This window comes from Arthrobacter globiformis, from assembly GCF_030815865.1.
GTDB lineage: Bacteria > Actinomycetota > Actinomycetes > Actinomycetales > Micrococcaceae > Arthrobacter > Arthrobacter globiformis_B.
Genome location: NZ_JAUSXI010000001.1, coordinates 735,532 through 850,874 on the forward strand (window position 1 = coordinate 735,532; position 115,343 = coordinate 850,874).

At 61.6% G+C, this 115,343-nt stretch carries 96 protein-coding genes and 8 pseudogenes (2 of these 104 only partly in view); 67 read left to right on the forward strand and 37 right to left on the reverse strand.

Annotated features, from left to right (window positions below):
• The 9 genes and pseudogenes from benA to QFZ33_RS03470 all read left to right on the forward strand — a co-directional run.
• A protein-coding gene (gene benA, locus QFZ33_RS03430; RefSeq protein ID WP_307024865.1) for a benzoate 1,2-dioxygenase large subunit crosses the window boundary here: on the forward strand, window positions 1-353 show its final stretch. The gene continues 1,030 nt to the left of window position 1, outside the view; 353 of the gene's 1,383 nt are visible here — the last part of the coding sequence; its start codon lies off the left edge, out of view; its stop codon occupies window positions 351-353.
• Between the two features lie 44 nt (window positions 354-397).
• Window positions 398-934 carry a benzoate 1,2-dioxygenase small subunit gene (benB, locus tag QFZ33_RS03435; RefSeq protein WP_307024867.1) on the forward strand — a complete coding sequence of 179 codons (537 nt, stop codon included), beginning with the start codon at window positions 398-400 and terminating at the stop codon, window positions 932-934.
• Between the two features lie 137 nt (window positions 935-1,071).
• The gene (gene benC / locus QFZ33_RS03440; protein WP_307024869.1) at window positions 1,072-2,652 is read left to right on the forward strand and encodes a benzoate 1,2-dioxygenase electron transfer component BenC; all 1,581 of its coding nucleotides are present in this window, start codon (window positions 1,072-1,074) and stop codon (window positions 2,650-2,652) included.
• Window positions 2,649-3,473 carry a benzoate diol dehydrogenase BenD gene (gene benD, locus QFZ33_RS03445; RefSeq protein ID WP_307024872.1) on the forward strand — a complete coding sequence of 275 codons (825 nt, stop codon included), beginning with the start codon at window positions 2,649-2,651 and terminating at the stop codon, window positions 3,471-3,473. The genes benC and benD overlap by 4 nt, the downstream gene beginning before the upstream one ends.
• Before the next feature lie 61 nt (window positions 3,474-3,534).
• Complete coding sequence (locus tag QFZ33_RS03450) at window positions 3,535-6,363, forward strand: AAA family ATPase (RefSeq protein ID WP_307024874.1); 2,829 nt, start codon at window positions 3,535-3,537, stop codon at window positions 6,361-6,363.
• Window positions 6,364-6,615: 252 nt separating this feature from the next.
• Window positions 6,616-7,527 carry a LysR substrate-binding domain-containing protein gene (locus QFZ33_RS03455; protein WP_307024876.1) on the forward strand — a complete coding sequence of 304 codons (912 nt, stop codon included), beginning with the start codon at window positions 6,616-6,618 and terminating at the stop codon, window positions 7,525-7,527.
• Window positions 7,528-7,697: 170 nt separating this feature from the next.
• Window positions 7,698-7,934 (forward strand): aldehyde dehydrogenase family protein, encoded by a 237-nt coding sequence (locus QFZ33_RS03460; RefSeq protein WP_307024878.1) that lies wholly within the window; start codon window positions 7,698-7,700, stop codon window positions 7,932-7,934.
• A 338-nt stretch (window positions 7,935-8,272) separates the two neighbouring features.
• Complete coding sequence (locus QFZ33_RS03465; RefSeq protein ID WP_307024881.1) at window positions 8,273-8,971, forward strand: maleylpyruvate isomerase family mycothiol-dependent enzyme; 699 nt, start codon at window positions 8,273-8,275, stop codon at window positions 8,969-8,971.
• 355 nt (window positions 8,972-9,326) lie between these two features.
• Window positions 9,327-10,479 (forward strand): annotated as a pseudogene (locus QFZ33_RS03470) (IS30 family transposase).
• Between the two features lie 294 nt (window positions 10,480-10,773).
• Here the strand turns inward: QFZ33_RS03470 and QFZ33_RS03475 are convergent.
• Both QFZ33_RS03475 and catA read right to left on the reverse strand, forming a co-directional pair.
• Complete coding sequence (locus QFZ33_RS03475) at window positions 10,774-11,358, reverse strand: adenylate kinase (RefSeq protein WP_307031647.1); 585 nt, start codon at window positions 11,356-11,358, stop codon at window positions 10,774-10,776.
• A 298-nt stretch (window positions 11,359-11,656) separates the two neighbouring features.
• Window positions 11,657-12,547: a catechol 1,2-dioxygenase gene (catA, locus tag QFZ33_RS03480; RefSeq protein ID WP_307024884.1), complete on the reverse strand. Its 891-nt coding sequence runs from the start codon at window positions 12,545-12,547 to the stop codon at window positions 11,657-11,659.
• Between the two features lie 893 nt (window positions 12,548-13,440).
• Here catA and QFZ33_RS03485 point away from each other — a divergent pair.
• The 7 genes and pseudogenes from QFZ33_RS03485 (at window position 13,441) to QFZ33_RS03515 (ending at window position 20,449) form a co-directional block, all read left to right on the forward strand.
• Window positions 13,441-13,878 carry a hypothetical protein gene (locus tag QFZ33_RS03485; RefSeq protein ID WP_307024886.1) on the forward strand — a complete coding sequence of 146 codons (438 nt, stop codon included), beginning with the start codon at window positions 13,441-13,443 and terminating at the stop codon, window positions 13,876-13,878.
• 2 nt (window positions 13,879-13,880) lie between these two features.
• Entirely contained in the window at window positions 13,881-14,669 is a 789-nt protein-coding gene (locus QFZ33_RS03490) for an IclR family transcriptional regulator (protein WP_307024888.1), read from the forward strand.
• Window positions 14,670-14,719: 50 nt separating this feature from the next.
• A complete protein-coding gene (locus tag QFZ33_RS03495; RefSeq protein ID WP_307024890.1) occupies window positions 14,720-15,964 on the forward strand; it encodes a cytochrome P450 in 1,245 nt (414 codons plus the stop codon).
• Window positions 15,965-15,996: 32 nt separating this feature from the next.
• A complete protein-coding gene (locus tag QFZ33_RS03500; RefSeq protein WP_307024892.1) occupies window positions 15,997-17,229 on the forward strand; it encodes an NAD(P)/FAD-dependent oxidoreductase in 1,233 nt (410 codons plus the stop codon).
• 22 nt (window positions 17,230-17,251) lie between these two features.
• On the forward strand, window positions 17,252-17,572 hold the full coding sequence (locus QFZ33_RS03505; RefSeq protein WP_307024894.1) for a 2Fe-2S iron-sulfur cluster-binding protein: 321 nt from the start codon (window positions 17,252-17,254) through the stop codon (window positions 17,570-17,572).
• An 822-nt stretch (window positions 17,573-18,394) separates the two neighbouring features.
• Window positions 18,395-19,618 carry a CaiB/BaiF CoA transferase family protein gene (locus tag QFZ33_RS03510; protein ID WP_307024896.1) on the forward strand — a complete coding sequence of 408 codons (1,224 nt, stop codon included), beginning with the start codon at window positions 18,395-18,397 and terminating at the stop codon, window positions 19,616-19,618.
• Window positions 19,619-19,825: 207 nt separating this feature from the next.
• Window positions 19,826-20,449: pseudogene (locus QFZ33_RS03515) on the forward strand (integrase core domain-containing protein).
• 15 nt (window positions 20,450-20,464) lie between these two features.
• Here QFZ33_RS03515 and QFZ33_RS03520 read toward each other — a convergent pair.
• Window positions 20,465-22,057, reverse strand: a complete 1,593-nt coding sequence (locus tag QFZ33_RS03520) for a class I adenylate-forming enzyme family protein (RefSeq protein ID WP_307024898.1) — start codon at window positions 22,055-22,057, stop codon at window positions 20,465-20,467.
• Between the two features lie 63 nt (window positions 22,058-22,120).
• Window positions 22,121-22,942, reverse strand: a complete 822-nt coding sequence (locus tag QFZ33_RS03525) for an enoyl-CoA hydratase-related protein (RefSeq protein ID WP_307024900.1) — start codon at window positions 22,940-22,942, stop codon at window positions 22,121-22,123.
• 195 nt (window positions 22,943-23,137) lie between these two features.
• Between QFZ33_RS03525 and QFZ33_RS03530 the strand changes: the two genes are divergently transcribed.
• From QFZ33_RS03530 to QFZ33_RS03545, 4 genes are all read left to right on the forward strand, one after another.
• Entirely contained in the window at window positions 23,138-24,238 is a 1,101-nt protein-coding gene (locus QFZ33_RS03530) for a Zn-dependent alcohol dehydrogenase (RefSeq protein WP_307024902.1), read from the forward strand.
• Complete coding sequence (locus tag QFZ33_RS03535; protein WP_307024904.1) at window positions 24,238-25,683, forward strand: aldehyde dehydrogenase family protein; 1,446 nt, start codon at window positions 24,238-24,240, stop codon at window positions 25,681-25,683. Before QFZ33_RS03530 ends, QFZ33_RS03535 begins: the two co-directional genes overlap by 1 nt.
• A 2-nt stretch (window positions 25,684-25,685) precedes the next feature.
• A complete protein-coding gene (locus QFZ33_RS03540; protein ID WP_307024905.1) occupies window positions 25,686-27,293 on the forward strand; it encodes an AMP-binding protein in 1,608 nt (535 codons plus the stop codon).
• A 467-nt stretch (window positions 27,294-27,760) separates the two neighbouring features.
• Window positions 27,761-28,288 carry a hypothetical protein gene (locus QFZ33_RS03545; protein ID WP_307024907.1) on the forward strand — a complete coding sequence of 176 codons (528 nt, stop codon included), beginning with the start codon at window positions 27,761-27,763 and terminating at the stop codon, window positions 28,286-28,288.
• A 731-nt stretch (window positions 28,289-29,019) separates the two neighbouring features.
• Here the strand turns inward: QFZ33_RS03545 and QFZ33_RS03550 are convergent.
• Window positions 29,020-29,892, reverse strand: coding sequence for a PaaX family transcriptional regulator (locus tag QFZ33_RS03550; protein WP_307024909.1), 873 nt, complete (start codon window positions 29,890-29,892; stop codon window positions 29,020-29,022).
• A 166-nt stretch (window positions 29,893-30,058) separates the two neighbouring features.
• Between QFZ33_RS03550 and QFZ33_RS03555 the strand changes: the two genes are divergently transcribed.
• Window positions 30,059-30,913 (forward strand): PaaI family thioesterase, encoded by an 855-nt coding sequence (locus QFZ33_RS03555; protein ID WP_307024911.1) that lies wholly within the window; start codon window positions 30,059-30,061, stop codon window positions 30,911-30,913.
• 338 nt (window positions 30,914-31,251) lie between these two features.
• On the opposite strand, the gene QFZ33_RS03560 is transcribed toward QFZ33_RS03555, so the two are convergent.
• The 6 genes and pseudogenes from QFZ33_RS03560 to QFZ33_RS03585 all read right to left on the reverse strand — a co-directional run bounded on the left by QFZ33_RS03560 (window position 31,252) and on the right by QFZ33_RS03585 (window position 37,286).
• Window positions 31,252-32,199, reverse strand: a complete 948-nt coding sequence (locus tag QFZ33_RS03560; RefSeq protein ID WP_307031649.1) for a 4-phosphopantoate--beta-alanine ligase — start codon at window positions 32,197-32,199, stop codon at window positions 31,252-31,254.
• Window positions 32,200-32,259: 60 nt separating this feature from the next.
• Window positions 32,260-32,632, reverse strand: a pseudogene (locus QFZ33_RS03565) (DUF2520 domain-containing protein); the annotation flags it as partial.
• 224 nt (window positions 32,633-32,856) lie between these two features.
• Complete coding sequence (locus QFZ33_RS03570; RefSeq protein ID WP_307024913.1) at window positions 32,857-33,375, reverse strand: hypothetical protein; 519 nt, start codon at window positions 33,373-33,375, stop codon at window positions 32,857-32,859.
• 3 nt (window positions 33,376-33,378) lie between these two features.
• Window positions 33,379-34,587: a phosphotransferase family protein gene (locus tag QFZ33_RS03575; protein ID WP_307024915.1), complete on the reverse strand. Its 1,209-nt coding sequence runs from the start codon at window positions 34,585-34,587 to the stop codon at window positions 33,379-33,381.
• Between the two features lie 44 nt (window positions 34,588-34,631).
• On the reverse strand, window positions 34,632-35,726 hold the full coding sequence (locus QFZ33_RS03580; protein WP_307024917.1) for a Zn-dependent alcohol dehydrogenase: 1,095 nt from the start codon (window positions 35,724-35,726) through the stop codon (window positions 34,632-34,634).
• A 126-nt stretch (window positions 35,727-35,852) separates the two neighbouring features.
• The gene (locus tag QFZ33_RS03585) at window positions 35,853-37,286 is read right to left on the reverse strand and encodes an aldehyde dehydrogenase (protein ID WP_307024919.1); all 1,434 of its coding nucleotides are present in this window, start codon (window positions 37,284-37,286) and stop codon (window positions 35,853-35,855) included.
• A 296-nt stretch (window positions 37,287-37,582) separates the two neighbouring features.
• Between QFZ33_RS03585 and QFZ33_RS03590 the strand changes: the two genes are divergently transcribed.
• The 3 genes from QFZ33_RS03590 to QFZ33_RS03600 all read left to right on the forward strand — a co-directional run bounded on the left by QFZ33_RS03590 (window position 37,583) and on the right by QFZ33_RS03600 (window position 41,484).
• Window positions 37,583-38,242, forward strand: coding sequence for a MarR family winged helix-turn-helix transcriptional regulator (locus QFZ33_RS03590; RefSeq protein WP_307024921.1), 660 nt, complete (start codon window positions 37,583-37,585; stop codon window positions 38,240-38,242).
• 395 nt (window positions 38,243-38,637) lie between these two features.
• Window positions 38,638-40,002 carry an MFS transporter gene (locus QFZ33_RS03595; RefSeq protein ID WP_307024923.1) on the forward strand — a complete coding sequence of 455 codons (1,365 nt, stop codon included), beginning with the start codon at window positions 38,638-38,640 and terminating at the stop codon, window positions 40,000-40,002.
• 666 nt (window positions 40,003-40,668) lie between these two features.
• Window positions 40,669-41,484, forward strand: a complete 816-nt coding sequence (locus tag QFZ33_RS03600; protein WP_307024925.1) for a tyrosine-protein phosphatase — start codon at window positions 40,669-40,671, stop codon at window positions 41,482-41,484.
• Between the two features lie 524 nt (window positions 41,485-42,008).
• Here QFZ33_RS03600 and QFZ33_RS03605 read toward each other — a convergent pair.
• The 4 genes from QFZ33_RS03605 to QFZ33_RS03620 all read right to left on the reverse strand — a co-directional run bounded on the left by QFZ33_RS03605 (window position 42,009) and on the right by QFZ33_RS03620 (window position 46,324).
• Window positions 42,009-43,010 carry an Lrp/AsnC family transcriptional regulator gene (locus QFZ33_RS03605; RefSeq protein ID WP_307024927.1) on the reverse strand — a complete coding sequence of 334 codons (1,002 nt, stop codon included), beginning with the start codon at window positions 43,008-43,010 and terminating at the stop codon, window positions 42,009-42,011.
• Window positions 43,011-43,151: 141 nt separating this feature from the next.
• Window positions 43,152-44,621, reverse strand: coding sequence for an amidohydrolase (locus tag QFZ33_RS03610; RefSeq protein ID WP_307024929.1), 1,470 nt, complete (start codon window positions 44,619-44,621; stop codon window positions 43,152-43,154).
• A 201-nt stretch (window positions 44,622-44,822) separates the two neighbouring features.
• On the reverse strand, window positions 44,823-45,557 hold the full coding sequence (locus QFZ33_RS03615; RefSeq protein WP_307024932.1) for a hypothetical protein: 735 nt from the start codon (window positions 45,555-45,557) through the stop codon (window positions 44,823-44,825).
• A gap of 20 nt (window positions 45,558-45,577) precedes the next feature.
• A complete protein-coding gene (locus QFZ33_RS03620; protein ID WP_307024934.1) occupies window positions 45,578-46,324 on the reverse strand; it encodes a DUF5058 family protein in 747 nt (248 codons plus the stop codon).
• A gap of 940 nt (window positions 46,325-47,264) precedes the next feature.
• On the opposite strand from QFZ33_RS03620, the gene QFZ33_RS03625 reads away from it, so the two are divergent.
• Window positions 47,265-49,421 (forward strand): amylo-alpha-1,6-glucosidase, encoded by a 2,157-nt coding sequence (locus QFZ33_RS03625; RefSeq protein ID WP_307024936.1) that lies wholly within the window; start codon window positions 47,265-47,267, stop codon window positions 49,419-49,421.
• Between the two features lie 351 nt (window positions 49,422-49,772).
• On the opposite strand, the gene QFZ33_RS03630 is transcribed toward QFZ33_RS03625, so the two are convergent.
• Entirely contained in the window at window positions 49,773-50,762 is a 990-nt protein-coding gene (locus tag QFZ33_RS03630; RefSeq protein ID WP_307024939.1) for an NAD(P)H-dependent flavin oxidoreductase, read from the reverse strand.
• A 40-nt stretch (window positions 50,763-50,802) separates the two neighbouring features.
• A complete protein-coding gene (locus QFZ33_RS03635) occupies window positions 50,803-52,134 on the reverse strand; it encodes an MFS transporter (protein ID WP_307024941.1) in 1,332 nt (443 codons plus the stop codon).
• A 315-nt stretch (window positions 52,135-52,449) separates the two neighbouring features.
• Between QFZ33_RS03635 and QFZ33_RS03640 the strand changes: the two are divergent.
• Both QFZ33_RS03640 and cspE read left to right on the forward strand, forming a co-directional pair.
• A pseudogene (locus QFZ33_RS03640) lies at window positions 52,450-52,911 on the forward strand (ATP-binding protein); the annotation flags it as partial.
• 267 nt (window positions 52,912-53,178) lie between these two features.
• A complete protein-coding gene (cspE, locus tag QFZ33_RS03645) occupies window positions 53,179-53,382 on the forward strand; it encodes a transcription antiterminator/RNA stability regulator CspE (RefSeq protein WP_104046164.1) in 204 nt (67 codons plus the stop codon).
• Window positions 53,383-53,656: 274 nt separating this feature from the next.
• Here cspE and QFZ33_RS03650 read toward each other — a convergent pair whose 3' ends face one another.
• Together QFZ33_RS03650 and QFZ33_RS03655 are read right to left on the reverse strand one after the other, a co-directional pair.
• The gene (locus tag QFZ33_RS03650) at window positions 53,657-54,229 is read right to left on the reverse strand and encodes a recombinase family protein (protein ID WP_307024943.1); all 573 of its coding nucleotides are present in this window, start codon (window positions 54,227-54,229) and stop codon (window positions 53,657-53,659) included.
• Between the two features lie 709 nt (window positions 54,230-54,938).
• Window positions 54,939-55,643, reverse strand: coding sequence for a hypothetical protein (locus QFZ33_RS03655; protein WP_307024945.1), 705 nt, complete (start codon window positions 55,641-55,643; stop codon window positions 54,939-54,941).
• Between the two features lie 209 nt (window positions 55,644-55,852).
• On the opposite strand from QFZ33_RS03655, the gene QFZ33_RS03660 reads away from it, so the two are divergent.
• The gene (locus tag QFZ33_RS03660; protein ID WP_307024947.1) at window positions 55,853-57,178 is read left to right on the forward strand and encodes an MFS transporter; all 1,326 of its coding nucleotides are present in this window, start codon (window positions 55,853-55,855) and stop codon (window positions 57,176-57,178) included.
• Between the two features lie 268 nt (window positions 57,179-57,446).
• Here the strand turns inward: QFZ33_RS03660 and QFZ33_RS03665 are convergent, their stop codons facing one another.
• The 3 genes from QFZ33_RS03665 to QFZ33_RS03675 form a co-directional block, all read right to left on the reverse strand.
• A complete protein-coding gene (locus QFZ33_RS03665; RefSeq protein WP_307024949.1) occupies window positions 57,447-58,859 on the reverse strand; it encodes an MFS transporter in 1,413 nt (470 codons plus the stop codon).
• 344 nt (window positions 58,860-59,203) lie between these two features.
• The gene (locus QFZ33_RS03670) at window positions 59,204-59,752 is read right to left on the reverse strand and encodes an AAA family ATPase (protein ID WP_307024951.1); all 549 of its coding nucleotides are present in this window, start codon (window positions 59,750-59,752) and stop codon (window positions 59,204-59,206) included.
• Window positions 59,749-60,396, reverse strand: coding sequence for a bifunctional 4-hydroxy-2-oxoglutarate aldolase/2-dehydro-3-deoxy-phosphogluconate aldolase (locus QFZ33_RS03675; protein WP_307024952.1), 648 nt, complete (start codon window positions 60,394-60,396; stop codon window positions 59,749-59,751). The genes QFZ33_RS03670 and QFZ33_RS03675 overlap by 4 nt, the downstream gene beginning before the upstream one ends.
• Before the next feature lie 143 nt (window positions 60,397-60,539).
• Here QFZ33_RS03675 and QFZ33_RS03680 point away from each other — a divergent pair, with 143 nt between their 5' ends.
• The 7 genes and pseudogenes from QFZ33_RS03680 to QFZ33_RS03710 all read left to right on the forward strand — a co-directional run bounded on the left by QFZ33_RS03680 (window position 60,540) and on the right by QFZ33_RS03710 (window position 66,320).
• The gene (locus QFZ33_RS03680; protein WP_307024953.1) at window positions 60,540-61,520 is read left to right on the forward strand and encodes a Gfo/Idh/MocA family protein; all 981 of its coding nucleotides are present in this window, start codon (window positions 60,540-60,542) and stop codon (window positions 61,518-61,520) included.
• Window positions 61,513-62,508 (forward strand): LacI family DNA-binding transcriptional regulator, encoded by a 996-nt coding sequence (locus tag QFZ33_RS03685; protein ID WP_307024955.1) that lies wholly within the window; start codon window positions 61,513-61,515, stop codon window positions 62,506-62,508. Before QFZ33_RS03680 ends, QFZ33_RS03685 begins: the two co-directional genes overlap by 8 nt.
• The gene (locus QFZ33_RS03690) at window positions 62,505-63,089 is read left to right on the forward strand and encodes a VOC family protein (RefSeq protein ID WP_307024957.1); all 585 of its coding nucleotides are present in this window, start codon (window positions 62,505-62,507) and stop codon (window positions 63,087-63,089) included. Before QFZ33_RS03685 ends, QFZ33_RS03690 begins: the two co-directional genes overlap by 4 nt.
• Window positions 63,086-63,991 (forward strand): sugar phosphate isomerase/epimerase family protein, encoded by a 906-nt coding sequence (locus QFZ33_RS03695; RefSeq protein ID WP_307024959.1) that lies wholly within the window; start codon window positions 63,086-63,088, stop codon window positions 63,989-63,991. Before QFZ33_RS03690 ends, QFZ33_RS03695 begins: the two co-directional genes overlap by 4 nt.
• Complete coding sequence (locus tag QFZ33_RS03700) at window positions 63,988-64,986, forward strand: Gfo/Idh/MocA family protein (protein ID WP_307024961.1); 999 nt, start codon at window positions 63,988-63,990, stop codon at window positions 64,984-64,986. Before QFZ33_RS03695 ends, QFZ33_RS03700 begins: the two co-directional genes overlap by 4 nt.
• Window positions 64,987-65,148: 162 nt before the next feature.
• Window positions 65,149-65,244 (forward strand): annotated as a pseudogene (locus tag QFZ33_RS23830) (SDR family NAD(P)-dependent oxidoreductase); the annotation flags it as partial.
• Window positions 65,245-65,318: 74 nt separating this feature from the next.
• On the forward strand, window positions 65,319-66,320 hold the full coding sequence (locus QFZ33_RS03710; protein WP_307024963.1) for a shikimate dehydrogenase family protein: 1,002 nt from the start codon (window positions 65,319-65,321) through the stop codon (window positions 66,318-66,320).
• An 88-nt stretch (window positions 66,321-66,408) separates the two neighbouring features.
• On the opposite strand, the pseudogene QFZ33_RS23835 reads toward QFZ33_RS03710, so the two are convergent.
• A pseudogene (locus tag QFZ33_RS23835) lies at window positions 66,409-66,528 on the reverse strand (helix-turn-helix domain-containing protein); the annotation flags it as partial.
• A gap of 402 nt (window positions 66,529-66,930) precedes the next feature.
• Here QFZ33_RS23835 and QFZ33_RS03715 point away from each other — a divergent pair.
• Window positions 66,931-67,629: a hypothetical protein gene (locus QFZ33_RS03715; RefSeq protein ID WP_307024965.1), complete on the forward strand. Its 699-nt coding sequence runs from the start codon at window positions 66,931-66,933 to the stop codon at window positions 67,627-67,629.
• Window positions 67,630-67,755: 126 nt separating this feature from the next.
• Here QFZ33_RS03715 and QFZ33_RS03720 read toward each other — a convergent pair whose 3' ends face one another.
• On the reverse strand, window positions 67,756-67,926 hold the full coding sequence (locus tag QFZ33_RS03720; protein WP_307024967.1) for a LysR family transcriptional regulator: 171 nt from the start codon (window positions 67,924-67,926) through the stop codon (window positions 67,756-67,758).
• A 92-nt stretch (window positions 67,927-68,018) separates the two neighbouring features.
• Between QFZ33_RS03720 and QFZ33_RS03725 the strand changes: the two genes are divergently transcribed.
• From QFZ33_RS03725 to QFZ33_RS03770, 10 genes are all read left to right on the forward strand, one after another.
• A complete protein-coding gene (locus tag QFZ33_RS03725; protein ID WP_307024968.1) occupies window positions 68,019-68,921 on the forward strand; it encodes a LysR family transcriptional regulator in 903 nt (300 codons plus the stop codon).
• A 172-nt stretch (window positions 68,922-69,093) separates the two neighbouring features.
• Window positions 69,094-70,524, forward strand: coding sequence for an MFS transporter (locus QFZ33_RS03730; RefSeq protein WP_307024970.1), 1,431 nt, complete (start codon window positions 69,094-69,096; stop codon window positions 70,522-70,524).
• Window positions 70,521-71,429 carry a shikimate dehydrogenase gene (locus QFZ33_RS03735; RefSeq protein ID WP_307024971.1) on the forward strand — a complete coding sequence of 303 codons (909 nt, stop codon included), beginning with the start codon at window positions 70,521-70,523 and terminating at the stop codon, window positions 71,427-71,429. The genes QFZ33_RS03730 and QFZ33_RS03735 overlap by 4 nt, the downstream gene beginning before the upstream one ends.
• A gap of 2 nt (window positions 71,430-71,431) precedes the next feature.
• On the forward strand, window positions 71,432-72,172 hold the full coding sequence (locus tag QFZ33_RS03740; RefSeq protein WP_307024973.1) for an SDR family NAD(P)-dependent oxidoreductase: 741 nt from the start codon (window positions 71,432-71,434) through the stop codon (window positions 72,170-72,172).
• Window positions 72,173-72,239: 67 nt separating this feature from the next.
• Entirely contained in the window at window positions 72,240-73,364 is a 1,125-nt protein-coding gene (locus tag QFZ33_RS03745) for a Gfo/Idh/MocA family protein (RefSeq protein ID WP_307024974.1), read from the forward strand.
• A gap of 9 nt (window positions 73,365-73,373) precedes the next feature.
• Window positions 73,374-75,440: an FAD-dependent oxidoreductase gene (locus QFZ33_RS03750; protein WP_307024976.1), complete on the forward strand. Its 2,067-nt coding sequence runs from the start codon at window positions 73,374-73,376 to the stop codon at window positions 75,438-75,440.
• On the forward strand, window positions 75,437-76,306 hold the full coding sequence (locus tag QFZ33_RS03755; RefSeq protein WP_307024978.1) for a sugar phosphate isomerase/epimerase family protein: 870 nt from the start codon (window positions 75,437-75,439) through the stop codon (window positions 76,304-76,306). Before QFZ33_RS03750 ends, QFZ33_RS03755 begins: the two co-directional genes overlap by 4 nt.
• Window positions 76,303-77,142, forward strand: a complete 840-nt coding sequence (locus tag QFZ33_RS03760; RefSeq protein WP_307024980.1) for an aldo/keto reductase — start codon at window positions 76,303-76,305, stop codon at window positions 77,140-77,142. The genes QFZ33_RS03755 and QFZ33_RS03760 overlap by 4 nt, the downstream gene beginning before the upstream one ends.
• Window positions 77,143-77,155: 13 nt before the next feature.
• Window positions 77,156-78,967 carry an FAD-dependent oxidoreductase gene (locus QFZ33_RS03765; RefSeq protein ID WP_307024982.1) on the forward strand — a complete coding sequence of 604 codons (1,812 nt, stop codon included), beginning with the start codon at window positions 77,156-77,158 and terminating at the stop codon, window positions 78,965-78,967.
• A 277-nt stretch (window positions 78,968-79,244) separates the two neighbouring features.
• Window positions 79,245-79,460 (forward strand): hypothetical protein, encoded by a 216-nt coding sequence (locus QFZ33_RS03770; protein ID WP_307024984.1) that lies wholly within the window; start codon window positions 79,245-79,247, stop codon window positions 79,458-79,460.
• A gap of 1,185 nt (window positions 79,461-80,645) precedes the next feature.
• Here the strand turns inward: QFZ33_RS03770 and QFZ33_RS03775 are convergent.
• On the reverse strand, window positions 80,646-80,972 hold the full coding sequence (locus tag QFZ33_RS03775) for a histone-like nucleoid-structuring protein Lsr2 (RefSeq protein ID WP_307031651.1): 327 nt from the start codon (window positions 80,970-80,972) through the stop codon (window positions 80,646-80,648).
• Window positions 80,973-81,343: 371 nt separating this feature from the next.
• Here QFZ33_RS03775 and QFZ33_RS03780 point away from each other — a divergent pair, with 371 nt between their 5' ends.
• Complete coding sequence (locus QFZ33_RS03780) at window positions 81,344-81,985, forward strand: plasmid pRiA4b ORF-3 family protein (RefSeq protein WP_307024986.1); 642 nt, start codon at window positions 81,344-81,346, stop codon at window positions 81,983-81,985.
• Between the two features lie 142 nt (window positions 81,986-82,127).
• Here QFZ33_RS03780 and QFZ33_RS03785 read toward each other — a convergent pair whose 3' ends face one another.
• Entirely contained in the window at window positions 82,128-82,448 is a 321-nt protein-coding gene (locus QFZ33_RS03785; protein WP_307024988.1) for a hypothetical protein, read from the reverse strand.
• 581 nt (window positions 82,449-83,029) lie between these two features.
• Here QFZ33_RS03785 and QFZ33_RS03790 point away from each other — a divergent pair.
• The 3 genes from QFZ33_RS03790 (at window position 83,030) to QFZ33_RS03800 (ending at window position 86,633) form a co-directional block, all read left to right on the forward strand.
• Entirely contained in the window at window positions 83,030-83,581 is a 552-nt protein-coding gene (locus QFZ33_RS03790; RefSeq protein WP_373427230.1) for a transposase, read from the forward strand.
• A 1,341-nt stretch (window positions 83,582-84,922) separates the two neighbouring features.
• On the forward strand, window positions 84,923-85,390 hold the full coding sequence (locus QFZ33_RS03795; protein WP_307024990.1) for a DUF805 domain-containing protein: 468 nt from the start codon (window positions 84,923-84,925) through the stop codon (window positions 85,388-85,390).
• 619 nt (window positions 85,391-86,009) lie between these two features.
• On the forward strand, window positions 86,010-86,633 hold the full coding sequence (locus QFZ33_RS03800; RefSeq protein WP_307024992.1) for a hypothetical protein: 624 nt from the start codon (window positions 86,010-86,012) through the stop codon (window positions 86,631-86,633).
• A gap of 27 nt (window positions 86,634-86,660) precedes the next feature.
• On the opposite strand, the gene QFZ33_RS03805 is transcribed toward QFZ33_RS03800, so the two are convergent.
• A complete protein-coding gene (locus QFZ33_RS03805) occupies window positions 86,661-87,143 on the reverse strand; it encodes a YxiG-like protein (protein WP_307024994.1) in 483 nt (160 codons plus the stop codon).
• 193 nt (window positions 87,144-87,336) lie between these two features.
• Window positions 87,337-88,374 (reverse strand): neutral zinc metallopeptidase, encoded by a 1,038-nt coding sequence (locus QFZ33_RS03810; RefSeq protein ID WP_307024995.1) that lies wholly within the window; start codon window positions 88,372-88,374, stop codon window positions 87,337-87,339.
• Window positions 88,375-89,144: 770 nt separating this feature from the next.
• Between QFZ33_RS03810 and QFZ33_RS03815 the strand changes: the two genes are divergently transcribed.
• Window positions 89,145-89,675 (forward strand): RNA polymerase sigma factor, encoded by a 531-nt coding sequence (locus QFZ33_RS03815; RefSeq protein ID WP_307024997.1) that lies wholly within the window; start codon window positions 89,145-89,147, stop codon window positions 89,673-89,675.
• Window positions 89,676-90,080: 405 nt separating this feature from the next.
• Window positions 90,081-91,574: a S1C family serine protease gene (locus QFZ33_RS03820; protein WP_307024999.1), complete on the forward strand. Its 1,494-nt coding sequence runs from the start codon at window positions 90,081-90,083 to the stop codon at window positions 91,572-91,574.
• Between the two features lie 40 nt (window positions 91,575-91,614).
• On the opposite strand, the gene QFZ33_RS03825 is transcribed toward QFZ33_RS03820, so the two are convergent.
• Genes QFZ33_RS03825 through QFZ33_RS03840 form a run of 4 tightly spaced genes read right to left on the reverse strand, consistent with a single transcriptional unit; the run spans window position 91,615 to window position 96,226 of the window.
• Window positions 91,615-93,498, reverse strand: coding sequence for an Hsp70 family protein (locus QFZ33_RS03825; RefSeq protein WP_307025001.1), 1,884 nt, complete (start codon window positions 93,496-93,498; stop codon window positions 91,615-91,617).
• Window positions 93,499-93,536: 38 nt separating this feature from the next.
• Window positions 93,537-94,037 (reverse strand): nucleotide exchange factor GrpE, encoded by a 501-nt coding sequence (grpE, locus tag QFZ33_RS03830; protein WP_307025003.1) that lies wholly within the window; start codon window positions 94,035-94,037, stop codon window positions 93,537-93,539.
• A 58-nt stretch (window positions 94,038-94,095) separates the two neighbouring features.
• Entirely contained in the window at window positions 94,096-95,910 is a 1,815-nt protein-coding gene (locus tag QFZ33_RS03835; RefSeq protein ID WP_307025005.1) for a hypothetical protein, read from the reverse strand.
• Window positions 95,894-96,226 (reverse strand): hypothetical protein, encoded by a 333-nt coding sequence (locus QFZ33_RS03840; RefSeq protein WP_307025006.1) that lies wholly within the window; start codon window positions 96,224-96,226, stop codon window positions 95,894-95,896. Before QFZ33_RS03840 ends, QFZ33_RS03835 begins: the two co-directional genes overlap by 17 nt.
• A gap of 145 nt (window positions 96,227-96,371) precedes the next feature.
• Between QFZ33_RS03840 and QFZ33_RS03845 the strand changes: the two genes are divergently transcribed.
• Window positions 96,372-96,881, forward strand: coding sequence for an RNA polymerase sigma factor (locus QFZ33_RS03845; RefSeq protein WP_307025007.1), 510 nt, complete (start codon window positions 96,372-96,374; stop codon window positions 96,879-96,881).
• Between the two features lie 11 nt (window positions 96,882-96,892).
• On the opposite strand, the gene QFZ33_RS03850 is transcribed toward QFZ33_RS03845, so the two are convergent.
• On the reverse strand, window positions 96,893-98,323 hold the full coding sequence (locus QFZ33_RS03850; protein ID WP_307025009.1) for a dynamin family protein: 1,431 nt from the start codon (window positions 98,321-98,323) through the stop codon (window positions 96,893-96,895).
• 492 nt (window positions 98,324-98,815) lie between these two features.
• On the opposite strand from QFZ33_RS03850, the gene QFZ33_RS03855 reads away from it, so the two are divergent.
• From QFZ33_RS03855 to QFZ33_RS03895, 9 genes and pseudogenes are all read left to right on the forward strand, one after another.
• On the forward strand, window positions 98,816-98,983 hold the full coding sequence (locus tag QFZ33_RS03855) for a hypothetical protein (RefSeq protein WP_307025011.1): 168 nt from the start codon (window positions 98,816-98,818) through the stop codon (window positions 98,981-98,983).
• A 175-nt stretch (window positions 98,984-99,158) separates the two neighbouring features.
• On the forward strand, window positions 99,159-99,611 hold the full coding sequence (locus QFZ33_RS03860) for a DUF805 domain-containing protein (protein ID WP_307025013.1): 453 nt from the start codon (window positions 99,159-99,161) through the stop codon (window positions 99,609-99,611).
• Window positions 99,612-100,159: 548 nt separating this feature from the next.
• On the forward strand, window positions 100,160-100,519 hold the full coding sequence (locus tag QFZ33_RS03865) for a hypothetical protein (protein ID WP_307025015.1): 360 nt from the start codon (window positions 100,160-100,162) through the stop codon (window positions 100,517-100,519).
• Between the two features lie 369 nt (window positions 100,520-100,888).
• Window positions 100,889-101,257 carry a hypothetical protein gene (locus QFZ33_RS03870; RefSeq protein ID WP_307025017.1) on the forward strand — a complete coding sequence of 123 codons (369 nt, stop codon included), beginning with the start codon at window positions 100,889-100,891 and terminating at the stop codon, window positions 101,255-101,257.
• Window positions 101,258-101,946: 689 nt separating this feature from the next.
• Window positions 101,947-103,731: an ABC transporter ATP-binding protein gene (locus tag QFZ33_RS03875; RefSeq protein ID WP_307031653.1), complete on the forward strand. Its 1,785-nt coding sequence runs from the start codon at window positions 101,947-101,949 to the stop codon at window positions 103,729-103,731.
• Window positions 103,728-104,648, forward strand: a complete 921-nt coding sequence (locus QFZ33_RS03880; RefSeq protein WP_307025019.1) for an NUDIX hydrolase — start codon at window positions 103,728-103,730, stop codon at window positions 104,646-104,648. The genes QFZ33_RS03875 and QFZ33_RS03880 overlap by 4 nt, the downstream gene beginning before the upstream one ends.
• Before the next feature lie 225 nt (window positions 104,649-104,873).
• Window positions 104,874-105,041 (forward strand): annotated as a pseudogene (locus QFZ33_RS03885) (DUF4193 family protein); the annotation flags it as partial.
• A 325-nt stretch (window positions 105,042-105,366) separates the two neighbouring features.
• Complete coding sequence (locus QFZ33_RS03890; protein ID WP_307025023.1) at window positions 105,367-107,073, forward strand: Hsp70 family protein; 1,707 nt, start codon at window positions 105,367-105,369, stop codon at window positions 107,071-107,073.
• A gap of 1,804 nt (window positions 107,074-108,877) precedes the next feature.
• Window positions 108,878-109,705 (forward strand): nucleotidyltransferase domain-containing protein, encoded by an 828-nt coding sequence (locus QFZ33_RS03895; protein ID WP_307025025.1) that lies wholly within the window; start codon window positions 108,878-108,880, stop codon window positions 109,703-109,705.
• Between the two features lie 338 nt (window positions 109,706-110,043).
• Here the strand turns inward: QFZ33_RS03895 and QFZ33_RS03900 are convergent, their stop codons facing one another.
• Complete coding sequence (locus tag QFZ33_RS03900; RefSeq protein ID WP_307025027.1) at window positions 110,044-110,430, reverse strand: DUF4913 domain-containing protein; 387 nt, start codon at window positions 110,428-110,430, stop codon at window positions 110,044-110,046.
• 9 nt (window positions 110,431-110,439) lie between these two features.
• Between QFZ33_RS03900 and QFZ33_RS24065 the strand changes: the two are divergent.
• Window positions 110,440-110,595: pseudogene (locus QFZ33_RS24065) on the forward strand (IS256 family transposase); the annotation flags it as partial.
• A 421-nt stretch (window positions 110,596-111,016) separates the two neighbouring features.
• Here QFZ33_RS24065 and QFZ33_RS03910 read toward each other — a convergent pair.
• Entirely contained in the window at window positions 111,017-111,229 is a 213-nt protein-coding gene (locus QFZ33_RS03910) for a hypothetical protein (protein ID WP_307025028.1), read from the reverse strand.
• A 198-nt stretch (window positions 111,230-111,427) separates the two neighbouring features.
• Between QFZ33_RS03910 and QFZ33_RS03915 the strand changes: the two genes are divergently transcribed.
• The 3 genes from QFZ33_RS03915 to QFZ33_RS03925 all read left to right on the forward strand — a co-directional run bounded on the left by QFZ33_RS03915 (window position 111,428) and on the right by QFZ33_RS03925 (window position 112,489).
• On the forward strand, window positions 111,428-111,673 hold the full coding sequence (locus QFZ33_RS03915) for a hypothetical protein (RefSeq protein WP_307025030.1): 246 nt from the start codon (window positions 111,428-111,430) through the stop codon (window positions 111,671-111,673).
• Between the two features lie 136 nt (window positions 111,674-111,809).
• A complete protein-coding gene (locus QFZ33_RS03920; protein WP_307025032.1) occupies window positions 111,810-112,076 on the forward strand; it encodes a tetratricopeptide repeat protein in 267 nt (88 codons plus the stop codon).
• Window positions 112,077-112,105: 29 nt separating this feature from the next.
• The gene (locus tag QFZ33_RS03925; RefSeq protein ID WP_307025034.1) at window positions 112,106-112,489 is read left to right on the forward strand and encodes a hypothetical protein; all 384 of its coding nucleotides are present in this window, start codon (window positions 112,106-112,108) and stop codon (window positions 112,487-112,489) included.
• Between the two features lie 1,235 nt (window positions 112,490-113,724).
• On the opposite strand, the gene QFZ33_RS03930 is transcribed toward QFZ33_RS03925, so the two are convergent.
• The gene (locus QFZ33_RS03930) at window positions 113,725-114,204 is read right to left on the reverse strand and encodes an HAD domain-containing protein (protein WP_307025036.1); all 480 of its coding nucleotides are present in this window, start codon (window positions 114,202-114,204) and stop codon (window positions 113,725-113,727) included.
• 120 nt (window positions 114,205-114,324) lie between these two features.
• Here QFZ33_RS03930 and QFZ33_RS03935 point away from each other — a divergent pair, with 120 nt between their 5' ends.
• Window positions 114,325-114,792, forward strand: coding sequence for a GNAT family N-acetyltransferase (locus QFZ33_RS03935; protein ID WP_307025038.1), 468 nt, complete (start codon window positions 114,325-114,327; stop codon window positions 114,790-114,792).
• Between the two features lie 471 nt (window positions 114,793-115,263).
• Here QFZ33_RS03935 and QFZ33_RS03940 read toward each other — a convergent pair whose 3' ends face one another.
• Window positions 115,264-115,343 carry the 3' portion of a histone-like nucleoid-structuring protein Lsr2 gene (locus QFZ33_RS03940; RefSeq protein ID WP_307025040.1) on the reverse strand. It continues 247 nt past the right edge of the window, so the window shows 80 of its 327 coding nt (coding positions 248-327); its start codon lies beyond the right edge, outside the window — the gene reads right to left on this strand; the stop codon is at window positions 115,264-115,266.

Sequence of the window (115,343 nt, forward strand, 5' to 3'; positions counted from 1 at the left end):
CAAAGGGCGAGTCGCAAGAGAACCGCTCAAAGCGCATCCGCCAGTACGAGGATTTCTTCAACGCCACCGGCATGGCCACGCCGGACGACCTCGAAGAGTTCCGCTCCTGCAACAAGACCTACTGGGCCACCTCGGCGCCGTGGAACGATATGACGCGCGGCTCTACTCACGAGATCGCGGGTCCTGACGAGCAGGCCAAGGCACTGGGCATGTCCCGGGTGATCGCCTCTGGCATGCGCACCGAGGACGAGGGCCTCTACCCGATCCAGCACGGGTACTGGAAGCAAGTCATGGACAAGGCCCTCGCCGAGGCGGAAACCCTCGCCCAGGAAACCGTGCCGGTCACCGCCTGACCGAGCCCCCGAACCCCCGACCCCCACAGAGAGTGCTGACCCCAATGGCCAACCTGATTAACCCGCTGACTGCGCTCAAGAGCGCCGAGGAGATCGCCACCCTCGAAACCGTGCGCGCCTTCCTGTACAAAGAGGCCCGCCTGCTGGACGACCGCCAGTTCGACGAATGGCTCCAGTGCTACCACCCGGACTCCGAGTACTGGATGCCGGCGTGGGACGTCGACGACCGGCTCACGGTGGACCCCCAGAACGAGATCTCCCTGATCTACTACGACAACCGCGGCGGCATCGAGGACCGCGTGTTCCGGATCAAGACAGATCGCTCCTCCGCCACGTCCCTGCCAGAGCCCCGAACCGGGCACAACATCACGGACGTGGAGGTCCTGGAGCACGACGGCGACCAGGTGAAAGTCCGTTTCAACTGGTTCACCCTGTACTTCCGGTACAACACCACCGACACATATTTCGGCACGAGCTTCTACACCATCGACCTCTCCGCCGAGCAGCCGGTGATCCTGAAGAAGAAGGTTGTACTGAAGAACGATTACATCCACCACGTGGTGGACGTCTACATGATCTGACGGCATCCGGCGCCGTCCGGGTCCGACCGGGACGGTGACGGTCGGAGCATCCTGGCCGCCACATCTGCTTACTACAAGACATTCGCACTAACTTTTTCGGAGGTTGCGAGGACGCGACCACCACCTAGGAGGAAATCATGGGCCATCAGGTAGCCCTCAGCTTCGAGGATGGCGTGACCAAGGTCATCAAGGTCGGTGACTTCGAGACCGTGATGGATGCGGCCTACAAGGCGCGCATCAACATCCCGTCCGACTGCCGTGACGGTGCCTGCGGCACGTGTAAGGCCTTTTGCGACTCAGGCTCGTTCGATCCTGGTGACTTCATCGACGACGCGATGACCGAGGAGGAGCTCGAGAAGGGCTACCTGCTCACCTGCCAGGCGGTCCCGGAGTCGGACCTCACCATCCAGATCCCAGCCACTTCGGAGTCCGCGAAAACCTCTGCAGCCACGTTCACCTCCACCCTCAGAGAGCTCGACAAGCACTCGGAGTCCACGATCTCCTTCGCCCTGGAGGTGCAGAACCGGGAGGCCCTGGCGTTCCTGCCCGGCCAGTACGTCAACATTAAGGTCCCGGGCACCGACGCCGAGCGCTCATACTCCTTCAGCAACGGCCCCAAACTGCAGGATGCGTCCTTCATGGTCCGGATAACCCCGCAGGGCGCAATGTCCGAGTATCTTCGGGACCGGGCAGTGGTGGGGGACACCATCGAGTTCACGGGCCCCTACGGCTCCTTCTTCCTCCGCGAACCAAAGCGCCCCCTGCTCCTGCTCGCAGGCGGCACCGGACTAGCCCCGCTCCTGTCAATCCTGGAGAAACTCTCCGAGAACCCGCCAGCCACCCCGGTCCACCTGATCTACGGCGTCTCCCGCGAAGCCGACATCGTCGGCCTCGACTGGCTGCGCAGCTACGAAGCGAAGCTGCCGGGCTTCACCTGGGATTACATCGCTGCCGAACCGGGTACCTCCGCCCCGCACACGGGCTACGTTACCCAGATCATCCAGCCGTCCCACCTCAACGATGGCGACGTCGATATCTACCTCTGCGGACCGCCGCCCATGGTCAATGCCGTCTCCAAGTGGCTGGACACCGAGGACATCCAGCCAGCCAACTTCTACTTCGAGCGTTTCGCCCCCAAGGAGACCACAGGCGGAGACGCCGAGACGGGCGCGCCCGCCCCCGTGGAGAAGCTCGAGACTGAAGGCGACACGATCAGCCGCGTTGAAGCTATTTCGTCCCTGGAGACTGGTCAGCTTGAGTTCCGCAAGGAGGACAGTTTCGCCCATCTGGAGGCCCGCATGGGCCTTGAGCTTGCAGTCACCGAGCTGATGTTTGGTCGTCTCAGCGAGGAGCAGCTGAATCAGTTCCGTCGTCTCGCCGAAGCGACCACACGTGCGGTGGGCAAGGGCAGGGTCCTCGATCCAGAAGAATATGTGAGGACCAACGAAGAGTTCCACGAGTACCTCTTCACGATCTGCGATAACCCCATGCTGCTTGAGTCGTACCGTCGACTCGATGTCCACGCCCAGATGGCAGCAACCTTCGTGGAGGGTACCGAGATCTTCGAGTGGGTCGCCCAAGACCACCTCGACGTCGTGGACGCGTTCGAGCGAAAGGATAAGGAACGTGCCCGGGAAGTCATTATGGCTCACGCCCGCGACGCCAAGGGCACCATGTCCGGGGCGATTGACGCCAAGGACAAAGGTTTCCAGCGGTGACGGCGTATGTGGGACAGTTCGTCACGCCCGGCCGTTTCGCCGGCAAGGTGGCTGTGGTGACGGGCGCCGCCCAAGGCATTGGCCGGAAGGTAGCGGAGCGGATTGGGGCCGAAGGGGGCGCGGTCGTCCTTGTGGACCGTTCCGACATAGGGCAGGAGATCGCCCAGGGGATCCGGGAAGCCGCGCAGACGTCCGGCTCCGGAGGATCCGCGAGCTCCGTGACCGCGGACCTGGAAAGCTTCGCGGGAGCAGAACAGGCGGTGAGCGCGGCGTTGGACCTTCACGGCAGGGTTGACGTACTTGTCAATAACGTGGGGGGAACGATCTGGGCCCGCCCCTACGAAGAGTATGACGAGGAGAAGATCGAGAGGGAGATCCGCCGTTCCCTCTTTCCCACCCTCTGGTCCTGCCGTGCCGTACTCCCAGCAATGCTCGAGCAGGGGTCGGGAACCATCGTCAACGTCTCCTCAGTCGCCACCCGCGGGATGCATCGCGTTCCTTACGCCGCGGCGAAGGGCGGCGTCAACGCCCTCACCCAGTCCCTGGCCATGGAGGTCGGCGGGCGCGGTATCCGGGTTGTCGCAACCGCCCCTGGCGGCACGGAAGCTCCGCCCAGGAAGGTCAAGCGCGGACCGGAAGCGGAGTCGATTACCGAAAAGGCGTGGTATCAGACAATCGTCGATCAGACTTTGGAGTCCTCTTTTATGAAGCGATACGGCACTCTGGACGAACAGGCTGCACCGATCGTGTTCATGGCCTCCGACGAGGCGTCCTATGTCACCGGCAGCATTCTCCCTGTGGCTGGCGGGGACCTCGGCTGAGCATACTGTGACGGAAACTCGCTGGCGTGGCCGCACGACGCGCTCGAGTAAACTTGCCAGCATGACCCCGGCCCATCACGGCGACACCGAGGAGGACCTGGCGCTGGTCGGCCGGGCTGATGTCTTCGAGAAGTTGCTGGAAGCGCTGCGCACAGTACGTAAAGGCAGCGTGCGAACGGTAGTGCTCAGCGGCCCGCAGGGATCCGGTAAGACAGCCTTGCTGGATCTTTTCCTGGAGCACTGCAGCGCTGTGACCCGTGGTGTGCGCGTGCTCTCGGCTACAGGAGACGAGTGGGAGGCCCAGTTCCCCCTCGCCGGCTACTCCCAGCTCATGGCCTCCCAGCGGTTGCGCTCTGCCAAGGACTACAACCAAGTCACCGCACCGTCGGCGGCCGTTGGCGTAGCTCTGAACCTTGGTCAAATCGCCAACTACGCGTCGACTCTAATTTCACAGCTCGACGGGCTTCAATCGCAAGGAAGCGTGGTCGTTGCCGTCGATGACGTCCAGCACCTGGACGAAGAGAGCCTCCATATTCTGGTGTTCGTAATGCGGCGGCTACGCGGTAAGCGGATCCTGTTCGTGATCACTCTCGGCACCAGCCAAGCTCAGCTCCTTCCTCCGGGCGTGCTTTCCTTCTTCACGGGGCACCAGGTTTCCCGCATTCCGTTGGAACCGCTGACGCCGCAACAGGTCCAGGATCTTGCCCGGCGCTTGTTTGGGATCGACCTAACCGCGACGGCCGCTCACGAGCTCGTGCGGCATACGGGAGGTTTGCCCCAATCGATCGTTGAGCTCCTGAACGAACTGCCCACGGAAACATGGCAGACATGGTTCCCGTCCCTGCCTCCGAGCTCCCGCGTGCGCGCCAGGGTGCGCAGTCTTCTCAACGTAGCGTCTCCCGACCTCGTCGCCGTCGCGGAGGCCGTATCCGTGCTCAGACACAGTGCGGGAGTAGCAGAGGTTGCCCACGTCAGCGGAGTGGCGTCCGTCATCGATGTCCTCGACGAGGGCCACCGTGCCGGGCTGCTGGGGCTGGCGGTAGAACAGACCCGGACGGTGGTGACGTTCTTCGAAGCCGGTACTGGTGAGTCCGTCTACGAGCAGATGGTACCCAGCCGACGCATTGCACTACACCGCCGGGCTGCGGAAATCCTCCAGATCGAGGGCGATCGACTGGGCCACCGTGTCTCCGCCACCCCGGGCGCGGACGAGGGACTGGCCTCGGAGCTTGAAGAATACGCCGCCCAACAAGCACTGGTCGGGGCTTGGCAAGATGTTTCCACCGCGCTGTTTTCCGCGTCCAGGCTCTCCGCAGCCATCCCCACCGCCAACGATCGGCTCCTTAGAGCAGTAGACGCCCTCGTTGGTGCGGGCAATATGGCCCAGGCACAGATGTGGGCTGCGGCCGTTGATGCCATGCCGGCTTCGCCGCTGCGCTCCTCCGTGTTGGGTTACCTCTCCACCGCGTCGGGACAGAATCACAGCGCCCAAACCCAGCTGCAGATGGCCTGGAGCACAAGCAACCCGCAGCGGGACCCCCCAGCCGCCGCGCAAGTTGCCCAACGCCTGGTTCTGCACGGGTTGGCTTCCTGGGACGGCCCGCTTATAACGGGCTGGGCGGAGCAGGCCATGTCCCTCACAAAACCAGGGACCCCGGCCCACATAGAGTCCGAGGCCATCTACGGGCTGGGCCTGTACGCTCGGGGACGGTTGGCGGAAGCAGAGGCTTCATATCACAGAGCCTTCGAACATGCGTCCGAGAACGCGCAAAAGCAGCGCGTTCAAATGGGTGCCGGCTGGCTGGCCCTGCGCTTGGACGACGCGGAGAAGGCCCTTGTGAATTTCGAAGCCGCGGCCCCCACTGAATTCCGGGGTGGATCTTTGCGAATTTCCCTTTGGGCCGAGGCATGGCTGGCCCGCACCCACCTCGTGCTCGGTAACTGGGATGCCGCTGCCGCCACCGTTGCCCACGCCTCGGTCCGGCTCGAGACCTCGAGGATGCCATTGATCCGCCCATTGTTATATTGGACGGCCGCCGAACTATGGTCCATGCGCGGCGACTGGGATAGGGCCCGATACTACGTCTCCCAGGCCGCCGTGCAGCCAGGCACCTACCGGGCCATGCAAGTACCGGCCAGCCTGGCCCGGGCGCGTTTCCATGAGGCGCGCGCGGACTACGAAAGCGCCTTGGCAGTGCTGCAGCCCCTGACGGAGCTGGACCCATGGACAGACGATCGTGTCTCCTTCTGGCCCTGGCAAGACACCTACGTCAATGCCCTCGTCATGACCGACCAGCTCGACATGGCCGACAAGTTCCTCACAGCCTTCGAGCGGGTACGGCGAGAGCGGGCAATACCGTCGGACCTGGCACGAATGGCGTGGGCGAGGGGCCGGCTCGTGGCTGCCCAAGGGGACCCCGATACCGCCAGGGAGCACTTCGAAGCGGCACTCGGACACCTGCGGGGGCTTAACCGGCCATACCTGCGGGCAAGAGTGAGCTTTGCGTTCGGCCAGAGCATGCGACGGGCGGGCAAGAGACGCCTGGCATCCTCGGTGCTGCGGGTGGCACGGGACCTCTACGACTCCCTGGGAGCCGCCACTTATGTGGACCGGTGCGACCGGGAGCTCAAGGCAACAGGTTTGGACGTCGGCAACCCGCCCGACCCTTCCGACGCCGTGCTCGCCGCCGTGACCCGCCCGCAGATCCAACTCACGGCTCAGGAGCAGGCGGTAGCCGAGCTCGTGGCCGGGGGCGCGACCAATAAAGAGGCCGCCCGTGTCCTGTTCCTGGCAGAGAAGACTGTGCAGTACCACTTGACGCGCATCTACGGGAAGCTGGGGATTCGCTCCCGCAGCGAATTGGCGGCACGGTTCCGCGCCACCGACTGACAGGTCTGCTCCTTAGATCCGAGTACGGTGCCGGGCACCCTCGGCCTCGGCTGTCACGATTTTCGCTTAAACCCCCGACTGACTGTTGATGACCGCAGGAACCAGGACCCCCCTTGGCTTGGTTACTGTCTTGCGACCACTCGTACCGTTAGGTATGAGGGTAAGTATTAATCGCCGACTTTATGGTTATTCTGCGAATCAATTATATTTGGTCTTGGAGCGGATACACCGGGGCCGAGGGAAGGCACCACAGTGGAGATACGGCAACTGAACTACTTCATCGCTGTAGCGGAGGAGCGTCACTTTGGACGTGCCGCTGAACGCCTGCACATGGCGCAGCCACCCCTGTCGCAGCAAATCCGTCAGCTCGAGGAGCAGTTGGGTGTGCGCTTGTTTAACCGCACTACCCGTCGAGTAGAGCTCACGGCGGCTGGGCAGGAGCTGCTGAACCGGGGACGGCAGATTGTCAACGCCGTCGGCACACTCCGGGCGGACGTATACCAGGTGGGGCAGGGTGCCGCCGGGGTGTTGCGCGTGGGCTTCTCCGGGTCCGCGACCTATGGGATTATGCCCCCGATCGTGCGCCGCGCCAAGCAGGAACTCCCGGGGCTGTCGCTCACCCTGCATGGCGAGATGCTTACTCCGGCAATGGAGGAAGGGCTGCGGGATGGCACCCTCGATGCGGCGCTTTTACGTCCGCCCGTCGCCTCGCAGGAGATCGACTACCGCGTCGTAACGTGTGAGCCGCTAATCGTAGCGCTACCCTCCTTCAGCTCCCATGCGATGGACCGGCCAGTGTCGGTCCGCGAACTTCAAGATCAGGCATTCATTGCCTATCCACCGGAGTCCGTGCTCTACCGAAGCACCGCAGCCATCTGTCGTCAAGCGGGCTACCAACCGCGCATCACCCAAGTGACCAGTGAGACCTCCACCATGCTCTCCCTGGTGGCCGCCGGGGGTGGTGTTGCCATCCTTCCAGCCAGCATTCGTGCCCTCCAGCTGGAGGGAGTGGTCTATCGCGACATCGAAGAAGCCCCCGAAGTAGAGCTTGCAGTCGCGTGGCGGAGTGAGGACCGATCCACGCTGCTCCACAATTTTCTCGCGGTTGTGGGCGCTGCGACCGCAGGGCACCGAGACGGTAACGACCCTCCCATCCCGCCCTAATTTCGACAATGACCCGGCATCCATCTCGACATCGAGGCGGCCCCCTGTTTGCATGGCCCCGGGTCTACAACCGAGGTGGGTCTCCACCGAGGTCCTTTGAGGTGCACAGACACCGTGCTGCACGACGGGTGACCGAACGCCAGCAAACTTTGCCGCTAAGTATCTTTGTCGTGCTTCCCGTCGCCAGGGTCATCCGACGACGACAGTACTTCCCGGTCCTCGAAGGCGAGGTGCAGGGGCGGATCGTACCCCCGTCTTCGCGGACGTCATCCGTCATGGAGATCGCCCGCGAGGAATTCTTCGGCCCCCTGGTGGGCGTGATCAAGGCCGACGACGAGACCCACGCACTGGGGCTGGCCAACGCGAGCGACTTCGGCTATCCAGCCCGTATTCACCCAGAACCTTGACCGCGGCATGCGGCCTAGGCATCAGGGCCGGGATGACACACACGAATGAGATGCCAGTCCACAACGAGCCACATGTGCCGTTCGGCGGCGAGGGCAACTTCGGGCTCGGCCGATTCAACGGCGACCGGGCTATCGCGGAGTTCACCACCGACCACGCCGTCGGGCCAAGCGCCTCTGAGGCCTATCGTCCCGCCGCGGCACAACATGCCTGCTGCGGCGGCGCAATGGCGTACGCGACTTCGACAAGTACCAAACTCGTCCGAATCGGGACGAATTCAGTATGGATAAGCGGCGTGGACCCTTGGGTGGCGCACCGTGCCAATCGATAGGGTAAATAGATGATCAACCGCGCACGCCTCCACTCGGACCTGTCCCGCCTCGGCAGGGAGACCGACATGCTATTAGCCACCGTCGAGTCGCTGTCCGGCGATGAAATGACTGCCCCGTCCCTGTGTGAGGGGTGGACACGGGCCCACGTCATTGCCCACCTTGCCTCGAACGGCCGCGCCTTGGTCAAGCTCATTAACTGGGCACTCACTGGCGAAGAGCAGCAGCTCTACGCATCTGAGGAAGCACGCGCCCAGGAAATTTCGGACCTCGCGAATTTGCCTCGTGAGGAACTGCTTGGCCGGCTGCGCGAGTCCGCTCAATACTTTGCGGAGCAGGCCCAGCGGCTGGGAGGGGAGCTTGCGGTCGAGGAGGTGCACCTGCACGGTAAGCAGATCCCCGCGACAGCTATCGTGGCGTTGCGAATCGCCGAGGTCGTCGTCCACCATCACGACCTCGACACCGCCTGGACCATCGAAGAGGCCGACCCGGACTCGGTGCTCAATGCCATTGACGCTGCCGTGCGCACGATGCGGGCCAAAGGAGCGCCGGGCATGACCTTGGTGACGGAGGAACGCGACGAGTGGGTAATCGGGGATGGTGCCCTGTGCGTCTCGTCCGACCGCGAGGGACTACTCGAATGGCTGGCTCGCGGCGCGGCCGAAAACGTCGACGCCGACGGCCCTCTGCCGACCCTGCCATTCTGGTAAGTGGGCAAGGGTCACATCCACATCGCGGCAACGGATGTGTGGATCCCCACTAACTCCAGGTGCACCAGGACTGGCTGTGCCTAAGTTTCGCGGCGCAAGAGTAAGCGACGGCCACCGCCGCCGAGTGGAAGGCGGCAACACGCCGTTGCCGCCGGTGAGGCGTGCAGGGAGACGCCACAGTCCTTGGCTTAACTGTCAGCGATGGTCGAAAAGTGAGCCATTTCGCGGGCCTTGGCGTCTAGCGGTGGTTGCAACACCTGAGTGATAGGGAGTTGCAATTGGGAGTTATGAAAAGACCGCCAAGGGGCCGGGCGCCCCACCGAAGAACGCTGCACGTGCTCATTATGATCAGCTGATGAAACAGGGAATGGGTAATTCTGAAGCCTGCCGGATCGTAGGGGTCAGTCGGAGTTCCGGAACTCGCTGGCGGCATGGCCACTCGGTCGTATTGAAGTCTGGGGACATCAAGAAGTACCCACCGATTTCGCGGCAACGGCCGGCGGTGATCTCCGCCCGATTTCTCTCCGAGTCGGAACGGATCACGATCGCTGACCTGTTGCATGCCCGGCGCAGCCTACGGGCCATCGCCAGGGAGCTTGGGCGCAGTCCTTCGACCGTGAGCAGGGAGATCCGCCGCAACGTTCATGAACCCTCTGGCAACTACCGACCGCGGACGGCCCAGCGCAGTGCCGAACGCAGAAGGAGCCGTGAGCGAACCGGGAAAATCGCCGCCAACCCCGAGCTGCGGGAGTTCGTCCGGGAGCACCTCGAACAACGCTGGAGCCCCCGCCAGATCAGCAACCGGCTGCGGGCTGATTTCCCTGGACAGCCGGAAATGCACGTCGTTCCTGAGACCGTTTATCAGGCCCTGTATGGGCGTGGAAGCCTGGATCTTGCCGTGGATCCGGCCGTCTCGCTGCGGACTGGGCGGACGGGTCGCCGGCCACGCCGGCGGAAGGAGCACCGGACCAGGCGCTTCCCCGACATGGTCATGATCCGTGACAGGCCCGCAGAAGTGACCGGCAGGCAAATACCAGGGCATTGGGAAGGCGATTTAATAATTGGAAAAGGCAGCCGCTCGGCCATCGGCACGTTGGTCGAATGGACCACGCGCTTCATCATCCTCGTGCATCTGGCAGGCAACCGCGGAGCCGAGAATCTGCGTGACCGGCTGGCAGAGACGATGAGTGCCCTCCCGGCCCACCTGCGCCGTTCCCTCACTTGGGATCAGGGCACTGAAATGGCCTGCCACCAGGACTTCACGCAGCGGACTCTCATACTGGTGTACTTCTGCGATCCCGCCAGCCCTTGGCAACGGGGCTCGAATGAGAACACTAATGGCCTGCTCCGGCAGTACTTTCCGAAAGGAACAGACTTGGTGCGTCCACAGCCAGAACACCTCGCCATGGTCGCCGCTGAACCTCAATCGAAGGCCCCGCGAGATCTTGGGCTGGAAGAGCCCCCTGGAGCACCTGACTAGACTGGCTTCACCACTGACAGATTCATAAACCGTTGCAACGACTGGCTGAAATCCGCCCCGTCACAATGGCTCACTTTTCGACCGTCACCGACATTAACCGTGGAACTAGTACGCCGGGACAGTGCGCTGCACGAGAAGCACCGGGGTCGTCGTAAACGCTCCCGGTGCTGGACTTGATTCTAACGACGCCGTCCTGCTAATCCCCTTCCCCCAAAACACGACGGCCCGCACGCCTCCGAGCGGTCAGTAGCCCGCAGACAGAGATCGTCTTGGCCCACCCAGAGAGGGCTTTACCCCATTCCGGGCGATTCTGTCTACTGATTTACACTGAGCGGGCTTGGACTGTCTCATAGTCCCTGATCGCCTTCACAACACGCTCCGTTACGTCGTCGACGCCGCCAAGGCCGTCCACTCGGGTCAATATGCCCCGCTCGGCGTACGTCGCTATAACGTCTTCCGTCTGGTTGTGGTAAAGGTCAAGGCGGTGGCGGATGACTGCTTCGTTGTCATCGCTGCGCGCCGTTTCTTGGGCGCGGCCCAGCAGGCGCTTGACCAGTTCCTCGTCGTCGGCAGTGAGCTGTAGGACCACGTCGATCTTCTGCTTACTATCGGCGATGATTCCGTCGAGGTAGTCCACTTGGGCAGTCGTACGGGGGTAGCCATCGAGCAGGAAGCCGCCGTCGACGTCGTCCTCTCCCAGACGATCGCGCACCATTCTGTTGGTCACGCTGTCCGGCACGAAATCTCCAGCATCCATGTACCGTTTGGCCTCGATGCCCAGCGGCGTCCCACCCCTAACGTTGGCCCGGAAGATGTCGCCGGTGGAGATCGCAACGACGCCGAGGCGCTCCGATATGCGTTGCGCCTGGGTTCCCTTGCCGGATCCGGGAGGTCCGATTATCAACATGTTCATCATGGGAAAGCCTTTCAGGGGTTGTTTTCGTAGAAGTCCGTGCCAAACTGAATTTCCGAACCCCACCGAACGCAGATACTCGAAGGCGCTGACGAGTTCGGATCGGCTGCCATGGAGCGGGGTAGATTCCGCGTCCTTCGTGTCCGCACGGTGGGCCCATCTTGGCTGCGCCGGAGTACGGATAAAACTTGGGGTTGGTCGGCGGTTGGGCAACATACTGTAGTGACACTTCGATGGCCGTGGTAAATCTTCTGTCGCCGATTGCAGAATCGAGGGCAGCTGCCGTGCTGCTTCAATTAGGTCCGCGGGAGGAATCCACTGCTATTTCTGAATCCTGGTGGTGGGGATCCAGGATGAAATCGTAGGTGACTTCGAGGCCCTCGCCGTCCGCGCGCCGGGTCGGTACAAGCACGAGTTCAGGCTTCACCGCCGAAGCGATGTCGTCGGCGACATGCTCATCGCCTTCGAAGTAGAGCTGGGTGGTGATGAGCCGATAGCCGGGTGCCGAGACCTTCAGGTGCAGGTGCGCCGGGCGCCAGGCGTGCCAGCCTGCCGCGGCAATCAGCGCTCCACATGCGCCGTCGGTAGGGATCTGGTAAGGCGCGGGCTGGATGGTGTTGATCTGGAACTTGCCCTGGTCGTCCGTGGTGATGGCGCCCCGGAGGTTCCACTCCGGTAGGCCTGGGGCGAACTGGGAGTAGAAGCCAAGGTCATCCGCGTGCCAAATTTCGATCATGGCGCCGCCGAGCGGTTCGCCGGCGATGCCCTTGACCTCTCCCTGGAACAGCAGTTGACTTCCGGGCTCGTCCTCGTGCATTGGCAGCGTAGCCGGACTCTGCTGGACGGGGGCGTCTGGGATGTAATAAGGGCCCTCGATGGTCCCCTTGGAGCCATGCCGGTTGGCATTGGCGACCTCTTCAACGGAATGCTCCACCCATACGTCTAGGAATAGCGGCCATTCCCCGTCCTCCCCGACCCTGATAAGCCAGGCCTTGAAGGCGTTGTATTCGTCGTAGCTGACCTTCTCCTCCAGGACGACGTCATTCACAGCCTTGATCAGCCGACCCGCGAGAGCATTGACACGCTCCGTGCTAGTGCCAGCGGCGATGGTCTTGTTCTCCCTGAAGCGGGCGGTTGCCCCTGCGCCTGAGGCTGCGGCGGTGGCCTGGGTTTCTGCGGTCAAGGTAACTCCTCTGTGTCTGCGTGATTCATCGGCATTTCCGCCCGTTTCTCTCGCTATCCAGGAGTGCGGTCCATCCACGGGTGCCTGAGCTGTGTGCGCGTCCAAAAATGCCCAACGGTCAGGAAGATGAAACCTGATCCATGGCTCTTATGTTATACACGACTTGAAATAAAGTTTCAAAGGCCGTATAAGTTTCCCGCTCGGTAGCCTCACCGTGTTCGTGACCGCGTCGCTGGTATACATGGCCCCCGACGCGAGGCAGGCACTGCCGGTCGTCCGCTTTGTCCGCGGACTTGCCTTCCGCGTCGGTACCGCCGCCGTCTCGGCGTCCGTGATTGGATTGATCCCAGTCTGGCGTCGCGGGGAGGGGGCGAGCTACGTTCCGCTGCAGCCGCAGTGCTTGCTTCGGCGGCCCTCTACTACTTGGCCCACAAATTCGGCGGTACATGCGGCAGTCGCAGCTTTGACGCCCGGGTCCGGCCCTTCGCCCCGCGCGCGTGCCGGTTGCCGTGGGCGGCAGTAATTAGCTGACCCAATTGCCTGACCGGTCACCCTGCTATCGAAGCCCGACGGGCTTTCCGCGGGAAATGCTCTGGTTATGGGGCTCGCGCACCTCGGGGAGAAACCTTAAAGCGCTACAAATATTGAAACGCCGTTACCAGCAGCGTATAACTGGCCATTGGTTGTACTCCGATGTGTCCGGATACGGATCAGGTTTCGCCACTGAAACACGGGGTCCGTCATGGGACCCAGAATGAAAGCCCGATTGTGCGTGAGGGCGTGCCCGAAGAGGATTGGATTGGCATGACTAAAGTTCTGGATTGCCCAGGCGCGATGATAGAGAAGTTGCTACTGGGCCAGACCCCGAATGGGGACTATCGGGCTACTTCGGTATGATCCACCAGTTCGCGTTCGACGACAGCGTGGCCGCTAAGAACGCCCTTGGGGACCCGGCTCACGAGGCTACCCATAACTGCCATGCCACCAATTATCCAACCCCTTGGGTTACGGCTAACCTGCACCGGTACCGTCGTAAAGCCGCAGCCGTGGCTGCCGGGCACTGCGTAGTTGGCCGCATCGACTTCCCCCGGGAGGACTCAGCTGACGACATCGACCCGACGATCCGCCGTTACCTGCTTCGGTCGCCCTGCCGGACAGCTGAGCAGTATCTGGGCGCCCAACAACCGGGCGTCATCTCCCACCTCTCATCGATGACCATCTGCGGCGTAAGGTGGCGGCCCCACGTCGCGGCCATCTCCTACTTCTCTTCGGAGCAATCCACGTACGTGACCGAAAGCACGTTGTCCGTGGCGTGCTCGGACCTGGGATAGCCATGACAGAACACCCGCCGACGGGGGAGTCCGTCATCAGTCGCGTCGCCAAACTGATGGGGACCTTTGACCGACAAACCCCCGCGATGCCGCTGTCGACCCTGGCCTCTCGTGCGGGTTTGCCGCTAACCACAACGCACCGCATGGTCATCGAGCTGATCAAACATGGATTCCTGGAGCGCGACCCCAGCGGCGACATCCGACCCGGACTGAAGTTTTGGGAGCTGGCATCCCGCAGCTCCCCGGTGTTGGGCCTGCGGGAAGCTGCCTTGCCGTTTATGGAAGACGTCCAAGCGTCGATAGGCCAGGCAACGCTGCTGTCCGTTCTCGACGGCAGGTCAGTACTCTACCTGGAGCAACTGGCCGGGCGTGACTCCACCCTTAGCGCCGGACGCATGGCAGAGAGAATGCTGATCCACTGCTGCTCGGCCGGCCTGGTGCTGCTGGCCTTCGCACCGCCGGAGTATCAGGAAAGCTATCTGTCCGGCCCTTTGGAGGCGCTGACAAACAAGACAGTCACCGAGCCGGTTACGCTGCGGAGGAATTTGGCGGAGATCCGGCGAGTGGGCTATTACTGCGCCCCGGGCTTCGGAGTTCCGGACAGGACCGGCATATCTGTGCCCGTACTGGGACCCGGCAACGGTGCCGTTGCGGCGCTCAGCATCATCTACCCCCAAGGTCAGGAAAACATACAGGCGGCAGTCCCGGCCCTAGCCACGGCGGCCCATGGGCTTGCCCGTGCCCTTGGACGGCGCACTGAATTTTCCGGTCACCGGAAATCAACTATGTGACACCCGCCACGGCTGGAATTCTTGGTCCATCGGACCAAGAAAGGACGACGATGTCTGTTACTTCCGCCCCCACGAAACTGCCCCCCTACTCCCACGAACTGGAATGGCCCGAGGGCCTTGTTCCGTACAAAGTCATTGATGACAATGGCTCCCAGGGCGACCCCTACGCCCACTACCAATGGATGAGGGCCAACGCCCCTGTCCTGCGTTGCTACACACCCCAGGCCGATGTCTGGTACATCTCCCGATATGACGATGTGCGCAAGGCTATGCGCGCCCCGAAAATCTTCTCCTCCCAGGTGCTGGAGCCGGCTCCACTGACGTTTTTGACCATGATTGACGATCCCTACCACACGCGGCTGCGCGCCGTGGTGGCACGGGCATTCGCGCCCAAGGCCGTAGCCATTGTTGAAAGCCGGGTTGGGGAAACTGCCGAAAAGCTACTGGATGACCTCATCGCCAACGGCGGCGGGGACGTCGTCGCAAGATACTGTCTGCCGTTGAGCCTCGGCACCATCAGCGGCATTCTGGACGTCCCATCCGAGGACCTTGCGAAGATGAAATTCTGGTCTGACGAACTGTTCTCCTACTTCGGCCGGCTGGGCCGCCAGGCGCCGGGAACCGGCACCGACGAGCAAAGCGCTATGGAATTCTTCGCGTACCTCACCGCGAACCTCGAGCGCCTCTATGCCACAAAAAGCGAATCGGTCGGTGGACACATCGCCAGGCAGTGGAAGGAAGGGCTCCTCACGGAGAAGGAAGCCACAGAACTGTGCTCGTTCATGTTCGTCGCGGGCCACGAAACCACCACACTGCAGCTGGCCAACATGTTCTTCGAATACAGCAAGCATCCCGAACTCCTCACCCGCATTCGGGAGACACCGAAAGATGCGGAACTCTTCATCGAGGAGCTGCTCCGCTACCGTGGCGCTGTCCACCGCGTCGTCCGTAAGACCACGGAGGACGTTGAAGTTGCAGGGGTAACGATTCCGGCCGGTTCTGCTGTTCGCTTACTCAACGGTTCGGCCAACCGGGACGAAACCAAATTCCCCAATGCCGATACCTTGGACATTGACCGCGATACCAGTGCGTCCCTGGGCTTCGGCCACGGAATCCACAGCTGCGTTGGCGCGCCCCTGGCCCGCCTGGAAAAGAAGGTTTCGGCCCAGCTGATCGCGGAACGAATCGACGCCATCGAACTCGATGCGGCCCACCCCGTCGAGTACCTGCATGGCAACAGCCTGGTCGTAGGGCCGGAGCATCTCCACGTCAAGCTCGATCAGCGACGCTCCTGAGCGTCTCAGCGGCAGAAAGAAGTTGAACTGTAATGTCTGATAAATCAGTTGTGATCGTCGGCGCCGGACATGCCGGCGTACAGGCTGCCGGTCGGTTGCGGGAACTTGGCTGGCACGGCGGCGTGATCATCATCGACCAGGAGAGCCACGCTCCCTACGAGCGGCCGCCGCTTTCCAAGGACCTGCTAAAGCCAGACGCTCAGGATGACAGCGCTCTGCTGCGTAAGGCCAGCTACTTCCAGGACAAGGACATTACCCTCAAGCCAGCAACGTCAGTGCTTCAGATCGACCGGCAAAAGCGCATGGTGGCGCTCTCGGATGGCTCCGGCCTGCCCTACCACCGGTTGGTCCTGGCCACAGGCTCGAGTGCCCGGAAGCTGACTATCCCCGGCTCGGAGCTCGCAGGTGTCCAAGTGCTGAAGACCAAGACGGACGCCTTGACACTGAAGTCGGGGCTGATCGCCGGTTCCAAGGTGGTCATCCTCGGTGCTGGGTACATCGGACTGGAAGTAGCGGCTGCTGCCGCAGCCAGGGGCTGCAACGTCACCGTACTGGAGTTCCAGGACCGCGTGATGAACCGAGTGACATCCTCTGTCGTTTCCCACTACTTCCAAAAACTGCATGAGTCCCACGGGATACGGTTCGCATTTGGCTCGGCGGCGTCACATATAGAGGGCGACGGCAGGGCTGAGCGCGTCTTCACCACCGACGGCGCAATGTTCGAGGCCGACGTGGTGTTGGTGGGAATAGGGGTCGTCCCGCACCAGGGCCTCGCAGAGAATGCCGGGTTGGAATGCAATGATGGAATTCTAGTGGATGAAAACGGCCTGACGTCTGACCCGTATGTCTACGCCGCCGGCGACGTTACTCGCTCCATATGCCCGTTCGAAGGGACGAGCAGGAGGCTTGAATGCATCCAGAACGCTCTGAGCCAAGCCGACCAGGTGGCCAGTCATATTCTTGGACTCGAGCCAAAGAAACCCGAAGTTCCGTGGTTCTGGACTATCCAGCACGGGCTCAGGCTTCAGACGGCGGGTATCCAGCAGCCCGAAGATGAAGTTCTCCTACGTGGCAACCCCGCAGACGGGCGTTTTTCCGTCCTGTATCTGCGCAGCGGACGCCTGGCCGCCATTGACACCGTCGGCGGCCTGGCGGATTTCTTGCCCGGGAAGAAGCTGATTGCAGCCGGCGTCGAACTCGACCGAACACTGGCCGCCGATCCGGGCGCGGGGCTCGCGCAGTCAGCCCGCCCCGTGGCCGCCTAAAACCTTTTGGAAGGATCTAGCAATGAACAATGTCATCAACGTAATCGATCGCGAGGGCGAAAAGCACATCCTCGAATGGGAGCCGGACCAGAGCCTGATGGAGTCGCTGCGTGACAATGATCTGCCCGTCATGGCTTCCTGCGGGGGAACGGCCTCGTGCGCAACGTGCCATATCTTTCTGGACCGGGACGTGGTCGTTTCGCTAGGTGAGCGCAGCGAGGACGAGCTGGAACTGCTGGTGGAGACGGAATGCTACGACGAATCTTCATCGCGGTTGTCTTGCCAAGTTCGCCACGACCCGTCCCTGAATGGGCTGAACGTAGTCCTGGCGCCCGAGGAGTAGCTGGAGAAACTCTGCCGCCACCCGCGGCTAATACTCTTACGCCCAGCGGCGGCCCTTTGTGGGGTCGCCGCTCATGGGTGCCGGGGATCACACGTCGCCGACGATTGCGATGGTTCCCTTACCTCTTAGGGGCGATCAATGTGAAAATCCTGGCTTGTCGCCGCCCCAGAACCCGGTCCTGATTCAGCTGAGGATGTCCGCCCCGCTGCCCTTCTGCGAAGTGGCAGTCTCTAACAATGGGGCCAGCTTAGGGAGGCACCCCGGAGCATGTGCGGCACGTGAACTGCTCCATCCTGCGCATAAGTTCAGCGTCTGGATGGCACCGTTACCGGGGATCCATAAGAGGGCTGGGGTGCAGCTTCAAAACCTCGTTTCTTAAAGTGTCGGCCGCCGACGATTGAGGGACTTCCACCGTCCCGGGGAGACCCTGGGCGGCAAGAGGTAGCACGACCAGGTTAGATGAGGAGGGGGCCCCGCAGGGCGGCCGCCTCCGTCTGCATGCTCATGTTTGGCCGTTCTGACGACTTCTTGGATCGGGAGCAGCGAAGGCTGGATAAGGACGACCGGGGGACGTATGGCCGCCGTAGCCTGCATGTAGGCGTGCCCTCCGGTCGCTCGTTGGCTCTTTTCCAGACGGTGCAGGAACATACCGGGCTAGGGCGGATTAATTCCAGATGCACAGCAAGATCAGCATCGCGTCCACGGCCGCTGGCATGCTCATATTCTACATAGATCGACATAAAGTTTCTATGAATGTAGAATGGCTTGTATTGGAATTGCACGCGCGGCGTATCGGCGCCGCCCTAGCCAGTGAGGTCGTACATGACAACGGATTCGCAGGACCACCCGCAGCCGCTCCGCGGCGTTCGGGTCATTGAACTAGCCCACTGGATGGCGGGCCCCGCAGCGACCGGGGTACTTTCGGATTGGGGTGCCGAAGTGATCAAGGTGGAGCCGCATGGTGGTGAGGCGATGCGTCACATTTGGGGGTCGATGGGGGCCCGCGCTGACGCTCCGAACGGTGCCTTTATCTCCGCGAATCGGGCAAAGAAGTCGATTGAACTCAACGTGCGAAGCGAAGCCGGACTTGAGGCATTTCACAAACTGCTTGAGGGCGCGGACATCCTCGTGTCGAATATGCGCCCCTCAGCACTGCAGAAGCTCGGACTATACCCGGCCGATGTAGCGGAGCAGCATCCAAGACTGATCTTCTGCTCGCTGACGGCCTACGGCTGGGGTGGCCCCGATCAGGAGCGCGCAGGTTATGACCTTGCCTCATTTTTCGGGCGGACTGGCATAGCGCATGAAATTACCACCCAGGGGACGGCGCCGGCCCCCCTCATGCAGGGGCTGGGGGACACTTTCACCGCCATGACGTCGGTGGCCGGTATTTTGGCCGCCCTGTACGAGCGTGAAAAAACAGGGCGTGGCCGCTTCGTGGAATCTTCTTTGCTCCGCACCGGCATGTGGGCGCTGGCCGGGGAGCTCGGGGCCAAGGCACTTGGCGGACGACCCCGTCCTCCCTATCCTCGGGAGAACTGCCCCACGCCCCTCTACAACTCGTATAAGACGTCCGATGATCGCTGGTTCTTCCTGGTCGGGGTGGAGGCCAAGCGCCACCTGCCGCGCGTCCTCGCCGCCATTGGACAATCCGCCCTGCTAGAGGATGAAAGGTTTTCTTCGGCAAGGGCGATTTCCAAGAATCGCAAGGAATTCATTCCAGTCCTGGATGCGGCATTCGGCAGCAGGACGCTGGAACAATGGAGGCAGATCTTTGACGAGCATGATGTCTGGTGGGCCCCCGTGCAGACCCCAGAGGAAGTCCTCGCGGACGAGCAGGCAAGACTGACAGGTGCCTGGGTGAGCGTGGACGGCATCGCAGTCGACGGCGTAGAGGCTATCAGCGTTGATGCTCCTGTCCGTTTCGATCAGACGCCCCGTCTGCGCGTGGCTGCCCCGCCGGCAGCAGGCGAACACACGCATGAGATCCTGGAACAGCTGGGCTACTCTGGCGAACAGATCACGGCACTCTCCAACGGTTTCTAGGGCCGGAGAGGGTCGTCGAATCCCTCGGGGCGGTGGAAACACGAAGGGGGCTGTGCAACCGATCCGGTTGTACAGCCCCCTTCGTGGGCGAGGTGCGCGAGGTGTATTAGCCACAGACGTTAGTGACAGTCGGTGTGGTGGGGTGACATGAAGAAGACCTCCGAGTGGGGCTTGTCTAGAGTCCAGTTCCACAAACGGAGGTCTTCGATGTCCCACCCTAATGCTTTTCTTGCCCGCCGGGGACGGTCCGAGCTTGCAAAGTGCATAGTCGAGGACGTGTGGCCGTTGCGTCGGGTGGCCGAGCGGTTCCAGGTTTCAGTCACGACAGCGGCACGCTGGGCAAACCGTTACCGGGAGCTGCGCGAAGACGGCATGGAGGATCTCTCCAGCCGACCGTTGCGGTCCCCGCGCCGGACCCCGGTCCGGCGGGAGTGAAGGATCATTGCGCTCCGAGTAACACCGAGATACTCGCCGACGAGAAAAAGGAGACCGCCGCGCGCTTCTGGATACACGCGAACGCTCCTTCAACGCCGCCGGCATCACGGTGAGCCGGGTCCTGGCGGACAACGGCTCCTGCTACCGCTCCTACGCGTTCAAAGACGCCCTGGGCCCGAGATCAAACACAAACGCACACGCCCCTACTGGCCCCAAATCAACGGCAAAGTCGGGCGCTTCCACCGCACCATGCTCGACGAATGGGCCTACGCCTCAGAGGCAGGGCGCGTCGCCGCAATCCCCGCCTGGCTGCACCACTACAATCACAACCCCCGAGGCCACACCTCACTCAAGGGTCAACCACCCGCCAGCCGCGTCACCAACCTCAGTGGGTAATACAGCTAGGCCCCCCTATCCAATCCGATCCCGGATGCCATGTTTCAGCCATTCGTCACGGACCTCTTTACGTAGAATCTTGCCGGTGGCATTGGTGGGCAGCGGGCCCGTATGGTTCCACCAGCAGGTCGGAATTTCGTACCGTCCCAGCCGGGTCGCCGCATGGGCGGCCAGCTCGGTTGGGGCGGCGTGCATTCCCGGGCGCAGGACAAAAGCAGCGCCCACCTGTTCGCCGAGATCTTCATGAGGCAATGCCACGACGGCCACCTCAAGGACGGCCGGATGGGTTGCCAAGGCGTCTTCGACGTGCACGCAAGAAATGTTTTCGCCTCCACGGATAATGATGTCCTTGGACCGACCAGTGATGAATAGCAGTCCGTCCGCGTCCAACCGGCCGAGGTCGCCGGTGGATAGCCAGCCCCCAGCGTCGGTAATGGCCGTCGACTCGCCCAGATACCCATCACTGACAGTAGGCGTTCGGGCCATGACTTCGCCTATACCGTCCGCGTCAGGATTAGAGATTTTCAGTTCAACGACCGGCAGAGCCCGCCCCACACAACCCGGTTTACCGGCAACGTCCTTGCCGCTGCCAGCAGCGAGCACTCCGCCTGCTTCCGTCAAACCGTACAGGCTTCCCACTCGACTTTTGACGCCAGTGAAGGACTGGGCGACGCGTTCCCGCAGCTGGGCAGAAATGGCGGCACCGCCCATGGGGACGGAGGTGACACTGGTGGTGTCGTATCTGGTGAAATCGGGATGATCCAGCACGCGTGTCACCATGGTCGGAATGCTGCCCCAAGCCTTGACCCTTTCGGTTTCGATCAGGGTGAGCACCTGGTCCGGGTCGAATTTTCCCGGCAGGAAGACCAGCTTGCCGCCGCACAGGAGGTTGGTCAGGCAAACTTGAACCCCGGCAAGGTGGAACAGGGGTACGGACAGGAGGCTGACAGTTCCCTGATGCTCGGCGGTGAGCTCATTGGGCAGGCGGCCGGTCAGGGTCAACAGGTTCTGGATGTTGGCGATCACGCTTCGGTGGGGCATTAAAACGCCCTTGGGGGCTCCGGTGGTGCCAGAGCTGAACATGATGATGGCCAGTGCGTTTTCGTCCCGCGGCCATTGCGGAAGCTCGGCTTCGGCCCCGATGTCATCGACGAAGGTGCGCAAGGTGTCGAATCCGGCGCTGGGCCAGGTCGTGGCCCGATGCGTGATGACCAGGGCAGGTTCTACCTGCCGGATCGCGCTTTCGGCCTCGTCGTCACTCCACCAGGCATTGCACAGAACCGCCACGGCACCCAAGGCCTGGACCGCCCAGAAGCCGACAACCCATTCAATGGAGTTGAAGCCCAAGAGCACTACCTTGGATCCGGGACCGACGCCCCGCTCTTCCAGATACCGTGCCACCCGGGCGACGGCGGCTTCATGTTCGGCCACCGTAAAGCGCCGGTCATCCTGAACGAGGTATTCACGTTGATTCCACTGTCGAGCCGTGGCTAGGAAGTCCGCCACCGAACGGGGACGCTGGCGGTAGGCGAGATACGGTACGGAATCGACGTGGACGCGTTCAACTTCCCGGCCCCACTGCGGAGCATTGGCAGTTAGTTGAGTCATATTCAAGGCACCATTCTTTTTGGGGATCATGGGAGGCGCTCCGCCTGGTTCTGACGGCGGCGCCTAGCGAGTAAAGTTTGCCGGGCGTTTCTCCAGAAGAGCAGCGACACCTTCTGCGTAGTCCGGGTGCTGCATCAACTCGCCGATGAGACGCTTGCTTTCGTTCACAGAAGCGCCGGGATTTTGGGCCAACACGTCGTTCCAGAGCTGGCGCTTGGCGGTAGTGACGGCCAGGGGGGAGTTGCTGGCCAGCAGCCTCGCGTAGCTGCGGACGTGGTCTTGGAAATCTTCCTGGGGAAGGACTTTGTTGAAGAATCCCATTTGCTGCATTTCCTCGGCCAGTAGGATCCGGCCCGTGAACAATACATCGGCGGTGTGAGTCAGCCCGATCAAGCGGGGTAGGATCCAGGACAGTCCATATTCGGCCGGCAGGCCCAGTTTAGGTGCCACCGTGGTGATTTTGCTTCCTTGCACGGCGAAGCGGAGATCGCAGAACGCAGCAATCGCGACGGCTATGCCAGCACAGGCCCCGTTGACAGCCGCGATCATCGGCTTGCTCATGCCCAATTGCCACGCCATGTCGGCATCGAATTCGTGCCGGACGCCGTAACCCGGCTTAAGTGCCTGGGGGGACAACCCGGGGTCGTAGTGATCAGCCTTTACATAGCCTGACAGCGCTTTGAAGTCGGCCCCCGAGCAGAAGTGCCTGCCCTCCCCGGTCACGATGATGACTCGGACCTTGGCGTCCTCGTCGAGGATCTTGCAAATATACCGGTATTCATCGTGCATCCGGCCAGTCCAGGAGTTCCCCCGTTCGGGCCGATTGAACCAAACGGTGGCGACTCCATCCGGATCGATTTGGTAGCGCGTGACCTTCAGTTCCATGGCGTACTCCCATTGACGGGTCCGCGATCGCCGCGGACGACTGCCCCTCAAGTTGATCTACATAAGAAGAAACTTTTTTTCCTAAAATGTAGATTATTGGCTGAACGGGGTGGTGCGCAACCCCCTTGGGGTGCTTAGCTCATACATGTTAGGAAATTTTATTTCTCATGCTGTAGACAGTGAAGGAGGTCTGCCATGCCGCGGGCAGCCCTATTGGAAGTCCCCAACACACCCTTGCAGATTGTTGATGTCGATCTGGAACATCCGCGACCCGGTGAAGTCTCCGTGGATATCGGAGCCACAGGCGTTTGCCACTCCGACATCGCCGTTTATACGGAAAAGCTGCAAAATCCCCTCCCCGTAGTGCTGGGACACGAAGGTGCCGGCACCGTAGTCGAGGTCGGAGATGGCGTCACCGACGTTAAGCCGGGCGACCGTGTGGTTCTGTCCTGGCTGGCGCAGTGCGGCGAATGCTTCTACTGCATCAAGGGTCAGCCTCAGTTGTGTGAAACCGCCGGAGCAGCCTTCGCCAGGGGTTCCCTGCTGGATGGAAGCCTGCGGTACAAGCACCAAGGCCGGGGCGTCTATCAGATGGCCGGGCTGGGGACTTTTTCCCAGCGCTGTGTGGTGCCCTCCCGCTCCGTCATTAAGATCCCGGAAACCATTCCGTTGGCCTCGGCCGCACTGATTGGCTGCGGTGTGCTGACGGGTTTCGGTGCCAGTGCCAACACGGCGGACATCAATGTTGGCGACACCGTCGCGGTGCTGGGCTGTGGAGGCGTCGGCCTTAATGCGATTCAAGGTGCTCGTGTCAGCGGTGCAAGCACTATCATCGCGGTCGACATGCACGACGAAAGGCTGGAGCTGGCCCAGCTTTTGGGCGCGACCCATGTGCTCAAGCCGTCGGAGAACCTCGTTAAAGAGGTCCGCAAGCTTACCGGGGGGCGGGGCGTCGACGTTGCCCTCGAGGTAGTAGGACGCCAGGAAACAGTCACCAATGCCATCCGGATGACGCGACGTGGCGGCCAGACAGTGCTGGTGGGCGCGGCGCCGGACGACGTCCTCGTCAAGGTGCCTGCGTTTACCGGCATGGTCCTAACGGAGAAGTCCATTAAAGGATCGCTCTACGGGTCCGCGCATGTCCGCAGGGATGTCCCCAAGATGGTGGCGCTCTATGAAGCCGGGGTACTGAAGCTCGATGAGCTGGTGACGAAGACGTTTGGATTCGACGAGGTCAACGATGCAGTAAGTTACTGCGCCGGCGAACAGGGTGCCCGGGCAGTGATGGTGTTCTGATGACCGACTTTTTGATGACAGTCAATGGCGACCAGGTCGCCGCAGCAACAACGTTCGGGGTGATCAATCCGGCCACCGGCGAGATCTTCTCCCAGGCACCTGAATGCAGCCGGGAACAACTGGATTTAGCCATGGAAAGCGCCCGCCGGGCGCAACCGAATTGGGCAGCTGAGCCGGCGGCGCGGCGTTCTGCACTCGTTGCTTGCGCGGCGGCGCTCAAGGAGGAAGCACCTGCGTTGGCGGTAACGCTGTCAGCCGAACAGGGCAAGCCACTCAAGGCGGCGGAGTATGAAATTGTCGAGGCGGCTCGATGGCTGCAGGCGAGCAGCGAGCTGGAGCTGAAGACGACAGTCGTGCGGGACGACCAGCACAGCTACGCTGAAGTGGTGCATCGCCCGTTGGGCGTAGTCGCTGCTATTACACCCTGGAATTTTCCGGTGCTGCTCGTCGGATGGAAGGTTGGTCCGGCCCTGCTCGCGGGCAACACCGTGGTGCTGAAGCCCTCACCATATACACCGCTGACTACGTTGCTGATCGGTAGCCTGCTAGCCAAGCACCTGCCACCCGGCGTCCTCAACGTTGTCAGCGGCGGAGATGAACTCGGCTCATGGATGACCTCTCACCCCGATGTGGCTAAGATCAGCTTCACAGGTTCCGTTGCCACGGGCAAGAAGGTCGCGGCGAACGCCGTGGCAGACCTTAAACGCTTTACGCTGGAACTGGGTGGCAATGATGCCGCCATTATTCTCGATGATGCAGATCCTGCGACCGTTGCTAAGGACATGTTCTGGGGAGCTTTCATCAACAACGGGCAGATCTGCGCAGGCATCAAGCGGATCTTCGTTCCCCGCCCCCTGCACGATGAATTTGTCGCCGCCTTTGCCGCCCGCGCCGGCAAAGTGCGTGTGGGTCCGGGGGACAGCGAGGGAGTTCAGGTGGGACCCGTCCAAAATAAAATGCAGTTCGACAAGGTCACGGAGCTTGTCGCAGATGCTCTCGCCAACGGTGCCACCGCGGTCGCGGGCGGGCTCCCTTCCGAAGGGCCCGGCTATTTCTTTCCACCCACCGTGCTCACCGGAGTCAAGGAGGGCATGCGAATCGTCGACGAGGAGCAGTTTGGTCCCGCCGTTCCGGTAATGCCCTACGACGATGTGGAAGAGGTCATCGACCGCGCAAACGCGACAAAGTTCGGGCTGTCGGGTTCCGTCTGGAGCCCCAACATCGAACGCGCCCAGGAAGTGGCCGCGAGGCTGGACTGCGGTACAGCCTTCGTAAACGACCATTTGGCCCTCGGACCCGACCTGCCGTTCGGTGGGATCAAATGGAGCGGTTACGGCGTGGAAAATGGTCCATGGGGCTTGGAAGAATTCATGAACATCCAGGTGAGGTACACAGCCCGTCCCAAGCCTGCAAAAATTGCTGCACCGCCTGAGGAGGACAAGTGACAATGAAGCATTTGACTCAGTCATACTGGTCCAGCGAATCCATCGGTGAGCTGTGCGACACGACGATTCCCCAGCTACTGCGCGCAGCGACAGCGGAAGCGCCGGACCGTGTGGCCTTGGTGGACGGACAGAAAGATCCGGCCAGCCGCCGGAGCTGGACCTACGCGGAGCTGTTGGCCCATGTTGAGGAGGTTTCCCAGGCGTTGCTGCAGCGGTTCGAACCCGGCGAGCGGGTGGCAATCTGGTCATCCAACTGCGTGGAATGGCTCTTCCTGCAGTACGGCGCAGCGATGGCAGGGCTGGTGCTCGTGACGGTTAATCCTGCCTTCCGGGACCGCGAGCTCGAACACGTGCTGCGGCAGTCCGAAGCGGCGGGCGTGGTGTTCGGGGAGGAATACCGGGGATTCGACACTGCCAGTGCCATCCAGCGGATCCGCCCGGGCCTGGAATTCCTGCGCGAGGCCATACCTATTGCGGATTGGGAGAACTTTGTGGCCGACGGAAGCCGGTCCGTCCGCACCCTGCCGGAGGTCCATCCTGACGATCCGGCTCAAATCCAATTCACCTCCGGAACCACGGGGGCGCCCAAAGGTGCCATGCTCCACCACAAGGGTCTCGTCAACTCTTCACGGTTCGTCGGACAGCGCTCCGAGATGGCCGGGGCGGACGTCTGGATCAATTCCATGCCGCTGTTCCACGTTGGCGCGAGCGGCATTTATCCCTTCGCGACATTCGATCAGCGAGGGACCTATGTCCTCATGCCGGGCTTTGAACCGGGACTTTTCTTGGAACTTGTCGAGGCTTATCGGGGAACAATTACCGTCCTCGTTCCTACGATGCTCCGCGCCGTCCTGGCCCATGAAGACCTGGCCCGCACGGATCTTTCAACCATGCGGACAGTTTTGTCCGGGGCCTCCGTCGTTCCGGCGGAACTGGTGCGCCAAACGAAGGCGGCCTTCCGTTGCAAGGTGGGGATCCACTTTGGACAGACCGAACTCCATGGCATTCTGACCCAGACATACCTGGATGACGACGACGCGCACCAGTCCGAGACCATCGGCCAGCCCATGCCGCACATGGAAGTAAAGATCATCGACCCCGTTGCCGGGACCACGCTTCCAGTCGGTGAAACCGGTGAAATAGTCGCCCGAGGTTACCAGGCAATGCTGGGTTACTACGGAAGGCCCGAAGATACAGCGCAAACCATTGATGCAGAAGGTTGGCTGCACACCGGGGATCTCGCCAGCATGGACAGCCAGGGGTATCTCACCATTACAGGGCGGCTAAAAGATATGATCATTCGCGGCGGGGAGAACATCTATCCCCGTGAGATCGAGGATCTGCTCTTGGGATATCCGGGAATCTTGGATGCCTGCGTGCTGGGCATGCCAGACGAACACTGGGGGGAGCGTGTCGTTGCGATTGTGCGAGCCTCTGACACTGGGGAAGTAGGACCGGAAGAGCTGACCGAATACTGCAGGGCGCACATGGCCCGGTACAAGGTCCCCGTCGAATGGCATTTCACGAGGGACTTCCCTATGACGGCATCGGGAAAAATCCAGAAGTTTCTACTGCGGCAACGGATTTCCGGCAAAATGCCGGCGGTCTAGGGAAGAAAGCCATACCATCTAACGAACGCGCCCGCGCAGCCGTGGTCGGTTGACTACCCAATCGTGCAGGAGTGGACCCGAAGGCTGGCCCGGGTTTATTAGGACTTAAGCCGCAAGTGCCTGAGCGCAGTTTCGCACTGGGCTCAGGCACTTGAGCCTTGTGGAGATCCTTCCATGTTGTATGAGCGGAAGTGTTCCTTCAGCTGCGCTGCCGGCGCTGAGGAGCCGGACTTGGTGGAAGAGCTCCCCTTTCAGGTACGCGAAGAAGTGTTCCATCACCGCGTGACGCTAATATAGTTGCCAACTCCCGATCTCGCCGGTCTTTTGGGTTCGCTTCGGTGAGGTGGTCGACCTCGCGGATGACATGGCGTTGGAGGCAGCGGATGATTTCCCCGTTTGCTCTGTCCCTAGGCGGTGCGGCGTAAGCGATGGTTGGTTCGTGGAACCGCATGCTCGACGGCGGAATCATGAGCGATTTTGAGCCGCCGTCTCATCTCCGCACCACCGACGCCGACGAGAGGAAACCGGACATGATCGTTATCGGTATCGGCCCGCGTGAGTCCTCCATCACCGCCTCAGCTGTCGACTACTCCGCCGTCAGCTCGCGGTGCGGCGATTTTGCGGTCAATGCCGGCACCGCCAAGCAACTGCTCGAACGGGCCGCGCATTGGCCTGAACGCAGATGCGCCATCGAGGGCGCCAACGGCCTGGAACGCAGAACTGCCCAGATCCTTGTTGCCGACGGGGAGTCCGTTGTGGATGGGCCCTCAACACTGGCCATGAAAGTCAGAGTCCTTTCCACCGGCGGTGGCCGCATGAACTACCCGGCCGATGCCTTCGCCGTTGCCGTCACTGCCCTCCGGCAGGAGAATCTGCGGGCAGTCACCGCCGAAAACCAGAGCATCATTTTGCGCCTGCTGGCCGAACCACGGGAGGACCTCGGCCACGAGCGAGCCTGGAGCTCAACCGCCTGCACCGGCTCCTGCGCGAACTGATATTCGGCGGTTTCGAGCCGGGACTCCGTGCCTAGAAGGCTGCTGCCGCGCTGCCTGCCATCCGGCCTGCAACAGCCACCGATGTGCTCAGACGCGAATTTGCCCCTGAAATGTTGGCTGACCTTCGACGCGTGGATGCAGGCATCAAAGTCAACGAGGCCCAAACTCTAAGGCCTTGGCCGTGTCCGCCACCACGCTGCAGGAAATCCCCGATGTTGGCGGCCAACTTCTCGGCCACGTCGCTGATATCACATTCCCCAGTGCCTCACACTTCGCCACCTACACCGCAAAGCGGCAACCAAAACCGACACAGACTCAGCACCGGAGGGAACGGGCGGCTCAACTCAGCGGTGCACATCGTGGCCGCCTGCCAAAGCGCGACGTACTACTACTAAGAAGACCGCTGAGACAAACGCGTGGGAGGCTCGCCGAGCGCTAAAACGGCGGCTACCCAACATCCTCTACCGTCGCATCCTTAATGACCAAACACGTCGTTTACGACTCAAAGCCAGACCGGTTTTTTGCGCGGGATGAGGATGAGTCACGGGCTGCCAACGATGACAGGGCAGCGGAGGCAATACGTCGTATCCGGTGGCTCCGCTCGCCGGACCATTGGGCCCGACCAATAGACCATCCCGTTCAAACCCGAGGAGCCATCCTTCATTCGCTGGCCGGGGCGGTGACTGCAACCACCCTGATCTAACGGCAGCAGTATGAGGAAGCGATGCTTCTCAGCCGGCTGCGGGGTCCTTCCGGCAGATTTCCTGCCATCGGGCGCGGGCCGGCTGAGTCCATTCGGCGCGCAGGGAGCTCACCAGCTCGGAGGCCTTGGCCCCTGCCCAGTCCGGCATAAGCTCGGTCGGGAGCTGGGGGTCCATGAACGGGATGCGCTGCCATTCATTGACCAACGCCAGATGGGTGAAGAGTAGTTCGTCGGCGCCGTGTGGGACGACCTTGCTGTAGCGGGCGATCAGCGACTCGTAAGCCTGCGCGGTGTCCTCCAGATTCCAGGCGTTCCCGACAATCTGCTGGTCCGACAGCCCGATGGCCCGCGTGGGACCCGAAAAGGACAAGGTCGAAGCGGACAATTCCAGCTCTTTGATGATACTCAGCGCTTCGTCCTCACGGTCTAGGTGCGGGGTGAGCCAGACACCCGGGGCCGGATTGCCGAATCCTGCCCAGCGCAGCGCACCGTACAGCTTCTTGCGCACCTTCCGCTGACTTTGAGGAACGCTGATGATTAGCGTTAGCCATCTTCCGTCCCAGGCGTGTTCCTGGGTGCCCACCGAACCGAGCCTGACAATGCCCTGTTCAATGAGTCGCCGACCCTCATCCGCCAACTCCCAGCGGACTTCGCGTCCCGTGCGGTTTCCTTTGATCCACCCGGCGGTTGCGCCGCGGTTGATCGCCTGGCGGGCGGTTCGCTCCTCAAATCCCATCCCCTCCAGAACGTAGAGCAGCGACGACGTCCATACAGGCTCCTGATCGTGGCGGACCAGTTCGCCGAGAATCGTCAGCAGAATTGACCGCGCGCTTCCGGGCGGTACCTGCGCAAGGTTGCCTTCTTCCAGCGTGCCGGTGGCAGCTCTTTCGCTCAGTGTCATGTTCAAAATCTACCTTCCGCCTGGCGCCTACGAGGAAATGCCCCCGGAGTGCGCCTCACCCGCATCAATGGCAGGATATGAATTAATTTACTACAAGATTAGACACTCGGTTTATCAGGATGTAGACTAATGGGCATTAATTATGGCGTCCCGGGAAGGATCCAACGTGACAACAGAACTCCCAACGCAACAAGCACTGGCTGGTTGCCCGACATTCCCCGCGGACGCGGACGCCCTTCCCGCTGAAATCCTCTCGGGTAGCAGGCTCGAAGCTGCGGGAGACGAATGGTCGCTTGGGAGTATGCAGCTTCCCTCTGAAGCAATACCCGACGAAATATCCTTGGGGTTGTTCGGCGTCCTTGCGGATATGACAACGGGTAACGCACTCGCCCGCTCTCTGCCGCCCCTGACCAGCCTTCGAACGGTCAATCTCCGGATGGACGTAGTTGGGGAACTGGCCACGCCAGGCGAAATGGTCCAGGCTCGCGGCGAGCAGCTATGCCTGAACGAACATTCCGGAGTATCTCAGACAACCGTCCGTCGACCGGACGGTGCAGCCCTCCTCGTTTGTACGGCGAGGTTCATCGTGGTTCCACATCAACCCCTCGAACCACTCCTGAGCGGACAACAGGAGGCGATGCAGTTGCGGCAGTCGGCTGTGGTGTCAGAACTTTTGGGTGTGACTGCGGTTGCGCATCGTGGGGAAGAAGTTCAGACACTCATTACTCCAAGCGACCGCATGGCAAACCACCACGGCGTTGTGCACGGCGGACTGCATGTGGGAATGGCGGATTTTGCATTGCGGCGAGCCGCTCAGGGGAAGGCCGGTGCACTGCCCGTCCGGCTCGTCGACCTTGCCCTGACGTATCATCGGCCCATCGTTATTTCGCAAGAGCGCCAGCTGGTCATCCGCAGCCGCGTGGAACGAAGAGGCCAGCGTGTGATCATCGTATCTGCGGACATAGAATCGACTTCCGGCCGTCTCCTAACGTCGTCCCAAGGGACGGCGCTCCTCCAGTAGGCCGGCGCTGGAGACTCGCACTCTGGGAGAGCAGCCGACCGGCCGGGAGAAAGTTCGACGCTGACGATCCGCCCGGCGCCCTCCGGCCGTCCGGAAGGCGAAGGAATAGGCCTGGGCCGTACTGCGCACCGCCATTCGAGGACGCCGCGACGGCAAAAGAGGAACTCGAGAACGCGGTCGAGGCAACCGGGCGCCCGGAGACGAACGGGCTTGCCGCCCAATATGACAGGCGGAAAGAGCCGGAGTTGCTAATCAATTACCCTCTAACGGGACAATTCGAAGCCAACATCAGCGCCACAGGAAACGGCAAACCCACCCCAAGTCACCCGGGATTTAGTTCATCGCGGAGTTGAACGCTGGGAGTTGAGCGGCAGGTTGTCGATCAGCCGCACGGCGCCGACCTTCGCGGCAACCAGTGCCAGCCGTTCGCCGCGGAAGGGTGTCTCGTGGCAGTTCTTGGCGAGCGGCTCCAGCGTGACGGGATCGACGACGTCGAGGTAGTCGAGCTGGACCAGGGGCTGGGACTCGATCAGGACCCTGGCCGAACCGACATCAAGCGGCTCCTTCGTGTTGGCCCGCGCCTCGATGAGGTGCAGCGCGCGGGACAGGACCAGTGCGGCCTCGCGCTCCTCGTCGGAAAGGAAGCGGTTCCGGCTGGACAGTGCCAGTCCGTCGGTGTCACGGGCGGTTGGCACGGCTACGATCTCAACGGGGAAGTTGAGATCGGCCACCATGCGGCGGACCAGGGCCAGTTGCTGGGCGTCCTTCTGCCCGAAGTAGGCGCGATAAGCCGGCAGCCCGCCGCCGGAGCCGGCGACGAAGGCGCTCCCGGCGGGAAGGCCGGTGCCCGGGGTGCCCAGGTGCAGCAGCTTGGCCACCACGGTGAGTGCGCCGTCGAAGTGCCCGGGCCGGGACGCGCCCTCCCACTTCTCCCCCAGCGGACCGGAGGTGATCCTCACCATCGGCTGGCCGCCCGGGTACATCTCCTCGACCGACGGCGCGAAGACCAGGTCCACGCCCTGCTCCTCGAGCAGTGCCATGTCCGCCTCGAGCGTCCGCGGATACCGGTCCAGGTCCTGTGCCTCGCCGAACTGCAGCGGGTTCACAAAGATGGAGGCCACCACGACGTCATTCTGTTCGGCGGCTGTTCGGGCCAGCCGCCCGTGGCCTGCATGCAGGGCGCCCATGGTGGGCACGAGGCCCAGGGAGGAGCCGTTCTTTTGCGTCAGCAGCAGGCGGCTTTGCGCGCGGAGGGACTCCGCCGTCGTAACAAGTCGGATTGCCATGTCAGTGTCCTCCCTCGGGCCCCGTTGCCGTTTTCCTGCACGGCCATCATGCGGGCCGCCGTCTGGGCCATCAAGTGCGATACGAATATCGCCCGCCTGAACCGGTTTCAACAAACCCCGCTCTTCGGCGCTTCACGCGGTGGCCTGCGCCATGGCTAGGTACGCCGCGAGGACGTCCCCCTTCTCCAGGATCGCCCCAGCAGCGACCCGAGCATACGGTCCGGCGCCTCGACGCGCATCTCGGCCAGCAGCTGCGACGCCTGTTCCACGAGGGTGACCAGACGGTTCGATCCGTGGGCCAGGGCCGCGTGGTAGATGGTGCGGTGGCTCTCGGCAATCACCACCGGTTCGCCCCCCTCTCGACGACGAGTACCTGGGCGATGGGAAGCATGGCGGCGTCCGCCGTGACGCCGAACATGTAGTCCAGCAGCCGGCCGGGTCAGGTCCAGGCTCATGTCGGGACAAGCCGCGCACCGAGCATCAGTTCCGGCGTTCCACGATGTCCTGGACCTCCAGAACTGGGATGCCGGGCAGAGCCAGCAAGTGGCCTGCCGGTGCGTATCCAACCGGTAGGCCACTTGGCAAACCTGCGTCTTCATACAGAGCGGTCCAGTAAATTACTGATCCGTTCCGAAGCTGCGGCCACTCATCTATGTTTCAGCCGTGCTGCACGGCTAGAACGGCTCCGATTTCACCTGGTTCCTGTGGAAATCCTGTGAGGCGATACCACGCCAATTCCCGAGCCACCTGCCGTTCGGCGGTTGCGGCCATAAGCTTTCGCGCTCTGCGCGCCTTGGTCGATCCGCTATCCGCGACTAGGGCGTTAAAGAGATGTTGGCTAACTTCTTTCATCCGGCGGTTTTGATCCGAGATATCGGACAACGGGATAGATGCTTCCTGCGGTGCCGGACCGGCCTCGGACAGCACTGCTCGCACCTCCGGCGTGGTTTCCGCGGCTTCCTGGGAAAGCTCATTAAGTAGGTTGCGGTATTCGATGTTTTCAATTACCTCGTAGCGGTACTCGTGTTCATGAGTATCAATGAGGAATTCGAGCGCGGCAGAAATGAGCTGCGCCTGCTCGTGTACAAAGTCGTTCCCGTCGGGCAGGACTGGCATTACAGAGTCCTTGAACCGGAGGTGAATTGACTTCAGCTGCTGGGTGATAGAAGGAATCACGGTTTAGTCCTTTGAGAGAATTCGGTTTAGCTCGCCGTTAAAAAACGCCCCTAGCCCAGGATAAATATAGTTGTACATCACATCGAGTTGAGTCATTCGAAGTGCGGCATTTCGAGGAGCCGTTCCGATCAGGGCAAGCACGGACCAGTACAAGTTGTACACAAGGTAGTATTCAAGGCGTTTCCGATCAACCGGCAGACCCGAGACTCGCTCATATTCGGAAATGAATGTCTCCGTCTCAAGGAGTCCGGCGTTCAGGAATGTGCCTGACTCGTCAAGGGATCCCCAGGCAGGCAACATTGCGTAGGCAAGATCGGAATGCCGATCTCCCAGGTAGCAGAGCTCCCAGTCAATGACCGCAGTGATCTTCCCGGCTTCTTCATCGAAGAGAAAATTGCCGTTGCGGAAGTCGCCGTGAAGAAGAGAGATGTGGTCAACGGTGGGTCGATTTTCCCAGAGCCACTGCTGCGTCAGGATCATCGTCGGATGCGGCTCCAGGGCATCCTCCTCCCAAGCGCGGTCCCAAAAAGCCAGCCGCCAGTCAATCGCGTCCGTGGTTTGTGGCCGCGGGATGTCGAATCCCGTGAGATCGGCGGCTGACCAATCATGCGAATGCAGACGGGCCATGTGATGTACGAATTGTGGTGCCAGTTTCTTCTGCAGACGTGGCCCGTACACAGTTCCCAGGCCTGTTGCCAACGGGACGGCGTCCGTGGGCGAGGATACCCCGGCTATAAAACTGCTGATTAATGCCGGCGACCCAAAATCTGCGGCATCGAGGGTCATCCAGTATGCCTTGGGCACCGGCAATACCGATTCCGCGGCCCGCAGCATATAGAATTCCCGTTCGATGTCCGTTTCACAGCATGCACCTCGCGCTTTGATCCGCAGAACCATTCGCTCGCTTTCGCTGCCCCGTCTTAGCGTGAAGCTGTAGCACTCGTTTGCGCCGCCACCAGACATCTGAATGACGTCCGAGACAGCAAAATCTGTCCCGACGTGTTGTGGGAGGAAGTTCTCCAAGCGGGCGTGTGCTTCGATTGCGGTGAGGCCGGTCTTATTATCCGGTCCGAGCGCGCGTCGGCGAAGCCGCTCGTCAAGGATTCCGGTTAGATTTTTCTCGATGCGGTAACGCGAGTGAAGGTCGGCTATGCGGGCATCAATTGTTGGGTCGGGAACTTGTTGGAACTTTTCATCAATAAAAACGGTCACCAGGGTCTCCTAATTTTAATACTTGTGAATACTCAAAAACTACGTCAGTCAAACGATGTAATTACCGACCGAGCTATTGCGCCACCTTCAAGCTTCTTGTAGGCGTCGTTGATGTCCCGCAGTGAGATTTCCTGGGAAATCAGATCATCCAGGTTTAGCTGGCCATCAAGATATAGCTGGGCATAGCGCGGTATATCCTTTTTGATATTGGTTGACCCCATCTTGATGCCCTGAATCTTCTTCTGCCCGAAAATCATCTCGGTCATTACGTCGACTTCAATTTTGCGACCCGGTTGCTGGACACCGATCAGGTAGGCGCTTCCTCCCATTCTGGCCATGGAAAGAGCATCCTCCGCCGTCTGCTTCAGCCCGACAACTTCAAATGAGTGATCGGATCCACCCCCGGTAATCTCACGCACTGCCTTTACCACATCGACATCTGCCGAATTTATTACGTGAGTGGCGCCGAATTTTTTTGCTAGGTCCAGCTTTGACGGCTGCACATCGATTGCAATAATCGTGGCAGCGCCTGCAAGACGGGCACCGCTAAGGACGCTGAGTCCCACACCGCCTACGCCTATGACGGCGACGGAGTCGCCTGGCCGCACTCCCGCTGTATTAATGGCGGCGCCAGCTCCGGTGATAACCCCGCACCCCAGAAGCGCTGCGCGGCTGAAGGGGATGCCTTTGGGTACTTTGGCGAGCTGATTGCGATGGGTGAGAATCTCCGCGGCGAAACCGCCGAGCCCGAAGGCCTGGTTGATGGGTGCGCCATTGCGGCTCAGGCGTGAGGGTTGATCTTCTGCCCGTTGTGTTTCTTCAGGATTTCCACATTGGTAGCTGCGGCCTTCCAAGCAGGACATGCAGTGCCCGCAGTATTGAATGAGACTGGCCACGACGTGGTCTCCGGCCTCGAACTCGGTTACTTCTGATCCGACGCTCTGGACGGTGCCGGCAACTTCATGGCCCAAGACAGCAGGCCAATGAGTTCCTAAATCATGGTTTACGAAGTGCAGATCTGTGTGGCACAGGCCCGAAGCTTCGACCTTGACCCTAACTTCATGAGGTGCGGGGTCATCAAGAGTAATTTCCTGAACCTGGAACTGACCATGCAGGTTGTCAACGACTGCAGCCTTCATATTTCCTCGTTCCATCGACAAATTGGGAACCAAGCCTGTTGGTTCAGATTTGGGCGGTTGAGTTGTGGCAGGGACAAACAGGGCCTGCGGCCGTGCCAGGATGCGCCCTGGCGGTGGGAGGGGGAATTAGCCAGCATGGTAAATGGATTTGAGTTGCTGGTAGCCCGCCAGTGCTTCGGGGCCGAATTCCCGCCCTAGGCCGCTGGCCTTGACGCCGCCAAATGGGGCGTTGAAGTCGAGTGCATAGCCGTTGATGCCGATCGTGCCGGTCTGCACTCGGCGCGCCACAGATAGGGCGCGTTCGTGGTCTGTCGACCAGACAGAGCCACCTAGACCGAATTCAGAGTCGTTGGCGATCGTCACGGCATCATCTTCGGTGTCGTACTTGATGATCGCGAGAACAGGGCCGAAAATTTCTGCCTGGGCTATGGTCGAACTGTTGTCGACATCTGCGAAAACGGTGGGCTCGACGAACCATCCACGGTTGAATTGGGAGGGTCGGGCTCCGCCGGCGACGATCCGCGCGCCGCTCTCGCGTCCGGCGGCGATGTATCCTTCCACGCGGTCGCGGTGTTCCTTCGACGCCAGTGGGCCGACATCGGTGCCCGGATCTAGAGGGTCTCCGACCTTCAGGGAAGTGGCCCAGGCAGCTACGGCACTGACGATTTCGTCATACCGGCTGGCTGGAGCGAGAATTCGGGTACTGGCCGCACACGTCTGTCCGTTATTGGGAATTGCAACATGCAACAACCCATTAACGACCTCGTCGAGGTCTGCGTCGTCGAGGATGATTGCAGCGGACTTGCCACCCAGTTCCAGGCTGACCGGCCTCAGCAGCGCGCCGCAGGCCTGTCCGATCGCCCGGCCGGCGGCTGTTGACCCCGTGAATGAGACTTTATCCACCCCGGGGTGCGACACAATGTAGGCGCCAAGCTCCCGGCCACCCGGCACCCAGTTAATGACGCCCGCCGGTACCCGCGCCTCCTGGACCGCTTCGGCGAAGATAAAACTGTCCAGCACAGTACCCGGGGAAGGCTTGATAACAAGAGTGCACCCGGCGGCCATAGCCGGGGCAATCTTTGAGACCGCCAACAGGACCGGGTAGTTCCAGGGAACAATACCCGCGACGACACCGATCGGCGACCGGCGCACCTCCGTGCTAGACCCGAGTGGTGAAGCACGCAGCTCCTCTGTCTGCATTGCCCGGGCTTGCTGGGCGTAGTAGCGAAATACCGAGACGACATAGTGTCCTTCGAAGGCGCGACTCAATTCATGAGGCATGCCGTTCTGCTGGCTTATCACCAGGGACAACTCGTCAATCCGCTTCTCCAGTGCATCAGCCACCCGGTCTAACACGTCGGCGCGCTCGGCCGGGGCGCTCTGCCCCCAGCCCGATTCGAAGGCGCTCCGCGCGGCGGCCACGGCCCGGTCCACATCAGCCGGCTCTGCCTCTGGAACGCTGCCCAACACTTCTTCGGTCGTGGCGTTAATGACGTCGATGCGATTCGATCCGCTGGGCTGGACCCACTCGCCCCCGATAAAAAATGTCTTGTGATCCAACGACACAACTAAGCTCCTTTGCTTCAGGGAAATGCGAGGAAAGAACCCCAAGGCGTAGCCCTAGGGATGTGCATGATTGAGCGTCGATATTCGCGTACGACTCATTCACGTGACCCACGACACGACCAGACTAAGGCAGGAACGCGGAGAAGGTCAACACTACGATCGGATCATATAAAAATTTTGTAGCATTTAATTTTCCGCCACCCTGCACGGCCCAAACCAGCGGGATGGCGGCGGAATCACGGGGTAATGTGACCCTTGACACGGTAGCGGCGGCGTGTCAGAGTTCAGGAATGCTTCGAACCCCGAACCAAAATGCGGAAGATGAGGAACCAGCATCCCCGCCTGCGGAACAGCTGACGGTCTGGCCAAAAGCCCTACGACTGGCCAAGGAGCTTCGCCCGCCCCTGACTATGCTCGGCATCTTCCTCCGGGAAACGAACCCCGGGGAAAGACTCACTACCTCGCAATGCCTGGTGCTCAGCCAGCTTTCCGGCGCCGATTCGCTGCCCATGTCAGAACTCGCGGCGGCGGACAACAAAGTTCTATCAACGATGACGGAACTCGTCGGACGGCTCGTCGCCGCCGGCTATGTAACCAAAGACAATGGGGTTGAGGACCGCCGTCAGGTTCGCGTTTCGATTACCGACTCCGGCCGCACGGCGCTTGCGGCAACTCTTCTCCTCAGAACCGAGTTGCTGGCCAGCAGGATTGACGGTCTAACCGGAACCGAGCAAAGCGCCCTCGAAGCTGCATTGCCGGCGTTATGGAAACTGGCTGCGATTGACCCCACTATCTGGCCTCGAGTGGTCCGGCAGCCGCTGCCACGGCGACGGACTGGTAAAACCTTACGCGCAAACGAGCCGAGCGGGTCGGAAGTGGCACCAAGCGCCGGACGAAAAGAATCCAGGAAAATTCAGACTCAAGCCGTAAGAGGTCGTGAGAGCAGATGAGAAACAGCTAGAGGCGAGCGATACGAGTTGGCCAGCTTTGGGGCCGGCCACCCACTGCAGCTTCCGAGCGACATGGTCCCGGCTGCGCCGACCCTGAAAACGTGGTCCGAGTCCAATCGGATGCAGCCTGGCTGCGAACCTGCATCGAATCGGGGCATCCCCTTCAGCGACCCGATGAACACGACGCAAGTTGCAGCTTCAGCGAGAGCACAGTTACGTGCCTGCAACAGGGCCCTTCAAGGGCTCGGGTCAACCCGCTTCCAGTCGCACACTGGGGGAGCGGCACATGCGGCTTACGGCCGGACGCCCCTTACCCCTCTCATAACACTTCACCTCTGGGTGTTCCGCACTCGATGCGGCCAGAGGCACGAGATTCAACCCAAGAGAAGGCAAAAATGTCCCTACCTGTTAATCACCAATCGTCAAAAGCGACGATCGACGTGCGTGAAGAAATTGCAAATTCCCAGCTGCGGCCCCGTCACTGGGCCTTGGTTTGCCTAATATCACTTGCCATCGTCTTCGATGGCATAGACACACTGGTTCCCTCTCTTGTGATCCCCACCCTGCAAAAGCTTTGGCAGCTCTCGCCAGGCCAAAGCGGACTGCTGGTCTCCGCCGGACTAATCGGGTTTGCCGTCGGGTCGCTGACGCATGGACCTGTTGCCGACCGGTTTGGACGCCGACCGGTATTCGTTGCCGGGCTTCTGATCTCTGGAGTGCTCAGTGTGCTGACGGGAGCAATGGGAACCTCCTTTGAAATGTTTGTCATTCTTAGGGCGCTCACCGGCGTCGGGCTGGGCATCCTACTGCCACTAGGAATTGCCTACCTCAACGAATGCATGCCCCGACACGCAAGAAACCGGCTGTCTGTACTTAGCGCTGTCGGTTTCTCTGCCGGGGGTGTTATCGCTGCCATCTTCGGCATCTTCCTGATGCCCACCCTCGGTTGGCAGTCGCTGTTCTACCTCGGCGGCACCACAATACTGCTGGCCGTGCTTTACCACTTTGTGCTGCCCGAATCCCCCGAGTTCCTCGTCTCCCGGGGCAGGGTCGCTGAGGCGGCAGCTGTCCTGAGCCGGCTTCGCCCGGAGCGGGCAGACTCATACCGGCAAAGCACGCTGGTACCTGGTATTCAAATTGATCCCCAGGTCAAAGACTGGCGTCTGCCGCTGAGCCGGACGTACCGCGGTCGGACGCTGGCCTTGTGGTACACCACGTTCCTTTTGCTGTTCGCCGCATACGGCCTGACCGCGTGGACGCCGACGTTGATGATCGGCCGGGGTCTTGGCCAGGCAACTGGTTTCACCCTTGGTGCCGTCCTGGCGGCGGTCGCCATCATCGGTGGGCTTGGCGGAGCCTACATTGCCGACCGCTGGCTCGGGGCCCGCCGAACGGTCATGATCGCGGCCGGCCTTGGTGCTGCTTCTTCGGTAGGCATTGGAGTTGTCAGCACAGGACTGCTCAGCATCATCACAGTGAGCACCACCGGCCTTTTTCTCCAAGGCGCGCTATTCGTTCTTTACAGCTTTGGTCCTCAGGTTTACCCAGTCCACGCAAGAAGCACCGGACAAGGGCTAATGATGGGCGTCGGACGCTGCGGTGCGGTCCTCGGACCCTATATCGGTGGTATCCTCATCGGCATGCTCGGTGGCGGTGACTCGCTCTTCTTTGTAGTCGCAGCCGCAGCAGTGCTTTCGATTCCTGGGCTCCTGCTATTCATTGTTTTCCAGAAACGCCAGGACGCTAGAACCGTATCCTGAGAACCTGATCTCACCGCAGCATCAAGCGAGCCCTCCACTTCGAGGACGAATATCGGAGGCGACGACTAGAGCGGTGCCCAGAAGATCGTTAGCTTGCGATCCGAGAGGCGATTTTGCTCGCCGCCATTCCTCCATGGACCACACGATTCCAAGGCCCGGGAGTATACGGGGCAACATACAGTGCAGCGATCCCGGTCAAAGATAAGGAATTTAAGGTTCTCCAGGATCTGACGGTAAGAGACTCACCGCTAAACGCCGCCGGTCGGCGGGGTCGGCAAGGGCTAGTCCACCGTCGCCGGTACCTTCCTGGTCCGTCAGATTGTGTCGCTTTACCGTTGATCACGCTCCGAACGGCGCCGTTCAGTTGTCACGGAACGGCGTCGTTCGGTTCTGATCTGAGGGGTTGCCCAATACGGGTCTTGCTTCGTCTGGGAGACTGCCACAAATTTTCGAGTTCCCTGATTCCATGCGTTAAGACCCAAGTTCTGTGGCTGAAGTCCAGTTGCTCGGGTACCGATGCTGAAGCTCGTCGCTGTCGCAGGCCTGGCCAATGTCCAGTCCCTTGTGCCCTCGAAACTACCAACACATTGTTTCGCCGTCATTAGGAGTTTCTTTGTCTGCAACACCGGCCAAGACAGCTCCCTCACCCGAAAGAAGCTCAGCTACATGACCATGAAAGAAGATATCTGCGGCTCCTCTGACCTCATCTACAGCCCACTGGTTAACCTGCGGGATCTGGGGGGTCTGCCTGTGGCGGGTGGTCGCGTCCGCAGCGGGCTGCTGCTGCGCAGCGACGACGTTTCTGTCACCACCGGCGACCAGGCCGCACAACTGGTGGCTGAGGGGCTTACAACCATTCTCGACCTTCGGTCCCAGGAGGAAACGCGGCGGAGTGGGCGCGGACCCTTGGGCAGGTTGCCCGTCACGTACCACCATCTGCCCCTGATGCCTAACTTGAGCAGTCCGGACCATCAGACCGAAAATTTCCGCGACCGCACAGCCGAAGGCATAGGTCGCTGGTACGTCCGGCTGCTGGAATCCCGGGCGGAAACTATCGTCAAGGGTCTGGACATCATCGCGGATACCCGTGGAACGGTCATTTTTCACTGTGCCGGCGGCAAGGACCGCACCGGAGTGTTTGCCGCATGCATCCTCACAGTGTTGGGCGCTGATGCTCTCACGGTGGTTACCGACTACGCCCGGACACAGGAGAGCCTGGGGGCGCTCACGGCCAGGCTGGGTCCTCTGATGCAATCGCCCATTGGCGGAATACTCGCCCGGAGCACCGGCGCATCGGGAGGTGATACCGCGACAGCAGCAGTGCCTGTACGGGCGATCATGTCCGCGGCTCCCGACAACATGTTGAATATGCTCTCGGAGCTGGAGCGCCGCTACGGTGGAATCGTCCCGTTCCTCAAGTCCGAGGGTCTATCCGATGACACCATCATCCGGTTGAACGACCGCCTGGTGAGATTAGGGTAAGCGACGGCTCTGAGCGCTCACACCGTTCAATTCTCGGTCGGGCCAGCCCCGATCCATGCAAGCCGAAGTTACTGCCACCGCCAGCCGGTCACGAACGCCTTTAGCGGTCTCTTTGGTCCCACTCAGCCGATGGTCACCCCCGGCTCCGCAGGCATCCGGATCTTAAATCGTGTGGAAAGATTGCGGAAGTTGGGGGATTCTACGGTTGGCTTTAAAGACGCCGTTGATGGGTCCGTAGTAGGCCCGTGGGTGTGGAAGTAGACCAGGCACAGGGCGCTGTCTTCCCGTTGAGTGGCAGCCCGAGGCGGGAGTTTCGGGAGGGGACCGGACAGCTGGCGTGATGAATACTGTTGAGCTTCCGGGAGCAATGCCCGCGAGGTTCACGTCGTGGTGGGTCACGTCGTGAGTGTCAGCCAGCCGCGGTGTCCCAAAGCGTCCTGCTGGATGCTCCATGCGGACTTCGTTGACTCGGTGGTCACCCGTGGCCCAGGGCCACGCGTTGACAACATTTACCTCAGAAGTTTTCAGCCTGCAGCCTCTAAGTGCGCGACCGGCGGAATTTTATCGCGATAGACAAAGGTGCTGCGTTTGAAGACTTCAGCAATTACTGAGGAACGTACGGCGGCGACGTCGTCATCGGCGCGGATTGCTTCTGTGAGCTCGCGCAGTTCTCCCATGCTCCTCACGGCTACTTGGGCGAGGAGGTGTTGGTCTGAGGCGGATGCCCATCTGGTCTCGGGGCGGGAAGCCAGGCGCCTGCCTGCACGGTCACTGCGTCCGTGACAACTGATCATGATGACGGCTTCGATGGGGAAGCCGAGAGCCGCCGGGTCGACAATGGCGCGGATGAACAGCGCGCCTGATGAAATCATCGAATCCAGGCGGCGCCTGACTGTTGCCTTCGAGATGGACAACACGGATGCCAGCTCGTCTGCCGAAGCTCGGCCATTTCTGCTGAGCATCCGGGCGAGTTCATTGTTGGTTTGGTCGAGGGGCTCAAGTTGCGTGCCAACGCGGAGGCTCGCGAGTCCGGAATCCTCCTCCGGGTGGAGAGCGGCGTACTGCTCGTTTGTGAGCACTGCAGGTCGCCAGCCTGAGACGCTGCGGAAGTAGTCCAGCAGCGGTGCCATGGTGAAGTGCTGAATTCCGTCGAGGGAGCCCAGTTCTTCATATAGAAAATGACTGAGTTTATTCACTGGCAGCAGCAGCTCGGCGGTGCATTCGTTCGCACGGGAGAGTGTCGCTACCCAGATCGTTTCCCCCCGTTCGGCCAGCCATGTTGCCGCTTTCCGAACAGATCTTGGTTCTGCAGTCAGTGTTAGAAGGAAAATCGAGTTGAGTCCGCTCGCGTAGGGATTGACGACGGCGTTCGTTTGAACAATTCCTGCTTCGAGCAATTTGTTTCCGCGGCGTGCCACGGTGCGCTCCTGCTGACCAATCACGTCCGCGATATTCCTCCAGGACGCACGTCCATTGCGAACGAGAGCCGCCACAATCTGCCGGTCCATCTCGTCGAGGTTCTCCATGAGGATGGGTTCCTTCCACAATTGGGGATGTACACAGAGTAGGGTACGAGCGACTGGTGGGAAATCCGGGGCTTACCAAATTGAAACACCAGTCCCTCGCACCCTGCCAAGCGGGCGGCCCTGCGAAAACGACCTTGGCTTTCAGATGCTCTGCATATTGAGTTCATCCTGAAGTTCGTTGATTCTTGCGCGGCGGACCGGCGGTGCCATGACGTCGTCCGGTATCGGACAGATGTAGGGGGTCTCTGCAATGATGGTGTCGAACTCGGCCTTTGCGTCGGCGATGAGTCCCTGGTCGGCGAACAGGGACACGGCAGTGCCGGACATTGCTTTGGCCGCGTAGATCATGCCCTTGTGTGCGGCAGGCAGCTTGCCCTGCGCTACTACCTGCCAGGTGTGGAGAGGGGTGCCTAGTGCAAAGCTTGCGGCCATGATCTGCACCGTTGGCACAGACCAGCTGACGTCGCCAACGTCGCTCGAACCCGTCAGCTGCACGCGCGGCAAGGGGCTCTGGTCCGGGACTTCGTCGTGGAGGGCCTTCTCTTCATTGGGGCCCCATCCGATCGAGGTCTTGGCGTTGCGGACTTCGCGGTGATCCAGTCCAGCCGCGAAACGGGCGGCAGCGGATTGGTCCATCGCGTCGAAAGGAACGCCACCGAGGGCCTTTGTGGTTTGATAAAGAACCTGTTCGAGGGCCTCGTTGGGAAGAATCTCGGAGCACGCCCCGTCGAACTCAACGGTGAGTTCAGTTTCGGTCATCAGGGCCGCTCCCTTTGCGACCTTGAGCACCCTCTCGTAGAGGTCGCGCATTTGTTGCCCATCTGTGGCACGGATGATGTAGTAGACCGAGGCTCGGGGTTGCACGACGTTCGGTGACAAGCCGCCTGCGTCGGTAATTGCGTAGTGGATCCGCGCCGTGTCCGGCATATGCTCGCGCAAAAAGTTTGTGCCTACGTTCAACAGTTCCACGGCGTCGAGCGCGCTTCGCCCCATGTGCGGTGCTGCGCCGGCATGGGCCGCTACGCCTTTGAAATGGAAGTACACCTGTGCATACGCAAGCATCAGGTTCTGCTTCCAGAGTGTGCTCGCAAAGGGGTGCCAGGTGATGGCGGCATCAACCCCGGCGAAGGCCCCGGCCTTGACCATAAAGCTCTTTCCGGCGGCCGCTTCCTCAGCTGGGCACCCGTAGTACCGCACGCGCCCAGGCAGACCGTTCTTCTCCAGATACCGGGCCGTGGCAACGGCCGCGAGGAGCGAACCGGCGCCCAACAAGTGATGGCCACACCCTTGACCGTTTCCGGAGTGGTTTCCCGGATCCGGGCATCGCTCCGTGTTTCCGCCGTCCTGGCTCAACTCCGCTAGGGCGTCATACTCCCCGAGGAATGCGATCACGGGGCCGCCGGATCCCTTCGAGGCAGAGAATGCAGTCGGTATCCCGGCGACCTCCCGCGAGATGGAAAAACCGTAGTTCTCCGCCAAGGCGATCTGTTTGGCGACCGCGGCGTGTTCCTCCCATCGCAGTTCGGGTTCGTCCCAGATCGAGTCCGACAATGCTGTGAATTCCGGGGCCAGAGCCTCGATGTCTTTAATCAAATGATTCAGGTGTTCCATAGTTGATTCCCTTCTATCGGAGATTGGGCGTGGCCGTCGGCGAAGACCGACCCATTGATAGGACAGTCCCGCCGATTTTTTGGCATTGGCCCCTAAGGGCACGCCCATGGACGGTGTCGGCGAGATCAGGTGCCTCGATTAGGCCTGGACCCGTGACTGCCCACGGTTCCGGATGGCTGATTTTTTCGGTTCCGCGCTTGCCTAGTGAGGAACAGTTGCCGTTGGGGACCCTGACCCACTGGTCGACTGCGTTTTGGAACGCGTAAGCCAGGCCATGATGATGGTCAGTATCACTGCAATGGCAGTAGCGAAGACCGTGATCCCCGGAGCTAGCGGTGCGCCTATGAACACAACCAGTCCGGCAATGACCGCAGCGACTATGGTGGTGCGGATACTCTTCAGAGCCAACACGCTTTGGAGGACGACCGCACCAAAAATTGCCGGCAGAATGTACAGCCTTGCGACACTGATCATTGCGGGTGGCAGCAGTCCAACTATCAACGTACCCAAGACGCCCACGAAGACGATGAGTGTCGTGATATGAACCAGCACCGCACCGATAATTGCGCTGCCGGCGATCAGTTCCGCCCTGCGGCTGCCGGGCTTTTCACCCAGCTGGGCTTGCGCCACGATTGCGGCGGGAAGGAGCTTATTGGATATGTTCCCAATTAGGAAAGCCTGGTACATCGCAGAGCGGCCGAGGATAGGAAAGTATGATACAGGCTCGACGATGGCGAAGAGGCCGAAGGTAGCCACTACGGCCCCGACCGCTCCCCACAATTCCAAGCCAGTGATACCGAGACCCGTTCCAAAAGCTGCGTAGAGAGCGGATACAAGGGAAATCAACAGCCCGAGTCCCAAGGTTATGGGACCCCAAATTGAAGTGGTGCGGTCAAAGGCGGCGAAGCCGCTGCGGATTTGCGTGGAAGCTGACATCGAATGCTTCTTTCTACGGCTTAGGCGACCGGCGCGGAATTGGTGACGAGGTATGCAACGGCCAGCGAGACGAAAATCGCGATGCCCAGACCCCACTCCCGAAGCCAGGGGAGATGGAAACGCTTGGCGATCAGGAGGCACAGGCCCATGGCAGCGGCAGAGGAGATCACGGTGAGAAGGTGAACGGGGGACTTGAGGGTCTCCTGGAAGGTCAATGTAAAGAATGCTGCCAAAAGCGCCGCGGCCGGAACGACAGTCATGACCGCGGGATTGACTTGGCGGAGCTTGGCGTCACCTTTGCTCAGGATGGGTGTCAAGATCAACGTTGCCAGCATCCAGAGAAGCCCGCCCATTGTCATTGCAGCGAAACCAAGAGCAAATATTTTCTGTGTGTACGTGGGGCCTCCGAGTTGGGCACCCTGCGTTCCCGCCGCCAGCCCTGCAGCGGCGACGTCGAAAGCCGCCGAACCGACCAGACCAATCCTCGTGAGCACAGCGGGAGTACCGAAAAGCGGCAGCAACGAGATCGCGATGAGGGCGACGGCAAGGGAAGGTCCGATGGCAGCTACAGCTCCAGTTCGGACAGAGCTTCGGACCTGCGAAGGGCTGAGATCGGCGTCGCCTGCGGCTTGCCGGATCGCTCTGAAATAGATGACGGACTGGAGAATGATCACCAGGAAAACACCGGCGGCGCAAATCCAGAGCACCGGGTGATGGATCAGGGGCTGGATATCCGTCGAGCCCGGATCGACAACTGTGACAACCACCGTTACTCCTTAGGAGTTCGAGAAAGGGGGAGACATGTCGAGGAGCTTCATCAGAACGGCCTTATATGTCGACATGCATCAAATATGGCCCCTTGCATGGCGGTAAGTCAATCTTTTTTGTCGTTATGTAGTTCTCTCCATCGCTGGACCCGCGCCAGGACGGGCGAGGCAGTGAGCGCCGACATTTTGCGCAATTTCGCAGCGGCTCGGTGGGCTTCCACGAACTCGCTCCCGCAGACGTGCTGATCAACGGGCAGCAGGCGCACGGGGGACCCGCAGTACCCCGGTTTACTCATCGGCTTGGCGGCTTGATGTATGCGGCTAGGGCTATCTACGGACGAAGAACTTCCAACAAATGCCGCTGTTGACGGGGGTACGGTCCTCGGCGTCCTTATCAAGTGTGCTAATCGTCGTCCAATACCTGTGGAAAATTCCCCGAATAGGACCCCTGTACCCAGCAGTGTGACCTTCGTCCCCGCGCCATCCAGTTCGGGGCAAGCCGGCCTGCTGCGCTGGATCAACGGTCTGGGTGTGCCAAACAGGGAATTGTGGGGATCGGTGACCCGTACAGGCCGGCGCGTCACCGCCGCAATGGTGTTCCAGCGGTTCAACCTGTCACATTGTTGCGGTTGGGCCAATTTGGGCGAAGACCCGGTGAGTTTTGCCCTATCGGGAACCGGATGATTTGGACACCGTTACGGCTCTCTCAAGGAAGATCCCATTATGCTCCCGAGGCGTATCCGCATTGCTGTTCCTAGCTTGCCCTACTGCAGGCCGGCAACGCGATGCCGCCGAAGAGCACGGGAGGACCTGCCGTAGCCGGCTCTGGTTCGTGGGAACGGACAGGCGTACCGTCGATTACGACGGTGATCGCACGCGGGGAACCTCGCTGTGAACCTGCACGCTGAGCACCATGCCGATCCACGTGAAGGAGCCGGAAATGGCGGGATGGAATGCGGATACAGCTGCCGGGCCGCTGGGCGCCGGTATCGTGACCCTCGTGGAGGGATCGTCCTTCTGCATCTCCCAGCCCAACGGGGACATCTATCCCCAGCTGCCACACGGGGTCTTCTTCCAAGACACCCGCATCCTGTCCCGCTGGAACCTGACCGTCAACGGCCAGCCGGTGGAGCCGCTGGCGACGGAAACGAAAGCACCCTACAGGGCGCTGTTCGCAGGCCGGGTGCCGCGCGCGGACGGCTATGCCGACAGCCCACTACTCGTGGAACGGCAGCGTGACGTGGGGGCCGGCATCCTGGAACAGGTCACGGTCCGCAACTATTCGCTCAAACCTGCTGAATGCGTAATTCGCCTCAGTGCCGAAGCGGACTTCGCGGACCTCTTCGAGGTGAAGGAAGCGCGCATCCAGCGGCAATGGGACGAGACGCGGCAGCCCAAAGGCGGATCGCTGACTATCAGTGCCACTTGGCAGGACGTCCACAAGGGTGTCACCATAACCGCCGACGGGGCCAAGGCCACGGCCGATGCTTTGGCTTATGACGTCGTGATACCGGCCAAAGGGCACTGGAGCATTCGTTTGAGCGTGGTGCCCACTGTCGATGGCAAGAACCTTGCGGCGCCGATCGTCCATCCTGCACGGGGTGAAATGTCACCGCGCGACGTGCGACGGCAGGAGTGGGTGGCAAGGATTCCGGTCGTGCGGATGGGCAACCGTTCCGTGCAACGAACGCTGCAGCGCAGCTACGACGACTTGGGCGCGCTGCGCATCGAGGACCCGGAGTACCCTGAGCGCGTAGTTGTGGCTGCCGGGGCGCCCTGGTTCATGACCCTGTTCGGCCGCGACTCCTTGTGGGCATCGCAGATGGCGCTCCCAGTGGACCCGTCCCTGGCCCTAGGCACCTTACAGACCCTGGCCGAGCGTCAGGGCAGCGCGGTGGACCTCTTGAGCGAGGAGGAGCCGGGCAAGATTTTGCACGAGGTTCGGCTCGGCGTCTCCAGTGGGCTGTCCCTGGGCGGCAAGAACGCCTACTACGGCAGCGTCGACGCCACCCCCCTGTTCGTTAACGTGCTGGGCGCAGTCAGCCGCTGGGGTTTTGCAAGGGAAACCATCGCCGCCCTACTGCCCAACGCAGACCGCGCGCTTGAATGGATCCGAGACTACGGCGACAAGGACGGGGACGGCTTCGTAGAATATGAGCGGCTCAACGACCATGGCCTGCTCAACCAGGGTTGGAAGGATTCGTGGGACGGAATCAACTTTGCCGATGGGCGTATGGCGGAGGGGCCCATCGCGCTGTGCGAGGTGCAGGCGTACGTCTACAGCGCGTACATGTCCCGGGCCTGGATGGCCTACGACGCCGGCGACAAGCCCTTAGCTCGCGAACTGCAGGAACGTGCGGCCCGGTTGAAGCGTCGGTTCAACGAGCAGTTCTGGCTGCCGGACAAGGGCTACTACGCTGTCGCCCTGGACAAGGACAAGCGCCCAGTCGACGCCTGCGCCTCCAACATGGGGCAATGCCTCTGGTATGGCATCGTGGACGAAGACAAGGTGCCGACGGTGGCCGAGCGCCTGATGTCCCCGGAGATGTTCAGCGGCTGGGGCGTGCGGACCCTGGCCAGCGACATGGGCGCCTATAACCCCGCCAGCTACCACAACGGCTCCGTCTGGCCCCACGACAATGCTGTCATCGTGGCGGGCCTCCTGCGCTACGGGTTCGTGCACGAGGCCCAGCGGATCGCCACTGCGCTACTGGAAGCGGCGGACTACTCGGACGGCCGCCTGCCAGAACTGTTCTGCGGCTTTGACCGCGAACAGTTCGGGCATCCCGTGCCCTATCCTACGGCGTGCTCGCCACAGGCCTGGGCGGCAACCACGCCGATCTTCCTGGTAACGAGCCTGATGCGCTACGACGTATACGTGTCCCTCGGCGGCCTCTGGCTGGACCCAGTCCTCCCGGAATCCTTCGGCGACCTGCATATCAACAACGCGCCCACAGGCGCCGGACCCGTCACCATAGACGCGTCCGGTACCAGCGCCTCCGTGTACGGCCTGCCCCAGGGAATGGTCCTCCACAGCGGACACCGGCTGTGGATGACCGAACTCATGGAGCGGGCAAATCTGCGCCCGGAGATATAGCATTTACCGTTTCTCGGTTGCCCGGTCCTGCTGCTCAACAAGCGTTCGTGGGTGTCGACCGCGAGGCCCCGCGCAGGTTCTCCTGGCACTGCTCTTCACGTCTGCTCCGATTTCGCGCATAGTTGATGGCTGTGCGTGCTGGGTGCCCTTGCGGCGGAGGCTGATCCCGACCCCCTCCACTGCACGCAACGGATCGCTGACGTGCGCGACGAATCTACCAGTGGCAATCCGCCGCAAGTTCACGGTTGGAGTCGGACTGACCACCGCTCCAAGAAGCCTTCGACAGCGGAGTATCGCCGGGTATGGGCATTAGGCCCGTAACCGGTTCCACGGCGCAAAGATGGACGGGGATCAGTTGGCCAGCGAATGGACAATGGACTGGGCTTCGGCCATCATCTGCGGGATGAAGCTTGCAACGTCGATGCTTTCGCGAATTCCGGAGGCCACCTGCCCGGAAAGCACCAACCCGTTATTGACGTCACCTTCAATTTGGGCGCGCTGCATAAGGCGGATCTTCTCCCGCACACGCGCGAGGTCGTTGCCTGATCCGGCGCGGTGCAAGGATCCTGCGAGGGAGAATTTATCGGTGGCGCTATTGCGCAGTGCACGGCAGGGCCCGTGCACGCCGTCGAAGGCGACATCGGAGCTCTCTTCGGCGTCCAGTACGGCCTGCCGATAAGCGGGGTGCCAGTCCAAGTCGTTGCTGGCGATGAAACGGGTGCCCATGGCCACACCGCTGGCCCCCAGGCACCAAGCCGCTGCCAGGCCACGACCGTCCCGAAAGCCCCCCGTGAGTAGCACCGGAACGTCGACGGCCTCGGTGATGTTTGGTCCCACGACCATGGTGTGCATGCCGCTGGCCGGTGCGTGCCCACCCATCTCGAAGCCGGCGGCGATGATGACGTCAACCCCGGCGTCCACCGACTTTCGGGCCTGGCGGGTGCTGCCTACCTTGTGCTGGTGCACCAGGCCGGCCTCGTGGATCCGGTCGACGAACCTGCCCGGGAAGCCTGCCGAGGTCGTGATGGCACGGAGCCTTTCGCGAATCTCCGGGCTCTCCTGCTGGGCCTCGAGGATGGCTTCGATATAAACCTCGGCGTCGGGCAGGGACTGCCCTCCCGAGTCCACGCCGACGGGGATGTTCACGGCGAAGGGCCGATCGGTAAGGCTGGCGCAGAGCCGAATGTCCCGTTTGAGCACCTCTGCTCCCTCAGCGAGGTTCTCGGGGATACCCGGCATGCTCACCGTGCCGAGGCCCCCAGCCTGCGAGACCGCAGCGGCCAATCGCGCGGTCCCGAAGGGCCCCATCCCCTCTTGCACGATGGGGTGATTGATGCCCAAAAGCTGAGTGTAATTCCTGTAACCCACAACGTCCTCTTCTCTATTTGATCTCTTCGAGATGATGGCTCCGGCGCTCTTCCGCCCGGTAGATGGCAACGACTGTGATGGCGATCGTCAGAGCCCACACAGCACCCAGGGCAACGGTGCTGCCACTGGCAAACACAACCAAGCCTGCGGCCGCCAGCGGGGCCATTCCGCCACCGATGATCGAGGAAAACTGGTAGGACAGGGAGGCTCCTGTGTACCTAACCCGGGTGGGGAACTGCTCTCCCACGAACGCTCCGTACGGGCCGAACATGAGTCCCTCAACAGCCTGCGCCCACACGACGGCCAGCGTGAAGAACCAGACGCTACCGCTGTCGATGAGCCAGAGGAGGGCGGGCACCGAGAGCAGAATCAGCACGGCACCGGTCATCATCACCCGGCGCCGACCGAGCCGGTCACTGATCTTGGCACTCATCATGGTCGATGCGACCAAGGCGATGGAGCCGGCAGTTGTCACCAGCAGAGCGTCGGTCCGCTCAACACCAGCCTCGATGGCACGCGACAGACCCCAAACCGTAGTGATACCAGCGATGGCGTAGAGGCTCATGCCGGAGAGCACTGTGGTCAAGAGATTCTTGCCGTTGTTCTTGAACATCGCGACGAGCGGGATGTCGGGGGCCTCGGTCTTGTCCATGTTGGCAAAGACCGGGGTTTCAGTGACTGAGCGCCGGATAAGGTACCCCACAGCCAGCAGCAGGACGCTGAACAGGAATGGGACGCGCCAGCCCCAGGTGACAAATTGGTCGTTCGGCAGCAATGAGACCAAGGCGATCGCCAGGGTCGCGAAGATGCCTCCCGCAGCGGCCCCCATGTTAGCGAAGCTGGCGGCGAAGCCCCTCTTCTCTGCGGGTGCGTGCTCGAGAACCAGGAGCATCGAGCCACCAAGCTCCCCGCCCACGGCGAAGCCCTGCAACAGGCGCAGCATGACCAGCACGATCGGCGCCATGACCCCGATCGTGGCCGGGCTCGGGATCAGACCGACGAGCGTGGTGGAGATCCCCATGAGCATCATGGAGGCGATGAGGACTTCTTTCCGGCCGTACTTGTCGCCGAAGTGCCCGAACACGGCACCGCCCAAGGGTCGAGCCAAATACCCGGCTGCCAAGGTGCCAAACGACGCAAAAACGCCGACCGCTGGGGGAAGGTCGCTGAAGAAGACCTGGCTGAACACCACCGCCGACGCTGTGGCGTACAGCAGGAAGTCGTAGTACTCGATGAGATTGCCCAAAAACGCCGAGGCGATGATCCGCCGCATGCTCTTGGTGTTGAGACTGGTGTTCTCCGCGCCGGGGATCCCGACACGGTTGGTTCGGTTGACCTGTGTCATGACTTACCTTTTGGTCTTAGATGGGTCGCCAGCACCGCTGCGTCGATCAGGACGTCGTGATCGTGTCGTATTCCAGCAGCAGGTGGCCTTGCTCCTGAGTGCGTGCGGTAGTTATTCGAGTAAATGATCATGGTGCTGCTTAGCCGCTTGTCCGCTGCATCATTCTACAAATGCGATGTTAAAGTATCTATAGATGTAGAACGTACAGCCGGGGCAGGGTGGTGTCAGTCACAGTGCGGGATGTTTAAGTCGGGGACTCCAGCCGAACAAGCGCGACGCCTGAAGGCAGCACTACTCTCTCAATGAAACGGATGAATCGGTCCGCTCGGGACGGGCAAGACACATCTCGCTACCGGGCTCGGCCTACGTGCCACCCAACTGGGCCACCGGGTCCTTTTCGCGACCGCGATCGACTGGGTCGCCCGGCTCCAACCCGGCACATCAGAACGGCAGACTGCCCAAAGAACTCATCAGGCTGCGCCGTTACGGGCTGATCATCGTCGACGAGGTCGGCTACATCCCGTTCGAGCAGGACGCCGCGAACCTGTTCTTCCAGCTCGTCTCATCGCGCTACGAGCACGCTTCGCTGGTCCTGACCTCGAACCTGCCCTTCGCCCGCTGGGGCGACGTCTTCGGAGACCAGGTCGTGGCCTCGCCATGATCGACCGCATCGTCCACCACGCCGAAGTCATCACCCTCAAGGGCTCCAGCTAGCGGCTCAAGCACACCCTGGCCGACTCGCTGCCCTCGACACGGCCGGAAAGTACGGGAGAATAACCAACGTCAACGTGGCTCACCTTTTCAACCCACGAAATGGCTCACTTTTCGACCATCGCTGACACGCGGTTGGACAGGACTGAATCCCAGAGGCTCGCGTGGAGCCTCGACTACGCCCTGGGCAGTGGGGCAGACCGCTTCATCCAGGTTCCGCTTTTTGACCAATCTGTTGCCCGCACCGGCACTGACACATAGGCTCAACATGTGAGTGGCGGGGACGGCAATCCGAAAAGCGGATCCGGCCCGCGACCCGTGAAGGAAAAAAGCATGGCAACAGGTACGGTCAAGTGGTTCAACGCCGAAAAGGGCTTCGGATTCATCGCCCCCGACGACGGAAGCGCTGACGTGTTCGCACACTTTTCAGCAATCGCATCCAGCGGCTACCGCTCCCTGGACGAGAACCAGAAGGTTCAGTTCGACGTCACCCAGGGCCCTAAGGGTCCGCAGGCGGAGAACATCCAGCCGCTCTAAGTGGTTCTCAGGAAGCTGGCCGGCTGCAAACCGGCCAGCTTCTCTGTTTTCACCCAGCCCCGGAGCCGCACGCATAGCGGCACGACCACACACGGAGGCCCGCCAGCCCAAAGGCAACCGTTCTGAAGGTCCAACAATTCCATAACAGCAGCAGCGGCGGGTCTGGGCACCCACAGCCCGCGCATCCAGAACCACTGTCGCCCCTACTTCGTGAATTCGGACTCCTTGCCCGCCTCGGCGGAATAGCACAGGACAACGAAATCCTCTACAAGGTTCAAAAGGGCTTGGCTTGGGCTTGGCGGAGGTACTGGTAGACCGTTTCCCGGCTGATGCCGTAGTCGCTGGCGAGGACGGATTTGGGGATTCCATTGGCTGCCCGCTGGACCAGTTCGGCCGCGCGTTCCGGTGTGAGGGTCTTTTTCCGTCCTTTGTAGGCGCCGCGCTGCTGGGCCAGGGCGATGCCTTCCCGCTGCCGCTCCCTGATCAGGGAGCGTTCGAATTCGGCGAAGGCACCCATTACCGAGAGCATGAGGTTGGCCATGGGGGAGTCCTCCCCGGTGAAGACCAGGCTCTCTTTGACGAACTCCACCCGCACGCCCTTACGGGTCAGGGTCTGGACCAGTGAGCGCAGGTCATCCAGGTTGCGGGCGAGCCGGTCCATGCTGTGCACGACGACGGTGTCCCCGTTACGGGCGAACCGCAGCAGCTCAGTCAGCTCCGGTCTGGTCGTGTCCCTGCCCGAGGCTTTGTCCGTGAAGACCCGATCCAGAACCTGGCCTTCGAGCTGGCGTTTCTCGTTCTGGTCAAGTGTGCTGACGCGCACGTACCCGATCCGCTGACCAGCCACCAGAGCCTCCAAACCCTCAACCTGTCAGATTGAGTTCTATGGCCTTTACCGAAGCAGGTCAAGATACTTCGATCGTTTGATGTCAGAGTGGGGTGTGCCGTATCTGGACTCAAGCTGTCTCAGTTCCCAAGAACTGGGACCTCCTGATATCGCTCGAATCATTTTTCCTTCGGCGAAACGAATGGCTCCGGAGTTTCCCGAAGCCGTTGTCTCACTCCACCCGAGTGTCGCCGGCGGTAGGACCCGGCGACACGCACCAGCATCCGACACGACGGCAGCTAATTCGAACCCACCCTGCGTGTCCTGGCCCGAGGAGGTCTGGTGGGTGGTGCGCCCGAACGGTCAGGCGAAGCAGGCGGAGCGTGGTGCTCCGTTGCACCAGGCACCAGATCGGGGAGTAAGAGGCAAATGGTTTGAGGGGCCGGTCGGTCCGTGTCACGGGGCGACTGGTCGGGCACGGCGGCGCTAGGCTGTTCCCCGGATGCTGGCTTAAGCAAGTGGTCCCACAAGTAGCCTGATACAACGTGGGCTGGGGAGTCAGGTCTACGGCTCCCCGAGAACTTCATTGAGGCGTTCCACCCGACAAGAGCTGGATCTCCCTGATCGTCGTCCGCTCGTCCCGCCGCCATGCCTTGACCATACGAGCACGTCTCAGGGCATAGGGGCCAGACATGCGGAACCCGAGTCCATGCCAGACGTGCGAGCGTCTTCAGCTGGCATGAGAGCCTGATTCGACAGAGGTTCGATCGTCAATATTCGGCTTTCCATTGGAAGAATCCATGGACAATCCCTTCTCCGCCATCTCCCGACGAGCTCGCCTCGTTTCGGACGGATTCACGTTCGGCTCCATGGGGGCGGGCATCGGGAGGTCCGAGTCCGCAGGAGGCCTCTCAGGGCCGGTCAAAGGTTCCTCCTTATGAACCGAGACATCCTTTTTCTTCTTCCACACCTCCTCCTCTGCCTTCGTGCTAAGTCCGTGGCTGTCCTTGAACGCTTCGACCCAGGCAGTCAACCGCGGCTCCCACATGCCAAAAAACTGCATCAGTACGAGGATCAGGAATAAGAGACCAGACGTAATACCGGCGGCAATGATGAACTCGGCGGCAGGCCACTCGGAGCGCGCGAACCAGGTCACAGCCCCGCCGACAAAGACAGCGAGGAGCACACAAGCCAGGGGGAGTAGCTTGATACTGACCAGCTGCTCCCGGCGGCGCATTCTGGCTATGACCATTTGCTGGTCGCGCCAGCTGAGCTCTTCGAAGTCGTCCAGCGCCTGCGGAAACGGATCGTTCCAAAGAACGGCCGATTCGAGGCGTGCCGGTCCCTTTGCGTCCGGAGCAAAATCGATTCGGCCTACTCGCCTGAATCCTCTGATTCCCTCGTTCTTGCCGTATTTCTCTTCATTAGTCCCCATGCGAGGATTCTAAACTCCTGACTCCGCCAATGAGTCTCTATCGGTCGTGAATCGCCAAGAGATTTAGCCTGCCGTTCGAGGAAATTCTGGGATTGTTTCGACCTTCTTATCCTCGGATGTGACTGCCATTACGTTCACAGATATATTAGTCGTGGCATTCCTATATATGACGCGCTTCCGCGCACACCGAACGACCCAGGAGACGGTCTATGTCGCACGAACAGCCCCTTTCGCCCGCCGCTCCGGCTCCTGCGGCCGCGGCGGTCCCGCTCGATCACGCTCCCTTCAAGCCGATCCACGCGCTGGCCACCGCCTGCGTGTTGGGAGGCGCGGCAGTCGACGGCTATGTCCTTGGCATCGTCGGTCCAGGTATCGCCTTGGCGGAGAACGATCTTGCCCTCACCGCGCTAAGCCAGGGCCTGATCGCCTCCAGCGCCTTGATCGGCGTCTTCATCGGCGGTCTGATCTTCGGCTCCCTGGCCGACCGGTACGGGCGCCGTCCGGTGTTCACGTGGAACCTGATCGCCTTCGTGGTGCTGTCCCTGCTCCAGCTGTTCACGGTCGGCGTCTGGGATCTCGTAGCCCTGCGCCTCGCGCTCGGCCTCGCCATCGGCGTTGAGTATGCCGTCGGCACCGCGGTACTGGCCGAGTTCTCCCGCAAGAAGGGCCGCGGCGTGCTGCTGGGCAACTTCGCCGTCTTTTGGATGATCGGTTTTGTCGCCGCCTTCATGGTCGGGCTGTTCTGGTCCGGGGATAACTGGCGCCTGCTGCTGGCGACCAGCGCCGTTCCCGCCTTCATCGTGTTCGTGCTGCGCTCTCGCTTGCCCGAGTCCCCAATGTGGCTCAAGGCCCGTGGCCGTGACGACGAGGCGGAAGCTATCGTGCTCAAGCATTACGGCGTGGGTTACGTCCTTCCTGAAGTCAAGCTTGACCAGAAGAACGCGAAGCTCTCTGAGCTGTTCACCCGGCAGACCTGGCGCACACACCTGTACCCCGGACTGTTCTGGTTCTGCCAGGTCGGCCCATTCTTCGCGATCTTCACATTCCTCACCCCGGTCTTCAACGGCCTGGGCATCACGGACGCCGTCACCGTCGGAATCTGGCTCAACATGGTCCAACTCGCCGGTGCCGTCTTCGGGTTGTATCTGCTGCACAAGCTGACCCGGCGCGGCTTCGTGAACTGGACCTTCGCCCTGATGTTCCTGACCCTGCTGTCCCTCGGGCTGTTCGGCAACGCTCCACTATGGCTGACCGTAGGACTCTTCGCGTTCTACCTGTTTATGGCCCCGGGAGCGAACAACATCCAGTACGTCTACCCCAGCGAAATTTTTGACACTCGTGTCCGCGGGACCGGCGTGGGCTTCTCCGCAGCGTTCTCCCGCATCTCCGCGGCCGGTGCCACTTACCTGTTCCCGCTCCTCCTGGCAGAACTGGGAACCTCGGCCACACTGCTGCTGGTATCGGCCTTCCCCCTACTCGGGCTTATCCTCTCCATCCTCTGGGCACCAGAAACCAAGGAAAAGACCCTGCGCTGAGGCAGAGTATCCGCTGCTCTCCCGCGGGCGTTCCCTGGTGAGGGACCTCAAGTTCAGGGAAAGCCCCCATGGCTGACGGAGAGCGTGCGGTTGGCCATGGGGGAGTGACTTCCCTTGACGCCCCTTAGAAGAACGCAGGACTTCCACGGCCCGTCAGGTTGGGGTGTACTTCATCTGGGAGCCGGCACCACCCAAGCAGAGGAAAGCCCTCGACCGGAGCCGGTCGAGGGCTTTCCTCATGTGCTGTGTTCGGGGAGGAGAAGGACGTCTACGGCTTGGAACCGTTCGCCTGGGCCCCGCGGCGTGGGGTCTCGAAGAGCAGGTGCTCGCCCTCCAGCACTTCGGGGTCTGCCGGTGCGACGGTGACACGCCCGCCCTTGCTGCCGGTCTCGGGGAGCGTGAAGTAGACGATGAGGGAGAGGGTGACAATGGCGATCATGTAGTACGCAACGAACATGGGCTGTCCGGCGCCGACGAATGCAGCGGCGATAAGTGGTGCGGTGCCTCCAAAGACGGCGATGACGATCTGGTGTGCGAAGCCGATACCGGCGACCCGGACTGAGGCAGGGAACAGCTCGGCCTGGATTGTCGGGTAGACCGCCTGCCAGATTCCGAGAACCACCCAACCGGACGCAGAGACCAGAACGTAGACCCAGAAGCCTGGCTGGTTCAGCAGCAGAAGCAGCGGGTAGAAGAGCACGATCATGCCGATGGCGCCGATGATGGGGAAAATTTTACGTCGGCCGAGGCGGTCGGAAAGGTATCCGCAGACCGGCACGATGACCACGAGCAAAACCAGGCCGATAACGCTTCCGGCCAGGGTGGAGGACAGGTCCCGGCCGGTGGTCAGCTTGGCATAGGTGGGGAGGAAGGTGGCCCAGGTGTAGTAGGCCACGGCCGGGGCAGAGAGTGCCGCTGCTTGGAGCAGAGCCTTCGGGTGTTCGCGGAGCAGGTCCTTCAGGCGCGCCCAGGCGGACTTTTGGTCGACGAGGGCAGCTGCCTCAAACTCAGGGGTCTCATCCGACTTCGCGCGCAGGATGAGACCGACGACGCCGAGGACGCCGCCCACGAGGAACGGGAGGCGCCAACCCCAGGCTGCGAGTTCGGCGGGAGCAAAGGATGATGTCACGATCGCGGCCGAACCAGTCGCTGCGAGGGTCGCGAGGCCGCTTGCCATGTTGGAGAACGAGCCGAACAGGCCCCTCCGGTTCGCGGGAGCGTGTTCGACCATGAACGCGATGGCGCTCTGCTGCTCGGTGCCGGCCGAGATTCCCTGGAGGATGCGTGCAACCAGAAAGAGAACAGGTGCTGCGTAGCCGATCGTCGCGAATGAAGGGGTGAGGCCGATGATCAGAGAGCCGAGCGCCATCCCGGAGATGGACAGCGTCAGGATGAGCCGGCGGCCGTAGCGGTCGGCCAGCGGCGAAATGATGATTCCGCTGAGCGGGCGTACAACGAAACCGACCGCGTAGGTGAGCAGCGCTGCGACAAGGGACGCGAACGGGTTCTCGCTTGGGAATATCTGTCCCGCGAACACCGCTGCCAGCAGCCCGTAGATGTACCAGTCGTACCACTCCACAAAGTGGCCGATCGTGCCTGCCACCATGTTGACGGAGCGCCGGGGCGGCTCCGGCACTTCCGGAAGGCCCGAGCTGTCGAGCGCATCTTTTGAGGTCTTCATTGAACTCTCCATACTTTCACGTTTGCTGAGGAGGGGGTCAGGGATTGAACCGGAGGCAATCGGTCCTACGGCTTTCACCGGAACTAATAAGATCGATTGCTGAGATCGGTTGCAGAGATCGGTTGCAACAACACTAAGGGCGACAAAAGAGACTGTCAACGTCTTTTTGTGAGCCGCGTCGCAGGTTCTGGCATTGCCGCCTCCGCGGGAGGGCCCCCGCTTTGCACTGGAGGCAGACGTGCTGCCTCGGCCGATTTAGGGGTGGTATGGCCCATTCATGCTGCGGGCTGTAAAAGCGGCCGGCGTAGAACTGGCCGAAATGAGCTGGCCTGCTGGTTCGAGCATCACCCCTCTGCCGGAAGGGGTGTCTCGTTGTTGTAGTCCACGAACCGGGCTCCGGACCACGCGCATTCCAAGCTCCCGTAAACGGACCAGTATTCCTCCCAATGGGAAAGTTTCCACTGGTCCCGTTCCAGGCCGCGGCGGGTAATCCGGTCCCGTAGAAGATCCTGGGGGACCCTCACCCGCACCACCGTCGTTTCAGAAGGTGGCCAATGGAACTTTTCTGCCGCGCGCGTCAGAAAATCCGGTTCGTCGAAGTAGGCTCCGAAAGGGGCGTCGAGCACGACGGACCGGCCCAGGCGCAGGTTGGCCCCGGCCACGTCCATGAGTGTCTCGTACTCGAGGGGCAGCAGGTTGTCTCGGTAGTAGTCGTTGGACTCCCGGTCGGTGGGGTCGTGTCCGGTCGCCTTCAGCGCGAACTCGACGAAGCGTCCGCATACCCGGTCCTTGTCCAGGTATGCCGCGTTGTGTTCTCTCGCTGTTTTCTGCGCGACCGTCGTTTTCCCTGAGCCGGCCGGGCCGATGACAATAAACACGCTGGGGACTGTCATCGGCGGGCCTCTGCCACTGCTGACAGGAACTCCTCGGCGGCTTTGGTGACGCGGCTGAAGTCGCCGTCCGGCTGCCATGCTTTTGTCACGTAGCTGCCGACGCCGACACCTGCTACGCCCGCCGCGAACCATTCGCCGACGTTCTCTACGGTCACGCCGCCCGCCGGCATGATCGGCAGATGCGCAAGGGGGGCGAGCACGGACTTGGCGTAAGGAATGCCGCCCGCTTCGGTGGGGAAGAGCTTGAGAATGTCGGCGCCGGCCTCCGCGGAGTTAACAAGCTCAGTGGGTGTGTAGGCCCCGCTCACGGTGGGTACCTGGTACCGGTTTGCTGTCCGGATCATTGCCGGATTCAGCTGGGGACTGACCAGGAATTCAGCCCCCGCGCGGATGCACTCATAGGCGGAGTGCTCGTCCAGCACCGTTCCGGCGCCGATCGCTACTCCATTGGCCCCATGCCTGGCGGAGAGCCGGCGGATTACATCGACGGCCCCCGGGATCGAAAGTGTGATTTCAAGGGCGCGGAAGCCTCCTGCAATGGCAGCTTCCGCAACACGTTCCGCCACCTCAGCGTTCTCAAGGCGGACGATGAGGACGGCGCCGGATTCGTCGATGGTCTGCAGGGTGCGAAGTTTCTTATACACGGTTGCCTTTCCTGGGGCCCAGGCGTGGTGATGCTCCTTGTTGCCTGGGCCACTGTTGAAGTGTCGTTGACAAACTTTCCCACCATCCATACTGTTATTGCAACCGATCTCAGCAACCGATCTCATACAAGGGGGTATCGCGGTTGACTCACGAACGCACAATCATTCTTGGTGCTTCTCACTGGCACACTCCGCTGTACGCCCAGGCGATCGCTGAAGTGCATCAGGTCGTCGGCGTCAGTGACGAGGACGTGTCCCTCGTGCAGGGGCTTGCCGAGGGCTGGGGAGCTCCGGTGGAAGCTGACTGGCAGAAGCTGGTTGACCTTCCCGATATTGGCCTAGCCTACGTTTTTGGTCCCCATGACGGGATGGCCGAGAAGTGCCATGCCCTGATCGAACGCGGTATCCCGTTCGTGGTGGAAAAACCGCTGGGAACGTCCCTTGCCGAACTTACTGCCGTGCGCAAAGCCGCCGATGCAGCCGGTGTGCCCGCCACCGTCCCACTGATCCAGCGGGGCGGTCCCACCGATCGATGGCTCGCCAAAGCCGGCCGGCCAACATATCAACGGACCTCCTTCATTGCCGGACCGCCCTCCCGCTACCTCGATAACGCCAATCCGTGGATGCTGGACCCGGCCAAGGCGGGCGGAGGATGCCTGGCGAACCTGGGCCCACACTTCGTGGACCTGTTCCTGCAGGGCTGTGACGCAACCACGGTACGTGTCCAGTCCCGGCTCTCGTCAACGCTGCACGGCGGAGCGGTTGAGGACCACGCCAGCCTCATCATCACTACGCCGGAGGGACGGGAAGCCATCGTGGAGGTTGGCTACGCATTCCCGGGCTCCCCGCTGAAGCGCTACTGCAGCTACACCTCGGCCGGCGAGGCCGGATATGCCTCCGTTGACTCTGATGGTTCTGCCACCTTCACCGCAGCCGATGGCACCACGGAGTCCGCCACGATCAACGTGGACAGCGACCCCCTCTACGATCCGTTCGTGCGGCGGGTCGCCCAGACGCTGGAAGATGGATTCCAGGGCTTGCCTACGCTGGCCCAGCTCGAAAACGTCATGCGCCCCATTTGGCAGGCCTATGACGACCAGCACGGAGGAAGAGAACATGCCTGATCTGAGTATCGACGTCGTTGCTAAGGCCGCCGGTGTCCACCGGTCCACGGTCTCCCGGGCATTCTCCCGCCCGGAAGCGGTAAAAAATGAAACCCGCGAGCACATCCTCCGGGTCGCCGAGGGGCTGGGCTACACAATGAGTCCACTCGCCCAGGCGCTTCGCACAAAGACCAGCACCTTCATCCCTCTGATCGTCCCTGACATCACCAACCCGTTCTTTGCAGAACTTGCCAAGACGATGACGCAGGCGGCGGACGAGCGCGGCTACCAACTACTGCTCTGCGTCACCAACGGCGACCCTGCCAAGACCGACGGATACTTCACCGCCATGCAGGCCATGTATGCCCCCTTCGGTATCGTCGCGCCCTCCACAAAGGTCGATACCGAGGCCCTGAAACGCTTCGACTTCGGCCACAAAGTGGTGGTGATCGACCGGGTGGAAGGCGACGATGCGGTCCCAACGGTCACCGTCGACAGCCGCCGCGGAATCATGCTCGCGCTGGACCACCTGCATTCGCTGGGGCACACTTCGATCGGCTACGTTTCCGGCATCGCCGGAACGCACACCGCCCAGGACCGGATGGACGCGTACCTGGAGCTGTCCGCCGACAGCGGCAGCGCACCTGTCGTGCTGGACAGCGGGTCGGATCTGGATGCGGGCACGCGTGGGGCAGAGCATTTCCTCGAAATGGAGAAGCCGCCGACCGCGATCATCGCCGCCAATGACATGGTTGCCTTTGCGGTAATCTCGGCCCTCGGCAAAAGCGGAGTGCGCGTACCGGAGGACGTGTCAGTCATCGGCTTCGACGGTCTGGCTTTGGGGGCCCGGTTCAACCCTCCCCTGACAACCATCCGGCAACCCATCGCCGACATGGGACACATCGCCATCGAACTGGCAGAGAAGCAGAACATCGACGGTACGGTGGACCACATCGTCCTCGAACCTGAACTTCTGGTCCGTGCCTCCACCTCGGGACCACGCAAATGACCGCGCATACTAACGGCGCCCCGGCAGGAACACTGCGGCGGTTGCCGGGGCTCCAGCACACGGACCACATCGGCCTGACCGTCCCCAACCTCGAGGAGGGTATCCGGTTCTTCGTCGACGTGCTCGGGGCCGAGGAACTGTACCGCTCCGAACGCGGGCCCGACGAAGAATTCATGCCCACAAACTTCGACGTCCCGGCAGATGCGAAACTTACCCTCGCCATGCTCCGCCTGCCCCCGAACCTCAATATTGAACTCTTCGAGTGGAGCAGCGCTGAGCGGCGCGAAACCCCGCCACGGCATTGCGATGCCGGCGGACACCACCTGTGCTTCGTCGTGGACGACGTCGATGAAGCGATCGCCGTGCTCCGAGAAACACCTGGGGTACGGGTGCTCGGTGAGCGCAAAGAAGTTGCCGGTGACAGCCCGCGCGTAGCCGGCAACCGCTGGACCTACTTCCTCACCCCCTGGGGGATGCTGATGGAGATCGTCGACCGGTCCCGCGTCGCCGCCCCACCCCGGCTGGTCGGTCCTGCGGACTGGGCAGCGGCTCCAATCACTTCCAGAAAGGACAACCAATGATGCGGCTTGCAGGTCACACACTCGGAACCCCGGACCACACGGTTCCCCAAGCACTAGCGCTCTTCAAAGCCGCCGGCCTCGACGCCGCGGAAGTCATCTACCAGGACGACTACCTGTCAGGGTTGCCTTTGGGGGACCGGCGCGCAGCGATGGAGGCACTCAAGGCTGCCGACAGCGAAGGCGTGCCGATCGTAGGCCTGACGCCCTACACCACAGCCATCAACTCACTCGATGACGTTGAGTGGCGCGGCGGGGTCGATGAATTCCGCGGCGCCATTGAAACCGCGCACATGGTCGGGGCTGACCGGGTTCGTGTCTACGCCGGATCCTGGCATGCCGGAGACTCCGACCACGCCCGGCGATGGGCAAGACTCGTGGATGCACTGCAAACCCTTGCACCCGAAGCTGAACAGGCAGGCGTGCGGCTCTGCGTTGAGAACCACTTCGGAACAATGACCCAGTCCGCGGCCGAAACCGCAGCCCTGGTCCGCGAAGTCGCGCACCCGGCCATCCGCGTTCTGTACGATCAGGCGAACCTGACATTCACCCACGACGAAAAATTCGAACAGGCCCTCGCTGTCCAAGGCGACCTGATCGGCCACGTGCACGTGAAGGACCTTGTCTTCACCGATCCCAACGCCGCCTTCCGCGCAACAGAAACAGCACGCGTCAACGCTTCCGAGCGGGCCGTACGATCCCGCGTCGTAGGAAGCGGTGTCGTTCCCTGGCCCCAAATTCTCGCCGGGCTGGTGCAACACGGCTACGACGACGTGCTCAGCATCGAACTTGAATACCGCTGGCACCGGCAAGACCTTCCCAAGCCCGAGGACGGATTCCGGGAATCAGCCGACGTCCTGCGCGCCATGCTCTCAGATCCCGCTCATGTAAGGAACGCCCGATGAACACCAACCGCCTGCGCGTCGGCGTCATCGGCGCCGGAAACATCGCCACCATTGCCCAACTGCCCACACTCGTCCAACGCGACGATGTTGAGCTGGCCGCCCTGGTGTCCCGCCGTGAGGATCCGAGCAGCCTGGTCCGACGCTGGGGCTTCGGCTCCGCATACCGGTCCGTCGAGGACATGCTGGATTCACAGGACCTGGACGCCGTCTTCGTCCTGACGCCCCGCTCCGAACATGCCCACGCGGTCCAACTGTGCCTGAACCGCGACGTCGACGTGTTCTGCGAAAAACCCCTGGCCCCGGCCACCGAGGAGGCAGAACGTTTAGCGGACCTGGCCGATGAGCGAGGCCGCATCCTGATGGTCGACTTCAACCGCCGCTATGCACCCGTCTACACCGCCGGCCGTGAGCTGTTCGGCGAGAAAGGCGCTACCTTCTGCGTCGCGCAAAAGAACCGCCCCGGATCTGAATACCGCGCCACGTTCGAGAACGCCATCCACATGGTCGACCTGCTCCGCTGGTACTGCGGTGGCGAACCCGTGGACGTGGCCGCACACGCAGCCGGCGACGACCCCTGGGAAGAAGACGGCGTCGCAGCCATGATCCGATTCAGCACCGGCAACACCGGAGTGCTCATGGCTGCCCGAACAGCAGGTGCCTGGAATGAAAAACTCGACGCCTACGGCGATGGCAAGACCGTGGAAGTCCGCGCCCCCGAAACAGTGTCGACCACCGTCCAGGGAGTCACCACCTCACGGGAGCTCAGCGCCGAGGCCTACGGCTGGGCCACAGCGACCGATACGCTCGGATTCTCCGCCGCCGTCCACCACTTCCTGGACCGGGTCGCCGACCGGGCCCAGCCACTGACCTCCGGCCGCGAAGCCGTTCACACCCAAAGGCTGCTCGACCGGATCCTCGCCGCCTCCGGACTGCCCACAGAAGAACAAGAAGGCCGGCAATGGGCAAGCCACGCCACCAGCGCGAACAACAGCTAGGCAGCACGGGCACGTACGCCACCCTGGACCGGGGGATTGCGGACAACAGGGCTTCAACAGTGCAGCAGCAGGTCAGGGCACGGAGCGATGCGCACTGAAGCAGCCGCGCCCGGAGCCATGGCACACCCTTTGGGAAACACCTCAAGTAAGGACCCTAGAAAGATGAAAAGAGCAGACCAAGTCGTTCTGGTGACCGGATCAAGCGGCGGAATCGGCGATGCAGTCGTCAACGCACTCACAGCCGAAGGGGCCCTCGTCATAGGTGCCGACCACGGCCCGAAGGAGGGCCAGGAACTGGCCGGCTTCTTGTCATCGAAGTCATCCAGGTCCGCGTGGCTCCCGATATCTTGCAGGACAGGCTGCGCAAGCGAGGCCTCGAGCGCGACCCTGTCAAGCTCGCACAGTGGGACGAGTACTGGGCTGAGCACGGCGACCAACTCTGCTCCTGGACAGATGTTCCAGTGACGGAGCTGGGTGCACCGCACAAACGCGCGAACCCGATGATCAGCGGAACGACGACGCTCATCGCGCACCTGGGATATCCCACGCACACGTTCAAGTCGTCTCTGATCTGCAACCCATGGTTTGAAACGCACGCGATCGATGCAGTCGTCGTCCCCATGGGGATCAAACCGGAGGACTACCCCGACTTCTTCCGCTCCGTCTTCACGCTAACCAACATCCGAGGTGCGCTTGTCACCATGCCGCACAAGGTGGTCACCATGAACCTCGTCGACGAGGTCAGCCCAACCGCCCAGATCGCCGGTGCCACCAATGCCGTCCTCAGGCGAGATGACGGATCACTGTTGGCCGAGCAGTTCGACGGAGCAGGCTTCGTCCGCGGCGCCCTGCGCAAAGGATTCGACCCTCACGGCAAGCGGGCCCTGGTCGTCGGCAACGGCGGCGTGGGCTCGCCGATCGCCGCCTCATTGGCCGGCCTCGGACTTGCCGGCATCGGCTTGTTCGACCCCGATACAGGTGCCTCCGACGCGCTCGCCCAGCGCATCAGCGCGCACTACCCTGACGTGCAGATCGCCATGGGGTCCAAAGATCCCGAGGGCTACGATCTGATCGTCAACGCCACCCCGCTCGGCATGAGGGACGGTGACCCCATGCCTGTCGACATCGACCGGATCACCCCCGGCTCCTATGTCGGGGATGTCGTGCTGAAGGCCGAAATGACCCCATTCCTGCAGGCCGCCAAGGAAAAGGGATGCACAGTTCAGGTGGGCAGCGACATGCTGTTCGAGATGATCCCCGCTTACCTCGAGTTCTTCGGATTCGGCACTGCGACAGCCGAAGAACTGCGCACAACAGCGCAACTGCCCTTATGAAGAAAGGCCTCCGTGATGATGAGGTGGGTGTGAGTGAGGCTCTTCCGTTGATCCCTGAACGGCCACATGAGTTCCCGCACAATAGTGGTGCGCCGACCGTTGTCTCGAGATCTCGCACAACAACGCTGACGGCCGATTGCGCGATGTGCAGCTCCTTGGCGGCCGCGCTGAAGCTGACATCCCGGGCGACCGAAACTAAGATCTGCAACTATGGGTTCGTGACCTGCGGAAACGCTGCATTCGTCGTGGGACGGGAGTTCTCGCAGCTACTTTTACTCCCGTTGTTCTAACGCCTGTGAGGATTGGGGCGGCTGGTCTGGGACTGGCTGGCAGAGTAGGTGCAGGCCGTTCCACCCCGGCGGTTGTGACTCATCTGAACGCTTGGCCCCCGTTGGGTGCCCTGTTATCGACTTGTCCGTCCGTTGGGTGGGCGGCCGGCACCTGCCCGGCCCACCTCGGTGACTTGATCAGAAGATTGTCCGCCCCCGCGCGGGGCGTGGCTCGTCACAGTGCTGTTCCGAAGTGACCTCTACCCGGACTGGTACCGGCCCGTAACGGCCTGACATGTCAGCGAAATCGGTTCAACGGAAACTGCCCGTAACGTTCGTCGGTGCCGGACTGCCCCAGATCGCGGAGCTGGCAGGGGACGCCAAAATCCTACGCCGAACGGCTCTTTAAGTTCCCCAAGATCGGCTCCCTGGACTTCGAGGATGCGAAGAAAGCCCTGGCCGAGCCGGCACATCTGGAAGGCGCCCACTTCAATGACGACGCGCTGGCCCGGGCCTTTGACCTGACGGAAGGATACCCCTACTTCGTGCAGGAACTCGGATACCAGGTCTGGGCGGTCGCGGACGGGGATGTCATCACCCTTGACGACGTCGAGGACGCCAAAGACGCCTACGAGGCGAAGCTGGATTCCTCGTTCTTCCGGGTCCGGCTGGACCGGGCCACCCAGCTGCAGATCGCCTACATGCGCGCCATGGCCCAGCTGGGCCCCGACTCACAAAAGGCCGCGGACGTGGCCGCTGTCATGGGCGGAATCCACCCAGCTGGCACCCATCCGGTCAGAGCTGATCAACATGGGGCTGCTGTACACCCCGTCCCACGGCTACGCGGGATTCACCGTGCCCCATTTCGACCGTTTCATGCTCCGGGCCGTGCCGGAACTGGACGTACCACCGGTTCAAAAAAGACGTGCCAAGCCGAAAAAGTAGGCGCCTGCGGTTCCCGGTGCCGATCTGCCCACCGGAGGGCCCCTGTTTTCTACCGCCCAGGCGGTCCCGCACAGCCTGTCCGAACCGCGGGATGAACAGCGGAGAAACCAATGCTCCAACGTCCGTAAAACGTGCCGGTCTCGGTCGTGGCCGCGCGGCGGGCAAGGTCCAGTTCCTCAAGGATTTCCGGGCATGCGGCAGGAATGACAATCCGGCCGCCGTCAGGGAGACAGCCGGGTATTGCGCTCGAACAGGTCCGCGCCGAGGCTTTTCTCCAGCTTCTTGATGGTCTGGCTCAGCGGAGACTGTGCCATCCGCCGGCGGCTGGCGGCCCGGCCGAAGTGGAGCTCCTCCGCGACGGCCAGAAATGCCTCGATTTGCCGCAGCTCCATTCGCTGGCTCCCTGTGCTGGTCCGGTGGGTATCCCTGGAACGTCAGGCCCCCTGCCGGTTCGAGGTTCAGGTAAAGGGTACATTCTGAAGACATGACAGAGATCCGCTGGCTGGAAGCGTTCGTTGCGGTGGCCGAAGAACTGCACTTCGGCCGTGCTGCACAGCGCCTGCACACTTCACAGTCCCCGCTGAGTCAGACCATCCGGAAGCTTGAGGCGGATCTGGGGACGCGCCTTTTTGAGCGCAACACCCGAAGCGTGGCCCTCACGCCGGCGGGGTATGCCCTCCTGCCGCGCGCGTACCGTGTGCTGCGCGAGATGCGGCTGGCCCGGGAGGCGGCCCAGGCCGAGGTTGAGGGCGTTCGGGGCAACATCAGAATCGGATTCTCCGGAGCCGTGAACCACCTGACCCTCCCGCCGCTGACCCGTGCCGTGCGCCGGCGTCACCCCGACATCAAAATGGACCTCACGAGCCGTGTGCGCACGGCCGACGGATTAGCCAGCGTCGCGAACGGCACCCTGGACCTTGCCTTCGTGGGCCTTCCCGAGACTCCGGTTCCCTCGGTGATGACGCGGCTGGTGGCAAGGGAGGAAATCGGTGCGGTGCTGCCGCTGGATCATCCGCTGGCCCAGGAAAAATCGATACCGTTGCAGGCTCTGGCGGCCGATGACTTCATCTCTCCGCCGCTGGACGGCTCGTCCGCCATGACCGAAGTGATGCTCGCATCCTGCATGGCAGCGGGCTTCCGCCCGCGCATTGTCCAGGAGTTATCGGACCCCTACATGGTGCTGACCTTCGTGGCCGCAGGTGTGGGGGTCACCCTCATGAGCAGCGGGATAGCCGGGATCATACCCTCCGGCGCCACATACGTGGCCCTCGATCACCCGCAGCACTTCATGAATCACGCCATCGCGTGGTCCGAGGAAAATGACTCCGCCGTGTTGGCGGCTGTGCTCGCCGTCATGGAAGAGATTTTTCGTGAGATCCCCAACTGACCCTCACCTTATATAGTTGAATTACAGCATAGTGATAGATCATTTTAGTCGTGGACACACTAAGTGATTGCAGCCACACTGGATGGAGAAGCCGCATAGCGCGGCAAACCGTTTCGCAGCCGGCCCACCCGAGGAGCCCCCGAGACGGTCCCAGTTACCTGAAGGGAACACCATGTCAGTGCCGACATCGGCGCCAGCACGCCCCAGGAACAATGCGAAGATCGCAGCAGTTTCGGGGTTCGTTGGCAGCGCACTTGAGTACTACGACTTTTTCATCTTCGGCTCGGCGGCGGCGCTGATCTTCGGGAAGCTGTTCTTCGCCCCCGGTCCTTCCGCGATGCTGTTGTCCTTCGCGACGGTCGGCGTCGCGTACATCGCCCGCCCGCTCGGGGCAATGGTCTGCGGGCACCTTGGCGACACATTCGGCCGGAAGCGCGTGCTGCTCCTCACTTTGGTATTGATGGGCTCATCGACCTTCCTGATCGGCTGCCTGCCCACCTACCACGACATTGGAATGGCAGCGCCGATCCTCATCGTGGTCCTTCGGCTTCTTCAGGGACTTTCTGCCGGCGGCGAATCGCCAGGTTCGAGTTCTCTTACCCTTGAGCACGCACCGGACAGGAAGCGCGCCTTCTACACGAGCTGGACGATGAGCGGCATCATGTTCGGCATCGTGCTCTCCACGCTTGTGTTCATTCCCGTGGCGTCCATGCCCGAGGACCAGCTGCTGGCCTGGGGCTGGCGTATCCCGTTCCTCGCCAGCGCCGTGGTTACCATCATCGCCTTTGTGCTCCGGCGCCTCCTCGAAGAGCCGCCGGTCTTTGAGGAAGTCAAAGAGCACGACGAAGTCGTCAAGGTACCTCTCGTCACGCTGTTCCGGCACCACTGGGTCACCGTCATCCGTGTCACCGCCATGTCGCTGTTCACGATCATCAACACCATCATCAACGTCTTCGCACTCTCCTACGCCACCTCGGTCGTCGGGGTGGACAAGGGGCTGATGCTGACAGTGATCGCCGTGGCCAACATCGCCGCGGTCGCCATGGGGCCGCTGTCCGGCATGCTGGCCGACCGGATCGGCCGCAAACCTGTCTTCGTCTCCGGGCTCGTGCTGCAGATCGCCATGATCTACGTGTTCTTCTCGGCCCTGTCCGCCGCCAACGTTCCCCTGATCTTCCTCACCGGAATCCTGCTGATCGGCGTTGCCTACACCGGTTCGAATGCTATCTACCCCGCCTACTTCCCGGAGCAGTTTCCGGTCAAGGTCCGCTACTCAGGTATGGCCATCAGCCTCATGTTCGGCCTGCTTCTCGCCGGATTCGCCCCCGTGATTTCCGAGCTGCTGGTCGGTGGCGACAAGGCCAACTGGATTCCCGTCGCAACGTTCGCAGCCGTGGCCTGCCTGGTCTCAGCAATCGCCGCGCTGCTGGCACCCGAGACGTTCAAGACTCCGACGGCCCTGCTGGGACTGAAGAAATCCGACCCACGGCGTCACGCGGCGTCGTCCGTCCCCCCGGATTCCGTCACAACGCAGCCCGAAGCGCAGCAGCCCAGCACGGCCGGGCACACCTCCCGCGCCGTCGCCGATAGGGCACGGGCATGAGCCAGCAAACCCTGGCGGGCACCTGGGCGTTCCGGCCGCGGAAAGCCGGTATCAGCCATCGCTTCGTGGTGGGTTTGCTCGGTTCCGGTATCGGCGGGTCCCTTACCCCGGGCCTCCACGAAGCGGAAGCCGACAGGCTGGGCCTTGCCTACACCTACCGCGTCATCGATCTGGATGCCATCGGAGAACCTGCAGAAAGGTCCGCGGCGCTCGTCCGGCACGCAGCTGATCTCGGATTCGACGGCCTGAACGTCACCCACCCGAGTAAGCAACTGGTGCAGGATGGCCTGGACGAGCTTTCGCCTGAAGCCCGGATTCTCGGTGCCGTGAACACCATCACCTTTCACGACGGCAAGGCAGTGGGCCACAACACGGACCACACCGGCTTCATCGGCGGTCTCCGGGCAGGACTCCCGTCGGCCGCGACCGGCTCCGTGGTGCAGATCGGTGCGGGCGGAGCCGGCGCCGCGGTGGCCTTCGGGCTACTCAGCGCCGGAACCCGGCACCTGGTCATCGCCGACATCGAACCGGCCCGCGCCGAGGCCCTCGCCGCCCGGCTGGCCCCGCACTTTCCGGACAGCCAGCTGTCGGTGACCCGGACGGATGCTGTCGCCGGAAGCATCCGGGACGCCGATGGGCTGGTGAACTCAACGCCCATCGGCATGACAGGCCACCCCGGTGTGCCCGTGGATCCTGGCCTGATCCACTCCGGGCTGTGGGTAGCGGACGTGATCTACCGGCCGCTCGAAACCGAACTGATCAAGGCAGCGCGCGGCAAGGGCTGCGCCGTACTCGACGGCGGACGCATGGTGGTGGGACAGGCCGCCGCCGCCTTCGAGCTTTTCACCGGCATCAGCGCCGACTCCGACAGCATGCTGGCCACGTTTCGGCAGGTGGTCCGCTAAGCATGGATGCCCAGACACCGACCACCATCGCCGAGTCCCGCTGCCTGGTAGTCGGGGCAGCCAGCGGCATCGGGCTCGCGACGGCGGCACGCCTCAGGGCGTCCGGCGCCGCGGTGGTAGGGACCGACCTGCCCTCGTCCACCTGGCCCGGCGAACCAGGCACCTCATCACTCGGCATGGACGTCACCGACCCGGCATCGGTTGCGGCGGCCGTCTCTGCGGCGGCCCTGGAGATGGGAGGGCTCGACGCGGTGGTGAACTGCGCGGGCATCTTGGGGCCGGTGGCCCCGGCAGCCGCCACATCGGTCGAAGACTTCGAACGCATCATGAAGATCAACCTGACAGGGGCGTTCATAGTCTCGCAGGCCGTCCTCCCGGGGATGGCCGAGGCAGGGTACGGACGGCTGCTTCATATCTCCTCGACGGCGGGCAAGGAAGGCGTGGTCAATATGCCCGCCTACTCTGCCAGCAAGGCCGGAATTCTCGGCCTGGTCAAGTCCCTCGCCAAGGAGTTCGCCTTGTCCGGCGTCACCGTCAACGCCCTCGCCCCGGGCAATGTGGTGACCCCGCTTTTCGCTGAAGTGCCGAAAAAACAGCAGGCGGCCCAGGCCTCCAAGATCCCCATGGGCAGGTTCGGGACGCCCGCCGAAGCTGCCGCCCTCATCGAATTCATCGTTTCACCGGCTGCCTCCTACACCACCGGCTCCGTCTTCGATCTGTCCGGCGGCCGGGCCACCTACTAGCCCCGCACCAGCCTCTGCCCTACCGCACCACACTTTCCTACCAACACCAGAAAGATGGCACCTGTTGATGATCACCCCATCACCTGTCACCGTCCGCCCCCTTCGCATCGGAATCGCAGGGTGCGGGGCGATCTCCCGCAACCACCTGGAGGCGTTCCGCGCCCTGGACGACGTCGTCATCGTGGGCGTCTGCGACATCGACCTGAAGCGAGCCCAAGACACCGCGGAAGCCTGGGAAATCCCTGCAGCGGTCAACACCGTCCAGGAGCTCCTGGGGCTGGACCTGAACATCGTCTCGGTCTGCACCCCGCACCCCACCCACGAGGATGTGGTGCTCCAGGCCGCTGCGGCAGGAGTCCACGTGCTCTGCGAAAAGCCCGTCGCCACTGAATTGGCGTCCGCAGAGCGCATGGTGAAGGCCTGCGACGATGCCGGCGTGAAGCTGGGTGTCCTCTTCCAACGCCGGTTCTGGCCGGCCGCCCGGCGCATCCGCGCCGCGATCAACGACGGCACCCTGGGCCGGCCCATCATGGGCCAATGCTCGGTGATGCTGCACCGTGAACCGGAGTACTACTCCCGCGATGCCTGGCGCGGGACCTGGGCCAGCGACGGCGGCGGGGTCCTCATGACCCAGGCCATCCATTTCATCGACCTGCTGCAGTGGTTTATGGGAGACGTGGCCGAGGTCTACGGGAAAATCAACACCTATAAACATGGCGAGCACATCGACGTGGAAGACTCAGCGACCGCCGTCATCACGTTCACCTCCGGCGCCATGGCCACCCTTGAAGCGTCGACGGCGGTGTCCCCGAGCCTGGGCGTACAGATCCGCGTCACGGGGGAGACCGGCGCCTCCGCTTCCCTGACCGAATTCCCGGAAGGCAGCGACGGGCGCGTGGATTTGTGGGCCGCGGCCGGGACGATCAGCACCGAGCCTGTTTACCCGGACGGAGTTGACCCGAACGTCAGCCTGGCCACGATCAACGGCCAGCTCATCCCGCACCACACCGCCCAGGTCCGCGATTTTGTCCGGAGCATCCGCGGCGGCGCGGACCCCGCCATCACCGGCCAGGACGCGACGAAGGCCTTGCGGATACTGCTGGCGGTATACGAATCGTCCCGGACAGGTAATCCAGTCCGCTTCACCCCGCTGCCTGAAAGCACACGACCCCTCGCGCAGATTGCGGGCTAAGGAACAGCAATGGAACAGAACACACGCTACGCCGCACGCCCCCTGACGCTGGGCCGCAACGGCCGCACCCCGAAAACCCTCCGCAACCGCCTGGCCTCCGCACCCATGGAACGCAACTACGGCACCACGGACGGCCACATCACCGAGCAGTACATCGACTACCTTGTCACCCGCGCTAAAGCCGGACTGGGGATGGTCACCACCGAGGCCACCTACGTCCGCGCCGACGGCAAGGGCCGCACCCACCAGCTGGGCCTGCACAGCGATGCCATGATCCCGGGCCTTCGCAGACTCACAGACGCCCTGCACGCCGAAGGTGCCCTGGCCGCCGTCGAACTTAACCACGGCGGCCGCACTGCCCAGTCAGCCCTCTCCGGGCACAAGAACCTGGCGCCCTCACCGGTGGCATGCGAGGTGGCAGGCGGTGAAGTTCCCCGTGAACTCACCGTCGAGGAGTGCCACGAGCTGGTGGAGGCCTACGCCCAAGCCGCCCGCCGCGCGGTGCAGGCCGGTTTCGACGTCATCAACATCCACGGCGCCCACGGCTACCTGATCCACCAGTTCATGTCACCCATCTCGAACCACCGCACGGACGAGTTCGCCGCCCCGGAACGTTTCATGAACCTCGTCATCGACGCCGTGCGGGCAGCGGTCCCGGACACCGTCGTGGGCATGCGCGTGTCCGTAATCGAGGGCCCTGCAGACGGCATCTCCGCCGAACAGCAGCTGGCCATCATTGCGAAGGCGCACCTGGAGCAGCTGGACTTCCTGGACATTTCCGCCGGCAACTACGAGGCCGGCGAATGGATCGTGCAGTCCGGCGAATGGAAGCCCGGCATCCTCGCCGACTACGCCAAGGCCTACCGCCAGTTCGGCCTGCCGCTCGGCATGGCCGGCCGGCTGAACTCCCCGGAAATCATCGAGGAAGTGCTCCGCCAGGGGACCTGCGACTTCGTCAGCCTGGCCCGTGCCATCCACGCCGACCCAGCGTTCGTGGGGGGAGTCCTGCGCGATGAGCGCTACCGCCCCTGCATCGCCTGCAACGTCTGCATCGACAACCTGGGCCTGGGCCAGGTGACCTGCACCGTCAACCCCGCAGTGGGACGCTCCCGCGTCCCGATCCCCACACCCGCCGTCCGCGACGGTTCCCGCGTCGTGGTGGTGGGCGCGGGCCCCGCGGGCCTCACCGCCGCGCGCGAGCTTGCCGAAGCGGGAGCACAGGTGACCATGCTCGACGACGGCTCCCGCGCCGGCGGTCAGTTTGCCCTCGCCGAAAGGATGAAGTCCACCCCGGACTTCCACCGCTTCGCCGAATGGTCGGCCGCGGAGAACGCCCGACTTGGCATCGAGGTCCGCCTGGATTCACACGTGGACACCGACCACCTCGACGGCCTTGTCCGGGACACTGCGGCAGACGCCGTCGTGCTGGCCACCGGCGGGCTCCTGCCCGCTGCCGGGTTCATTGGGGAGGAATCCGCCAACGTCCTGGATGTGCGCGAATGGCTCGCCGCCCACCCCGAGGTCATTGACGCTGACGCCACGCATCCCGTCATTCCGGATGCCGTGACGATCTGGGGTGCGGATTCCGTTGCCATGAGCGTTGCGGACACGCTGGCTGACCGGGGGACTGCCGTCCTGCTCATCGGGCCGCAGACGGCTCTGGCGCCCGAGTCCGGCCGCCGCGCCAAAATCCTGGCCGTTCCCCGGCTCGAGAGGAATCCCCGGGTGCGGATCCGCCTCGATTCAACCATCGAGGAATACGACGGCGGCCGGGTCCGGATCAGCGGCCCGGGTCTAGCGCCTGGAGGCGAGTGGCTGGACGCGCCGGGACCGCTCCTGGTTTCGCGCTCCGTCGTTCCGCTGGACGGCACTGTCCCGCCGGACACCCGCGATGCAGAGCTGAGCCGCGATGCCGGGGTGCCGGTGACGCTGGCCGGAACCGTGGTGGACCAGACGCCCGCCATTGCCTCCAATGCCGTCAAGAGCGGCTACGACGCAGCACAGCGGATCGCTTCCCTCCTCACGGCGGGGGCTACCGCCGACAACGAACTCAGCCTGAACGGAGCACAGTCATGACCGGAAACGCGCAGAGGCCCCTCGGCCTGGCCCAGCTTTCCCTGCTGAACACAGCCCCGCCTGACCTGGTAGCAGTCGCTGCCCAGGCAGGCTTTGACTTCATTGGCGTCCGGGTACGCCCGGTGACACCGGCGGAACGCCCCTACGACCTCCATCCAGGGTCACCGATGCTGCGCAAGACCCTCTCCAGGATGCAGGACACCGGCGTGACCGTGCGCGATATCGAGTTCCTGCTTTTGGACGGCAGCGACCAGCGCGAAGCATGGCTGCGCATGATGGAAGCGGGCCAAGCACTGGGGGCAAGCTCCCTCACCGTGGCCGGCGCCGATCCGGACAGCACCCGACTGGTCGGCACGCTGGCCCGGATGACCGAGGACGGCCGCGGTTTCGGGATCACCCCAACTCTGGAGGCGATCTCCTACCAGCCCGTCGCCTCGATCGCCCAGGCCGCGGACATCGCCCGCCAAGCCGGCTGCCGGATCGTGGTGGATACCCTGCACTTCAACCGCTACAACGGTCCGGGCGCAGCCGCCCAGTGGGAGGAGCTGCGCGCCAACGCAGACCTCGTGCCGCTCCTGCAGCTGTGCGACGGGCCGGCGGCACGGCCAGCCACCCGCGAGGAGCTGGTCACCGAATCCCGCTCGGAGCGGGAGGTTCCCGGCGAGGGCAAGTTCAGCCTCGCCGCAGCGGTTGCCGCACTTCCGGCCAGCCTTCCGGTCAGTGCGGAGGCCCCCTCAGACCGGCGCGTGGCAGAACTCGGCGAGCTCGGTTGGGCACGCCTGCTCAAATCAGGGGTGGACGCCGTGCTGGCCCAGGCAAGCAGCCTGCAGCTGACCGGCACTCTTGACACGGCAGGTGCGAAATGAACGGCACCACAGCAGAGATCACGACGACGGAACTCGCGCCGGACGTGCGCATACCGCTCATCGGGCTGGGAACCTGGCCCCTGACGGGTGAGGATGCCGCCACTGCGGTGTCCCAGGCCATCGGCAATGGCTACCGGCACATCGAGACGGCCGAGAACTACGCCAACGAAGCCGCCGTGGGGGAGGGCATCCGCCGCAGCGGCATCGACCGCGGAAACCTTTTCCTCACCACCAAGTTCAACACCCGGTGGCACAGCCGCAGCGGAGTGCGCGATGCCTTCGGCCAGGCGGTGCAGCGGCTCGGCACCGAGTACTTGGACCTGTTCCTGGTTCACTGGCCCAACCCCGGCCAGGGGCGATTCATTGAGGCCTGCGAAGGGTTGCAGGACCTCGTTGATGACGGCTCCATCAGGGCCTGGGGTGTCTCAAACTTCAAACCGGCGCACCTGCAGGCCGTCCTGGACGCCGGCATGGCGGTCCCGCTGAACCAGGTGCAGGTTGATCCCGAGCACGGACAACCGGCCCAATTGGCATACCACCGCGAGCACGGCATCCTCACTGCCGCCTACAGCCCCCTTGGCCGCCGTGGTGGCTTCCTCAGCCATCCGGCAGTCAGCGGCCCTGCCAGGGAGCTCGGCAGGACCCCGACCCAGATCGTCCTGCGCTGGCATGTCCAGCACGGCCGTGTGGCTGTGCCGAAGTCCGCGGACAACCAACGCAAACGGGAGAACCTGGACGTCTTCAGTTTCGCCCTGACCCAGCAGCAAATGGCTGCGATTGACGCACTCGAAACCGGTGCACCGCCGCGCCTGGACTCCGACACCTACTTCCACTGAGAAAGCACTGAAAATGACTGCACCGGTAAATACTTCATCTGCCCTCCCGAGCCTGGACTGCGATGTCCTCGTCGTCGGCTCCGGCGCGGGCGGTCTGTCCGCCGCAGTGACCGCCGCGTATCACGGACTGAAGGTTGTGGTTGTTGAAAAGGCAGACGTCTGTGGCGGTGCGACGTCCTGGTCCGGCGGGTGGGCGTGGACTCCCGGCAACCCCTTGGCCAAAGCCGATGGCGTCAACGAGGACCGCGAACTGTTCCGTACCTACCTGCACCACAGGCTCGGCAGGAACTACCAGGAAGACAGGGTGGAAGCATTCCTCGAGGCCGTCCCGCATATGGTGGGCTTCTTCGAGAACAAAACCAGCCTCCAGTTTGTCCCAGGAGCCAAGATCAAGGACATCTACGGCAGCACTCCCGGCGCGGGTACCGGTCACCGATCCGTCGGGCCCAAACCGTTTAACGCACGCAAAATCAAGCCTGAGCTCCGCGCCAAGATGCGCCACCAGCTCTACGAGACCTCCTTCCTGGGCATGGGCATCATGGCAGGTCCAGACCTGACAAAGTTCCTGTCCGCCTCCCAAGGCAACATCAGAGGCATCTTCCACGCAGGCTGGCGGGTGGGCTTCCACCTCCTGGACTTGCTGACTCACCGGCGCAACATGCAGCTGGTCAATGGAACCGCGCTCACAGGCCGCCTGCTGAAGTCCGCCGATGACCTCGGGGTGGAGATCCGCGTCTCCACCCCAGCCAAGCACCTGCTGACCGACGCGTCCGGGAAGGTGACGGGCGCCGTCGTAAACTCCCCGGAAGGCGAACTGCGAATCAACGCCTCCCGTGGCGTCGTCCTGGCCGCTGGCGGGTTCCCCAACGATGTCTCCCGCCGCAAGCAGCTGTTCCCCAAGACACCCACCGGCCGGGAGCACTGGACACTTGCGCCGAAGGAAACCACCGGCGACGGCATCACCATGGCCCAGGCCGTGGGCGCCCGGTTCGACACCGACGTGGAGTCCCCGGCCGCCTGGTGCCCGGTCTCACTGGTCCCGTACCGCAACGGACGCACCGGCACCTTCCCGCACATCATGGACCGGGCCAAACCGGGCAGCATCGGCGTCCGCCGGGACGGCAAGCGGTTCGTCAACGAGGCCAACGGCTACTATGACTACGTCGAGGGCCTGCTCAAAGCCACCCCTGAGGGTGAACCGGTGGAGGCCTGGCAGATCGCTGATGCAGCGTTCGTGCGCAAGTTCCCGTTGGGCATGGCCAAGCCGCTTCCCGTGCCGCTTTTTCCCTACCTCCGGTCCGGTTACCTCAAGAAGGGCAACACCCTCAAGGAACTGGCCGCAGCCTGCGGCATCGATCCGCAAGGACTCGCCGAAACCGTCGCAGAATTCAATGACAACGCCCGCAAAGGTATCGACCCCGACTTCGACCGCGGCGCCAGCGAATTCAACCGCTACGGCGGGGACCCCAAGAACACCCCGAACCCCTCGCTGCGGCCGCTGGAAAAGGGGCCCTTCTATGCCGTCAGGATTGTCCCGGGATCCTTCGGTACCTTCGCCGGGCTCGCAGCCGATTCACGGGCACGGGTCCTGGATAACCAGGGCCGGCCCATCGGCGGCCTGTACGTCGCCGGCAACGATCAGGCCTCAGTTATGGGTGGACACTACCCCGCCGGCGGCATCAACCTGGGCCCCGCCCTTACCTTCGGTTACATTGCCGGACGTGACCTCGCCAACGCCACACACTACGAAGACGATGGAGTTGCAGCACCCAAAAAAATGACAGCACCCGATGGCGCCGCGGATATACGCCACGCCTCGGCGTAAATAGGAACAGCCCGAAAAGCAACGTTGGCCTACGGGGCTCGTCTGTGTTCCTTCAGGAAATAGCGGCGGCACACAGCTAGCAAGGTGACTGCAGAAACGCCGAGTTCCTGGCTCTTTCAGGTTCTCGAGGCACGGCGATCCTGGCAGCGACTTCCAGCCCGTTGCTTAAACGCCGATAACCGGCCTTTCGTCAACTTGGCTTGACATAAATGGCCGTCACCGCTCAGCGGGAGTTCTTAAAGCTCAAAACAAAAATCGAGACACGAAAGGTTAACCCATGAAAACCACTGCCGACCTCCCGATAGCAATCACCGCGACCGATCGTGCCAGCATGGAACATCAGCTCGACGAAGCCGTGGCCTTTGCCATAATACGGGCAATGCACGAAGGGCGTCAGGGAATCCTGGTCACCCAACACGACAACGATTCCTTCACGGTCGACCTCAGCGATGCTGTCCCCTTCGGGCTGACCCGCGAACATCAGGAATGGTAGACGACACGAGCAGGGCTGGTGCCAAACGCTGGCAAAGGAGCTGTCCCGAACAGTTCATCCCCGCACCGGATGCGTAGTGAAGCCCAGCCGCGGGGATTCGCAGGAAAGGCTCAAGAGGCACTAGCCCCACGCCCCCAAACATGTGCGCCGCCCGGCAGACCGCTGTCAGCCGTGCGCATTACCGAAACGACACGAGTCGAAAATCGGAACCTGCGAGGATTGAACGGCAACATAGCTTTCCCCCGAGGCCTTCCTGAAAAGCCGATAATTGCGATTCCGTCAACCTAGCAGGCAATCTATTCGGTGTACATCGTGTCAGCCCTTTGCACGGCCAAGGGACTTGTTGAGCCATTCAGTACGGACTGAACGCCAACTGTAGTCTGTCCCTAGTCACGAAATTTTTATGGGGGAATGATGCGGTTCGAACGTTCAGCAGGGATCTTTAAGGCAGGCGTCCTGATGGCCATTGGTGGTCCAGTCCTTGGTGCACTTGGAGCAGTCATCGCCGCACCAAACATCGCCGTCCTGTATACCGGGAACGTAAACCGAGGGGGATTGGTAACAGGTGCGGTCATCGCTGCCGTTGGTTCACTCCTCGCTGTGGCCGGGTACGTCATGATTCTTGTCGCGGTGCACCGCGCGTTGGTCAAGATTGATGCTCTTCCTGTCCGTCAGCAGCCGCGGACAGGGCAGGGATCCGGGCCTTCCACGTCTGGGTACACCTACTGACCAGCGACCTGTGGCCCCCAGCCAAGCTGGCTGGTTGAAGCTGCGGCGTAAAAGCTTGGATCAGGAGGGGGAGACCTTCACGGTCTTGGCTTGGCACACGCAAGAACAAACCGATAGCTAACTATCTTATTTGACGTAATATCAGCTATCAGCCCTGGTTTGAGGGGTGATGTAAGGGTCACCGACGCAACGACGGCTGAAGACGGCGAGCCCGCCCCGGCCAGCCGCGCTGATAAAGATACCGGCCGCCACCGCCGAGGCAACAGCGTCTTGGTGGGTCCGGTCGGAAAAACGGTAGCGGATGGCATCGGGGGAGTAGCGCCAAGAGTCGCGCAGGATTAGCCCAAATCGAGGGTAATGAACAGTTACTTTCGCTTATCGCGCATGGCAGCGCTGCAGCAAAACAAATCAGGCTCGGATCCATTTGGATTCCGAGCCTGATTGTACGGCTGGGGGCTAATGCGCAGCCAGGTACTTCTCGACGATGTCGGCCTGGATTCGGCCACGAGTATTGACCTGCAGGCCGTTATCTATCGCCCACATCCGAATAGCTTTGGCATCAGTACCGGCACCGCTGGATTTGCGGGTCACCGGCCGGCCGCGGCCGCTGGTAACCTTACGGGCCGCATTGGTATAGCGGCTTAGAGCGCTACGGAGTTCGTTAGCGTGGCCGGCGTTAAGGTCAATCTCATATTCCGTGCCGTCGACGGAGAACTTTAGCGTCTCACTCGCTTCTGAGCCGTCGAGATCATCTTCAAGTACCACTACTGTTTTCCGCATGATAGTAGACTATCAGCTTACTTAGCACCTACGAGAAGGCAGCCCCTTACAAGCCACCGCTGGACCAGCGTGGCTAAAAACAGAGCGATGATCAGATAGCTGTTATTGCGCTGATTCAGTAACGCTGAGCGCGCCTTGCGTAGAAGCGCAAATTTGCTGGTGCGGCGATGAGAGCCGGGCGGTTAGTAGCCGCCTGATGCCCGCATGAGATCGGTACCTTCCTGCCCTGCGCTCCATAGGCGAAGCCCTTGGACTACACCGGCGCATCAGCACTCGCGTATTTGAGCGCCGATAACCGGCCTTTCGCCGGGCTCGGCGCTCGGGAGACTGGAGCGTGGCGTTGTGCGGGCCGCGGGAGTTGAGAGAATGCCGGTATGGAACAACCTGTGACCGCGACGGCGGACGGTGCGGACTCGATTTTGGAGGTCCGTGTGCGCCTGCCCGAATGCGATCCCGAGATATGGCGCCTGCTGGAGCTGGCCGGTTCGTTGTCACTGGGGCAGGTCCACGAGGTCCTGCAGGCCGCGTTCGGGTGGGAGGATGCGCACCTGCACCGTTTTACCGCCAACGATCCCTTCGCGCGTCTGCATCCTGTGGACGGAGAAATCGTCGAGCCCCCGCAGTGGCTCCCTGCCGCGTGGTGCGAGGAACCCACCGACCTGCCCGAGGAAGACTGCTCCCTGGACCAGCTTTTCGCCGCAGGATCAGGGGGCGCGTTCTACGAGTACGACTTCGGTGACAGCTGGCTTCACCGGCTCGAGCTGGTATCCCGCCGGCCCGCAGACGGAGACAGTCCGCCGGCCCGACTGATCGACGGCGCCCGGCGCGGCCCGCTAGAAGACTCCGGAGGATTTCCTGGCTACGAGGAGATCATGGATGCCTTGGCCGACCGGTCGCATCCCGGCCATGCCGAACACTCCGCATGGGTGGCCGGCATAATCGGCCCCGATACGCCTTTTGACCCTGCCTTCCTGGACATCCCCGCCATAAACCGGGCGCTGGCCAAGCAGTTCTGACTTCAGGAATCTGGGCAGAAGCGCCACGAACGATGGGCAGGAAACCACCCCATTTACAGGCCACTCCCCCGGCGTTTTCAAACGCCGATAATTAATATTATGTCAACCTGTACGGCCTAGGTGACTTCTACGGTTAGCTTGCTCATTTGGCGGTCTCAATCTCATCGCGCGCTTCATCTACGGCCCCACCAGCTTTCCTGATGGCCTGTCGGAGTGTCGTCGTCCCGCCGTCATACATATACAGGTGAGTGTCAAAGTTATCCCTAACGGCGGCCGTTTCGTGGATTTCAAACCACCAGCGTGTGAGGAGCTGCTTCCATGAGCGCCCCATCTGCAACCCTCGCCCACCAAACACGATTAGCGGGGCGGCGGGGACAACTTCAGCGTAAACCGTAGTGCCGTGCTTAGTAGGCATGGGGCTCACCAGTAATCCATCGTGCTGGATTTGCCGGTTCTTATTCATTGATGGGGGGTTCCTTTCAGGTGTGACCGCCGCAAGATAATCGGCTCTTCGGAATTGCATGGTTCGGGGTTTTCCGGCGGCAGGGGCGGTTGCCGCTGGCGGCGAGCAGGATGCGTAGCCTCCAATTCGTGCAGTTGCGAAAGCCGTGTGCGAGGCGGGTCTTCCCGATGACCAGATTGACAGCTGCGGGCCGCCAAAGGAAGGAGCAGTCCCGGGATCGGTCGATTTCATATGCAGGGTGGACGTTGATTCGAACAATGAGCCGATCGGCGGAACGACAAAGGTTCATTTGGGCCACTGAGCGAGAGCAGCATCCGTGAGGTGCGGTAGCCCCCTGCCCAGTTGCTCATGCTAATAGTCGGGGCTGTTTCAAAGCCCGGCAGCCCCCCCCGTAGCGCAGTTCCATGGACGGCCTCGGGGCTCCGGGAAAACGGGGCCTTCGCAGATGAGCGTGGTTGGGGCCTCTGACGCCGGGGGCTGGAGCGTGTTCTGATGCCGCTGCGGCGTGGTGCGGGAGGAGAGAGGTCAGGGCCTCTTTGAATTGGAGCGACCAAGCTTCCAAATAACAAAGAGACCCTGATATGCCCAATGCTACTTCCTGCCCGGGCGGTCGCTGGTGCGAGCGGGCAGACGCGCTTCTTGGTGTCGAAGCTATCCACGTCTGCTCTGTCACGGCGGCCGGGACCGGCCTGGTTCTGCACGTCGAGACAGCCGACAAACAATCCGCCCGGCTCGACGCCAAGCTCATCCTCGGGGACCCGGACCAGGAAGTCACCCTGGCCTGGCAGTGCTACCAGAAGCTCCGCCACATCTACCACGCCAGCCCTGCCCGGGGAAGAGAACTCGTCAACGAGGTGATCACCTCATTCCCGGCCTGCCCGATCCCCGAGGTCTCACGCCTGGGCCGCACGCTCAAACAGTGGAAGACAGCGATTTTGGCCTACTTCGATAGCTTCGGCGCTTCCAATGGCCCCACCGAAGCCATCAATGGCGTCATCGAAACCACTCGCAGAATCGCCCGCGGCTTCCGAAACTTCACCAACTACAGACTCAGATGCCTACTCGCCGCCGGCGGCCATCGCCCCTCTGCTCTAGGTGATTCAGGGAAATCGAGTGCCGCCTGCCCGTGCTAGCACGGAAGCGGCGCAACACTGCTCGAATGCAACATAGAGGTATCGGATCTGAACCGAGTCGGATTACAAAGACGGCAAGGAATACCGCGAATATAACGGACTCCGATCTGGCTCAAATCAACAGCAACCCTCTCGAGTCAGGATAATCAAATCATATGATCACCAGCCCACAGAATACCTATTGGTTTGACATGGACCATAACGGGAACTTCGAATCAATCACTATAGACAACATGAATCCTCAAAAGAAACTGATCTCCTAACTGCACTTGATGCAGACGAGACATGAGTGTGAATCACCTGCTAACAGCAGGCGTAGATGCGCGAATCTGCAGACTCTTCCGACGTTAGGGTTAGCCGCTGCCGGTTCCGCGATTGGAGTGAACATCGAAGTGACCGCACGCCAACACATCCTTACGAAGCTCCAGCGAGCACGAGGGTCGCCACGCGACTATGCGGTCGAAATTGCTTGAAAGGAGTTTTCAAAATGTTCCGTAAGCTTGCTTCAATTCTTACCGTTGCACTTTTGGGCGTTGCAGGGCTGGTGGGAGGGGCTGCACCTGCGTCCGCCGTCGGTGCTGCCCTCTACTGCGTTAATACACCGGAAGGCCGTCAAGTACCGGAAGGCACGCCCGTCCACGTCTTCGCCTACACCAAGTACGGCTGGACTCGCATCCAATCGATACAGGCAGGAAACAATGGGTGTGCCAGCTTGGTCATTCCTGACGCGTACCGGTATCACTACATAATTGCCGGCGTTGCTGGCTGGAACGGCGACACAGGACATTGGCGTTGGGTGCGAGGCTATTCACCCATTGGTGCCCCAGGGCTCAATTACCACAACTCGGTCATTAACCTACGCTGCATCCAGTACTGCTAGCGGTACCAGTGCTGCCGAGAGCGGCAGGGCCGGCTCATGCAGGCCCTGCCGTCTTGGGTCCAACGACCCAATTGCAAACGAAAGGAGTAGCCCTTCTAAAACTCGGTTCAACCTTCCTGTTGAACTTCCCAATTGATAAATATTTGCACGAAACAAAGTGCGGCAGCACTTGCTGAGGACCGTGGCTCATAGGTTCTCGAATCAGCCAGTTCACAAAATCCTTCGTTCCCAAATAATCGGTTGAGGCTTATTGGGTGCGAAATTATATATATATATATATACAACTCTGGCGTCCCAGCCAGCTGTGACCCCTGGCTGACGGACTCGTACTGAGGCCCGCGCATCAAAACGATAAGGCAACGGCGCCCTCATGCACCGACAGCCCAGCGCCCGCCAAACTTCCCAGCTTGCAAGCGCAACGACCAATTACACGCATCACACCAAAACGTAAGGAGAACATCATGACCTACACACCGCAACAGGAGTACTCCCGGCCGGCGAACGACCCGCCGCTCTCGGCGCCGCTCTACGGCGCCTCCGCCCCGGAGGCCGTCATTCGGTTCTTCAAGAAGTACGCAACCTTCTCAGGGCGGGCCAGCCGCAGCGAATACTGGTGGTGGGTACTCGTCAACAACATTGTCACCATCGTGTTCTACCTCATCCTCGGGAGTACCGACCTCAACGCCACCGACGAGACAAGTCCCGGGCTGCAAATCGCGCTGATCCTCCTGGGCGTCTGGATGCTGGCGACCGTCATCCCAGGAGCGGCGCTGCTCGTCCGCCGCCTGCATGACGCCAACCTCAGCGGCTGGATGTCGCTCCTCGGGCTGATTCCGCTGATAGGCGCCATCATCCTGCTCGTCCTCGTCCTCATGGGCCCCGAACCCGACGGCCAACGGTTCGACTACCGGCCAGCGTATAGGAGCTAGCACCGGCCTGAACAAGGGTGAACCTGAACTCAGAATCTCCGCCACCGTCGAGGGCGGAAGCGCACAGGAAATCCGGCGACGGCCGCCGCGGCCGAATCGGCTGGAGGGCTGCTTCTACCAGCTTCGCTCCGACGTTCCCCGCCGGGCACCCAGACAGCAACACTGTCCTGGCGACCACGCGAACCTGCAGGATCGAGTCCTGTCCGACCCGGCCTCAAGTTTGCCCATGCAACCCATTCTGGCAAGCCCCATTGCCCCACTCGTAAGACGTTGTGACCCCTCCCCCGCCGCGGCCGTAGCTTGACGAAAGGCCGGTTATCGGCGTTCAAAGCACGGGAGTAGAAGTAGCTGCGAGGACCCCACCCCCTGCAGTCACCAAGCCAATGCTCACGGACCGCGACTCAACAAAAAGCCGGGGCAGTCGCAACTTCGCGAACAAGGGTGTATCTTCGAGTGAAATCCGGACCTGATCGCCACCGCACTAGCCCGACCTACAGAGACGTTTTCATCTACAGGGTAAGCCAGAGTAGACGCCTGAATTCGCCAAGATGATCCAACGGCTAAAACGTCATCGTGGGAACAATGGGCTTCATCGTTCACGCAAACCCACTTTAGCGACGTGATGCACAAGTATAAGTTCTCGCTCGAATCAGCTGAGTCCCCCATCTGGGAGTACGCTGCCGATAGCAGCCGCGTTCTCATACCTCTTCATGCTTTACCGGGACCTTCAGAGCTTGTCATGCTCCTACAGGCGTGGTGGTCCGAGCTTCGGTATGCCTTGGCCTGGCCAGACCCTTTAGCCCGGGGTTTTAAATCTGATGAAGCCTTTGAAGCGTTCGTCCACGAAGGGGAGCGCCTAGGCCTCCTACTCGATAGGGCTCTTGGTGTCGAGGCATCGATTGACATTGACCTAACCTCACCGCGCTACGTCCGTTCGATGGCCCCTAGGCTAACTCGTTATCGGATATTCCCAGAATGGGCAACCGAATCGCCCGTCTGGAACGGCGTACCCGGGACCGGACCTTATAACCTGATGCTTACGCACCTCCCCATATCTCCCGAACTTGCTGACGCCCTTCGAGAATGGCAAAGAAAATTCCTTGCAACCTACAACGCGGAGGACCCAAGAGAAAGTGGGTTCAGGACTGATGAGGACTCACAGCAGTTTTGGCGAGAAGGCGCAGGCCTGGCTCAATGGTTCGCCCGTGAAATTGGCCCCGAAGCTGAGGTTGTTTGGGATTAACCTCTGTTGGTGGGCATCTTGACCGTCTTAAGGAACCGTGAACGGTGCGTAGCCGGGTTTTACAAGCGTTATGTCAAGGTCCGAGAAAACAAGCTCGACGTTGTGGCCGTTGGCCTCAATCCGGGCCTCATGGAACGGAATCCCGACCTGTTGTGTCCAATCAGCAGCCTCAGCGGACCCATCCAAAAGCGTTATACCTGGATACAGATCCTGATGGTTGACGCCCCATACATACCCATCAATGTCGCTTGACTCCATGAAAGCTCTGTAATCGAGGAGCCTTTCATCCAAAGACCGTATCCATACACTCGGTGGGATGGCCGACGTGACCGTGGCGCGGACACAGTGCGTGAACCTGTAGCGACGGTACTCCGGCTTGATTCCCGTAGACGGATCGGCCGTTACTAACACAAACACGTCGTAATCCCGCATGTGCTCAGCGAAGCCATGGAAGACGATCGACTGATCGAAGACATCCTCGAAAGCCGCTGACAACTCTTGCCTATTCACACGGGACAATGTTACTCAGTTCCACTCAGCGCGCCCTCTGAACCAAAATCAAGCCGAATTCGGCGCACCCGCGACGACGCCCTAGCCTGGTCCTCAAATCGCCGAGGTCACCGGCTTGGACGACATCGAGGCGCGGCCTGGCCGGCCAAGGCTCTGAAATCCAGCTCTGGCTGGCGACGCCGCAGAGTCACTGCTACTGGTAATCATTCAAAAGCCATGGGTCGCAACTTGTCGGCGTCCCGGTGTTGTAACCCGTCATGAATGCGTCAACTCGCTGCTGCGGGGTCCCATGATGTCGTTGCGGCTTGTCAAAGCTGTAGTCGCCCACGAGTCGCCCTGCCTGCTGCGCTTCCTCAACGTCTGTCCCTTGCAGATAACCCTTGTAGTACGCCGAATTTGCCCAAACACCGGCCCAGCAGTCCGCGTGCAGTTCAGTCTTGTAGACAGGATAAATTTCGGGTTCGCGAGGGTCTCGTGGGTCCAGGGGTATCAGGCCAAGCTCCCTCTGGAGATTGTGAGCGTACTCATGAGCAACTGCGAAAGCTACGGAAAAATCTCCTGAGGAAACCCCCGTTTCAGGATCCCGGTTCGCCTTTATGCGACCGTTCCATATCTCAGTGGCCATCGCCTGCGAAAAGGTGATGGTGTCGTCAAGTGTGCAGTATCCGGCGGTTTTGTCATCGGAAGCCCCACATTCTGACGGATAGGACTCCCCGGGGAGCGGGAAAAGATATTTCACCGTCGGTGGCGCATAGGCAGCTCCTGTCCACACGCCGGCCCAGTAGCTGTGCACATCCTCAAGGACAGTGCGAAGGAAGTCGTACATGGTTGCCGTCGAAATGGTTTCGGAACTAAGGTTCGACCGCAGGCGCTCCCCCTGCCTGGCCTCGTATTGCTGTGCTGGCTGGTCAACCTTGCCGGGTACCGGCTCCTGCGTCAGGTCCGGCGAAGGTGTCTCCGTTGCAGTTGGCGGTGGGGAGATTGTCTGTGTTGGCGTGGCCGGAACCGCCTCCGCAGTCGAGGTTGTGGTTTGGGTAGCGATTGGCTCCTGTGACGGGGACGCCGATGCGGGCTCGCTGGTGGGAGTCTCGGTGGTCGGCTGCTGCGTTGCAGCCTCCGCCGAGGTTTGCTGGGCGCCGGTCGTAGAGGGCGCAGCGGAGGGTGTATTTGACGTGCATCCACTAAGCACGACGGCTAGGACCAGCAGCGCACTTGCTGTTGCCTTATTCATTTGACTGTTCCTGATTGATCTTGCAACCCGGTCCTGAGCAGGAAACAGTTTTCCCGCAATCGTGGCACTGGACCAGTTGCCTCTGTCTGTGGATCAACACGGTGGTAGTAGTCGGGCCACATAGGACGACCGTCGGTGCAGGGGGGGGTATAGGCTTGTGCTGCCGGCGCGGTGACTACCGGCGCTAAGACCATCGACAACCCCAGGGTTGCGGCAGTGATTAACTTTCTCATCAGTACACCTTTCTCTGTTGAAATAGACCATTGACGATCCTTCTGGGCCTACTGCTGTGATGTGTATTTAGAGGTTGGATTTCGCAGAAAGGTTCCCACAAAAACTTCTAATTTTCGGGGAACACTTCCGCTGTCGGCCACATCAAACTGGCATCGGTTCGTCCGGGCTTTTTGATGTTGCCTGGCCGCGCGATGGGACCGCAGAAGCAGGCAGGCACACTGTAAATGCGCGCCCTGCTCCTGGTCCTTTTGTTCGGGTTAGTAGAGCCGCCCACCCAAGGTGATGTCGGTGTGATCTGCGTCCCAAGGGGGCAGGTCCTTTGTAAACGCTGAATCACCACCAGAGCTGGCTGGTCAAAATGGACGAGGGGGTCGTAGCCGCCAAGGCAGAGAAACTGGCGATCTTCCTTTGTTTGTATTGATGTCATTCCGCCCTCTTCCTCTGGGGCAGGGTAGTCGAGCAATTCATGGAGGTCTATAGTGGCCCTAATATCATCTAGTGTGGGGGGCACGCGACCTCAACCCTGGTAGGGACGCATGGACGCGACCATAGCTCAAAGGCGCCAGCTTGATGCGGCTATAGGGGGCGATGTGAGGGCTTTCGAGGCCCTAGTCTCGGAGTCCCGGGCGATGATTTGGTCCGTATGCCTACGGATCACCGGGAACACCTACGACGCCGAAGATGCCCTCCGGGACACGTTGACGGCCGCGTTGCGGGGCATACAGCAGTTCCGCCGCGAGTGGGGCTTCGGGACTTGGATCTACCGGATTGCGGCCGACTCGGCGTTGGCGATCCTCCGATCGAGGCGGAGTCAGGAGGTCGAGGTTGACGAAACTTATTCTCCGGAACGTGACTTTGCTGAACACCTTGCTGAGGCCGATTTCGTTCAGAGGGCGCTGAACACTATGCCGGCGGATTTGCGCGTTGCATTTGTGCTGCGGGAGCTGTGTCAGTATACGTACGCGCAGATCGCTGATTACCAGGGCGTGGGCGTCCCCACTGTGAAGAGCAGAATTGCCCAGGGCAGGCAGGCTTTCGAGGCCGCGGTGACCTCTGGTATTTCCTGATGCAGTCCGCGTCTGGTACTTTCTGATGCAGCCGGGTCGGATCAGCTCCCCGGAAGCTCGGGAACAGTAGAGATTCCCCGCTGTAATTGCTCTGCGCTGCCCAGATGTACTCGCCGGTGTGAGCTAACCCGCCGGTGATGGGTCTCACTCATATCTCAAGCTTTTCGACACCTTCATTGGGGTCAATGCGGCCCAGAATCAGGCAGCAATGTTGCCGGTCAACCTGTTCTAAAGGGGCCGTTTCGTTCCCTTGCCGTTGCGGACGCTCCTGGCGTCTGCGATTTCGTCGGAACCTGTCCGGGATCAGGTCAGAGTTGGTGTCCCTGTAGGCGACGTCCAGCGTTCCGTCCTTGCCTCGTGGAACGCAATTACTTCTCCCGGTGTCTCATAGTTTGTAGGAAACCAATGACGCCAACCAGCCCAAGAAAAATCCCCGAGGTGCTGGTGACCGCGTCCGCGGCGAAGATAGCCAAGGCGATCCCAAGCGTAGCCAACACCGCCCACATAATTAGTCCAGCTTTCATGTCCACCTTCTCGCGGGGCCTCCCGCCTAGGTTGGGGTTTATTTTCGGAGCGTACAACCGTCGCGGGCACTATTCGATCCTCGTCGCTCTATTGTTTCAAAGCCATTTACGTGATAATGAATCACCACCACGTAGCGGTTTCCGGGAGGACGTTATGGACCGATACCTGCACGGCCGGGCGCTGCCGAAATATGCTCTTGGGTTTGGGGCCTTGGCGCTCTTAATAACTGGGTGTCAGCCAGGCAGCACACCGGGCCCGTCATCCTCCCCCAGCGCATCCTCACCCAGCGCATCAGCGGGCTCTACCGGCGTCCCCCATCACATGGACGGCGGTATCGCAGCAGCTGACCCGCTGCCTTCCGGGGAGCAGCATCCGGCCGAATTAACCCCACAGCAGTTGTACGCACTCGGAGAAAGGTCGGTGTTCGCGATCGAGGGACGCCGACCCGACGATTTCACAGGATTGGGCACGGGCTTTCTCGTCGACAAGGAAGGCGCGATGGGAGTCACCAATGCGCACGTTGTAGAGGGTCTCTCGGCTATCACTGGTCGCTTCAACACAGGGGAGAAGGCGGCCCTTCACGTGATCGCATCGGATCCGTGTACCGACCTTGCAGTTATCCACTTCTCGAGCGATTTGCCAAAGCAGGCTGAGGCTCTCATCTTCGGCAGCTCGGCTGACGTCAAGCCAGGAGATACTGTTACGGTCCTTGGCTACCCGGGCACCTTGGCCCGCTCTGCCGAGCAGAAATTGCTGATTACCTCTGGTCTGGTAAACGCGATAAAGGTATCTGCGCGTGGGGTGGGGCTGCCTGAATATAAGGACACGATTCAGCACGGGGCAACTGTTAACTTCGGAAATTCCGGTGGCCCCTTACTGGATCATCATGGCCGTCTTGTGGGGATAAACGCCTTGATCAACTTCGGCTCGCAGAATGCGCCGGCGCAGGGCCAGTTCTACTCGATATCGAGCGATTCGGCCAAGAGCGAGATCGTTGGCAAGCTGCTCAAGGGTGATTCTCCGAACAATATGGGATGGGCGGTTGAAGAGTATTACCCCGGATATTTTGAAGGCCTGGATCGGACCAGGGGTCCTGCCCTCGACGCCCAATTGGCACGTGCTGGAGTTAAGGGCGGTCTCTACATCAAGGCCGTTACTCCCGGCTCAGGGGCCAGCAAGGCAAAGATCAAGGCGGGCATGCTGTTGACCAGGTTACAGAATACGTCAGTTGCTACCATCGATGAGATGTGCGGAGTTGCGGAATCCATACTCCCCGGCGCCACTGCCGAGGTTGACGGACTCTACCTCCTGTCGGATCCAACACATTTCGGCACAGAGTTCCACACGGAGTTCGTCGTACCTGGTAAACACTGACACCTGGCGTCGTGGCGAAGCTTCCTCGAGCCTGGGGGCCTTACTTGTTCCACCACGCGTGAAGCTTGGTTATGTCCGCCTCTTGAGACACCGCCTGTATCTCCATCAGCGACTCGTCTTCAGTCCAGATTAAATAGTTGGTGCCCCCCTCCGATGCACTGAGGACGCGTCCCCTGACCGTCCGCGTCGTATCACCCCTCAGGTGCCATGTCTCCCATCCGGGAGGTTTCGTCGCGGGGCCCGGAGCGGCGTTATAGCGTTTGATGAGGCTGTCGAACGAGGCATTGAGCGATTCGGCGGAGGGGTAGCCGTAGACATATATCGCCGGCCGTTCGGTTGAGCTGAAGTTACTGTTGGTGGGCGGGCCACAAGTAAGTCCGTAGCTGGCTCCGGCCAGGTCCTTGTTACTGACGCAGCTGTCGGGGGCGACCAATCCCAGGGCATTGACACTGGTCAGCAGGTTACATTCGCCCTCCCTCAGGTCTGGACGCTCCTTGCCCCCGCACTCCCTCGTCGAGGGTGGTGCCTGTGTCCTTCCCGCTGAGGAAGACCCCGGCGACGTTGGTTGTGTTCCCTCGGGAGCCAGCAAGACCGCTGCCACGAGCAGTGCCGCTGAGGCAGCCACTCCGCCCCCAATAAGCACTTTCCTTGGCAGCCGAGGCGGGCTGTGGCCGTCTTTTGCACCAGAGGAGACCTTGCTTCGCCACAAAGGGGCAGGCTTCGATCGGCTCCTCCCCCGGCCTGAGTCCCGCTCTGCGGTAGGCTCTCGGCCCGGTGCCGCAGCCTCCGCCACTGCGTCGTGGACGTGCTCGGGGCTGGCAGGGCGCCCTCGGGATCGGGGCGCCTCCAGCGCCCCGATGCTGGTGACTTGCTTCGGGTCGCCCATCAGGCCCAGCTTCATCGGCAGGATCTCGCTGAGCCGGGCCTGGAGCGCCGGTATGTGGCTGGATCCGCCTGTGAGGTAGACCTTGTGGAGTTGCTGCACGGACGGCAGCGCCTGCTGGATGATCTGCTGGACCAGTTCAACGGCACGGCTCAACTGCCGTTCTATGAGATGCTCAAACTCCCCGCGGGTCACCGTGCAGACCCACTCGTGCTCCCCGGAGCGCACTCCGATCGGTGCCGAGCCGTGGAAGCTCAGGGCGTGTTTGGCCTCCCGGACCTGGTCGCGGAGCACCGCTCTGTCGGCGCCGGAACGCTCCGATTTTAGGCCTTGAAGCAGCTCGTTCTTGCCTTCAGCGGCGAGCTGTGAATACACCCAGTCCTCCAGTTGCGCATCAAAGTCGTGCCCGCCCAAGGGATCGATTCCGCCTGATGCGATGACGTGGAAAGCTGGCCCTTCCGCTGTCTCGGCGAGTTCCAGCACGGCGGCATCGCAGGTGCCGCCGCCGAAATCGAGTACCGCCACCTGGGTTCCGGCGTCTACGTCCGACGTGGCCGCGTAGTGCCATCCAGCCGCCACAGGTTCCGGCATCAGAACGATGCTCTCCTCTGGTATGCCCGCTTTGAGGGCCGCGGCAATCAGACGTCCCTTCAGGTATTCGTCCCAGGCCTCCGGATGGGTCAGCACTACCTGCGCGGGCAATCCGCCGCCCACGAACCGCGCAGCTTGGCCGATAACGAACCTGAACACAGCCGCGACAAGGTCGACAGGGTCACAAATCGTGCCGCCGAGGACCACCGCCTCCTCACCCAGGCGACGCTTAGGCGTGGATTCGAACGCGGCCGGATAGATCCCTGCGATTTGAAGGGCTGCGTCTCCGGTTAGGATTTCGCCGTTGTAGGCAGCCACACAGGAAGGAATCGCGTCCGAGCGGGCACCCAACCGCAGGACAACCACGCCTCCATTGATCTGTGCGACGGCGGCCGCCGAATTGGACGTGCCAAAGTCGATGGCCAAGCGCCAGGGGGTTCCTTCCATCATGGCTCCATCCTTCACCCGCGTTCAGGTGTATTCGTGCTTCAGGTGGTCCCATCTTTGTACACCTCAACGTCGGCCATACGCAGGACTCCGTCATCGGAGCGCCATCCTGGCCGGAGGACCCGGGCTATCCGGAACACAAGGCCTGGGGATGGTGCGGGGATCCCGGCGACCCCGTTGTGCAGCCCGACATCAAAAGGATCCCCAGGGGCCGGCGTGATGGGCGCGATGCCAACAGCCCGAAGGGATTTAAGCACATGCGCCCTTACAATCTCACTGGAGGACAGGTCATAGGTGCCTATGAATGCGTGCAGGAGGACCGTGTATCCCTGGGAGCTCAGGGGTTCCGGCCCGCGGCCCGGACCAGCCTCGATCGGGCCCTCGACCGGACGCGCAGTCGGGGCCGCGTCTGCCGCCTTGCTGCCGCGCCGGACCAACCGGGTCATGGCGAAACTAAGGATGACAACCGTCAGGACCAGAATGGTGATGGAGGCCAGGGCCCAGAGGGGCAGGCCGGTCGCAGCCTCTGGACTTGTGTTCATGTGTTCCTCCTAGAGCCGATGGTGGCTGCCGGAGCCGGGTGGTGGGCAAGGAATTCGGTCACCGGCGGCGGAGGTTTGTCAGGCTCGCGTCAATGTCCGCCAGTTCTTTGTCGATCATGGCCACCTCGCGTTTGAGCGCCTCGATCCGCTGCATGGCTGCTTGGGCAGAAAGTTGTTCCTGGGCCTGGCTCTCCTGGATCAGGTGCTGCAAACGGGTCAGGGCATCCTGCAGCTGGGCCCGGTAAGTCACCACTATTTCCGGTTTCAGATGGCGGATCCTGGAGTCCATATAGTCCATAATGACGGCACGCTCCGTCTGGGCGAGTCTCGGGATTTCCGCAAGGAGACGGTTCTTCTCCAGCACGTTCTGGCGGTAGAACCGGTTGACGGCAAACCATCCGCCCGCTCCCGCCACTGTAAGCGGGATGCTTAGGGTGGCAATCGGGATGCCCAGTAGGGTGCCACCGACGCCTAAGGCAGGGATCAGAGCGGCGACCGACCTTCCCATGGTGGACCCCATGACCAAAGACATGGCACTTGTCGGGTCGAATCCGGTGTGCTGCTTTTCGCTGCCCATATGAGGAGTGTCCTCGGGGCGCTCCCCTGCATCCAGGAGCTCGTTCAGTACCGCAGGGAGCGGAATGTCCCGAAACAACCCATGCATCAGCTCGTCAAGTCGTTCCTCGGCTTCATCGATGAGATCGGCGCGGATCAGCAAGAGCTCGGCGAAGATGTCGCTCGTGAGCTGTTGCGCCATCTTTCCCATCCGTAGACTTCGCGTCGACTGGAGACGGCTTCGCCATTGGGCGGTCCAACTCTCAAGCGCTGAGACTGCTTTCCGCATCTCGCCGGCACGCAGGTCCCCGAGGTCCCGCTCCAGATCCAAGCTCCATCGCTGCTGTTGTTCTTTCAGTTCGGAGAGCCGCTGCCGCTGGGCCATCATCTCCGCCCGGGCTTCGGCAGGAGCGTCCGCAATGGCCAATTGGGTGAGCCGGGCCTGCCGGGCGGTGTCCAGTGCGGTGCGCGCCATGCGGAGGGCATTGGCGGTGGAGGCGGTGCCTGCGAGGGCCAGGTCCCGCTTCAGGGCATGGACCAACTGCGGGAGTCCAGAGGCGTTCAGCAGGCTATCGCGTACGGGCGGATCTGCCAAGGCGCCGGCTGCCGCAGCCATGACGGACGAAACCCCAAGGACGAACGCGTCGGCCAGCCGCGGAATGCGGGCCTTGAGCAGGGCAGCGTTTCCTGCCACAACGTCCTGCCAGGAACCCGGGTAAAGATCGGTTTTGGTGATGACCACCCCAACCGCTTCCACCTGGGCGGAGCATTGCTCCAGGTAGGCAATCTCGGCGCTCGAGAGCAACGCACCGGCGTCAGTGACAAAAACTGCAATGGAGGCCGCTTCAAGGATCTTCAGGTTTAAGAGCGACTGCGGTGCCGTCAGGCCTCCCGCACTGGGAGCATCAAGCAGAATCACCTCGTCCAGCAAGCCGCCATGCGTTGGCTGCTCAATGCCAATAGGGTCGACCGCCTCCGGGCCCGGCGCTGAACGTGAGCTATCGGGGTAGACCCAGGCGATACCGGGACCGTCGTCGTCTTTGGCCGGAACAACCCACCGGTAGAGCGCCTCTCCATGTCCATTGGCACCGGACCCGTGCACGTCCGGGGCCAGCAGGTTGACCAGGGAGGATTTTCCTCTCCCGGATTCCCCAACAAATACGACGACCGGAGTGTCTGCGGGAGCGGTGGCTTGACGGATGATCCGGTCAGCGGCGTCCGCATACCCTGCGCCCCGGAGCAGACGCGTGGAGGTGCTGAGCACGGCCCTTGCCGAGTTCAGGGCGGAAAGCTGCCGCGTTTCAATATCCGAGATCATCGCTGCCACCCAGAAGTCCGTCCCCGTCGTCGTTACTGCCGTCCGCTCCTTCACCGCCGTCCGGCTCTTGCCCTGCGTCCCACGCAGAGGCCACGGAACCGTCGTCGTGCGCCGTTGGATCAACGTCGCTGTCATCTCCGTCCGGCGTCAGGAGGTGCGCCTCTTCTGTGGCTGACACGGCAACGTCCGGGGATGCCTCGTCCGGGACGGCATCCTGTTCGGTGGTGGCGTAGGCAGCGTCCAAAGCGCGTTCCCAGACGGACTCCGGCGGCCCGTCAGGAACCATGAGCATGTCTTTGAAGGATATTTCAGGCATCTCGTATCTCATCTCCATATTTTGTGTCGGGTAGGGGGTGGTCGGATATTTCGGTCGGGTCTAAAGTGGCCCTACCATTGGCTAGTGCGGGGGGCACTGCGACCTGGACCCACCTGGGGGAATTATGGACGCAGACGGAGCTCAGATGCTGCTCATGGATGCGGCAATCGGGGGAGATGCCCACGCCTTTGAGTCTTTGGCCGCCCAGCACCGGACAATGATCTGGTCCGTCTGTCTGCGGATCACGGGGAACACCTACGATGCCGAAGATGCTCTTCAGGACACGCTGCTTGCGGCTTGGCGTGGCATCGGGCGGTTTCGCCGGGAATCCAGCTTTGGGACGTGGATCTACCGGATCGCGGCCAATGCGGCGTTGGCCGTCATCCGCGCGAGGCGGAGCACCGACGTCGAAATCTCCGAAGTCTTCGCCACCGAAAGGGACTTCGCCGAAAAGCTTGCAGCCGCTGACCTGGTACAGCAGACACTGAAGTCCCTCCCCGAAGACCTCCGGGTGGCCCTGGTGCTGCGGGAGTTGTGCGATTTCACCTATGCGCAGGTCGCAGACTACCAGGGCGTGCCCGTCGCCACGGTGAAGACAAGGATCAGCCGAGCCCGCCACGCCTTTGAGCAGGCCCTCAGTCCGGACAGTCCCTGATCCCGCGCCGCTCATGCCGGATTCCTTGCAGCACCGGAGCGAATGAACAGTGATCGGGCGATAACCCGGGCGGCCCGGGCCTCGGCGCCAGTGGACGCACTGCCGGCCACCGCCTGATAATGCGATGCCAGTTCCAGATAGCCGCTTCTTTCCGGCGCCTCCGGGGAAACAGCCGGCGGCCACCAATCCGCCTGCCTTAGCCCCTCCAATACCGCGACCAACTCGTGTCCGGGGGCCGAGGACCGCAACAGAGCCAGTGCCGCTTCTTCCTGCAGGCGGTGAAAGGCAGGTGCATGCCTTGCCGATTCGATCAGGCGCCGCACCTCAGGCGGCCAGGACTGGGAGCGCGCTGCGGCCATGAGCCCTGCAAGCATTTCTTCCACCCGGACGCTCTCGGCTGGGCCCGTGACTGCGTTCTGCAGGGCACGCTCCAGCTCCGCCAGTCCCGACCGTTCATACAGCCAGTCCGCCAGTTCGGCGGCAGAACCGCAGTGTTCCCTTCCGTACCGGACGCCGTAGGAGCCGATCAGTGCGGTGAGTCGCCGAAAATCTTCCTTAGCCACCCCCGGGGGTGGGCCAAGGTGTTCCGCGAACTGCAGGCGCATCTCATCCGCGCCCTGTAGCAGGCGAAGGTTCCGCACATCCTGTTCACGTAGGGCGCCGGTCCTCACCGTTTCGGCGAGCAAACCCGAGACCGGAAGCACGGCGGTGAGCTGGGGCATCCTGCGGGCCAGCTCGGCTGCGGCTCTCTTCGCCATGTCCACCGGCTCGGCACTGTGCCACGGGCCTCCGTCGTGGTTGTCAGCATGCGCTACGAGGCCAATGACGGGCACCGGTCCGCCGGCTGGCCCGTTGCCGTGCCGGGCCCGGAACCTGGAAACGAAGTCTTCATCGTCCGGGCGGAAGGAGTCCCGGATGAGGTACAGCAACGCGTCCGCACCGGGCTGCGGACCCTGATGCCCGAGCAGGCGGTACTCTGTTCTGGCGGAATTACCCGTTGCCGCAGAGCCAAGGCCCGGGGTATCGATGATGGTGACGAGCTGCAGGGCGGCGGCCTGCACGTAAACCCGGAGGTAATCGATGGCCCCCTGCTGGGCATTTCCGATGGCTGGCCCGGAAGGTGTAAGCGGAATCGGTATGACTTCTCCGGAGTCCAGTGCCGCTTCCGCGCGGTCCGGTGCGCCGTAGGCATAGCAGCAGATCAGAGCGGTGGTTTCCTGTGCTGAAGTGGGCGCACGCTTTGCACTAATCAGGCTGTTGACCAGCGTGGACTTGCCCGTGTTAACCCGGCCCGACACGGCAATGACCGCCGGCCTCCGGAGAGCACTTCTGAACTCGTCGATGACAATGGCCCCATGGAGCCCGAGCAATGCGGCGACTTCGTCCAGCAGCTGCTCAGCGCTGGAGCGAAGCAACGGATAACCATTAGGGGGAGCATCCATTGCCGATCCTCCTGTCAGACGGAACTCCATGTCCGTTTGATGCAGCCGCCGACCGGAAAGTTCCCCGAACCCAGAGATTTTTTGGAAATTCTGCCCTCTGACGTGGTGGGGATTTCAGCGCGGAGGTGAGTGCGTCTTCTGTCCAAGGTGGGTCAGGGTTTATGCCCCCGGCGCCCTCCACGAAAACGGGTTCGTCCGTGGGCCTGCCGGGTCATGTTGCGCTGCGAGCCCGGCGGCCTCCTGACAGCACTGAGCGACGAGCTGATGATGCCAGGCCGGTGACGGCCGCAAGTGGCACCGATCAGACTGTCAGATTCCATGTCCGTTTGACGCCGCCAAGGACAGGAAAGTTCCGAGAAATTTAACAATTTTTTAAGGAAACTTTGCTTGGCCCCCGGACCTCTAATGCGCATCAACAAAAACAGGAAGCAACGGATTTTTGGTCCAAAAGGCAAGAAGTCCAACAAACTGCGGAAGTAAAGGCAAACCAAAATGGCAACAACATCAGAAAAATCGGAGTACCGCTACAGCGACTTTTACTGCTTCATGTCCCTTGCGGACTTCACTGCCTATATCTCACGTGATGACGGCTACGGTGAAGCTGGCTTTTCAATCAGCCCGGCAGTGAACCTGCTCCCTGATCCAATGCCCACTCTCTGAGCGGAAATTCGCTGGGAGTGGCGGCATCGTCGGCAACCCATAGGGACCAGCCGCTACCGGATAACATCCTCCAGGCCCTAGCCGGACGACCGGGAAAGGGTCAACCCGGCGCGCGAAGACGCGGCCACGGGCTCCCCCCGGCCACAAGCATCACACGAATACACAGGAGAACTTCATGACCTACACACCACAACAGCAGTATGCCCAGCCAGCGGGCGACGTGCCGCTCTGGGCGCCACTCTACGGCGCCTCCGCCCCCGACGCCGTCATCCGATTCTTCAAGAAGTACGCAACGTTCTCAGGGCGGGCCAGCCGCAGCGAATACTGGTGGTGGGAGCTCGTCAACACCATCGTCACCATCCTGTTTTACCTCGTCCTTGGGCTCACCGACGCCAACGGCACCGGCGAGGCCAGCGCCGGACCGCTCATCCTCTTGGGCCTCTGGCTGATGGCCACCATCGTCCCGGAAATGGCGCTGACCGTCCGCCGCCTGCACGACGCCAACCTCAGCGGCTGGATCGCGCTCCTCGGGCTGATTCCGCTCGTGGGCGGCATCATCGTGCTCGTCTTCGTCCTGATGGGTCCCAAGCCGGAGGGCCAACGGTTCGACCAGTCGGCAAGCATCTAGGAGCAGCGCCCCCAACTGCACCGAACGCAGAAGGGGGCCCATCCCTGGACGGGACCTTCTCACTTGCCGCCAGCGTCATGCCAGGAGCGGTTCCCACATCTTCTGGGCGGTCGCCGCACTGCCAGAAAACTCCACTCCGGATCTTCTCCGCCGTCCAGCAATGGCGATAGGCCTCTTGGAGCAGCAGCGAGGTTGCTCCCTGAGGCACATACAGCAGCCGGGTCATGCACGTCCATCTCCGCTTCCAACGTGATCGCCGGCGCGTTCTTCGTCAACCGGTTCAAAACCTGCCCGGGCCGATGAGGTCGATACCCTGTTCCCTGGTTTTGGCCAGGGAACAGTTGCGCTAGCTGTTGCTGATCGATGCCAGTCGCCACGAGATCCATGGTTTCGTTCAGGAACAGTCTTCACGCCAGGCGCCGCCCTGCATGTTAGGCCAACCAGATTCAGACACTCCCTGTGTAAGGGAACTTTTCAGGAAGCGCGGATCTCTAATGGTCGTAACGATAAGCAGGAAGCCCAGGCTTCCCTTTCAAAAGGAGCAGGACATGGCAATTGAAGCTTTCTCTCAGGACAACTATAACGACGGCGTTCCGGATGTTCTCGGGATCGATAACGGCCTTAACGGTTCCTACGACGGTTTTGCCGACACGTTCTATTTTGACAGAGACAATGATGGCTGGGAGGACGTAGTCGCACTTGATCTTGACCAGGACGGAAAACCAGAACAGGTGACTGTGGACACCAACTACGACCATCGTTTCGATGTGACCATTCGGGACAGCGACGAAGATGGTCTTCCGGACACTGGCACCGACCTTGTCATCAAGAGTGACGGGTATGGTGGCCCCCTCATTCCCAACAATCCTTTTGCGGGTATCGGCGTTAAGCCCTGGCTAACTTATTAGGCAAACCAAGGCAACGCACTCGAGCTGATGACGGCCTGGCTTGGCATCGGGCGGTTTCGCCGGGATTCCAGCTTTGGGACGTGGATCTACCGGAGCGCGACCAAATTCCGCTTTGGCCGTCATCCGCGCTAGGCGGAGCAACGGCAGGGAAATCCCGGAAAGGCGCGGCTGGTCCGCCGAAAAAGCTTTCCTGGCCACATTCTCCTTCGTAACTGCAGCACTTCCATCGCTTATTACATGGAGCATCGATCCGAAAAGCTCCGGGATATCCGTATCAATTTGTTGCAAACGATACTCGGCCCAGGCAGGCCCTCTAATGGCACCAACACAACAGGAAGCAAAGTACCGCTTTCACTGCCTAAGGAAATCATGATCACACCCGATCCAGGGGCGCCGGTCCCGTCGGACGAGGACGTCGCAGCCCTGCCCCATGAAGATGTCGAGGAAGCAATGAACCACGATGACCTCCATCAGAAATTTGATGAGATCCTCCGACGGCTGGTGGAGGACCTCGGGGAAGTAATCTCTTTCGAAGAGCAACTTGAAATTCTACATTTTGTGGATGTCCACGAGTTCGGTCTGGCTCTGTCAACAACTACCGGAATCATCGTGGAGGACGATAAACGCGTGCCCGCATCCCTAATCATGGCCATCAGATCCTTAGCCGAGCAAACGGGGATTACAGATGAACTGCCCAACGACTTGGATAAATATGCGCAGAAGCCTTGGCCGCCTTAGTGAGGCCGTGTCTTCCGCCGTCCCGTAAACCAACTTCCAACGTCAGGTCTTTGCACCGGGGCAATTCTGCAGCGGGACACCGTGCAGACGACTTCTGAAAATGACACCGGCAAGGGAATTAGGCTCTTCGTGGTTGGGGGGGATTTGAGTTCGTGTCGGTGAAGACAAAGGGTATTCCACCACTTCTGGGAACAAATTCATCTATTCTCAGGAATTTTAAGGAAGAACCAAGCCTCTAATCAACATAATCAGATCAACGAGGCATAACCTTCCACTAACCGGCCGAGCAAGACCAGGTCGTAGCAAGGGCACGGCAATGAGATCGCAACCCAACGCGCAGAGCACCCGCTCCACATATATTGCCAACACCGCAATGTGAGTTTTTGCCGTCTACAACAACTTCTCTTGCGTCACAACAACAAAAACGACAAACCACCAAGCCAGCATGAAATTTTAAAAAGGAAAAAGTTGAAAACACATCAGATTAAGTCCTCGTTTATACATCAGGAATTTGAGAACGCCAGGAGCCATACGCATCTGGGGCTCAGGGGACGCGCGCTGTGGGGAGCCCTACTAGCGGTCGCTCTCTTAGTAGAGGTTGTCCGTTTGTCTCACTGGTCTTCATAGGGGGACAGATGTTTCGCACCTTTTGGCGGTTCCGGAAGGCGGTGGTTCCACACGGCCGGGCAATGGGCGGCGGCACGCTGCTGGTCATTTTCGTTGCAGCGATGCAAGTCGCGCTGCCTTGGCCGATGAAGATCATTGTTGACGACGTCCTGCAGCCGCTGGGCAAATCGGGCACGGAAACGACGCCGGAGTTCCTGGGCCTCGGCAGCCTCAGCCCGCTCCAGCTGTTGCTGCTGGCAGCATCGGCGCTGCTTGTCCTAACCGTGATGAATGCCGCGGCAGATTGTCTGGGCGCCCGGCTGCTCAACGGCGTCGGCGAGAAGACAATGGCCACCATCCGGGCCGATGTCTTCGTGCACCTTCAGCGCCTGTCGCTGTCATTCCATGACAAACAGCGGCTGGGCGACCTTGTCACCCGGACCACCACGGACGTCGATTACGTCCGTTCACTGATGGTGTCGATGCTTTCCGTGCTGCTGCCGAACATTTTCATTCTGGGCTTCATCACCACCATCTGCGTTCTCGTGGACCCGACCTTCGCATTGATCGGCCTGGCCGTTGCTCCGCTGATGTTCGTGACCGTCCTGGTGTACAGACGCCGCATCAAGAGCGCCTCCAAGGAAGCCCGCAGCAAGGACAGCGACATCGCTGCGGCCATGTCCGAGACGTTCGCTTCCGTGCGAGTGATGCAAACGTATACAAGCGAAACGCATCACGAAGAGGCCTTCCGGTTCCGGAACAATGGGCGCATGAATGCCGGCCTGAGGGTCATCCGGCTCCAGTCGATGTTCTCTCCCCTGGTGGACGTAATTGCCACACTGGGCACCGTGCTGGTGCTGTGGATCGGCGCGCAGCGGGTGCTGGACGGAACCATGACGCTGGGCCTGCTGCTCGTCTTCATCGCCTACCTCAAAGCGATGTATTCGCCCATGAAATCCCTAGCGAAACTGACCACAGTGATCAGCCGCGGCCAGGCCAGCGCCGAGCGCATCCAGGAAATCCTGGGCACCGCTCCGGCCATTGCGGATGAGCCTGGCGCTGTTCCCGCGCCGCGGCTGGATGGCCGGGTGGAGCTGCGGAACGTCAGCTTCGGCTACCAGGACCGGGACGTCCTGCACGGAATTAACCTGAAGGCCGAACCGGGAAGCCTGGTGGCCATCACAGGTCCCACGGGCGCCGGAAAATCGTCCGTTGTCAGCTTGATTCCGCGGCTCTATGACGTCACCGCGGGGACGGTTCTGCTCGACAGGATCGACGCCCGGAAGCTGCAGGTACCCACTGTCCGCAAACAGATTTCGATGGTCCTGCAGGAGTCCATCCTGTTCCGTGGGAGCATCTACGACAACATCGCCTATGGCTGCGAAGGCGCCACCCGGCAGCAGGTGCTCGCGGCAGCAGAGGCGGCCTATGTAGACGAGTTCGTCCGCGATCTGCCCCAGGGATACGACACTCTCGTGGCGGAGCGGGGTGTCACCCTCTCAGGCGGACAACGCCAGCGCATCGCCATAGCCCGGGCGCTCATGCGGGATTCACCCATCGTCATCCTCGACGAACCGACATCAGGCCTGGACGCGATCTCCGAGCAGTACGTCATGCACGGGCTCGACCGGCTCATGGCCGGGCGCACGGTGATCGTCATCGCCCACAGGCTATCCACGCTCAAGCGTGCCGACAGGATCTACGTCCTCGACCATGGCCGGATCGTCGAAAGCGGCCGGCACGAGGAGCTGGTCGCAGCGGGCGGCCTGTACAGCCGCCTCGATGAAATTCAGCACCCCCAGGAACCGGCGATTCCGGCCATGACCCCTATTCAGATTCAAAACGTGCAGACGGAGACGAGCGTATGAGCAAGACCAAGCTTCCCACCTACGGCGCACTGCCCTGGCGCATCGGACCCAAAGGGGCGGTCGAAGTGCTCCTGATCCACCGGCCCAGCCACGGCGACTGGTCCATCCCAAAGGGCAAAGCAGAACCCGGAGAAACCGGCCGCGAATGTGCGGCACGGGAAGTCCGGGAGGAAACCGGCTTTGAATGCCGCCTTGGCGCAGAGCTGCCGCCGATCCGGTATGAGGACAGCAAGAACAGAATCAAGACGATCCGCTACTGGGCGGCTGCCGCCGATTCGGGGCACTTCACCGCTAACGAGGAGGTGGACGCCGTGCGGTGGCTTTCGCTGCCGGCAGCCCTGCGCACAGTGACGGAGCCGCGGGACCGGCCTCCGATCGTCGCGCTGGGCACGCAACTTCAGCTGCAACTCGGCTTGAATCCGGTACCGGAACGCGAAAAGATGCTGTTACTCGTCCGCGGCGCCCAGGTCATCAAGCGCAACGACCCGGACCACACTGATGACGGCACGCCGCCTGCCGGAGCCGCCGCTCTAGCTGCCACACCGCTGGCTGCCTTGGGATCCATGTTCGAAATCGAGCGTGTCCTGTCCGCCCCCTCGCCCCGCTGCATCGGCACGGTCGCTGAGCTGGCGCGGCGGGAGTACCTTGAAGTGGAACCCTCAGACCATCTTGCCGGAGGCAGCCTCCAGGCCACACTCAACCTGGTCGCGCAGCAGCGCGGGAAGGGAACGGTCCTGTGCACTCACGAGGACGTCTTGGCAGGCGTCCTCGCCCACCTCAGCCGCCACGAGCGGACTGTCCTGAACAAGCGGTTCCGTGTCCGGAAGGGATCGGCATGGGTTGTGACCAGTGACAGCAGCCGCTACCACTCCGCCTACTACCTCCCCCTGTCCGCCCCGGAAAACGGCAATGTCTAAGAAAGCAAGCTGGGCGGCCTGTCTCTAATGCCCTTCTGCGGTGGGGAACGGCAGGCCGCTGTGTCAGCACTGCGCTGATCAAACGGCGTGACGTAGAGAGCCGTGAGCAGCCCGAACCTGTCCGGAAAAACACCTTGCGATCAGCGGCCTTGAAGCCGTGCTGAGTTCCCCTTCTGCCCGCCGTTGACGCGCCGTCGCGCCGGTCAGTAGCAGTATTTATTGACCGCCGAAGGCGTCGAACTGCCAGGCGCAGACCTCTCGGCGGAAGTACTGACGGTCAGAATAGTGCCAGTGCAGAAGGACGAGTTCACCTGCTCAAACTGCTTCCTCGTCCATCACCGCTCACAACTCGCACGCGAGCAAAACGGCATGATGTTCTGCACAGAATGCGAAGCGTATAATACCGAAATACCGAAATACCGGAAACTGGCACCGATCTTGACTACGGCTTCGATGATGACTTTATCTTGGGCGCCCCTCCGATGAATACAACATTATTTTTCACTGTCACCCTCCTTCCAAAATGATGCCACCACGGTCCGCCGCGGCGGAACTGCCACTCTCGAGTTCGTTTGCGCCGACGCCGAATACCCAATGGTCGCCGAGCCCCCTATCTACATCGGACGCAGCAGGGAAATCTAATGACATCTCATGGGGCTTTGATGCCGCTCCTCAGAAAAGGTTCAGCTAGTTTTTATGCCAGCGTAGGGAGCACTTCATGACCGACCACGCAGACGCCTGGATATTGGCAATTGATTTCGGAACATTGAACACTGCAGCCGCTATCCGCAGCGGGGGAAAGAACGACGTCTTGGAGCTGTCGCGCGGATCACGGACGATGCCCTCGGGAGTAATCCTAGACACCGGAAACGGACCCCGCGTCGGGGAGATGGCGGAGCGGCTCCGAGCCAGATACCCACACACCTATGAGGAAAACCCAAAAAGCCTGGTGGGAATGCCCCCGCGAATATATGACGGCCGTCCCATTCGTGCCGAAGAATTCGTCGCGGAAATCTTTCGGGAGGTCAGGCGGATCGCTTTGGACCGGAAAGCACGGGTGGAACCGGCCAAGGTTGTCCTTACTCACCCGTCCGCATGGGGCGGACGACACAGGCAACAGCTACTTCGCGCCGCTGAAAGCGCCGGGTTCGAACGGCGTAGCATCGTGCTCCTGGAGGAACCGATAGCCGCCGCCCACTATTTCCGCCATGAGTCAGTCGGACAGCCGATTCCGATTGGGGGCCAGGTTCTGGTATTCGACTTCGGTGGTGGGACCCTCGATCTAGCGTTGGTGGAGCACACCGAGGATGGCGAGTTCGAGGTGAAGGACATTGAAGCGATTGAGAACCTTGGTGGGAACAATCTCGATGCGGCGTTGTGGGATTGGACGCTAGGCCAAATTGAGGCCAGGCACCCCGAAGCGGTCGCCCACCTCCGCAGTTCCAACGGACGCCGGGAAGAAGCGACGTTGTGCGAAAACGTCCGTAAGGCTAAGGAGGAACTCTCATCCCGTCCGGCCACAGAAATCCCTGTGTTTATTGGAGACGACTATGACGACGCGTATCGACTGACCGCTGAGGAATACGAGGCGTTGATTCGTCCCCTCGTTGAACGAGCAGTCGCCCTAACGAGGACATTGCTGGACCGCAACGACACATCCAAAGTCGTCAGGTTCTACCTCACCGGCGGGTCATCGTTGACCCCACTTGTCGCCCGGGCGTTGGCACAGGCGACGGGGATCACCCCCACCCGTCTTGGAGACCCGAAAACGGTGGTGGTCGACGGTGCACTGTCAGCCGTCGCGGCAGTACCGGCACAACCCCCTGCGCTTGACGGCTTCTTGTTGGAATGGGTTTGGCCCGCAGTCATTTTTGGCATAGGCGTCGGATATAGCATCTCAGCGATTAAACTGAAGCGTGAGCTAGGCTTTGGCCAAATCACAGATTCGGATAAAGAGGATGGGTTTCGTTCCCCTTCTTCCCTCGTTTCGGCCAAACTCCTGCCGGGGTGGTTCTACAAGGACTCCTACACATTCCTCGCACCAGACGGGCAGGCTAACGTGATAATCTCGACTGAGGAGCTCAGCGAGGACATGGACACGCAGACTTATGCGGATGCCCAGGGGCCCCTTCTTGAGAACGAGTTACCAGGGTATGAAGAACTTGCCATGGAACCATATGTCGTTTCCGGCGTAGTTGGTCATGGCTGGCTACGAGAGTTCATTTGGACACCGCCGGACAGCGGGCCGGTGCAGCAAACGCAAATATACGTAGTTCTATTCAGGCGCGGCTTCACTGCTACAGCCACTTCGCCAGTTTCGGAATACGAGAGTCACCGGGCTGACCTTTCTGCAATTCTGGGAAGTATCAGAGTTCACGGAGATGCCACGGAACGATTACAGCGGTGGTTAAGCAACGACACCTAGATGTCATGGGGCGGCGCTCACTTACATGAGGGCATGCTCAACCCGAAAAATGCCGAGGCCTGCCGGGGCTGCTTCCGGGGAGGAACTTCTTGCCTCTGTCGACAAATGGAGGGCAATCCGCGCTGAGGGCAATGCCTGCGACCTGGACGAAGCCCATGTCCTATTACGGGCGGACCCCGGGCACGCCGCTGTCGCCGGCCGTCCTCTCGGGGGGACGTCCCGCAATTTCTAGGATGCAAGACGTGTCCGTCCGAAGAGGCGGTCTTTTGGGACAACATCCGAGAAAAGCCCTCCCCCGCACGGTTCCGAACGAAAGCCACATCGGTCGCGGGCGGTCCAAGTACGGCGCGCCAGGCAGCACGTTCGCGTCGATTCCGGCTGATATGAGCTTGGTAGTCCTCCATTACGCCCATACGTTCCGCGAGGGCGCGAAGATTCGCTGTGGCGGTGATCTTCCAGTGCCGGCCGTCGCGGTGGATCATGCTTAGACCTTCCATCGCGACAAGGGCTTTTTCGACAGTGGAGCGGCTGATTCCACTGTTTCGTATGAGTTCAACGCTGGTGGGGAGTGGCCGCTGCGCTCGATTGTCTCGTAGACAAGTGCCGCTGCGTCGCCGAGTGCCCGGAATTCTGGCCCCATGGAGTTGATTTTTTCCTTTTCGCCAGCCACCAAGTCCTTCTCTCCTTCCAACGAGCACTTTGGCACATGATCACCCGCCCTTGCGTGGCGCCGCGACCCAGCTCACCGAACTGTAGAGGTTCAACCACGAACACGAGCCCAAAAAATACGAGGTTCAGATAGAACTCGGCTGCACCAAGGTTTCCCGCCGGGCCTGGCGTGGAAGGGGGTGTGGCATTGCCGGGGCCGACGGACTGGCCTGGAGGGCGCATCGTTGGCCAGAGATCCGGATCCTTTCGCGGGGCGCCTTGGGGAACCCGACCAACCTTGTGAACCGATACCATTCCCTCAGAAAACATGCCCCTAGGACAGGCCACCTTTGAGGGCCCGCCAGAACGGAGGGTGCGAAAGCCAGCGGTGCAATTGTCCACAGGGAATTCATCATGAAGCCATGGCAGAGTACGGTGCGTCAGGACAGGCGAAAGGAGGCGGTTTGGTGGACATCGAGAGGATCGGCAACGCCGCCGGGCGGACGGCCCAACCGCTGGCCCTTCGGTGCAGGCGGAAGGACGCGGATTGATGGCTCGTTCCGAACTCCTCCCAACGGCTGACCACCAGCAGCGGCACGCCGCTCCGCCGGCAGTGGCGGACCCGGCTCAACCAGCCTTGCTGGACGCGGCAGGACCGGGGGAGCTTGTGCAGTTTCAGCTCAAGCAGCTCATCCGCGGGATCCTCGCTCAGCAGAACCCTTTCCGGCAGCGCTGCTGGCCCCTTTCCCGGATGTTTTCGGGCTCATCGCATTTGAGGGAGTAGCCGTGGTGGGCGCGTCGGTGGCCGGGTAGAGGTCGAGGTGCTGTTGAGCTGCCAATGAGGCAGATGGGCGCCATGATGAAGCCCGTAGCCGCCTAGGTTGCCGGACGATTCGACCGCAAGGCAGTCCCGTCCGCGGGCGCTTTGCCTAAGTGCTCAGGCGCCTGTATAGGGTCGACTCGCCATCCTACTGGTAGGACGATGGAAGAACAGCCACTGTAAGGAGGTCGGCGGTGTGCTATTCATCGTGCGAGGGATGGCGGAACTACAAGGAGGATCGCGCCCGGGAAGCTGAAGGGCAGCGGCGGACCAGCCCTGAAGAGGCCCCTGAGCCTCAGGTCCAGGCACCCTATAGAGTCCAGGCACCCTTTAGAGGTGCGTGAAGGGGTGCGTACCCTCGGCGAGGGGATGGACCGGGGAGTCGTCGCCGCCATCAACGCCCGTCTACAAACGGCGGCCGCCGACCATCACGTCGCCATCCCGTGGGCCATCGAGAGTGGCAGCCGGGCCTGGGGATTCCCGTCCCCGGACAGCGACTACGACTGCCGCTTCCTCTTCATCCGTTCTCTCGATGACTACGCCTCGCCGTGGCGGCCGCGCAACGTGATCGAGACACCCCTCGACCCGGTGCTCGATGTCAACGGCTGGGACCTGATCAAGGCCGTCCAGCTCGCCGTCAACGGAAACGCCACCGTCTCCGAGTGGCTCCGCTCGCCGATCGTGTACGACGGTGACCCGGCCTTTCGGGACCGGTTGTTGGCTGTCGTCGGCCAGGTGGCCGACCGGGCGGCGATCGGCCGGCACTATCTCCACGTCGGCCGCGACCACTGGCGCTCCAGCGGAGCGGAAGCAGGTGGGGAGTGCCACCTGAAGCGGGTCTTCTACGCGCTGCGACCGGCTGCGGCGCTGCACTGGATGGCCCACCACGGGGGCAGCAGCCCGCCGATGAACCTCGGCGAGCTCCTCGCCTCCGCACCGCCTCCGGAGGATGTTGGCCAGCACGTCGCGGAGTTGGTGGCCACCAAGGCACTTACTCGCGAGCTCGGGCATGGCCGGATACCTGAGCCGGTTCGGGGCTGGGTCAACGAGCAGTTCGCGACGGCCACAGGGTTCGACGTACCTCCCCACGAACGGGAGGACCGCCGCAACCAGGCGCACCGGGAGTTCCTAGCGCTGGTGCGAGTCTGGGGCCCGCGTGAGTGAACTGGCACCAGCCGGGTTGGGGTTAGTTATGCATCTCTCCGGGCAATCAATACAGAACGCGAACTGTCTGATGTTGCTCTGTTCAAAAGATCCCACTTACCCCGTGAAAGTTCATGCCGACTGATGCCACCGCAGACGGGTGGGTCCGCTGCAGATGGCCTGCTCCCGTGGACGGCCGAGGTGGCTCTAGGCGAAGCCATAACAACTGCAAGGGCCTCAGAGATGCGAGGTCCTTGCGCACCAGCATCTCTCCGGCGGTTTACAGTTCAGCCCACCCTTGCGCCCGCTGCGCAGTGAGTCCTGGCCAGATCCCCGGGCTTCTGCCGTAGTTGCATGAATCATTCATCCGATGCAATGTCAGGAAGTGGTGGCTCGCCGTGCCCCGCTGGCTCCCCTATCTCTGTATAAGTGGTCGGCGTGAAACTGCCTAGGATACAAACCGGTAGGTCGAGGAGCGGCTTGGGGCCGGACTGGTTGAAACAGGGGGCGTCCCATGAGCTTGGCCATGACTCCCAAAACCGCGGGTTACAAAACGACGTGGTTTTGATTGCTCGGCTCTTCCGACCTAGCAGAAGAGCCCCTGGGGGGGGTGGTTCGCATGGGAGAATTTTGAGCTTGTTTGCAGCGTGGCCGCCGGCGACCGGCTTGCAGCCTTTGAAAGGCCCGTCTGCGGAGAGCAGGACGCCCATGTGGTGGTCGGCGTGGTCGCGCCACCACACGCTCATACCTGTGGAGTGGCGCCTGATGTGGATCAGCAAGCGTTAGCGCAGCAGCTCCTGGCCCAGGCCAGGGAGCGGGGAATCGACCTGGTCGGCCCTGACGGGCTGTTGAACCGGCTAACGAAAAACGTCCTGGCGACCGCTTTGGAAGCGGAAACGGACGAACACCTCTTACTACTGCCTGATGCGGTGTTCTCACCGGCACAACGGTTCTTGTAGGACAGGTTGTGCATGGTGCACACCCTTGGCAAATCTACCCGGACTGGTACCGGCGAAAGTGGCCTGACCGACAGACTTTTCGTTTACAATTGGGGCGCTGGCCCGAAGACGGCAGGGCCTGCGTGAACCGGCCCTGCCGCTCTCGGCAGGGCCGGTACCGCTAGCAGTACCAGGTGCAGCTTTGGTAAATGAACGAGAGCCGGTTATGGTCCCTAGGGGCACCAAAGTCTGAAACGCCTTGCACCCCAGCGCCAATATCCTGTGTCGCCGTTCCAGCCAGCAGCGCCGGCAATTATGTAGTCATACCGGTACGCGTCAGGAATGACCAAGCTGGCACCCCCAATGTTTCCTGCCTGCATCTTGTCACTCTAAATCAGGGGAAACGAATTCGGGGGTTGATGACAGTCCAGCCGTACTCGGTGTACGCGAAGACGAAGCCGAGCGTGCCTTCCGGTACTTGACGGCCTTCCGGTGTATTAACGGAGTAGGTGGCAGCACCGACGGCGGACGCAGGTGCAGCCCCTCCCACCAGCCCTGCAACGCCCAAAAGTGCAACGGTAAGAATTGAAGCAAGCTTACGGAACATTTTGAAAACTCCTTTCAACCAGTTCTGACCGCATAGTCGCGTGGCACCCCGCTGGAGCTTCGTAAGGATGTGTTGGCGCGGCGGCCACTTCGATGTTCACTCAAATCACGGAACCGGCAGCGCCTAAACCCTACGTCTGAAGAGTCTGCAGATTCGCGCATCTACGCCTGCTGTTAGCAGGTGATTCGCACTCATGTCTTGCCTGCATCAAGTGCAGTTAGGAGATCAGTTTCTTTTGAGGATTCATGTTGTCCTTTCCTTGGTTTTATTGGTGTTTATTTAGAGGCCTTCAGCGCAGTGAAAGTTCCCGCAAAAGTCGTGGATTTCAGGGAACATTCCCGCCTGTCGCAGCATCGCCGCTTTGATGCCGCAATCTTCTATGAGAAAGATTGGATTGTGCCCAAGCAGGTTGCCGCCCGGGCCGTGACGGTGCCGTGCGTATGACCATGGATCGGTTGTGTGAATACTCGTCTGTTTATGCTGCTTGCAAGGCCTTGGCCCTTGGACGAATTGGGCGTTCTCGCAGGTCAGAAGCGGTTTGTCCTCACAGTCGAATCGAGATGATGCTGTCCGGATTTGCTTGCAGTTGCGCCTGGGTGAACGACCGCCGCTGCGCCGGCACCACACCATCGCCCAACAACTGGCCTCCTTGACCGGGGAAACCGGGGACCTTGCCGGGGCGATCAGCCAGTTCCGCGAACTGCTGGACGACCAGTTGCGGGTGTTGGGCCCCGACCACCCCGACACGCTGAGCACCCGCAGCAACCTCGCTTTTTGGACCGGGCAGGCCGGGGACCCTGCCGGGGCGATCAGCCAACTCCATGAACTGCTGGATTCCCGGGAATAGTCGGTCACATGGCGTAAGAGCGGCGTCCGATGCCGCTGCTCTTTCTGGTGGAGTGCAATCTTGAAACCACAGTGCTGTTGGCCAGCCCCGTAGAGGCGTCTAAAAGCGCCACCTTCACAGACATCCCCGCACTGGTGCTGGAACGGCTCCTCAAAGACATCACCGGCGCCTGGAAAACCCGTGGCACTGATACCGGGCTCTTGGTCAAGGTGACAGGCACGGACATGACGTTTGGTGACGCGAGTGCAGTGAACCCAACCGTTATCACCGGCCCCTTGGAGAGCGTCGTCCATTGGGCCGCAGGCCGAGGCCACAGCGGCGTTACCGCCATCGAAATGGCACGGCAGCCACAAACGGTACCGTTCCCGCCGCCCCAAAGTGGATGCAAGCCGTTCGCCGCTCTGAGTACATAAGCAGATTAGAAAAGCCCCTCACCGAGGGGCTTTTCTAATCACCCTCCGGGTCCATCCCGGCGCCGCTGCCGCCTCCTCCCCAACCTTTCCGGAGCCGGGCAGGACACGTAGGAAGGTTTCGCCACGAATGACTACCGGGGAGCCACCTTCGGTACCTGTGAACTTCTTGGGGCGGATGGTGACAGCAGGAGAGCGCGGACTGCGTCCGGATTGCCACCGACGCTGGCGCCAAAGCCTTGGCCCTACACCATCTGGTACCAGGGATCTGCCCGAGGAAAACCTGGCTACGCGGAGCCAAAGATTTCGACGGAACCTACCTGCTACCGCACGACCTTGACGATATCTCGTTGTCCGAAGTTCTGTGCCATCGATAGCAGGACCGACTCATGGTGCAGCGGTGACGCCAGGGTTGACCCGGCACCAACCTGATCGGACACAGGACAGGCGCTCCTCGTGAAACGAAGGGAAGAATCACGACGGCGCAGCGAGGGCCTGAATCATGGCATGTGCATCAGATTGCGATACACCCCAACCTGACGTCAGACCACCACCCGGAAAGCGTCAGAATAGGAACTGAAATCCCATTTTCTGACGCCCGCTCTCGAAAGCCTCAGAACCTAACCTGACACTTGTAGCCGGAAGTTCGGGTGTCAGGTTGTAGCCCAAGGACAACCGTGAATCTTGGCGGCTTCGTCAGTCCCTGATCGGCGACAGACGATCCACTGGTTTCCCCCATCCATAAGCGGGCTGCTCGTGATTCCCTAGGCCGCTCGGGGACGGCGGGGGCGTGTTCGGTAGCTGCCTGTCCTTCACGTAACTCATGGTCCCATCGCCCCAGCTGGGCGCAGCAGGGTGGTCCCTCGGTCCTGATCTGTGTGCAGGGCCGGCGACGGCTGGGGGGAGATGCCCCGGTCTCAGAGGGCACTCACGTCGCCGGCCCCGTCTCACTCCGGACAACCTGAGTTACCGGATGGGCTTCAACACGACTTCCGCCCACTCTGATTTAACTCCCGAGCGGGGCGGACGGCACGCATGGGTGGTACCTGTTTTCCCTTCCGCACGGTTACGCGTCTACACAGAGCAAGCATGGGCGGGGCCACGTGCACCAAGGCGTACCCGATCTTCGCCTCCCCGGAATTCACTCCCGGCTACCCTTGCTTCAGACCGTTAGCGCTGAACACGGCTGCGGGCGCGGATTCATTTAAAAGCGGCATGAAATACGAAACCGGGGCGGGTCAGATGCCATCCACGAATGACTCGACAGATGCGACCTGCTCTTTGGTCAGCCCCTCCTCCGGCGACGTCTTCTCCAGGTGTACCGGCTGGCTGAATCCGTCCGCCCACTCGTATGCGTCCGGGCCGAGCACGTCATCGATCCACACGAGCGCGTCCCAACCGGCCTCTCCGTCAGCGTCCTTCCGGGCAAGCCACTCGGTCACCGCCCGCAGCTTCGGTGTGGGCTCATCAACGTCGCTCTCACGCATCTCCAACTCCACGCGCACGGGTTCCGTCTCGAGCTGCAGTTGCGACTCCAGCTCCTCGGTCAGGTCCTCGGGTGATGTCGACACCCACGCGATCTGTCCGCATTTGGCGAGTCCCCGGACCAGCGACGCCTTCGCCTCCGGCAGTGACCGCTCGGAACTCTCGCCGTCGTCGTTCGGATGCGCCACAGGATTCAGCACTCCCTCAATGTCCAGCAGGATCAGCGGTTTCATACCGCGAGACTAGCCTGCGCCCCGGTGCAGCGATAGCCGCAGACAGAATCCCCCTGCTCCGCCACCCTGTGCCGCTGTCAGGGCCTTCCGGATGTAGAAACCTGCCCGCAGAATGGGCCCATGGCCGCCATAGACGTCTTCATTGCATCCACCGGGCAGGCGGGAGTGGTCGGGCGCCTGCTCTACGAGTTCAACACTGAGTTTGAAACACCTGGTCCAAGTGCCGAGGAATTTGCCGCCCGGTTCAAGTTCCTCCTGGCCCGCACTGACATGCTTGTCCTTCTCTCCGGGACCCCGGCAGCTCCGACCGGTTTAGCATTCCTGACCCTGAGGCCCACCCCGTACTACGACGGACCCCTGGCCCAGCTCGAGGAACTCTACGTCCAGCCCGGCCTGCGCGGCCAGGGCGTCGGCACGGCTTTGCTGACAAGGGCGGTCCAGGAGGTCCGTGAGCGCGGCGGAGCGGAGATGCACATCAACGTCGATGAGGTTGATAAAGACACGCGCCGCTTTTACGAACGCCACGGCTTCACCAACCTCCAGCCGGGCACGGACTGCCGGATGCTGTGCTACCTGCGCGAGCTCTAACGCCGGCACCAAAGAAACGAAGACCGCCGATAACAGCGCATATGACAAGTAGTACTATGCGTATCTCGTGGGGCGGAAGGGGTTCTCCCTTGGGCTCGGCCTCCTGTGAATGTCGGTGAATCTTGTGAATCTTGTGAATCTTCAGCTTGCCCTGAGGAAGAGGGAACCGCGGACGCCTTGAACGATCAAAGAGATATCGAAGCGTCGGACGACATTTCGAGGCATGAGATAGAACGGGCGAGCAAACAGGCAGAGACCGCTGGTCCCGCCGAAAACCCGGGCTCCAACAGATGCCAACCCAATCAATGGGGGAAGACCGGATTACAGACCTTGGCCCGATTAAATGAAGAAACGACCAAGGCCGAAATCGCTGGATTTCGGCCCTGCGCTAGTAGTCAATATGCTTTTACGTGCATGTTATGGCCACGGGTCTTGGCGGGAACATTTAAACCCGTTCAATTCCGATAATTGTCAGTGAGCAGCTTGGTACTGCTCAACGATCTCCGCCTGGATACGCCCGCGGGCGTTGACTGTAAGCCCCTGATCCTGCG

Coding starts and splice junctions, on each gene's coding strand:
- QFZ33_RS03485 (WP_307024886.1), top strand. CDS start 13,441: ATGATCCACCAGTTCGCGTTCGACGACAGCGTGGCCGCTAAGAACGCC.
- QFZ33_RS03725 (WP_307024968.1), top strand. CDS start 68,019: ATGACAGAGATCCGCTGGCTGGAAGCGTTCGTTGCGGTGGCCGAAGAA.
- QFZ33_RS03790 (WP_373427230.1), top strand. CDS start 83,030: ATGCCCAATGCTACTTCCTGCCCGGGCGGTCGCTGGTGCGAGCGGGCA.
- QFZ33_RS03580 (WP_307024917.1), bottom strand. CDS start 35,726: ATGAAGGCTGCAGTCGTTGACAACCTGCATGGTCAGTTCCAGGTTCAG.
- QFZ33_RS03760 (WP_307024980.1), top strand. CDS start 76,303: ATGAACGGCACCACAGCAGAGATCACGACGACGGAACTCGCGCCGGAC.
- QFZ33_RS03625 (WP_307024936.1), top strand. CDS start 47,265: ATGGCGGGATGGAATGCGGATACAGCTGCCGGGCCGCTGGGCGCCGGT.
- QFZ33_RS03510 (WP_307024896.1), top strand. CDS start 18,395: ATGACAACGGATTCGCAGGACCACCCGCAGCCGCTCCGCGGCGTTCGG.
- QFZ33_RS03730 (WP_307024970.1), top strand. CDS start 69,094: ATGTCAGTGCCGACATCGGCGCCAGCACGCCCCAGGAACAATGCGAAG.
- QFZ33_RS03785 (WP_307024988.1), bottom strand. CDS start 82,448: ATGAATAAGAACCGGCAAATCCAGCACGATGGATTACTGGTGAGCCCC.
- QFZ33_RS03540 (WP_307024905.1), top strand. CDS start 25,686: ATGAAGCATTTGACTCAGTCATACTGGTCCAGCGAATCCATCGGTGAG.
- QFZ33_RS03870 (WP_307025017.1), top strand. CDS start 100,889: ATGATCACACCCGATCCAGGGGCGCCGGTCCCGTCGGACGAGGACGTC.
- QFZ33_RS03615 (WP_307024932.1), bottom strand. CDS start 45,557: ATGTCAGCTTCCACGCAAATCCGCAGCGGCTTCGCCGCCTTTGACCGC.
- QFZ33_RS03475 (WP_307031647.1), bottom strand. CDS start 11,358: ATGTTGATAATCGGACCTCCCGGATCCGGCAAGGGAACCCAGGCGCAA.
- QFZ33_RS03935 (WP_307025038.1), top strand. CDS start 114,325: ATGGCCGCCATAGACGTCTTCATTGCATCCACCGGGCAGGCGGGAGTG.
- benB (WP_307024867.1), top strand. CDS start 398: ATGGCCAACCTGATTAACCCGCTGACTGCGCTCAAGAGCGCCGAGGAG.
- QFZ33_RS03695 (WP_307024959.1), top strand. CDS start 63,086: ATGATGCGGCTTGCAGGTCACACACTCGGAACCCCGGACCACACGGTT.
- QFZ33_RS03750 (WP_307024976.1), top strand. CDS start 73,374: ATGGAACAGAACACACGCTACGCCGCACGCCCCCTGACGCTGGGCCGC.
- QFZ33_RS03590 (WP_307024921.1), top strand. CDS start 37,583: ATGCTTCGAACCCCGAACCAAAATGCGGAAGATGAGGAACCAGCATCC.
- QFZ33_RS03860 (WP_307025013.1), top strand. CDS start 99,159: ATGACCTACACACCACAACAGCAGTATGCCCAGCCAGCGGGCGACGTG.
- QFZ33_RS03820 (WP_307024999.1), top strand. CDS start 90,081: ATGACGCCAACCAGCCCAAGAAAAATCCCCGAGGTGCTGGTGACCGCG.
- QFZ33_RS03925 (WP_307025034.1), top strand. CDS start 112,106: ATGCCGCTGCTCTTTCTGGTGGAGTGCAATCTTGAAACCACAGTGCTG.
- QFZ33_RS03780 (WP_307024986.1), top strand. CDS start 81,344: ATGGAACAACCTGTGACCGCGACGGCGGACGGTGCGGACTCGATTTTG.
- QFZ33_RS03735 (WP_307024971.1), top strand. CDS start 70,521: ATGAGCCAGCAAACCCTGGCGGGCACCTGGGCGTTCCGGCCGCGGAAA.
- QFZ33_RS03755 (WP_307024978.1), top strand. CDS start 75,437: ATGACCGGAAACGCGCAGAGGCCCCTCGGCCTGGCCCAGCTTTCCCTG.
- cspE (WP_104046164.1), top strand. CDS start 53,179: ATGGCAACAGGTACGGTCAAGTGGTTCAACGCCGAAAAGGGCTTCGGA.
- QFZ33_RS03845 (WP_307025007.1), top strand. CDS start 96,372: ATGCTGCTCATGGATGCGGCAATCGGGGGAGATGCCCACGCCTTTGAG.
- QFZ33_RS03665 (WP_307024949.1), bottom strand. CDS start 58,859: ATGAAGACCTCAAAAGATGCGCTCGACAGCTCGGGCCTTCCGGAAGTG.
- QFZ33_RS03880 (WP_307025019.1), top strand. CDS start 103,728: ATGAGCAAGACCAAGCTTCCCACCTACGGCGCACTGCCCTGGCGCATC.
- QFZ33_RS03875 (WP_307031653.1), top strand. CDS start 101,947: ATGGGCGGCGGCACGCTGCTGGTCATTTTCGTTGCAGCGATGCAAGTC.
- QFZ33_RS03535 (WP_307024904.1), top strand. CDS start 24,238: ATGACCGACTTTTTGATGACAGTCAATGGCGACCAGGTCGCCGCAGCA.
- QFZ33_RS03490 (WP_307024888.1), top strand. CDS start 13,881: ATGACAGAACACCCGCCGACGGGGGAGTCCGTCATCAGTCGCGTCGCC.
- QFZ33_RS03560 (WP_307031649.1), bottom strand. CDS start 32,199: ATGGCAATCCGACTTGTTACGACGGCGGAGTCCCTCCGCGCGCAAAGC.
- QFZ33_RS03865 (WP_307025015.1), top strand. CDS start 100,160: ATGGCAATTGAAGCTTTCTCTCAGGACAACTATAACGACGGCGTTCCG.
- QFZ33_RS03550 (WP_307024909.1), bottom strand. CDS start 29,892: ATGACACTGAGCGAAAGAGCTGCCACCGGCACGCTGGAAGAAGGCAAC.
- QFZ33_RS03520 (WP_307024898.1), bottom strand. CDS start 22,057: ATGACTCAACTAACTGCCAATGCTCCGCAGTGGGGCCGGGAAGTTGAA.
- QFZ33_RS03600 (WP_307024925.1), top strand. CDS start 40,669: ATGACCATGAAAGAAGATATCTGCGGCTCCTCTGACCTCATCTACAGC.
- QFZ33_RS03450 (WP_307024874.1), top strand. CDS start 3,535: ATGACCCCGGCCCATCACGGCGACACCGAGGAGGACCTGGCGCTGGTC.
- QFZ33_RS03655 (WP_307024945.1), bottom strand. CDS start 55,643: ATGGGGACTAATGAAGAGAAATACGGCAAGAACGAGGGAATCAGAGGA.
- QFZ33_RS03900 (WP_307025027.1), bottom strand. CDS start 110,430: ATGAGCGTGTGGTGGCGCGACCACGCCGACCACCACATGGGCGTCCTG.
- QFZ33_RS03765 (WP_307024982.1), top strand. CDS start 77,156: ATGACTGCACCGGTAAATACTTCATCTGCCCTCCCGAGCCTGGACTGC.
- QFZ33_RS03770 (WP_307024984.1), top strand. CDS start 79,245: ATGAAAACCACTGCCGACCTCCCGATAGCAATCACCGCGACCGATCGT.
- QFZ33_RS03815 (WP_307024997.1), top strand. CDS start 89,145: ATGGACGCGACCATAGCTCAAAGGCGCCAGCTTGATGCGGCTATAGGG.
- QFZ33_RS03890 (WP_307025023.1), top strand. CDS start 105,367: ATGACCGACCACGCAGACGCCTGGATATTGGCAATTGATTTCGGAACA.
- QFZ33_RS03495 (WP_307024890.1), top strand. CDS start 14,720: ATGTCTGTTACTTCCGCCCCCACGAAACTGCCCCCCTACTCCCACGAA.
- QFZ33_RS03910 (WP_307025028.1), bottom strand. CDS start 111,229: ATGTTCCGTAAGCTTGCTTCAATTCTTACCGTTGCACTTTTGGGCGTT.
- QFZ33_RS03660 (WP_307024947.1), top strand. CDS start 55,853: ATGTCGCACGAACAGCCCCTTTCGCCCGCCGCTCCGGCTCCTGCGGCC.
- QFZ33_RS03835 (WP_307025005.1), bottom strand. CDS start 95,910: ATGATCTCGGATATTGAAACGCGGCAGCTTTCCGCCCTGAACTCGGCA.
- QFZ33_RS03465 (WP_307024881.1), top strand. CDS start 8,273: ATGATCAACCGCGCACGCCTCCACTCGGACCTGTCCCGCCTCGGCAGG.
- QFZ33_RS03850 (WP_307025009.1), bottom strand. CDS start 98,323: ATGGATGCTCCCCCTAATGGTTATCCGTTGCTTCGCTCCAGCGCTGAG.
- QFZ33_RS03525 (WP_307024900.1), bottom strand. CDS start 22,942: ATGGAACTGAAGGTCACGCGCTACCAAATCGATCCGGATGGAGTCGCC.
- QFZ33_RS03545 (WP_307024907.1), top strand. CDS start 27,761: ATGAGCGATTTTGAGCCGCCGTCTCATCTCCGCACCACCGACGCCGAC.
- QFZ33_RS03745 (WP_307024974.1), top strand. CDS start 72,240: ATGATCACCCCATCACCTGTCACCGTCCGCCCCCTTCGCATCGGAATC.
- QFZ33_RS03595 (WP_307024923.1), top strand. CDS start 38,638: ATGTCCCTACCTGTTAATCACCAATCGTCAAAAGCGACGATCGACGTG.
- QFZ33_RS03505 (WP_307024894.1), top strand. CDS start 17,252: ATGAACAATGTCATCAACGTAATCGATCGCGAGGGCGAAAAGCACATC.
- QFZ33_RS03720 (WP_307024967.1), bottom strand. CDS start 67,926: ATGGAGCTGCGGCAAATCGAGGCATTTCTGGCCGTCGCGGAGGAGCTC.
- benC (WP_307024869.1), top strand. CDS start 1,072: ATGGGCCATCAGGTAGCCCTCAGCTTCGAGGATGGCGTGACCAAGGTC.
- QFZ33_RS03930 (WP_307025036.1), bottom strand. CDS start 114,204: ATGAAACCGCTGATCCTGCTGGACATTGAGGGAGTGCTGAATCCTGTG.
- QFZ33_RS03635 (WP_307024941.1), bottom strand. CDS start 52,134: ATGACACAGGTCAACCGAACCAACCGTGTCGGGATCCCCGGCGCGGAG.
- QFZ33_RS03810 (WP_307024995.1), bottom strand. CDS start 88,374: ATGAATAAGGCAACAGCAAGTGCGCTGCTGGTCCTAGCCGTCGTGCTT.
- QFZ33_RS03670 (WP_307024951.1), bottom strand. CDS start 59,752: ATGACAGTCCCCAGCGTGTTTATTGTCATCGGCCCGGCCGGCTCAGGG.
- QFZ33_RS03840 (WP_307025006.1), bottom strand. CDS start 96,226: ATGCCTGAAATATCCTTCAAAGACATGCTCATGGTTCCTGACGGGCCG.
- QFZ33_RS03690 (WP_307024957.1), top strand. CDS start 62,505: ATGACCGCGCATACTAACGGCGCCCCGGCAGGAACACTGCGGCGGTTG.
- QFZ33_RS03825 (WP_307025001.1), bottom strand. CDS start 93,498: ATGATGGAAGGAACCCCCTGGCGCTTGGCCATCGACTTTGGCACGTCC.
- QFZ33_RS03795 (WP_307024990.1), top strand. CDS start 84,923: ATGACCTACACACCGCAACAGGAGTACTCCCGGCCGGCGAACGACCCG.
- QFZ33_RS03610 (WP_307024929.1), bottom strand. CDS start 44,621: ATGGAACACCTGAATCATTTGATTAAAGACATCGAGGCTCTGGCCCCG.
- QFZ33_RS03605 (WP_307024927.1), bottom strand. CDS start 43,010: ATGGAGAACCTCGACGAGATGGACCGGCAGATTGTGGCGGCTCTCGTT.
- QFZ33_RS03740 (WP_307024973.1), top strand. CDS start 71,432: ATGGATGCCCAGACACCGACCACCATCGCCGAGTCCCGCTGCCTGGTA.
- QFZ33_RS03530 (WP_307024902.1), top strand. CDS start 23,138: ATGCCGCGGGCAGCCCTATTGGAAGTCCCCAACACACCCTTGCAGATT.
- QFZ33_RS03500 (WP_307024892.1), top strand. CDS start 15,997: ATGTCTGATAAATCAGTTGTGATCGTCGGCGCCGGACATGCCGGCGTA.
- QFZ33_RS03685 (WP_307024955.1), top strand. CDS start 61,513: ATGCCTGATCTGAGTATCGACGTCGTTGCTAAGGCCGCCGGTGTCCAC.
- QFZ33_RS03855 (WP_307025011.1), top strand. CDS start 98,816: ATGGCAACAACATCAGAAAAATCGGAGTACCGCTACAGCGACTTTTAC.
- grpE (WP_307025003.1), bottom strand. CDS start 94,037: ATGAACACAAGTCCAGAGGCTGCGACCGGCCTGCCCCTCTGGGCCCTG.
- QFZ33_RS03700 (WP_307024961.1), top strand. CDS start 63,988: ATGAACACCAACCGCCTGCGCGTCGGCGTCATCGGCGCCGGAAACATC.